Below are 115343 nucleotides of genomic sequence, written 5' to 3' on the forward strand. Positions count from 1 at the left end.
AAAACATCTTCTCTTTTATATAAAAATTAAAACCCTTTATACTTAAGCATATTCGACATAGTAAAATTATATTCCTTCAATATATTTGAAATCTATTGAAAAATATATTAAATTTTAATTTCTCTTATCTAATTCTATCATCTCATCTATAAAAATACCATATCCTTTTTTGGCATTATCTTCAAAAACATGTGTTAATGCCCCAACTAGCTTATTATTTTGTATAATAGGGGCACCACTCATGCCTTGTACTATACCGCCTGTATAATTTACTAATTTCTCATCAATAATTTCTATAACTATATTTTTATCTCCTTTATTTTCATATATATTTTCTATATTTATGTCATATGGATATACATATCCTTCCTCATTTTCAAGTAAAATACTTGCTTTACCCCTTTTTATTTCATTCTTGTTTCCCACTTTTATAAGAGGTAATTTGTGTTTTATGTTGTTTATTATATTTCCCTCTATACCTTCATTATCATTATTACTAAATGTTCCTATTAAGTTGTATTCATCCAAATTACAATCAAAATTACCAATAACACTCTCTGTTGATTTTTCTAGATTTACTTCTGTTGGATAATATACACTACCTTCTTTTATTTTTAATATTTTACTTGTATCAAAATCTTTTATAGGATGTCCTATTGCTTTAAATTCTTCATTGTCTGGATCATAAAACGTCATAGTTCCAACTCCCGAAACTTTATCTCTAACCCATAAGCCTAACCTTTTTTCTTCGTCTTCTACTTTTAATTTTATCTTTATAACTAGTTCTTTACTATCTCTCTCAACTGTTAAATATACAAAATCTTCTTTAATATCTTTTATATATTCGTATATATCATAAGCATTTTCGATTTTTTTTTCATTTATTTTTATTATGTTATCCCCTTTTTTTATCCCTCCTATATACTCTAATGATTCATCTTCATAACCTATTACTAATGCTCCATCTGTTTTAGCTTTTATTCCAATTAGATTACCGCATGGATAAACATACTTATTACTCTTATTTACAGCCTCTATATAGTAATTTTTTATACCATCATAAGTTATAGATATTAAAAGTATAGCTACCATAATTGTTAATGTTAAAAATACTGAATTTCTTTTAATTTTCATAAGTATATCTCCTCTTTTATATATATACTTATAGTTCCTATTTTGGATTTTTTTATACAAAAAAGAAGCCCTAAAGGCTTCTTTTTGCTAGTTCTATTATTTCACTTGCGTGTTCAATAGTTTTTTCTGTTATATTACTTCCAGCTATAAGTCTAGCTATTTCATCTCTTTTTTGGTCTTTGTCTAACTTTCTAATAGTAGTAAATGTTCTTTCATTATCTGTACTCTTCTCTATACAATAATGAGTATCTGCATTAGCAGCAATCTGTGGTAAATGAGTTATACAAATAATTTGCTTTTTCTTTCCTATATTACTAAGTTTCTCTCCTACTATTTGTGCTGCTATTCCACTTATACCTGTATCTATTTCATCAAATACTAATGTATCAATTTGGTCTATATCCGCAAGTATGGTCTTAAATGCTAGCATAAATCTAGACATTTCTCCACCTGAAGCTACTTTATATATAGGTTTAATATCTTCACCTAAGTTAAATGATATCATAAACTCTATATCATCCATTCCTCTAGGTGTGAATATTCCTTGTTCAAAATTTACTTTAAATGCAACATTTTTCATATTCAAGCTTTTTAACTCTTCTAATAGGACTTTCTCTAACTGTTTAGCTACTATCTTTCTTTGGGAAGTTAAGGCCTCAGCTCTTTCTTTAAGTTTACTTTCAAGCTTATTTAATTTAAGTTTAAGCTCTTCTACTCTTTCATCTCTATTTAATATTTCATCTAATCTATTCTTTATATTTTGATGATAATCAAATATTTCTTCTATAGTTTCTCCATATTTTCTCCTTAGGTTATTTATTTCATCAACTCTAAGTTCTATTTGTTCTAACTCATATGGTTCAAAATTTATATTTTCTTTATAATTTCTTATCTCTCTTGATATATCTTGAAGCTCATACATTATTCTTTCTATCTCATTATTATAATCACTTAAACTTTTGTCATATTCACATATTGATGATAGTTCTTTTACTGCATTACCTATTAAATCTACTGCATTAACCTGACCTTCATATAAATTTTGATAACTTATATTTAAATTTTTAAAGATTTTTTCACCATTTCTATAGACGTCCCTTTGTTTTAGTAAGTCTTCATATTCGTCCTTGCTAAGATTGGCAGATTCTATTTCATTTATTTGAAACTTTAATAAATCTATCTCTCTTTGAATTTGCATATCATCTTTATTTTCAGTTAATATATTTAAAGCTTTTTTTACATCACTATACTCATCGTATATTTCTTTATATGAAATTTTAAATTCTTCTAATTCATGTTCTCCAAATAAATCTAAAAATTCTAGATGAGTATCTTTATTGAATAATGCTTGTGTTTGATGTTGACCGTGAACATCTATAAGCTTAGATGCTATTTGCTTTAAAACATTCATCTTAACAGTTCTTCCATTAACCCTAGCAACACTTTTTCCATCACTATATATTATTCTAGTTATAACTAGTAAATCATTATCATCTAGTTCAAGATCATTATCATTAAGTACTTTTATTAAATCTTTATTTTTAGAGTGAAATATAGCTTCTACTACACCTTTTTCAGTTCCTTTCCTTAAAAAAGATCTATCATATTTCTCTCCTAAACAAAGTCCTAATGCATCTATTATTATAGATTTTCCTGAACCTGTTTCTCCTGTAAGTATGTTCAAATTTTTATCAATATTTAAACGAAGCTCCTCAACAAGAGCACAATTTTTCATATATAACTCAAGGATCAATTCTAAATCCCCCTCTTTTAATAAATCATATAAATGTTTTACTTATTTAGATTATGAGAATTTTCAACAACTTCTATTATCTTATTAGTATGTTGTTCTTTATTAAACTCATATCCTTCATTACCATTTCTTAAGTGTATTAAATACTCTATATTTCCTTCAGGACCTTTTATCGGTGAGTAATCTAATCCTAATATTTCAAATCCATTTTCAACAGCAAAATTAGATATCATTTCTATAACTTCAATATGTGTTGATTTTTCTCTAACCACACCTTTTTTACCAACTTTTTCCCTACCAGCTTCAAATTGTGGCTTTATTAAAGCTACGATTTGACCATCTGGACGTATTAATTCCTTGCATTTTGGTAGTACTAGCTTTAAAGATATAAAAGATACGTCTATAGATGCAAAATCTGCAAACTCTTTAGTTTGTTCTATAGTAACATGTCTTATATTAGTTCTCTCCATGCAAACTACTCTCTCATCTTGTCTTAATTTCCATGCAAGTTGTCCATAGCCAACATCTATAGAAAATACTTTTGATGCTCCATTTTGAAGCATACAATCAGTAAATCCTCCTGTTGATGAACCTATGTCCATACACACTTTTCCTTCTAATGTTAAATCAAAGTTATTCATGGCTTTTTCAAGCTTTAATCCACCTCTACTTACATATGGTATTGGATCTCCTTTTACTTCTATCTTAGCTTCTTCATCAACATCAGAACCTGCTTTATCACATCTTTGATTATTTACAAATACAAGACCTGCCATTATTGCCTTTTTAGCTCTTTCTCTACTTTCAAAGTATCCTTTTTCTACTAATAATAAATCTATTCTTTTTTTCATAAAATTACCTTTCTAGTTTACAGTCTTTTACTCTCATTGCTATCTTCTCTGGAGATAGACCTATTGTATCATATATTTCATCTGCATTCCCATGAGGTACAAATGCTTCTGGAAGACCTAAATTCATAATATTAACATCAATTTTATTGTCTGTTATATATTTATTTATTCTACTTCCAAATCCACCTATTATTGTATTATCTTCAATAGTTATAACCTTTTTATGAGTTTTTAATAAATCTGCTAAAAGATTTTTATCAATAGGCTTTAAGAATCTTGCATTAACTATTGTTGGATTTATACCTTCTTTTTCTAATAATTCTTTAGCTTTAAGAGCATGTTTTACCATATTTCCTATTGCTAGTATCAGTATGTCTTCTCCTTTTGACAATACTTCATAACTTCCTACTTTTATAGGTTCATACTTACCACTTTCTAAGTAATAACTACCCCCTCTTGGATATCTAATAGCTACAGGCTCTTTTAATTCTAGAGATAAATCCATCATTAACTCTAGCTCTTTGCAATCCTTAGGAGCCATAACCGTTATATTTGGTATTGCATTTAAATAGCTTAAATCAAACATACCATGATGAGTTTCGCCATCATTACCTACTATACCAGCTCGATCTATAAGGAATGTTACAGGTTTTTTAGTTATACATACATCATGTATTACTTGATCATATGCCCTTTGTAAAAATGATGAGTATACAGCAAAATACGGTTTTAATCCATTTTTTGCAAGTCCTGCAGCAAATGTAGTTGCATGTTGTTCTGCTATACCAACATCATAGTATCTATTTGGGTATACTTTTTCAAATAGATTTAATCCTGTACCCGATGGCATAGCTGCAGTTATTGCACATACTCTATCATCTTTTTCTCCCATAGATACTAATTTCTCTCCAACTAATGAAGATATAGATTTTGTACCTGATGATTTTATACCTTCTCTTATATCAAATTTTGACACTCCATGATATTTATGTGGTTCATTTTCTGCAAATCTATATCCTTTACCTTTTTTAGTTATAACATGAAGAAGCTTTGGCCCTTTTTTTTGTTTGCATTTTTCTAAAATTTCTATTAATTCTTTAATATTGTGCCCATCTATAGGACCATAATATTTTATTCCTAAAGACTCAAATAACTCGCATTCTTGAGGAATAAATGTACTTATTATACTATCTTTAAATTTATTGGCTGTTTTAGATATTAACTCTCCTCCAGGAGCTATATTTAATATCTTTTCAACTTCATTTTTTACTTTATTAGCTGCTGAGTTTCTAACTATACTAGATAAATACCTAGACATTCCACCAACATTTTTATCTATAGACATTTCGTTATCATTTAATATAACTATCATATCTGTTTTTGTATGTCCTAGATGATTTAATGCTTCTAGTGCCATACCACCTGTTATTGATCCATCTCCAATTACAGCTATGACATTACTATCTTCACCTTTTATATCTCTTGCACATGCAATACCATGTGCCACTGAAATTGATGTGCTACTATGACCTGTATCAAATATATCATGTGGACTTTCACATTCTTTAGGAAATCCACTTAAACCATTTAATTGTCTTAGTGTATTAAATTCTCCTTTTCTTCCAGTTATCATCTTATGTACATAAGATTGATGCCCAACATCCCATACAATTTTATCTTTCGGACTTTCAAATACCTTATGCAATGCTAGTGTAAGCTCTACAACCCCTAGATTGGAAGCTAAATGCCCTCCTGTTTGAGAAACAGATTTAACTAAAAATTTTCTTATATCCTTTGATAGTTCATCCATTTGTTCAACGTTCATCAACTTTATATCACTTGGAGAGTTTACTTTATCTAAATATTTATACATATAATCCTCACCTTTATTTATCAGCTATTAATACAATTAATAGTCTATAGTTTACTTTATACAAATTTTATTTATAAAATTCTAACATCTAAAAAATGAATATACCTTAGTATTGACTAAGTTATATTCATTTTATAACCGTATTAAAATATTTACTATTTCAAGTATCTTAATCTATATAAAATTTAACTATCTATAATTTTACTTATAGACATATAATTTTAATACTTTTGTCAAATACGAATTATATCATACATTGTATATTTTTTCAATTTACACGAAGTATAATGCTACTAATATACCTAGTATAGCCCCAAACAATACTTCTTTAGGAGTATGACCTACTAGCTCTTTTAATCTTTCATGCTTTATTGGTTTTCTATGTTGTACATCATCTATAATTTGATTTAGTATTGCCGCTTGTTTTCCTACAGAACGTCTTACTCCAGTTGCATCATACATTATTATTAAAGAGAATACACATACTATAGCAAAATCAGTTGATTGAAATCCCCTTTCTATGCCAACTAGTGTTGATAAGCTAGTTACAAATGAGCTATGAGAACTTGGCATACCTCCTGATGTAAATAATCTAGAAATTTCTATTCTCTTATCTTTTCCTGTAAATATTTTTATAAATTGTGCTAAGAAACAAGCAAATATACTTATCCCTAAAACTTTGTTGCTAAAAATTTGTGAAAAAAAATCCATCGTTCCTCCTTAATACTCTCTGTCCACTATATAATCAGCTAAACTGCTTAAAAATTCTGTATCATTTGATATTTGTGTTAATGCTTCTTTAGCTTCTTTTATTAATCTATTCGCTTCTTCTTTTGACTCTTCTAGTCCTATTAAGGATGGGTAAGTAGATTTATTATTGTCTATATCACTTCCTACTTTTTTTCCTAACTTAGACTCATCTCCAACTATATCTAATATATCGTCAACTATTTGAAAGGCTAGTCCTATATTTTTTGAATATTTAGTTATATTTTCTAATTCATTATCATTTGCATTTCCTATTATAGCTCCCGCTCTCATACATCCTATCATTATAGCTGCAGTCTTATTGTTATGTATATAATCTAATTTTTCTTTAGATATTTTCTTATTTTCACTTTGAACATCTACTACTTGTCCACCTATCATACCATTTATTCCTGCAGCTGATGCTATCTCATACATAGCATTTAAATATTTGTTTGGATTTTCTTTGTTCATAGAACCTAAAAGCATAACTTCAAAAGCATAATTTAAAAGGGCATCTCCTGCAAGTATAGCCATATCTTCACCAAATACTATATGATTTGTTTTTCTACCTCTTCTTAAATCATCATTATCAAGTGCTGGTAAATCATCATGTATTAAAGAATATGTATGTATCATTTCTATTGCCATAGCAAATGGTATCGCATCCTTATAATCTCCACCTACTGATTTACATGCTTCTAATGTAAGTATCGGTCTTAACCTTTTTCCACCTGCACTTAAACTATAATTCATAGCCTCCATTATAGTTTTTTGATATCCTTCTTCTTTTGGCATATACTCCTTTAATAATTTTTCTATATAGCTTGCTTTTTCTTTTAGCACTGCTTTAAATTCCACGTTTATTCCTCCCTAATATCAAATTCTTCTTCTACACCTAATTTATTAAATTTACTTATTTTAAATGTCGCATCATCTAAAAGCTTATTACAATATTTGTAAAGACTTATACCTTGTTCATACAAACTTAATGACTCATCTAAACTAGCATTTTTAGATTCTAATTTTTCTAGAATTTCCTCTAATTTTTTATAGGCTTGTTCATACGTTAGATTCATGTCTATACCTCTTTTGATTTTATTTTTTCAACAGTACACTCAATACTTCCATCTTTTAAAACTATATCTAAGTTATCTTTAAAATCTATCTCTTTTATACTGTTTACTGTAACTCCATGTTTTGATAATATACTATACCCTCTATCTAATGTTGATAAAGGGCTCATATTATGAAGTATTGCTCCAGTTTTTGAAAGTCGATCTTTTTCTGTGTTTAATTTCTTTTCTGCTTCAAGTGTTATTTTATCATATATCCTATCTAATTGTATAATTTTATCTCTTATTATATAGGACTTAATATAACTATTTATCTTATCCATAGTATGATTTAGTCTATGCTCGCTTATATTTATATTACTAGTTAATGATTTATTCATTCTATTTAATATGTTATCTAGTTTAAAATTTAATTCTTCTAATGATGGTGTTGCTATTTCTGCTGCTGCCGATGGTGTAGGTGCTCTCATATCACTTACAAAATCACATATAGTAAAATCTGTTTCATGCCCTACCGCAGATATTATAGGTATATTAGACTCAAAGACTGCCCTAGCTACCATTTCTTCATTAAATGACCATAGTTCTTCTATAGAACCTCCACCTCTACCAACTATAATTGTATCTACGTTATCCATCATATTAAAAAATTTTATCCCATCACATATATCATACTTTGAACTTTCACCTTGGACATTAACAGAATATAACTTTATATTAACTTTTGGGTATCTTCTTTTTACTACGTTTACTATATCTCTTATAACTGCACCTGTTTGTGATGTTACTACACCTATAGAATTTGGTATTTTTGGAATAGGCTTTTTATATTTATTGTCAAATAATCCTTCTTTTTCTAACTTTTCTTTTAATTTATTAAACTCTATATATAAATTTCCTATACCTTCTGTTTCTATAGAATTTATATACAACTGATAAGAACCATCTCTTTCATACACAGATATATATCCATTAGCTATAATCTTAGTCCCATTAGTTAGTGCTAAGTCTTTATTATAATTATTTTTAAATATAACACAATTTATTTTTGAATTTTCATCTTTTAAAGATAAGTATACGTTTCCACTACTATGTATTTTAAAATTTGATATTTCTCCTTTTACTTTTAAATTGTATAAGATAGGGTCATTGCTTAATATTCTTTTTATATATGAATTAGCTTCACTTATAGTTAAGGCTCTTATTTTCAAATTTTTTCACTCCTATTAAAGCACAACCAACAGCATTGTCTGTTGCGTACTCCGGTTTAGTAAAATATGCATTTATCTTATATTTTCTTAATCTATTTGTTAACTCTTTTGATATATACTTACTAGCAGATACCCCTCCAGCAAATACTATATCTTTTATATTGTATTCTTTACTTATATGCTCTATTGATTTTATCATATTTCTAACTACTGCATCTAAAACTAATTTACTTATGTACTCTTTGCCACAATTATCTATTATATTATCTATTTGATTTTCAAGACCTGATAGATTCATATATCCTTCTTTTACAGAAGTTTTTAAACCTTGTTTTATTGCAGACTCACAATTTAGTGCATTTTCATCTATATATTTACCACAAGGGAAATCATATCCCATCTTAACTCCAACTCTATCTATAAGTTGTCCAAAACTTATATCCTTGCTTCCACCTACTATTTCTATGTCATAGCTTTCTTTATTTTTAGTGCAAAGCAGTATTTCTGTTGTCCCTCCTGACATATGAACAGATAAGAACTTTTCTTTATTTAATTTATTATCTAAAAGACTTGCTTCTATATGATTTTCTTGATGAGTAGTTTCATATAAATCACAACCTATCATTGTTGAACACAGCTTAGAAAAATTATATCCTACAGTAAATACTGGCATATAAGAGTTTTTAATTGGTCTTGGTTTTGTAGATGCGCATATTCCAACTATATTATATTTATTTATAATCGATTTTATTTTACTGTCTATTTCTCCTAAATTATTTATATGCTGAAAAACAGCTTCACTTTGCCTTAATCCCTTGCTATCTTTTTTTACTTTAAGTAATATTTTTTCATTAAATATTACTTTTTTATCTAAAGATATAGCTGCTATAGAAGTTGTATAGCAGCTAGTATCTATTCCGATTATTATATTATTTTGATTCTGTTTCACTAACGACACTTCCTAATATTCCATTTATGAATTTAGGAGTTTTGTCATCACAGTATAATTTAGCCATTTCTATAGCTTCATTTATTGAAACTTTATTTGGTATCTCTTCTACAAATAATATTTCACATATAGCTAGTCTTAATATTGCTAAGTCTACCTTTGCCATTCTATTAACTGACCAATTTTTAGCATATTTGTTTATCATTGCATCTATTTCGTCCGATTTTTCACTTAATAATTTACACATTTGAGCCATATATTCTCTATCTATAACATCATCAGCTTTTAAATTTTCTAATTTTAACTCTGGGTTATTTGAATATTGTAATCTAAGCTCTTCATATCTATTTGTTATGTATTCTAATTGATCATTTAAAAATTTATCTAATACATCACCCATATCTTCTTTAGTTATTTGAGTTTGATATATTAATTTCATCATATACTCTCTTGTAGTTACTTTTCTCGCCTTATCATTCTTCATTAGTCTTAATCCTCCTCTAATTGATATTATGTACATATTACACAATAAAAAACCCTCTGATTTTCAGAGGGTTTGATTAACTTTTCTTAGCTTGCTTAGCTTCTTCTCTTTCAGCTTTTTCTTTCTTAAAGCTGATTCCTTGAACATGTATATTAACTTGAGAAACATTTAATCCTGTCATTGTCTCAACAGTGTTTTTAACATTTTCCTGAATTTTAAAAGCTATGTCTGGTATAGATACACCATACTCTATCATAACCATAACATCTAAGCTAACTTCCTCTTCTTCTACTTGTATTTTTACACCATTATTTTTAAATAATTTATCTGTTAATGTTGTATTCGTTTCAACGCCTTCTATCTCTAATGCTGCAAGACCTGCTATAGTAGATATTACATCATTAGATATTTTAACTTGTCCAAAATCATTATTTTCCATGATAAACTTACCCCCTTATATAAGGAACTATTTTATAACTATAATAATACCAAATACCATTAAACTTTGCAAGGAAATAACCTTAGTTAAATTCTAAGGTTATTGTTTTCCTTATATTAATATGTATATTTTTTGTTTTATATTAATTTTCATTGTTCATAATTTTTATATTTTCATAATCTACTTTTGCTTCTTCTGCTACTAAATCAAATACTTTTGCTGCATCTTTCTTTTCAAATTTTTTCTCATTTACTACAACATTTACACTTTCATCACTTATATATACTAGTGCATTTTCAAAACCTTTAGTACTTAATAAGTTTTCTATTTTAAGTTCAGTTTCCTGGTCTTTAACTAATTTAAGCTTCATATTTGATGCTTCTTCTCTAGCTTTATCCGAAGTAGATGGATTATTTATCATTTCGTTTAATTGTCCACTTAATTCATTTCTTTGCTTTTCTCTAGTCATTTTCATATCTAGTATATATGTAGACTTTTTCATATTTTTTTCTGATGTTAATTGACTTTTTATCTCCTTACTTGTTTCAGTTACCTTTTCATTAACTTCGCTTTTTTTACTATCTACGACTTCTACATCGTCTTCTTTATCTTTTTTATTTTCAGATTTCTTTTCTGAGTTTTTCTCTATTTGAGCTTCTTCATATGCTTTTAGCTCTTGACCTGTTTCTATAGCTGATTTTTCACTTAACTTATAATTCACAGCTCCTACTACTACTAACATCGCTGCTAAACTTACTACAACAAAACCTCTACCCTTATAATCAAACTTCATTTTTATCCCCCCAGTTTAATATTTATTACTTTGTGTATACTTCTACTTGATGCCCTGCTACCTGAAGAGCAGTTTGTACAGCATCATAAAGTGTTTCTTTAACAGTCGGGTCACTAGCCCCACTTGATACTACTATTACACCTTTTATACTTGCTTCATTAGTTTTTAATACTATTGGTTCATTTGAACCTGATGTTATTATAGTTTTATTATCACTTGATGTTGTTATAGTTCTTTCTCCTCCCTTAGTATCTTTTTCTTCTGTTTTTTCTGTAGTTGAGTTTGAATTATATGCAGGTTGAATTTCTTCACTAGACTCAAATGTTATCATTATATCTACTTCCCCAGCTCCTTCTATTTTTGATAGTATTTCCTTTAGTTTACTTTCTAAATTTTTTTCTTGATTTGAAGAGCTAGTAGTTTCTGGTTCATTTTTTTTAACTACTTCTTTTTCTTTATTATCTTTTGGTGATAAACTTGGCATTGCGATAAGAGCTATTGCACAAACTACTACTAAAGATAATAATGTGTATATCTTTTTTTTATCTTTTTCATTTAGGTTTTTAAACATTCCCACAACTCCTATTAATCAATTTCTATAGTTTCTATAGATACATCTAGTATCTCTATTAAGTCCTCTTTTAGTTTATCTTCATCTATTCCTTTTTGACTTTCATCGCTTTCATTAAAAGCTTGTTTTATTTTTTCTTTTTCTTTAGATTGTATGTCCTCTTTTCCACTTTTATTACTACTTTTTTCTTTAACTTTTATATTTTCTATATCAGATCCATTTATATCTACGTCTTCTAATTCATATCCATACTCATCTAGCTTTAGCTTTAAGACTTCTTTAAGTCCATCTTCATATCCTTTACTTAAGCTATCCTTACCTGTTTCATTTGCCAAACTATTCATACTATCTACATATTCTTTATTATATTTAGCCATAGACTTTAAAATAGTGTCCTCCAATCTAATATTAGATGAAAATATATTTATAATTGGAGTTAAAACTATAAACACAAATATGAAATTTAATACTAAATTTATATATGGTTTTATTTTAGACGATGGTAAAATCATATTAACTACATTTACTATAAAAGCACCTATTAGTATAGTTATAATCCACTGTTTTATACCTTCTAACATAACCCACCTCTTATCCTTGAGCTACTACACTTATTGAAGTTATTATTGCTACTGTAACAAAAAACATTATTGCAATTGCGATTATGCAAGCCAACATTACTACCATTAAGTTGGCTATTTCATTTAAAAAACTTGATATTTTCTCTTCTCCTATAGGCTCTACTACTATAGCAGATATTTTATAAACCAATACTACAGATAATATTTTTATAACTGGAACCAAACAAATTCCAACTATTAATACAAGGCCAATTCCTCCAAATACACCTTTTATAAGCTGCGATGATGAGAGCAGTATATCAACTGAATCAGATACAAAATTACCTACCACTGGAATAAAGTTTCCTAAGGCAAATTTAGCTGTTTTAACTGTAAAATTATCTATATTTTTTACATATAAGCCTTGCATAGATACAAGTCCTAAATATATGGTAAACATTGCTCCTATAGAAACTAAATTTATTTGTCTTATAAAAGATGATAGTTTTTTTAGTTTTATACTTTGAGATAAATTATTTACGACTAGAATTGCAAATGCTACAGAAATTGATACGAATAAAAATTGTTTAAAAATTATATTTATGAATGCAACTCCACCTATAAATATTGGGTTTAAAACTGTTGATGTAATAGGAAATCCTATAAGCACCAATAATGTTATAAGTATAGGCATTATTACTTTCATTAAATTTACGGTGGAATCTATAGTATCATTACATATTGATAGTATATCTTTAAATCCGACTAGCGTAAGAGATACTATTGTTATAAATATTATATAAGTAATTATCTGACTTATTGCTCCCGATGAAAAAGAGTTTTGTAAACTTTTAAGTAAAGATGATAATAGTGCTAGTACTAATATTAGTGATGCTACTTTTAGACTTGCTTTAAATTCATCAAATAACATATATTTTATAGATTCTTTATTAAACAAATCTGTTATTTTCTTTTCTCCACTTATAAGCTCTTTTATAAATACTTTTAAATCAACCTCTTCTACTACTACCGAATCCTGTATAAAATTTTCTATTTCTCCTATGTTTATTTTTTCTAATTGACTATCTATATAATTATCTATACTTTTCTTTGTTTCATTATAGTTTTCATCTTTATCATTTTCATTTGAAAAACTTATAGAAAAAGATGCCATAATCATAAATATCGTAAGTATAGATGCTAAAAAGCTTTTTTTCATATGTAATCATTCTCCTACGGGATAATATTTATTATCATCTCTACAATAGATAAGAGTATTGGAAAAGACATAGTCATAACTATTACTTTTCCTCCAAATTCTAATTTAGAGGCTATACTTTTTTCTCCACAATCATTACAAAGTTGTATTGCAAATTCCATAAGATAGGCTATCCCTATTAATTTTATTATTAAAGTTATATATACAGATGGTATATTAGCTTTTTGAGCTAAGTTCTGTATGCTTTCAATTATAAAGTTTAGCTTAAATATTACAGATAAAAGTATCGTTACCCCTGCAATTATTGCTATGAAATTTGCCATCTCTGGTCTTTTAGGCCTTATAATTAAACAAATAGTCATTGCCAGTATAGCGACTCCAATAAGTTTTATAATTTCCAAAGTGTCACCCCCTACTTAGTAAAGCATGAACATCGTCTTTATTGTATCAAATAAAACACTTACCTCTTTTAATACAATTGTAAATGCCATAACTACTCCTACTACAGTGACATATATTTGCCAGTCTTTTCTGCCTGAAGCATCTAATATAGTATTAATTATTGTTATTAAAAGTGCTCCTATACCTAACTTAAATATTAGTGAAATATCCATACTAATCCTCCTATATCAAAATTATTCCTATAGCCAATCCTATAATTGTAGATAATTTTTTATAAACTGCACCTTTTTTATTTATATCTTCTTTAGTTTCATTAGTTATGCCTTTTAAATTTTCTATACATAAATCAATCATTCTAGTTTGAGATTCTATATCACTTTTACCTAAAGCTAATATAAGTTTTTTAACTTCATCAACCTCCTTATCTTGTAAATAGGTTTCTTTTTTTAAAATACTTATATTGTCGTTTAAAATATCTTCTAATATTTTTTCAGTATTATTTGTAAGTCCATATTTTAACTGCATAAAAAACTTATGTGTAAAATATTCTTTCTTTAATGAAAGTCTTTCAAATATTTCTTCTAAGGTATACATACCAAAGTGCAAGTCCATTCTCATTATCTCTAATATTTTTATGAGATCATTTACTTGTTTATGCCTATTTGTATAAGCTTTGCTTATATATTCACCTATTAAGTAGCTACAAGCTACTAAAATACCTATTATTACAATTTTAATTTGCAAAATACCATCTCTTTTCTTCTAAATCATATATTTTATCAATTGTTCCTGGACCTTTTTTAGCAGAAAGTATAATTACTTTTTTAAATAATTCTTTATCTAATAATCTGTTTAACTCTTTTCTATTTTTTATATCTTCTATAGAATCACCATGTACCGTGGTTATTAAGCTAACACCACTATTTAAAGCCGTATATAAGGCATCTATTTCATCTTTACTACCTATTTCGTCTGTTACTATTAAATTAGGTGACATAGATCTAAGTAACATTATTATTCCTATGTCTTTAGGACAAGTTTCTATTATGTCAGTTCTTATACCTACATCCATTTGAGGTATTCCAAGATATGATCCTCCTATTTCATTACGTTCATCTATTAAAGCAACCTTTATACCTTTAAATCCATAATCTTTATTTCCATTACTTAAATTTCTTACTATATCTCTTACTAGAGTTGTTTTCCCACACTGAGGTGGAGATATTATTAGAGTGTTATTTACTGAATTGCTTCCTTTTATGATATGGTTTAAAATTTTATCAGAACATCCTATAACTTCCTTTGATACTCTTATATTTAAAGATGATACATGCTTTATATTTTTAACTTGTCCATCTTCAACTATTGCCTTTCCAACAATACCTACTCTATGACCTCCCCTTAATGTTATAAATCCTTTTTTTATATCATCAATAAAAGAATGTATTGAATATTTGCATATCATTTGAAAACTTTGCTCTATATCATCCTTAGTTACTATGTATGAATCATTATAGCTAGTTTCAAGCTTGTTCAAGTTTATGTTATAAAAATAGTCCTTATTATTTGAGTTTATGATAAGTGGTTTATTACAGCGTAGCCTTATCTCCTCTATACTTATGCCATCTTTTATTATATTTTTAATTTTGTCCCTTACGTTAATGGCTAGTGAATTTATAACTTCATTGCTAAGTTCATACATAACTATCCTCCTCCTTTGTATATATAAATTCTATTAAATAAACATAAAATTTATGACAACAAAAAAAGAAGTCATAAGACTCCTTATCTATTTCCATCTTTTCCATTGTACTATAAATAAAATACCTGCTAAAAATAATGCACTTCCTATACCTATATATACTGGCGACCAGTATATTGGTTTTACAAATGAACTTTCTCTAATAGTTATACCTAATGTCATCATAACAGCCATTATTATATAGCTTTTAGTGTCAAAGAATGAAAATATACATAGTTTTTCTTTATCTTTATCAGCTATCCTATCTCTATGTTTATTAACTAATTTTTTAAATATAAAATTAAAGAATATATAAAATATCACTATAGATACTATTATTGATATTATAACTTTGCTTCTTAAACTTAAAAATACATCAAGTCCAAGTTTTAAAACCATACCTCCTGCTAAAATCCATACTATTCCTGCTATTAATAGTAGATTTTTCTTATAACATCTTGGTGTTAAATTTTCCATATTAAGTCTCATCTCCATCAATTATTCTAGCTTTTTAATTATACCCTTATATTTTTATATAAAACTTTAGATACAAAATATTTTCTATACTAATTTAATTTATGATACATTAAGATTTTGAGTACTTACTTTTATATCTTACAAAAAAAACAAGTAAAGTAAATAATCCTTATAATTAAAAATAGACTTTCTACGTTTGTAGAAAGTCTATTTTACTAATATTTCTTTAATACTATAGATGCATTATGCCCACCAAACCCTAGTGAATTTGATAATGCATATCTGACTTCTTTATTTCTTCCTTTATCTAATACATAATCTAGGTCAAGTTCTTCATCTACATTTTGAACATTTACTGTAGGTGGTATAAAGTTATCTTTTATACTCATAGCACAAACTATAGCTTCTATCCCACCTGCTGCTCCTAATAAATGTCCTGTCATAGATTTTGTTGATGACACGCATAAGTCATATGCATTTTCTCTAAATACTGTTTTTATAGCTTGCGTTTCAAGCTTGTCATTGTAGTAAGTAGATGTTCCATGTGCATTTATATAGTCAACTTCTTCTATAGGAACATCTCCGTCCTTTAGAGCCATTTCCATAGAACGAGCTGCTCCTTCACCGTTTTCAGCCGGTGTCGTCATATGGTACGCATCTGCTGTTAATCCATATCCTACAATTTCAGCATATATATTAGCATTTCTTTTTAAAGCATGTTCTAATTCTTCTAGTATTAAAACTCCTGAACCTTCTCCCATTATAAATCCATCTCTATCTTTATCAAATGGTCTTGATGCAGCTTTTGGATCATCATTTCTAGTCGACATAGCCTTCATATTACAAAATCCTGCAAATGCAAGCGGAGTTATAGGAGCTTCACTTCCTCCTGCCACCATAATATCTGCATCGCCTCTTTGTACTATCTTAAAAGCATCTCCTATTGAATGTGTTCCTGATGCACAAGCTGTACATACATTTGTATTTGGTCCCTTAGCACCTAAAAATATAGATACTTGACCTGATGCCATATTTCCTATCATCATAGGAACTAAAAATGGACTTACTCTTTTATTTCCTTTTTCTAAAAGAGTTTTATGTTGTTGTTCTATAGTTTCAACTCCACCTATTCCTGTTCCTATTATTACACCCATACGATCTTTATTTATAGAATCTAAGTTTAGTTTTGCATCTTCTACTGCCATTTTTGATGCAGCTATAGCATATTGAGTAAATTTATCTAATCTTTTTATTTCTTTTTTATTTATATATTCCTCTGGATTAAAATCTTTTACTTCTCCTGCTATTTGAGTTTGGAAAGTACTAGCATCAAATCTAGTTACAGTATCAATTCCGCAAACACCAGCTTTTATATTTTTCCAAAAGTCTTCTTTATTATTTCCAATAGGTGTAACACATCCTAAACCAGTTATTACAACTCTCTTTTTCATAGAGAAATACCTCCACTATTTATTAGCTTCTATAAATTTAACTATGTCTCCTATAGATTTGAAGTTTTCTGCTTCTGTATCTGGTATTTCCACTCCAAATTCATCTTCTAAAGCCATTATTATTTCTACTGCATCTAATGAGTCAGCTTCTAAGTCCTTCATTAATGAAGTCTCCATTGTTATTTCCTTATCTTCTACGCTTAATTGCTCTCTTATTATTTCTACAACTTTTTCAAACATTTTTATTTCCTCCTAATTTTTACTTTTCAAAATTTTCAATCTTTTTATTTTGCAACTATACATACATAAAGTTTACTTTGCTAATATCACTAACCATATAACTTCTTATCTACTAATTTAAATCTATTTTCAAATGATTTATAACAAAGTTTTTAATTTATTAACAAAATTTATAAGTTTTTATTATTGCATTACCATTCCACCGTCTACGTTTATAACCTGACCAGTTATATAACTAGACATATCACTTGCCAAAAATACTACTGCATTAGCTACATCTTCTGGTTTCCCAAATTCTTTTTTAGGTATAGTGCTTAACATGCTATTTTTTATATCATCACTTAATACTTTTGTCATATCAGTATCTATAAATCCTGGTGCTACTGCATTTATATTTATATTTCTTGATGCAAGTTCTCTTGCTGTTGATTTTGTAAATCCTATAACTCCTGCCTTAGATGCACAGTAATTCGCTTGACCTACATTTCCTATTACACCTACTACAGATGATATATTTATTATTTTTCCATATTTATTTTTCATCATAGGTCTAGTAACTGCCTTAGTACAATTAAATACACCTTTTAAATTTATATCTATTACCTTGTCAAAATCTTCTTCCTTCATTTTCATAAGTAAGTTATCTTTAGTTATGCCTGCATTGTTTACTAGTATATCAACTCTACCAAATTCTTTTATAGTTTTATTTATCATTTCATTAACTTCTTCAGACTTTGATACATCACATTTTATAACTATACATTTTACACCTAAATTTTCTATCTCTTCTTTTGTTTTTAATGCTTCTTCTTCTTTTGATGTATAGTTTATAACTATATTAGCTCCATTATATGCAAGCTTTTTAGCAATCTCTTTTCCTATACCTCTAGACCCACCTGTTATTACTGCTATTTTATTTTTCAGATTTAACATACTATCTCTCCATTCTTATAGATCTCTACAAATTCTTCTAAAGAATCCATATTCTCTATATTATAAATATTTACATTTTTATCTATATTTGAAGATATCTTCTTTATAAATCCTTTTAAGGTTTTTCCTGGGCCTATTTCTATAAATGTGTCATAACCTTCATTTATTAATTTTTCTATTGAATCTTCCCAAAGTACAGAAGAACTAACTTGTGATATAAGTAAATCCTTTCCTTCATCTTCATAGTATTTTGCATTAACATTTGATACTACACTTACCTTAGGTTTTCTTATGTTTACTTTATTTAGCTCTTTAGATAATTTTATTCCTGCTTCTTTTAGCATTGATGAATGAAATGGACCACTAACATTTAACTTAACAGCTCTTTTGGCTCCATTTTCTTTTAGTAATCTTATAGCTTCATCTATCTTATTATTTTCTCCTGATATAACTATTTGACCTGGAGAATTATAGTTTGCTACTTCAACAACTCCATCATCTATATTATCTATTATGCTTTTTAGCTTATTTCTATCTAACCCTAGTATTGCAGCCATAGCTCCTTTGCCTACTGGGACAGCTTCTTGCATAAATGATCCTCTTTTTTTAACTAAAGAAACAGCATCATCAAAATCAATAGCATCTGTAGCTACTAATGCACTATACTCTCCTAATGATAATCCTAAACATGCATCATATTTTAAGTCTATTTTTTCATTTAATGACTTTAAAAGAGCTATACTATGAGTAACTATTGCTGGCTGAGTATTTTCTGTTTTAGCTAATGTTTCACCATCACCTTCAAACATTATACGTTTTAAATCCATGTCTAAAGCTTCACAAGCTTTATCTATAACTTCTTTAGCTATATTATCATTTTCATATATATCTTTTGCCATACCTACATACTGACTTCCTTGTCCTGGAAATACTAATGCTATTTTACCCATAAGCCACCTCCTGCTTTATAACTCTATGTTTGGCATTATCTCTTTAACTTGGTTGACTATATCACCTATAATTTTTTTACAAGGCTTAATATCTTTTACTATAGATGCTATTTGACCAGCCATAAACGATCCATTTTCAATGTCCCCATCTATAGTAGCCATTCTTAAAGAGCCTACACATTTTTTATCTATTTCTTCTGGATTTATTCCCTCTTTTTCCATACTAAGGACTTCTTTTGATAATTTATTTTTAAGAGTCCTAACAGGATGACCTGTACTTCTTCCTGTTACTATAGCATCTCTATCCTTAGATTTTATAATCATATTCTTATAATTTTCATGAACACTACACTCTTCACTACATATAAATCTAGTTCCTATTTGAACTCCTTTAGCACCTAAAGCAAGTGCTGCAACAACGCCTCTTCCGTCTGCTATACCACCTGCTGCTATAACAGGTATATTAACTGCATCTGCAACTTGCGGCGTTAATACCATAGTAGTTAATTCTCCTATGTGCCCTCCAGCTTCTGTTCCTTCAACTATAACTGCATCTGCCCCTAGTTTTTCCATTCTTTGAGCTAATGCTATCGTTGGAACTACTGGTATAACTTTTACATTTGCTTTTTTGAGCTTTTCCATATACTTTGCTGGGTTACCTGCTCCTGTTGTTATCACAGGTATATTTTCTTCTATTACCAAATCTATTATTTCATCTGCAAATGGAGATAATAGCATTACATTTACACCAAATGGCTTATCTGTAAACTCCTTGCATTTTCTTATTTCTTCTTTTATTATTTTCTTTGGTGCATTACCACCTGCAATAATTCCTAATCCACCTGCATTTGAAACAGCACTTGCTAAATTAGCATTAGCAACCCATGCCATTCCGCCTTGTATTATAGGATATTGTATATTTAATAATTCACAAATTTTATTCATCATTTCCTCCTTATATACTCCACTTAATAACTGAAGCTCCCCAAGTAAGTCCTCCTCCAAAACCAACTAAGACTATATTATCACCCTTTTTGATTTTAGAGCTTCTGTATGCTTCATCCATAGCAACGGGGATTGATGCTGCAGACATATTTCCGCATTTGTGTAAATTTACATAAACTTTATCCATACTTAACTTAAGTCTTTTTGCCGATGCCTCTATTATTCTTATATTTGCTTGATGTGGTATAAGATAGTCTATATCATTAGTGTCCAAACCTGCCATTTCTATAGCCTTTATGGATGCATCTCCCATTATTCTAACTGCAAATTTGTATACGTCATTTCCTGCCATTTTTATAGTGTGAAGATTATCCTCTACAGTGCTTTTACTAGCTGGAAGCCTAGATCCTCCAGCTGGTATATTTAGGAAGTCTTTACCTCTTCCATCTGCACCAAGGTAAGTAGATAGTATTCCACCATCATTTACTTTACCTATAATAACTGCTCCTGCTCCATCTCCAAATAGGATAGAAGTACCTCTATCAGTATAATCTAAAACCCTTGAAAGTACTTCTGATCCTATTACCAAGATGTTTCTATAGCAGTTAGTTTCTATAAATTGTTTAGCGATAGTTAATCCATATACAAAACCTGAACATGCAGCTGATATATCAAAAGCACAAGCATTAACTGCACCTATTTTTTCTTGTACTAAGCATGCAGTTGATGGAAATGCCATATCTGGTGTAGCAGTTGCTACTATTATAAGATCAATTTCACTTGCTTGTAAATTTGCACATTCCATAGCTTTAAGCGCTGCCTTTACAGATAAATCTGATGTTGATTCATTTTCATCAGCTATTTTTCTTTCACTTATTCCTGTTCTAGTTTTTATCCATTCATCACTTGTATCTAATATTTTTTCAAAGTAAGAATTATTTAGTACCTTTTTGGGTAGATAACTTCCTACGCCCAATATACCAGCTTTTTTGTTCATATATAAATTAACCCTCCATACGAGTTTATTTTATTCTTCGCTTTCTTTATTAACTACTACAAAATCTTTTATATCTTGTAGCACGTTTCCTTTAGCAAATTTTATTCCTTGATTTATGGCATTTTTTATAGCTCTTGAATCTGAACTACCGTGTGCTTTTATAACCCCTCCATTAACTCCTAATAAAGGTGCTCCTCCATATTCAGCATAATCCATAAATGATTTTAATTTTCTTAGGTCATCTTTTAAAAGCATTGCTCCTAATTTACCCTTTGTACTTGATAAGAATGTTTCTTTTAAAAGTCCCATTACAGATATTGCAACACCTTCTGCTGATTTTAGAAGTATGTTACCTGTAAATCCATCACAAACAATTATATCTGTATAATCATTTATTACATCTCTTGCTTCTACATTTCCTATAAAGTTTAAGTCTATATTTTTTAATTCTTCATAAGCTTTTTTTACTAAGTCATTTCCTTTTCCTTCTTCTATTCCTACATTAGCTAAGGCTACCCTAGGATTAGAAAGACCTAAAACTTTTTTAGCATATATATTACTCATAGCTGCAAACTCTACTAAGTTTCTTGGTTTGCAATCTGCATTAGCTCCACCATCAGCTATAAGAGTCATTCCTTTTTTAGCATTTGGTATAGCTGGACATAAACAAGGTCTATCTATACCTTTAATTCTACCTACTACAAATAATCCCCCAGCAAGTAATGCTCCCGTATTTCCCGCTGATATAACTGCATCTGCATATCCTTCTTTTACAAGTCTAAGCGCAACAACCATTGATGAATCTTTTTTAGATCTTATCGCTTTTACTGGCTTATCTTCATTTTCTATAATTTCTGTTGTATGAATTATTTCAAGTTTTTCTTTATCAAAATCATATTTTGAAAATTCTTTTTCTAATATCTCTTTATCTCCAGTTATTACTATATTTATTCCATATTCTTTTATTGCATTAACTGCACCTTCTACATTAGATTGTGGTGCATTATCTCCACCCATACCATCAATTACTATTCTCATACATTCTCCTCCTAATCTAATTCTTCAAATATAAATTTTCCTCTAAATATTTGTTCTTGTGCTTTATTATTAATGACAACTTTGACATAATGCTTTGTACCTACATTTTTGTAGATTTCAGCCTTTGCTATAAGTCTATCCTTTTGTTCTATTAATTTCAAACATTTAACATTTGCAAACCTCATTATTACTTTTGGTGCATCTACTATAGCCATTGCTAATGAGTCTGCCATAGAAAATATATATGTATCCTTTAAAGTATTAGTTTTAGAATAGAGCATATCTTCTGTAATTTCTAGCATAGATATTCCTAATTTCCCTACTGATAAATCAATTATTTCTCCTGTAATTTCCTTAATTCCAAGAGTTTTTACCTTTGAACTTTCTGCTTCTGCAATATTTTTTACTCTCTCCCTAAGTTCAGGTATATTCAGACTCATTCTATCTAGCCTTATAGTTTGAATACTAACTTCAAATAGGCTAGCTAACTCTTCGTCTGTATAAAAAGGGTCAGCCTGTAACATTTCTATTAATTCCTTTTGTCTTTGGGCTTTACTTTTCTTTTTCATATTACCTCCAAGTTTTTATAGCTGTAATTAGTACCAGCTACTAATAGTAGTATATAGTATCACAATAAAATTATCAATACTTTTTTATTATTTTTTGTTTAAACAAAAAAAACATGTAGAGTAATCTACATGTTTTTAGAAGTTATTATTCAGATACAACTTCTTTACCTTTATAATATCCACAGTCTGGACATACTCTATGTGGTAATTTTGGCTCATGACATTGTGGGCAACTTACAAATCCAGTTGCTACCATTTTAGAGTTAGCTGCTCTTCTCATTTTAGTTTTTGATTTAGATGTTTTACGCTTTGGTACTGCCATTTACGCCACCTCCTTAGTCGTTTTTAAATATATCTTTTAATTTAGCAAAACGGGGATCAATATTCTCCTCGTCGTTCGCAGTTTCAGTGCAAGAACAATTTTCTTTATTAAGATTTGCTCCGCATCCTTGACAAAGTCCCATACAATCTTCATCACAAAGAACTCTTGGTGGTATTTTAAAGTCTAATGTTTGTTGTATAAGTTCTATAATATCTACAACTTGTCCATCATAGATGAATGCATCATCATCTTCAAAACTATCTTCATCATAGTCTTCTTTTACTAAAAAACCATTTATAGAGTATTCTATTGGTACTTCGACATTTTCTAAGCATCTTGAACATTGGTCAAGAATTGTAAAATCTACATCTACATCTAGGTATAATCCATTTTTAGTAGATGATATTTTACCATTTAAATTTATTGGTGAAACTAACTTATAGTTGTTATCACAATAACTAATAGTATCAACTTTTTGAGAAAAATTCAAGTCTAATTTGTCAGTTTCTCTTCTTATTAATTTATCTAGACTGATTTGCATTGTATTCACCTCAATCCACTACCAATTTATTATACAAATTTAGTAGATGTTTGTCAAGTATTTTTACTTGATAGATATTTTGAAAATGTTGTAAGACATAGTTTAAGGTAGGCTTTAACCTACCTTAAATATATTATAACCTATTACAATTATTTTACTAATGCAACAGTATCTCTTGCTATCATTAACTCTTCGTTAGTTGGTATTAATAATATCTTAACTCTAGAGTCTTCTGTAGATATTACTCTTTCTTTTCCTCTAACTTTGTTAGCTTCTTTATCTAAGTTCATTCCTAAGAATTCCATGTTAGAAGCTATTGATTCTCTTATTTCTATACCATTTTCACCAACACCAGCAGTAAATACAACAGCGTCAACTCCGTTCATTTCTGCAGCATAAGCTCCTATGTATTTTTGAACTCTTTGAACGTATGCATCTAAAGCAACTTGAGCTTTTTCATCACCGTTTGAAGCAGCTCCTTCTATATCTCTAAAGTCACTAGATATACCAGTCATTCCGTATACACCTGACTTTTTGTTCATTAAATCAGATAATCCTTTAGCATCTAATCCTTCTTTTTCCATTAAGAATGGTAATATAGCAGCATCTATATCTCCACATCTAGTTCCCATTATTAATCCTTCAAGTGGAGTGAATCCCATAGATGTATCAACACACTTACCACCATCAACAGCAGCTATAGAAGCTCCATTTCCTAAGTGACAAGTTATTATCTTAACGTCTTCTATGTTCTTTCCAAGCATTGCAGCAGCTCTTTGAGATACATACTTGTGAGAAGTTCCGTGGAATCCGTATCTTCTTACACCGTACTTAGTGTATAATTCATGAGGTAATCCGTATAAGTAAGATTTTTTAGGCATAGTTTGGTGGAAAGCAGTATCAAATACTCCTACCATTGGTACACCTGGAAGTATTTCTTCACAAGCTTTTATACCCATTATGTTAGCTGGGTTGTGAAGTGGTGCTAATTCTACACACTCTTCTAATGCAACCATAACTTCGTCAGTTATCTTAACTGAACCAGCGAACTTTTCTCCACCGTGAACTACTCTGTGTCCTACAGCTTCAACTTCGCTTATTTCTTTAACTCCACCGAATTTAGCATCAACAACACCGTCTAATACTAACTTTATAGCATCTTGATGGTTTTTCATTGGTTGTTCTATTATTAATTTACCTTCAACACCATCTTTTTCTTGCTTAAGTATAGAACCTTCTATACCTATTCTTTCAACTAATCCTATACATAAAACTTCTTCATTTGACATATCTATTAATTGATATTTTAATGAAGAACTACCACAGTTTAATACTAATACTTTCATTAGTATACCTCCTTAAAATTTTATGAATAATATGTAAAAAGCCTTTTAGGCTAACATTTACAATTTACTTTTTGTATACAGTAAACATTCTTTAACACTAATTAATATATCACTTTTTATTATAAAAGTACAGTACATTATCTATTTATTTGAAAATTTATTAAATTTGGTTCATAAATTAAAAGCATAAGTTTTATTATATATAAATAGTATATTGACTTTATTTAATATATTTTATATTTATATATTTACTTCATTTTAATATTTTTACTTAACATAGATTATTTTTCTCTATTTGTTATAATATTATAATATATTATTTAAATTATTTTTTACAATATAGTTAGATTTCTACATATATTGTAATTACTCTATTATAATATTAACACAAGGAGAATCATTATGAATATACTTGGAGTAATAGTTGAGTACAATCCATTTCACAATGGACATTTACACCATTTAAATAAATCTAGACAGCTAACAAAAGCTACTCACACAGTCGCTATTATGAGCGGAAATTTTTTACAAAGAGGTGAACCAGCCTTATTTGATAAATATACTAGAGCTTCTATCGCAGTTGAAAATGGTGTAGATTTAGTTCTTGAACTTCCTACTTTATATGCTTGTCAGTCTGCTGAAATATTTGCCCACGGTGCAATAACAACTTTAAATTCATTAAATTGTATAGATTCAATTTGTTTTGGTAGCGAAGAAGGAAGTATTGATGTTTTGTATACTATAGCTAAAATACTAGTTGATGAGCCAAATGAATTTAAAGTAAATCTAAAAAAATACTTAGATGAAGGTATGCTTTATCCTAGTGCACGTAGCATGTCTTTATTTGACTATATATCTAAACATAATTTGATAGATATATCAAAAGATAAACTTTTAAATGTATTAAATTCCTCTAATAACATTTTAGGTCTAGAATACATAAAATGTCTACTAAAATTAAATAGTAATATAAAACCTTTTACGATTTCTAGAGTACAAGCTTCATACAACTCTGAAAATATAACTAGTAGTATTTGTTCTGCTACTGCCATAAGAAAATCTTTAAAAGATTACAATGATTTATCACTTATAAGTAATGTAGTTCCTAGCCAAACTTATAATATACTTAATGAAAAAATTAATAATAATTTTTTACCTATGTTTGATGAAGCTTACTTTGATATTATAAAATCTATTGTAGCTAGAGATATTAGTATATTAGATAAATATTTTGAAGTTAACGAAGGAATAGAAAATAAAATATACCAAAATATATTTAGGTCTAATTCTCTTGATGAACTTCACTTATCTATAAAAAGCAAAAGATATACATTAACTAAAATAAAAAGAACTCTTAATAATATACTACTTGGAATAACTAAAGAAGATATAAGTTACGTTAAAGATATAAATGCCGTTCCTTATATAAGAGTTCTAGCTTTTAACGATAGAGGTCGGGAAATATTAAAAGCTATTAAGAAAACTTCTGAAGTAAATATAGTAAATAAATTATCTAAAGCGTCATTTTCTATGAATGATAAATTATTTAAGACTTTGCTTGATTATGATATAAGATCGAGTAACATATATAATTTAATTTACTATAAAAACAATCCTGATTTATTAAAGGGTCCTATGGATTATTATATATCTCCTATTTACATTAAAAATAATAAAAATTAAAATCTATTTACAAATAAAAAAGCACAGTTTATTCTGCGCTTTTTTATTTAGTTTAAATTAGTATATTTTACTTGGATTTAATATATTTTTATGATCAAAAGCAGTTTTTATACTTTTTATAAGATCCATATAAGACTCACTTTGAGATTCATGTAAATATTCTTTTTTAGCATAGCCTATTCCATGTTCTCCTGAGACTTGCCCTCTAAGTTCTCTTGATTTTTCATACATACAATCAAAGCTTTCTTTTAATTTTAACTTCCAAGTTTCATCATCCATACCATCTCTTAATGTATAAACATGAAGATTACCGTCTCCTGCATGCCCAAAACTCTTTATTCTTACATTTAATTCTTTTTGTAAATCATGAGTATATCTTATAAAATCAGCAACTTTATCTCTAGGTACTACAACATCACATTCGTCCATTTCTGTTGTAGATGCTTTTATAGCTTCTAAAAATGCTCCTCTTGCTGACCATATAGATTCATTTCTTTCCTGTGTATCAGATATAAATACATCATATGCCCCATTTTTTAAGCATAAGTGGGCAACTTTTTCATATTCTTTTTCTATATCTTCTTTACTATTTCCATCAAATTTTAATAGTAGATACGCATCTGAAGTATTATCAGGGAAAGACTTTCCTAAAAATTCTTCTGCTGCAAGTATTACATCTCTTTCCATAAATTCTATCGCTGTTGGTATTGACTTTGATTTTATTATTTTAGGTACAGTTTCTATTGCTGTTGGTAAATCCTTAAAAGGAATTAATAAACTTATATCTTTTTTAGGAAGAGGTAAAAGTTTAAGTATTGCCTTTGTTACTATTCCTAATGTACCTTCTGAACCTACAATCAAATCTTTTATACTATATCCAGAACTATTTTTTACTACTTTTCCTCCTATATTAACAATATCACCATTAGGAAGTACAACTTCAAGTCCTCTTACATAGTCTCTTGTAACTCCATATTTAACAGCTCTCATTCCCCCTGCATTAGTGTTTATATTTCCACCTATTGTGGCACTTTTTTCACCTGGATCTGGCGGATAAAATAAATCTCTTTCTTGAACATATTGTCCTATAGTCATCAAAAGCACTCCTGGCTCTACTGTTAATGTTAAATTTTCTTCATCTAATTCTAATATTTTATTCATTTTGCTTAAATTAATCATTATACCACCATGAATTGCTACAGAAGCACCAACAAGCCCTGTTCCTTGTCCTCTTGGTGTTACAGGTATATTATTTTTATAGGCATATTTCATTATTTTAGATACTTGTTCTGTATTATATACATTAACAAGTACTTCTGGATATTTTTCCACTCCTCCTAATTCATCATGTGAAAAATCTTCACTTATATCTTCGCCTGCAAAGACTTCTTCTTCTCCACAAATATCTATTAAAAATCTAATATCATCATTATCTATTTTTTTATACATAGCTATTCCCCCTATTCTTCTACGGATAATGCCACTTCTAATTGCTTTTGTTCTATTTTTTCTATTAATTTAGGAACAATCTCATATATATCACCTACTAATGCTAAATGAGCAACATCAAATATCGGTGCTTTTTCATCTTTATTTATTGCTACTATGTAATCAGAACCTTGCATACCTGCTACAAACTGAACAGCCCCAGATACCCCACACGTAATTATAAGTTTAGGTTTTACAGTTCTTCCACTAAGACCTATTTGTCTTCTTGGGTCTATCCATCCAGCTTCTATTAATGGTCTTGTTCCTGCAACTTGTGCTCCTAGTCTATCTGCTAATTTATATATCATATCCATATCATCTTGCTTTTTAATAGCCCTACTTGCAACTACTATAACTTCTGCTTCTTCAAGACCTACCTCTTTCGTTTTAGGTTTACTATCTAATACATTTATATTTGATACTAATTTTTCCTTACTAATACTACATAATGTTATCTTTCCATTTGGACTTTCAACTTCTTCTGGTTCTGAGAATATTTTATATCTTACTGTAGCAAACTGTGGTCTATTATTTGGAGTATGAATATGAGCCATTATATTTCCTCCAAATGCTGGTCTTATTTGATCTAAATCTGTATTTTCTTGAATATCAAGTATTGTACAATCTGCCGTAAGCCCTGTTTTAAATCTAGCCGCAAGTCTTGGTGCTAAAGATCTTCCAAGTGTAGTTCCCCCTACTAACATTATCGTAGGTTTTATATTATTTATAAAATCTTCAACTGCTCTAGAGTATGGCTCTATTCTAAAATGTTCAAATTCTGGATTATCATAAACAAATACTTCATCTACTCCATAAGATATTAATTTATCACATTTATCTTTTATATCTTTACCTACAAATACACAATATACTGGATGATTTACTTTCTTAGCCATTTCACGAGCCTTACCTATAAGTTCATAAGTTACAGGATGTATATCTCCTTCATGGTGGTCTACATATACAGCTATTCCTTTCCATTCATCCTTGTTTATCTCTTTTTTTAGATTTTCTACAAATTCAAAAGCTCCTTTTGGTCCCTTTTTAACACAAATCTTACACATTTTACAAGCTGAATTTATTTCTATTTTTTGGTCAATTAATTCTATGGCATTAAATGGACACAATTTTAAAACTTCATCTATATTATCTATTTTCTCTTGATTTATTACTACTTTAGCCATATAAATCCCCCCTTATATTAACTTTAACTCCTTAAGTTTATTTGCTAACTTTTCACTTATTTCTTCACTACTTCCTCTTAAAACTTCTTTTTCATTATTAGAAGTTGGAGGGAATATTCTTAATACTTGGGTTGGCGAACCATTAAGTCCATAATTGTTTTCATCTTGATCTTCAAAGTCACTTAAACTATACATAGGTATTTCTCTATTTTTAGTATCTAGCTTTAATTTAAAAGAAGGTAATCTCGGTTCATATATGCCCTTTTCAACAGTTATTAAACATGGATAATTTATTTCACATTCTTCTAATGTATTTGGCATATCACACTCAACTACTATACTTTTATCTTTAATTTCTATTATTTTAGTTACATTTGTAATATGTGGTATATTTAAAAATTCAGCTATTTCTGGTCCAACTTGAGCTGTATCTCCATCAGTAGTTTGCTTTCCACATATTATTAAATCTGGATTTCCTACTTTTTTTATACCTTGAGATAGTGTATAAGAAGTTGCAAGTACATCAGCACCTGCGAATTTTCTATCACTAAGTATAGCTCCCTCATCTACTCCCATCATAAAACTTTCTTCTACAATTTGTTTTGCTTGTGGTGGTCCCATTGTCAATACTTTTAAAGTCGCACCTTTTTTTTCTTTTATTTTAAGTGCTGTCTCTAATGCGTATAAATCATATGGATTCATTTTAGAATCTACACCATCTCTTTTAAGCACACCTGTTTTTTCATCTACTTCAACTTCAGAAGTTCCTGGAACTTGCTTAATACATGTTAAAATTTCCATACTTTATCCCCCTTAACTATTTAACTATTACAGATACTCCATCAGGAATAACTACAACCTTTGAATCCCTTCCCTTTATATGAAATGCCATATTTAAAGCATCTTCAAAGTTTGATGCATGCTTCATATGCATATTCTCTATCATATCTTTATCACACTTATCTGTAACCATTATTACAGTGTAATTTTCAAGTATTCTAGCTAATATTTGAAACTCCCATTGGTCAGGTACAGTATCTCCCCTACTTACCTTTCTTACTTTTTCTAAAACTTCTTTTGGTGATTTAGCATTTGCTATATTATCGTAAAAAGATTGACCTCCATGACCATCATTGCAGGCAGATATCATAATTATTACTCCACCTTCATTGCAAGTAGCTTCTGCTGCAGTCATTCCTTTTACAGACTGATATATATTTTGATCAAGAGGATACCCTCCATTAGTACTAACAACTATATCAGCTTTATGAGATTTAACTTTAGATAACTCTGTTACAAATTCACATCCTTTTTTATGTGCTTTTTCTACATCTCCAGCAAAAGATGCTATAACTTTTTTATCTTGGTCTATTACAACATTTAGTATAAAAGCGAGATTTGATACTTTAGCTGCATATACCATATCCTCGTGAATAGGATTATTTTGTAGTGTTCCAGTTCTGGCATTTTCACTATCTATAAAGTCACTACAGTGGTTATACATTATAGTTTTTGCTGATGCTATACCTGGTAATATACTTTTTCTACCTCCAGAAAAACCTGCAAAAAAATGAGGTTCTATAAAACCTTCTGCTATTAATAAATCTGCTTCTTTAACTAGTTTATTTAGATATAAATCTCCACCAGATGGCAATACTCCCATTTTTTCCATTTGAGAATCATCTGTTGATATATGCATTATTATTTCTTCATTTTCTACTATTTCCTCACCCATTTTATAAATCAATTCTTCTTTTGTACTTTCTCTGTGAAACCCTGTAGCAATTAATATTTTTATACTTGCATCTTTATTTACTTTTCTTATTCTTTTTAAGATTATTGTCATGGTAATTTTGCTTGGTACAGGTCTTGTGTGATCACTAGTTATTATGACGATACTTTTTTTATCTTTTGCTAATTCTTCTAATTTCTTAGAGCCTATTGGATTGTCTAATGAATTTTCTACTATTTCTTCTTGAGTTCTATTGACTTTATATGTATGTGCTTTAGATTGAAGTGTCATTAAGAAATTTTCATCTGGAATATTTAAAATCATTCCCTCTTTAGAATATGGAACTTTTAAAGTAGGCATATTTTCCCCCTTATATTTTTATATCTGTATATAACTTCCAAAATAAACTAATACTCCTAATATTACTACATATCCTAAACAAAATTTAAGAGTTGAGTTTAAAATTTTACCTTCTTTTCCTATTAACCCAGTAGCAGATGTTGCTATAGCTATACTTTGAGGTGATATCATTTTTCCTGCTGTTGCCCCTGCAGTATTTGCTGCTGCTATCCAATATGGGTCTATGCCTAGAGATGTAGCTGATTGAGATTGTAAACCTCCAAACAATATATTTGCTGATGTGTCACTACCTGTTACAAATGTACCTATTGAGCCTAAAAGTGGTGATATTACAGGATAAAATGATCCAGTTATTGCGCTTAGTCCAAAAGATATTGATGCTGTCATTGTGCTGTAAGACATAAGTTTTGATATAGCAACTATAGATGTTATAGTTATAAAAGATTTAGATAATTGTTTTACAGTTCTTATAAATACATTTATCATAGTAGATACTTTTACTCTTTGTATTAATCCACCTATAAATGTAGCAACTATTATTACAATACCTGGTGTATTTATCCATATGAATTCAGTTGTTGCGGCTCCTTCTCCTGTGTATATTTTAAATTGACTTGCAAATCTAGCTAAAAATTCATTTATAGATGTGAACAATGGACTTGCTGCTAAAATTAAAACACATAGTAATATGTATGGAAGCCAAGCTAATATACCCTCTTTTGTACTTACACTGACTTTTAATGCTACACTTCCTTTTATTCTATTTTCTTCTTCTGACATATCTTTTCTTTTATTCATTGCTTTTGCCATAAGAATTGTAATTAGCATACTACATAAACTTCCTATAAGAGCAGGTAATTCAGCTCCTAGATACTTTGCTACAAATATTTGAGGTAATGCAAATGCTACCCCTGATGCTAAAGTTATTAAAAATACTCCTTTTAATGCTTTAAGGCTTTTCTTTGTTAAAATTACTAATACAAAAGGTATTACTATTATGAATGGTGCTAATTGAATTGCTGTTAAATAACTTAATCTCATTACGTCTAGTCCCGTCACTGATGCTAATGTACTTACAGGTATGCCTATTGCTCCAAAAGCTGTTGGTACTGTATTAGCTATAAGACATATTATAGCTGCAAATATGGGATTAAATCCTAAAGATGCTAATATACTTGCTGGTATTGCAACTGCTGTGCCGTATCCTGCAACAGCTTCTAAAAAACCTCCAAATCCCCAAGCTAGTATAAGCACTTGTATTCTGTCATCTGTTGTAATACTAGATAACATTTTTTTCATAGTATCCATAGTTTTAGTTTCAACTGCTAAATTATAAGTAAATAGCGCTGCAACTATAACTAAAAGAATTGGCCATAATGCAACTAATACTCCTTCTATAGATGCCGTAATAGCATCTACAAATGGCATTTTCCAAAATACCATAGCTATAATAAATGTTAATATAACTGTTGCAAAGCAGGTTTTATGTGCTGGTAGTTTCATTATCCCTAAGGATACAATTAACCATATTATCGGTATTATAGCTATTAAAAATAATACATACTCGTTCATCAAGTACCTCCTATATATTTTATTTTATGTCGGTAACTTGAATGATGGTCAGTGGTATTACCACTTATATTTTATATAATATAAGAGATATTTATAAACCGCAATAATTGATTGAAAATTAACAATTTTCAACCAATAGTTTTTATATAGCTTTCTCTTATATTTTCCATATGTCTTTTCATCTCTTCATAAGCTAATATCGGATCATTTTTGCTTATTCCTTCATATATCCTTCTATGATTTTCAAATAATAGTTCTTCATCTCTATAATTTTCTATAATTTTTTCTCTTGCATCTTCTATAAACCTTTCAAATAGTTTAGATGATGTTATAAATACACTTTCTATAAGATAATTTTTACTTATAGATGCTATTTTATTGTGAAATCTTTGATCAAGTTGGATTATTTTCTTACTATTGTATTTTTTCATACTATTTTCTTTTCCCATTGCACCTATTATAGTTTTTAATTCTTTACAGTCTTCTTTTGTTGCTTTTATTGCTGCTATTTTTACGGTTTGTAATTCTAATACTTCTCTTAGTTCCAATACATTTTGCCATGTACCTTCATTTAATTTAAATACCATAGATAGAGGTTCTATTAGTGACTTTTCTATATTAGTACATATAAAGTTTCCATCGCCTTGTTTGCTTTCAACCACCCCCATAGTCTCTAATACCCTTATTGCTTCCCTAATAGATGTTCTACTTACACTCATCTGCTCTGATAATTCTCTTTCCGATGGGAGCTTATCTCCTTTTTTTAATTCCCCATTTAAGATTTTATCTTGTATTTGTTCTATTACAAGTTCATAAACTTTCTTATTTGAAATATTAACAAACATGATATCCCCCTTAAATTTATATTATTTATATATTTTTTCTCATATATATCTTCTTCCTTAAATATACTTGTCTTATACTATATATTTTATTAGGTGATGCTTATGAAGAAAAGAAAAATTATATGTTTTTTTGTTCCTATATGTATCGTTTTATTAATTATACTTGGAATAATTATTTTTCCTAATGATTCCTTAGAGGCTGCTAAGGAAGGCATAGAAATTTGGACCACAATACTAATACCTTCTTTACTTCCATTTATTATAGGTGCAAACTTGATTGTTGATTTAAAAATCGTTGATATAATTGGGTTTATAATTAACCCTTTTACTAAGTTTATCTTTAATGTTTCTGGGAAAAGTGCCTTAGTCTTTCTTATATCAACAGTTTCTGGCTATCCTGTAGGTGCAAAACTTGCCTCAGAACTTAGGCTTAATTCTCAAATTTCTAAGGATGAAGGGCAAAGGCTAATTTCTTTTTGCTCTACATCTGGGCCACTATTTATAATAGGTGCTGTAGCAACTGGTATGTTTAAACATCCCAATCTTGGTTATTTAATGATTATTTGCCATTACTTAGGGTCTATATCTATAGGATTGTTTTTTAGAGGTTACGGTAAAGATATTATTTCTAGTTCATCTATATCCCTAAAAGCTAATATTAAAAATACAATAAATACTCGTTTCTCTAATGGTCAAGGCTTTTTTGTTCTATTTGGAAATGCTGTAAATAGTGGTGTTAATACATTACTTATGATTGGCGGTTTTGTAATAGTATTTTCAGTGATTTTTAAGGTACTTACATTATTTAAAATAGTTGATGTCATTGCTTTTATCTTATATATTCCTCTATCTCTTTTAGGATTTACAAAAGAACTTTGTTACGGTCTTATAAGTGGCTTATTTGAAATAACTATAGGTTGTAATAAAATATCATCTGTATCTAATGTTTCAGAGGCTTTAAAAGCCTCTCTAGCTAGTTTCTTAATAGGGTTTAGTGGTATTTCTATACTTGCCCAATGTTGTACCTTTATATCAAAAACAGATATTAGCGTACCTATATACATATTAAGTAAATTTTTTCATGGGATTATATCAGGGATTCTTACATTTTTACTATATCCTTTAATAGAATCAATTTCACTTGTTTCCAATTTCTCTAACACTTATAATTATATCTACCATGGTGGTGTATCTAATTTTTATTTGTCTAATTACAATACAGTACTTTTAGTAATATTTATAGTTTATATTTTAAATCTTCTTTCAAGGCTAGAAAAGATCGCTATAAAAAAAGAAAGCTAACACTTTCTTTTTTTATAGCCTTTATATTATTGTTCTGGATTTAACTCTAATCTATCTCTTGATATTTCTTCTAGTAAATCCTTTATATTATGTTCTAAACTTAAAAGTACATTATCAGCATACTCTATAGATCCAAGTCTTATTTCACCTGCTATTCTTTCTGCTCTTGCTATCATTTCTTTAGCTTGTAATTCTGCTTTTTGAATAGGTTCACTTGATTCTAAGTAAGCATTTAAAATTTCATCAGAATTTTTCTTTAACTCTTCTACTTTTTCATTGTACTCATCTTGTATTCTTTGTGCTTCCTTTTTAGCTTGTTCCACTAATTCTTGTGCTTCTATTTTTGCATCATTTATTATTTTGTGTCTTTCTTTATTAATCCATGTTGCTTGCTTTACTTCTTCTGGAACTAATGATTTTATTTCACCTATAACACCTAATACTTCATTTTTATCTATACCAGACTTTTGAGAAAAAGGTATTGAAGATGCATTATTTATCATACTTTCTAATTCATCTAACAATTCAATTATTTCTAAATCTACATACATAGTTACTTCCCCCTATTAGTTTTTCTTTTAAGTTCTTCTAATACAACTTCTGGAACTAAGTTTTTTATATCTGCATCAAAGTTTAATACTTCCTTTATTAACGAGGAACTTATAAATGAATACTTTGGATTAGTTGCTAATATTACAGTTTCAATATTAGGATTTAATTCTTTATTCATGTGAGCCATTTGCAGTTCATACTCAACATCAGTACCATTTCTAATTCCTCTTACTAAAGTATCTATACCATGTTCTTCACAATAATTTACTAAAAGTCCATTAAAACTTACTATTTTTATATTATCAAGATGATTAGTACATTTTTCTATAAGTTCTACTCTTTCTTCAAAAGTGAACATTCCCTTTTTATTAGGATTATGAAGCACCCCTATTTGCAACTCATCAAATATTTTAGAAGCTCTACATATTATATCTAAGTGTCCATTAGTTATTGGATCAAAGCTTCCTGCAAATATAGCTTTTCTTATTTTTTTATTCATCTTTTTGCTTAGCCCTCCATTTTAACATTGATATTAGGATTTTATATATTCTATTTTAACTTATAAAATGTTAAAGTTGTATTCCCATACTTTTTGTCTCTACTTTTTTCTAAACTGCCTATTTCTTCTGGGAATTTATCTTTAGTATCATGTTCGACTACAATTATACCATCTTCTTTAAGTATATTTGCATTGTCTATTTTTTCAAGAGCATCAATAAACATGTCTTTATAATATGGAGGATCCATAAATATAACATCAAATTTATTATTTTTTATTTTAAGCTTACTTATAGCATCTTTGAAATCTAAGTTTAAGACTTCACTTTCATTTTCAAATCTAGCTTTCTTTATATTGGATTTTACCAAAGCTATACTCTCTCTACTTACATCCACAAAGGTACATTTTGAAGCACCTCTAGATAAACACTCTATTCCTAAAGAACCAGTTCCAGCAAATAAGTCTAATATGTTACTTTCCATCATATATGGATTTATCATATTAAATAATGATTCTTTAACTCTATCTGTTGTTGGTCTTACATCTTCATTTTTAGGAGTATTTAACTTTAATCCTCTTACTTTTCCTGATATTACTCTCAACGTACCTTCACCTCATTGTATATTTTAGCATAATTTTATATTAATTTAACGAAATTTCTTTAACTATATTCTCAAATTTATTCATAATTTCACGTTTTAAGCCTTTATTTTCATAATTATCTAACTTAGAGTCTTTAGAAAATATAATTCTAGCTTCTTGTTGAGCAAGTTTAAGTATTTTCATGTGTTTAAATATATTTGCAACCTTTAATTCTGGTAAACCATGTTGTCTTGTTCCAAAAAATTCACCAGGCCCTCTTATTTCTAAATCTTTTTCTGATATTTTAAATCCATCATTTGTTTCTTCCATTATAGACATTCGTTGTCTACAAACTTCTGATTTAGATGCGTATATTAATATACAATAAGACTTATGACTTCCTCTACCTACACGACCTCTTAACTGATGAAGCTGTGCTAACCCAAATCTTTCTGCATTTTCTATTATCATAAGTGTTGCATTGGGAACATTAACTCCAACCTCTATAACTGTTGTTGAAACTAATATATCTATTTCTTTATTTTTAAAACTCTTCATTATAGAATCTTTTTCGCTGCCTTTCATCTTTCCATGTAAAAGACCTACTCTAAGATCGCTAAAATATTCAGACTTTAGCTCATCAACTAGTTCTGTAGCTGCTTTAGCTTCTATAGCTTCACTTTCTTCTACTAGAGGGCACACTATATAAACTTGTCTTCCTTTTTCTACTTCTTTTCTAACTAATGAGTTGTAAGCTCTATCTCTTTTTCCTTTATCAACTGCTATAGTTTCAATTGGCTGCCTTCCTGGAGGAAGCTCATCTATTATAGATATATCCAAATCTCCATAAAGTATAAGAGCTAATGTTCTTGGTATTGGAGTTGCCGTCATTACTAATATATCTGGATTCTCTCCTTTTTCCGATAATTTGCTTCGTTGCCTAACTCCAAATCTATGTTGTTCATCTGTTATTACTAACCCTAGATTATTAAATTCTACTTTATCTTCAATTAGTGCATGAGTTCCTATTAATATATCTATTTCTTTATTTTTTACTCTTTCTAAAACTTTTTCTTTATTCTTCTTTGTTAAACTACCAACTAGTAATTCTACATTCACTCCAAAAGGCTTTAAAGTTTCTGTAAGAGAAATATAATGTTGTTCAGCTAATATTTCAGTAGGAGCCATTAATGCACCTTGATATCCATTTAAAATACAATGTGATAATGCTAAAAGAGCTACGACTGTTTTACCTGATCCAACATCACCTTGTACTAGCCTATTCATAGCACTATTTGAATTCATATCATCTATTATTTCATTTAATGCTCTCTCCTGAGCTTTCGTTAATTTAAATGGTAATGAACTTCTTATTTCTTCTAGTTTCTTATTTTCTAAAAACTTTATACCATCGACTTCACTTACTCCATTTTTAAACATAAATAATCCTAACTGTAGCATTAAAAATTCTTCAAATACGATTCTATATAAAGCAATTTTTAAGGCTTCTTTACTGCTTGGATTATGAATATTTCTAACAGCGTAATCTATGCTACATAACTTATATTTTTCTAATATATTAATTGGAAGATACTCTTTTATGTTTATTTCCTTATCATTAAGCACTCCTTTTATTATGCTACTTACTTCTTTATTAGTAACTCCATAAGTTAAAGGATATACAGGTATTATTTTACATGTAGATTTTGGTGAATTGCTAAGGTGCTCCACTTCACAAGAAGTTAATTCTACATTTTTAAATTCTTTTTTAACTTTACCAAATACTAATATAGTATCTCCAACTTTAAATGCATTTTTTATATATTCTTGATTAAAAAATACTAATTTTGCATACCCTGTTTCATCTCTTACGTCTAGCTTAGTTATATTAAGACCTTTTCTAGGAGATGACGTATGGCTTCCTACTATAATAGCTTTTATAGTAGCTCTATCTTCATTTTCTAGTTGAGCAATCTTTTTTATATTATTTCTATCTTCAAATTGTCTAGGAAAATAATATAATAGATCTTTTAGCGTAAATATATTTAATTTATTGAGTTTTTGAGCTCTTTTAGGTCCTATCCCTTTTACATACTGTATATCTTTATTTAAATCCATATTATCACCTATTAGATAAAAATCCTGTACAATCCTTACTAAGTAGGATTTTACAGGATTTTTTAAATATTATTCAACTGAAATTAAGTAGTAATAAAGAGGTTGACCTCCGTAATATAATTCTACATCTATGTCTTCAAACTTTTCTTCTAACTCGTCACGAAGTTTGTTTGCATCTTCTTCTTTTACATCTTCACCATAGAATAAAGTTATTATAGCACTATCTTCATCTACTATATTTTCTATAAGCTTAGTTGTTATTTCATCAACACCATCTCCAGCAGATTGTAATTTTCCTTCTGCTATACCTATTATATTACCTTCTTTAACTTCTATATCATTCATAACAGTATCTCTAACTGCAAATGTAACTTGACCTGATTTAACTAGTCCTAAAGACTCCATCATAGCTTCTTCATTTTCTTCTACAGATAAGTCTGCATTGAAGTTTACTAATGCTGTAAATCCTTGAGGAGTATTTTTAGTAGGAATTACTATTATATTTTTTTCACTTAATTCTTTTGCTTGATTAGCAGCCATTATTATATTGCTATTATTTGGGAATATAAATATATTTTTAGCATGAATTTCTTCTATAGCTTTCATAAAGTCTTCTGTGCTAGGGTTCATTGTTTGTCCACCCTCTATTATGTAATCAACACCAAAATCTTTAAAAATTTGAGCTAGTCCTTCACCCATAGAAGTTGCTATGAATCCATATTCTTTTTCTTCTACTGCTGATGCTGTTTCATCTTTTGTATCAAGCAATATGTTTTCATGTTGTACTTTCATGTTTTCTATTTTTATAGTTATTAATTGTCCATATTTTAAAGCATCTTGTAATACTAGTCCTGGATCATTAGTATGAACGTGCACTTTTATTACACCGTCATCTCCAACTACTGCTAAACTATCTCCATACTTCATCATCATATCTCTTATTTGTAAGTCGCTTACTTTATCACTTTCTAATATAAACTCAGTGCAATAAGCAAACTTTATATCATCCGTATTTATTTGCGCTTGAGCTGATGATTGTGTCGTAGTAGTAGATGATTTTTCTAAAGCCTCTATAGAATTTCCTTTTAGAGCTTCTAACATTCCTTCATATATTAGTACTAGACCTTTACCTCCAGAGTCTACAACTCCAGCTTCTTTTAGTGCTTTTAATAATTCTGGTGTTCTATTTAATGAATTATTAGCTTCCTTTATAACCATTTCTAAGAATGCTACTAAATCTTTTTCTTTCTTACAAGCTGAAAGTGCATATTCTCCACTCTCTCTTACTACTGTAAGTATAGTCCCTTCTATAGGCTTTATAACAGCCTTATAAGCTGTATCTGAACCATTCTTAAATGCATCTGCTAAATCTGATGTAGATATCTTTTCTTTTCCTTCTATTGATTTTGCAAATCCTCTTATTATTTGAGATAGTATAACACCTGAATTTCCTCTAGCTCCCATTAAAGAGCCTTTAGATAGAGCTTTACCTATTTCAGTTATATTATCCCCCTCTACCTTAGACAATTCTTTCATTGCATAAGATATAGTAAGAGACATGTTTGTTCCTGTATCTCCATCTGGAACTGGAAAAACATTTAGTTTATCAACTAAATCTTTATTATTTTGAAGATTATTTGCACCTGACACAAACATATCTCTTAATAATTTACCATCTATATATTGAATCATTTTCTTCCTCCTAATTACTTAACTCTAATTCCTTGAACATTGATATCTATTTTACTTACTTTTATAGCCGTTGTGTTCTCAACTGTATATTTTACTCTATCTATTATGTTATTTGCAACAGTAGATATATTAGTTCCGTATTGTAGTATAACATATAATTCTATAGCTATAGTGTTATCTTCTAATTCTTGTACTAAAACACCTTTTAATACGTTCTCACCTTTTAATAGTTCTACTATACCCTTAGTTTTATATGCTAAACCTACTAATCCATAACTTTCCATAGCAGCTCTGTATGCAATTTGTGCTATAACATGTTTATCTATTTCTATATTTCCATATTGATTACTTACTTTTACGCTCATGATTTACCCCCTTAGGTTCATATTTTTATTTGGAATAAATATTTTATTTATATTATTATAAAAATTTATATATCCTATAATACTATAAATATGATATAATTTAAACCTACGTAATTATTTTGTAATAGTAAATATTTTATTTTAAATATTTACTTTATACAAAATTATATATATAATTTTATATGATAACAAGACATTGTTCAATATTTGTTAAGCAAATATATATTTCTATTGCACGTTTTTAATATTTATGTTAATATAAATATGTTTTTAGTCTTTAAATAGTTATCATTTTAAGGAGGTGTACGTAAATGGCAAAGGTATGTAGCGTATGTGGTAAAGGAAAGGTTTCTGGAAACCAAGTATCACACTCAAATAGACATAACAGAAGAACATGGTCAGCTAACTTAAGAAGCGTTAGAGCTATAATAGATGGAACTCCTAAGAGAGTTAAAGTTTGTACTAGATGTTTACGTTCTGGAAAAATAGAAAGAGCTTAATTGTTCTTTAAAGCCTACTAATTAGTAGGCTTTTTTATTTCATATGTATTTTTATAATTTCATCTAATGATTATAGTAATTACATTAATTACTTTTTCTTGCTTCCCTTCATAAACTTTAATATAATTCCAGCTATCCATTTAGGCATTTTTATTGTTACCATTTTCATTTAACATTCCCCCAATAATATTATTTATTTGGCTTACTTATAAAGCATATTCAAGTATCAATAAAAAAATAGTAAAACTCCACATCCAATTAAAATAACTGCTGTAAGCAATGTCCAAATCCACCCCGGAAGCATCATAGATAAAAGTACTGCTCCTCCTGTTGACAAACATAACATTCCCAATAACACCTTAGAGCTATTTTTCATTAAAACACCTCCTTGAGTTATTTTACTATTTAAACTTATGTATATATTAAATTTATGCAAAATAGTCCATATTTAGACCTGTCCCACTTTTTATTAATAAATTTTTTCAAAATAAAAAGACGTATTTCAAAATACATCTTTTACAAAAGTTCTATCAATTTATCTATACTTTTTTTATCACACATATCTATTTGTTTATTAAAACTATCTAAAATCAACTTATCATCTTCTGTAAGATCTCTAAAATCTTTTTTATCTATATATACCTTTAATCCCTTCATAAGGATTTTGTCTTTTATACTTAATTCATTATAGAATATTGAACCTCTAAAATTAACTAAAGTTATATTACTTGCTATTTCATCACTAAAATTTTTATCTATTAGATTTTTTCTTAATTCTTCAGAAATTGACTCCATACCTACAGTAAATATTATTACTCTTTTATCTTTTATATTATGAAAGTTTTTCTCTATAAAACTTATTCCATTTATTTTGCTTGCATATATTCCTCCACCATATATTATAGTGTTATATTCTTTTAAATCCTTATTTCTAATATCACTAACTTCATATAAATCGGCATTTAGCCTCATTGCTATCCATCCAGAATATTTTTTAGTACTTCCATATTTAGATTTATATATAACCGCTACCTTATTATCCATAAAACCCCTCCAAAATTATAATTATTACTATATTTGACTTATGTGTTTTATAATCCTTTTATACAATTTAAATATTTTAAGTTTATATAGATTTATATTTTTTAGCTCATAAATAATATTAGTTTAGTATTATTACACAAAAAAGATGACTTTCGTCATCTTTTATATATTTCTAATAGCAATTAAACTACCTTCATTTACTTTTACTCTACATTTATTTTCTAACATTACATTAGATATTCCTAATGGCAAATAAAACTTCATATCATATTCCTCTAAGGGATATTCAAAATTAGTAAGGGTAACTCCTTTTGCATCACCACTTAAAGGTATTACTGATACAGTATCTCCTATATTTCCTTTAATTTCTATTTCTTCATTTATAGCTATCTGTATTATCTCTTTTTCACTTATTATAGTAGGTATCATTCCTATACTTTTTACAAAGTACAATAAGTTTATATTTGCAATAGTATGATCTATTCTTCCTCCCAAAGCAAAATAAAAATCAATTTCCTTTACTTTAAGATTTTTAGCTAGATAAATACACAACTCCGTATCTGTTTCATTTTTTTTCGAAGGAAACCTTTCAAACTTTACATTTAGGTTCTTATAATAATTGACTATACTACTATCTACAGAATCTAAATCCCCTATTATATAATCTGGAACTATATCCATGTTGTAGATATGATTTGCTCCTCCATCTGCACATATTATATAGTCGTACTTATTTTTGGCTAATATTTCTTTAATATTATTGTAGTTCTCTGATTTTCCATTTAGTATAATGCAAGCTTTTTTCAATTTTTATACCTATAAACTAGCATTTTCTCTAAATAAATTTACTGTTTTTACTATATCATCACTATTAAATATTGCAGAACCCGCAACTATTATATTAGCCCCAGCCTTAACAACTTTATCTACATTGGTAGGCTTTATTCCTCCATCAACTTGTATGTCTATATTTAAATTTCTATCATCTATTAGTTTTTTTAATTCTTCTATTTTAGGTATCATACCCTCTATAAATGATTGCCCACCAAATCCTGGATTGACAGTCATTATAAGTACCATATCTACATCTTCTATTACATGTTTTATAGTTTCTATTGGTGTTGCTGGGTTTAGTGCAACTCCAGCTTTTACATTGTACGATTTTATATTTTGTATAGTTCTGTGTAAGTGTTTACATGCTTCTTGATGAACAACTATTAAATCACAACCTGCATCTACAAAATCCTTTATATAATTATCTGGATTTTCTATCATTAGATGTGCATCAAATACCATATTTACATCTTTTCTAAGGGACTTAACAAGACCTGGCCCTAAAGTTATATTTGGAACAAAATGTCCATCCATAACATCGATATGAAGGTATTCACATCCTGCACTTTCTACTTTTTTTACATCTTCTAATAGTCTTGCAAAATCTGCTGATAATATTGACGGTGCTAATTTAATCATTTTAATATCTCCTCTTCCCTTGTCTTATTTCATTTAATAATTGTATATAGCTATCATATCTTTTTTTAGATATTTTTCCTTCACTAACAGCTTCTTTAACTGCACAACTTGGTTCATTTTCATGTATACATCTAAAACCAAATCTACAGTCATCAAACTCATCAAATTCTATAAAATATTCTTTAAGTTCACTTTCTTCTATATCATCAAGAGTTAGAGAACTAAATCCAGGTGTATCTGCTACCATTCCTCCACACTCTAGTTTTAAAAGTTCTGCATGTCTTGTTGTATGCTTACCTCTTTTTATTTTATCACTTACTTCACCAGTTTGTAACTCAAAGTTTTTATCTATTTCATTTAATAGACTTGACTTACCTACCCCAGATGGACCTGCGAATACTACTACATTTCCATTTAATTCTTCTTTTATCTTATCTATATTTAATTTAGTTTTATTGCTAACTGGTATTACTTTATATCCACTTATTTCATATATATTTTTTAGCTCTTCTACTAAATCTCCATCTTCATCTAAATCTACTTTAGTTAAAACTATGACTATATCTAGGTTTTCCTTTTCAGCCAATACTATAAATCTATCTAATAACGATAAATTAGGCTTAGGATTTTTTATAGCAAATACTATAAGTGCTTTGTCTACGTTTGCTATAGGTGGTCTTATAAGTTCTGTATCTCTTTTGTCTATTTCCTCTATTACACCCTTTTTATCCTCTTCATCTACTATATTTATTTTTACTCTATCCCCAACTAAAGGTGTTATCTTTTGCTTTCTAAATATTCCTCTAGCTTTACATTCATATATCCCATTTTCAGTGTCTATGTAATAAAATCCCCCTATTCCTTTTACAATTTTTCCATCTAACATCTATTTCCTCCTCTAATTTTTCTAGCATAATTATTCTTTCCTATTTTTATATAATATCATAATAAGTTAACAATTAACCTATATTTATTTTTTATTACTTAAAATATCATTAATATTTATTAAAATAAAAGCCCAACTTATTAAGTTGGACTTTTTTGTTTAACTAATTTATTCTTGTGATTGTGTAGTATTTCCACTTCCTTCAGTACCAGTGTTATTTCCTCCACCTTGAGAAGGATTACTTCCTCCATTGTTTGAATTTTCTCCACTAGATGAATTTCCACCTGTGTTTCCTCCAGTATTACCACCAGCATTATCCCCTGGTTTTTCTGGAGTAGTATTACCTGATTCCCCTGAGTTACCTTGACTATTTCCAGAATTATTTGAACCATTACCTGTCTCTGGTTTAGTGTTTTGATTTTCGTCTGGTGTAACTACTGGAGGAGTTTGTGTATTATCACTTTCCTCTTTTTTATTTTCTTCAGGTGGTGCTACTGGCTTAGGTCCCTTACTTACCACTACATCAACCGCTTCTCCATTCCCTGAAATAGATGTCCCTGATTGAGGTGTCTGTCTAATTATATTTCCTTCTTTAAAGCTTTCGCTAAACTCTTGCTTAACATTGCCTAAAACTAAATTATTTTCTTTTAGTACACTCTCTGCTTCTATTAAGCTAAGTCCAACTACATTTGGAACTTGTGCTTGTTTTTTACCTTTGCTTAAAACGATAGTTACAGAATCTCCTTCTTTTACTTCTTTTCCAGCTTCCGGCATTTGAGATATTACATGGTTAGCTTCTACATTTGTATCATATTCTTCTTTTATTGTTACATTTAATCCTAAATCATCTAGCTTTCTTTGAGCTTCATCTAAGCTCATATTTTTAACATCAGGAGTAATCACTGTCTCTACTCCTGTTTGATTACTACTAGATCCTAATAAATATTTTCCTGCTAGATAAACTTGAGCACCTAATATTATTATCAATATTACCGCTGCAACTACAAGTACTTTTTTCATTAAAGGGCTGTCTTCTTTTACTTCTTTTTTTCTTCTATTTGAAGCCTTAGATTTCTTTTTATCATTTCTATTTTGCTTAGGGTCTTCATACTCGTCTTCGTCTTCATAATCATCATATTCATCATCATATGCTTCTTCTTGATTATCACCAACATTAACCATAGAGTTTCTTAATTCCCTATCTTCTATCTTTTGAGTAGCATAGTTATCATATTCTTTTATAAAATCTAAATCTATATTCTTTTCTATATACTCAATATCTTCTATCAATTCTTCTGCACTTTGATATCTATCAGCACTAGATTTTTCTGTTAGCTTTTTTATAATAGTTCTTACACTTTGAGGAATTCTAACTTTCTCCTCTTGAGTGAAATCTAAATTATCATTTATATGTTGAAGTGCTATTGATATAGGACTATCTCCTCTAAATGGTACCTTACCTATTAACATTTCATATAATACTATTCCTAAAGAGTAAAGATCTGCATTACTAGTTACAAACTTACCTTTAGCTTGTTCTGGTGAAAAATAATGTACAGAACCTATTATACTTCCAATGTTTGTCATAGTAGAATTAGATACAGCCTTAGCTATACCAAAGTCTGCTACTTTAACTATTCTACCTTCATTTGATATAAGTATATTGTGAGGTTTTATATCTCTATGAATAATACCTTTTCTATGTGCTGCACTAAGTGCCATAGCTATTTGTTTTGTTATATCAAGTGCAGTATATTCGTCTAACACACCTTCATTTTTTATTATTTCTTTTAAGTTTTGTCCATCTATAAATTCCATTACTATGTAATGAACTTTTCCATCTTCTCCTACGTCATATACATTTACTATATTAGGGTGCGATAAACTAGCTACAGCTTCTGCTTCTCTTTTAAATTTGCCTAAGAATTCCTCATCATCAACAAATTCAGGTCTTAAAACTTTTACAGCCACAGTTCTGTTTAAAAGTCTATCTTTAGCTTCATATACAAAAGCCATTCCTCCATCGCCAATTTTCCTAATAATTTCATATCTATTACCTAAAACAGTCTCTCCCACTTTATCACCATCCTATTTATCCTCTATTACTATAACAGATATATTGTCCCTTCCAGACATGCTGTTTGCTTTATTTATTAACTCATCACTTATCTCTTTGACTTCAATGTCTTTCATCATAATCTCTTCAATACTTTCATTATCAACAAATCCTGTTAAACCATCACTACATAAAAGAATCTTATCTCCTCTATCTATTTCATGCTTAAATATATCGACAATAACTATTTCTTCACTTCCCATAGCTCTTGTTATATGATTTCTTCTAGGATGATTTTTTGCTTCTTCCTCTGTTATGATGTTTGCCTTTATTAGCTCTTCAACTACAGAATGATCCATTGTAACTTTTTTAAATTCATTTTTACTTAATAAATAACATCTACTATCTCCAACATTAGCTACATATAACTTATTTTTATATAGTATAGCCGTTGTTAAAGTAGTCCCCATGCCTGAATATTCTTCACCACTTATAGACTTTTTATATATTATGGAGTTCACTTCATTATAAGCTTGTTTTATTATATCATCTATATAGTCTATTTTGATGTTATTATTTTGTAATAAGTTTTCCTTTAAGAAAAACATTATATTATCTACTGCTAGCTTACTTGCAACTTCTCCTTTTTTATGTCCACCCATTCCATCTGCTAGGGCAAATATGCCTATATCAGCAGAATCCGTTTTTATAATTTCACCCATACAATAATCTTCGTTATTTTTCCTAACTAGGCCTATGTCTGAGTCACAACTATAAATCATTAGACTTCCCCCCTAAAGCTACTTATGCTTTCTTCTTAATTGTCCACAAGCTCCACCAATATCAGAGCCCATAGATATTCTAACTGTAGCTGGTATATTATTTTTTTCTAATATATCTTTAAACTTGTATATATGAGACTTATCTGGACGTTTAAAGTCTCTTTCTTCTACATTGTTTATAGGTATTAAGTTAACATGACATAACATGCCCTTTAGTAACTTTATTAGTTCATTTGCTTCATTTGGCGAATCATTTACACCTTTTATAAGAGAGTACTCTAGGGTAACCCTTCTATTAGTCTTTTTTATATAATACTTGCAAGCATCTAGTATCTCCTTTATAGGATATGCATTTGCTATTGGCATAATTTCTTTTCTTTTTTCATCATATGGAGAGTGAAGTGATAAAGCAAGGTTTATAGGTATCTCTAAATCTGCAAGTTCTCTCATTTTTGGTGCTATACCACAAGTTGATAAAGTTATATGTCTATAACCTATATTTAAACCATTTTTATCATTTACTATTTCTAAAAACTTCTTAGTATTTTCAAAGTTATCTAGTGGTTCACCACTTCCCATTAAAACAAGATTTGATACTCTTTTACCTGTATCTTCTTGTATTTTTAGTATTTGATCTAAGATTTCCCAAGGCTCTAAATTTCTTAAAAGCCCATCTATAGTAGATGCACAAAACTTACATCCCATTCTACATCCTACTTGATTTGATATACAAACTGTAACTCTATCATCATAATCCATCATTACAGTTTCTATTATATTACCATCGTTTAATAAAAATAAATACTTTTTAGTTTTATCAATCTTTGATTCTAATTTCAATTCGATTTCTATATTTCCTATATAGGATACTTCAGCTAATTTTTCTCTTAAGCTTTTTGGAATATTATTCATATCATCAAAAGTCTTAGCACCCTTGTATATCCAAGAGTAAACTTGACTTCCTCTAAAAGCTTTTTCTCCTATAGTTTTCATAAACTCTTTTAGCTCTTCTTCTGTAAAGTTTTTTAATGCAACTTTATCTTGATTCATATTTTATCACTACCTTACTTTTCTTAATTTTGCTATAAAGAAACCATCCATTCCATGTATGTTAGGATATATTTTTAAATATCCTTTATCTTGGTTATCTAAGTCTACATTCACTTCATCTATAGGTACTAATTCAAAATCATTGTTAGTCTTTATAAACTCATTTATTATATTTATATTCTCAGTATCTTCTATAGTACAAGTACTATATACAAGTATTCCATCTTTCTTAACATACTTAGATGCATTTTCTAATATAGTTTTTTGTATTAAAGGTAAATCTTTTAGTTCTGCCTTTGTTTTATATTTTATTTCTGGTTTTCTTTTTATTATTCCAAGTCCTGAACATGGTACATCTGCTAATACATAGTCAAATTTATTTATACTTTTTTCATCTACTTTAGATGAGTCAAATTTTTCTACAACTACATTTTTAAGATCTAATCTATTTACTGTTGATGTTATAAGTTTTAATTTATGTTCAAATATATCTCTGGCCAAAACTTCTCCAGTATTATTCATAAGAGTCGCTAAATGAGTAGTTTTTCCACCTGGTGCACTACACATATCAAGTACTAATGAATTTTTTTTAGGATTAACTACTTTTCCAACTAACATTGAACTTATATCTTGAACTGTAAATAATCCTTCTTTAAACAATTCATTATTTTCTATATTTTTAAAGTTTTCCACTCTTATAGCTTCTTCTATAAGGTTTACTTTATAAGCTTTTACACCTATATTATTTAGCTTTTCTATAAGTTCATCTCTGTTAATTTTTAAAGTGTTAACTCTTAAGTATAAATTTGGCTTTTCATTATTAGAATCTAATAAATCTTTTGTGAATTCTTCTCCAAAGTTTTTAATCCAGTTTTTTATCATCCATGGACTATAAGAGTATTTAGTAGATAAATACATTATGTTATCATCTATATCTACTTTTAAAATCTCTTCCTTTTTTCTTATTATATTTCTAAGTATTGCATTTACAAATCCTGATGATCTTTTATCATATTTTTTGACTAAATTTACGGTCTCATTAACAGCTGCATAATCAGATATACTATCTAAAAATGCTATCTGATATACACCTAATCTTAGCAATATTTTAACACAAGTTGACATCTTTTGTGTCTTTATCTTAGAAAGTTTATTTATTATATAATCTAAATAATATTGATTTTCTATTACACCATATATTAATTCTGTAGCAAGACCTCTATCTTGATTAGTCATTTCGATTTTCTTAAAATGTTTATTTATTGATGTATTAGAATAATTATTATTCTCCTCAATATCTAAAAGTACCTTATATGCTATTTCTCTTGCCTTCATGCTATTTCTCCTTAATTTAAACAGAAAAAGTCCTAGAAACCCTAGGACAATCTCCTTTAATCATTATCTCTGTTTGCTATTGCTAATAATCTAAGTAGTTGTAAAACTGAAGTTAATGCTGCAGCTACATAAGTTAATGCTGCTGCTGTAAGAACCTTTCTACTTTGATTAGATTCTCTTTTGTCTACTATTCCTAGATTATTAAGCTGAACTATAGCTCTACTTGATGCATTAAATTCAACTGGTAATGTTACTATTTGGAATAAGACTGATGCTGCAAATAGTATTATTCCTATTTCTAAAAATGGTCCCCTCATTATAAATCCTAAAGCAATTAATAACCAAGATATATTAGATGAAAAATTAACTATAGGAACTAAAGCACTTCTAAAATTAAGTGGTACATATCCTTTAGCATGCTGTATTGCATGGCCACATTCATGTGCTGCAACTGATATAGATGTTATAGATGTTCCGTAATATATATCTTGTGATAATCTAACAGTATTACTTCTTGGATCATAATGGTCAGTTAAATGCCCTGTAACCATTTCTATAGATACGTTATTTAATCCATTAGAATTTAATATTGTTCTTGCTACTTGTTCTCCAGTATAACCTTTACTTGAATTCACTCTCAGATACTTACTAGTAGTACTACTTACTTTAAATTGAGCATAAATAGTAAAAAGTATCGCTGGAATTAATATCATAATTGTAGGGTCAAAAAAACCATACCCATATCCATATGGATAAAACATATAAAACACTCCTATCTTAATTTAATATAGATTCTTATAAAGATACGCTATATATTTTCTCTGTAAAAAATTTTATAGCTTCTTCAACTTCATTTATATCTATATTAGTATCTACACAAGGTCCATTAGGTCTTTTATTAAATACACCTAAAACGGGTACATGTCTCATATCTTGTACTCCAGCTGTTAAGTCCCTTTCACAAGCTACTGCTATAACAGCTTTGGGTCTGTTATCCATTATTATTTTTCTGGCTAGTGTTCCCCCTGTAGCTACAAATATATTTACATTTGTTTTTTCTTTTAATTTTACTAAATCTCCTATATTACACAAACCACAAGTTGCACAGTTTTCTATTTTGTTAGTAACTTTTAACTTACAGCTATTTCTTTGAACACAATGAGGTATTAATATTAATATTTCTTCTGGCTTTAAGTTATAACTATTACTATATATATATTTATTATTTAACTTTATATATACCTTTCTTATTTCATTTTTTGGTATATTAACAAATTCTGCAATAATAGTTATTATAGGAAATAAAAATGATACAATTTTAAAGTTAACCTTCATTAAAGATGAGTCTACATCTTTATCCCTTATAATATTATTTGTAACTACTATAGAAAATATTATTACTATCGATGCTAATAATATTAGTATATCTGTTATTATAGCAAATACACCTGCTAAAGTAGATATAAAAAAGTTAACAAGTAAACCTATAGTCAAAAGAATTGCTAATAATATACCTATGGCCGTCATATACTTTTTTGATTCTACCATTTTATTTACCTAGCCTAATATTTTTGAAGTATCTATACTGTTTCCCTTTATATATTCAGAAACTAAAACTCTTTTCTTTCCTGGCATTTGTATTTCTTCAAGTAATATTACTTTATCTAAAGTGCTTACTTTTATACCATCTTTATCAACGCTTAATATAGTTCCAGGTGATTTTTGACTTTCCTCATTTAGTACTTTCGTCTTCCATACTTTCATAGTCTTTCCATCATAAGTTGTATATGCACTTGGCCATGGATTAACCCCTCTTACAAGGTTATGTATATCTTTTGCACTTTTATTAAAATCTATATTTCCTAAAGACTTATCCATCATAGGTGCATAACTAAACTCATCATGATTTTGCTTAGTTCTTGGTGCACACCCTTTTTCAATTAAGTCTAAAGTTTCTTTTAAAGTTTCTGCTCCAACAACCATCATCTTATCATGAAGCTCTCCTGCTGTTATTTCATTATCTAATGCAAACTCTTTTTGTAGTATCATATCTCCAGTATCTAGACCTTCGTCCATATACATAGTAGTAACTCCTGTTTTTTCTTCACCATTTATTATTACCCAGTTTATAGGTGCCGCTCCTCTATATTTTGGAAGTAAAGAAACATGGACATTTATACAACCAAACTTAGGAATATCTAATATAGATTTAGGAAGTATTTGTCCATAAGCTACAACTACTATTACATCTGGATTTAATTCCTTTAATACATTTACAAACTCTTCATCTCTTGCCTTTAATGGTTGATATACTGGTATATCATATTTAAGTGCAAGCTCTTTAACAGGAGGCATTCCAAGCTTTTTACCTCTATTTTGAGGTTTATCTGGTTGAGTTACCACACCTATTACTTCATGTTTTTCATCTATTATTTTTTGTAAACACCCAAGAGCAATCTCAGGTGTACCCATAAATACTATCCTCATTTAATCATCTCCTACTACTTTTGTACTTTGTCTACAAATAATACACCATCTAAATGGTCTATTTCATGGCAAAATGCTCTTGCTAAAAATTCTTCAGCCTTTATTTCAACATATTGACCTTGTCTATTAAATGCTCTTACTGTTACATAATATGGTCTATTTACAGCTCCACATTCACCTATAACACTTAAGCATCCTTCATCTCCTAATTGCTCTCCAGAAGTTTCTATTATTTCTGGATTTATAAGTTCTATTATACCATCACCGATATCTATAACAGCGACTCTCTTTAATACTCCTACTTGAGGTGCAGCAAGACCTACACCATCTGCATGATACATTGTTTCTGCCATATCATCTAATAATTGTATTAATCTATCATCTATTTTTTCTACCTTTTTTGCTTTTTTTCTTAAAATAGGGTCTCCTATTTGAACTATTTCTCTTAACGCCATTTTTGTTTCCTCCTATATTTTATAATATGTTGTTTGGATTAATATCTATGGATACATTAACCTCTTTATTAAACACTACGTCTCGTTTTGTTATACATATATATTTTATTATACCTTTTAATAGATTTATTTCAATATCCTCATCCTTAAATAATATCTGCCATCTATAATTTTGATTTATTTTTGATATTGAACATGGATTTGGACCTAATATGAAATCAAAATTATTTATACCCCTAGATTTGAGAAGATAAATAATTGAATCATACATATTCTTAGCATTTTGCTTTACTATATGTTCATTTTCACCGCTTATTACAACACTTACCATATTGTTAAAAGGAGCATATCCAAATGCTTTTCTGATTTTTATTTCATCTTCATAAAATCCTTCATAATCATAGTTTATGGCTCTTCTTATAGCATAGTGATCTGTATCATAAGTTTGAAGAATAACCTTACCTTCCTTATCAGATCTTCCTGCCCGTCCTGAAACTTGAGTTACTAACTGAAATGTAGTTTCAAAACTTTTAAAATCCGGAAAATTCAATATCATATCTGCTGATAATATTCCTACTAAGGTTACATTGTCAAAGTCTAATCCCTTACTCAACATCTGTGTTCCTATTAATATGTCTGCTTCTTTATTTTTAAATTTATTAAGTATTTCTTCTAATGAACCTTTTTTAGAGGTAGTATCTTTATCCATTCTAAGAATTTTTGCATCTTTGAATATATTTTTTAACTCTTCCTCTATCTTTTGAGTTCCTATACCAAAAGGTTTTACATAGTTGCTTCCACACTCTGGACATTCATGAGGTATTTCTTTTTCATATCCACAATAATGGCATCTTCCTATATTGTTTCTTTTATGATAAGTTAATGATATATCACAATTTTCACATTGAAATACGTAACTACAATTTCTACATGATACAAAACTTGCATAACCTCTTCTATTTAAAAATAATATTACCTGATTATTATTTTTAATAGCAGTTTCTATTTCTTGTTGTAGTCTCATGCTAAATATACTCTTATTTCCATTATTTAGTTCTGATTTCATATCTACAACTTCAATTTTTGGAAGCGGTCTTTTATTCGCTCTAGATTTTATTTCTATTAATTCATACTCTTTATTGCAAGCTTTATAGTATTCTTCAACAGATGGAGTTGCAGAACCTAATATCAACGATACATTTTCCTTGTGCGACATATACCTAGCAACTTCTATAGTGCTAAATTTAGGGTTTTTCTCTGACTTATATGAAGACTCATGAAATTCATCTATTATTATTACACCTAAGTTTTTAAATGGAGCAAATAATGCAGATCTTGCACCTATTAATATTCTTATTTTGCCTGCTTTTATAGCTTTATACACATCATGTTTTTGACCTTCTGATAATTGACTATGAAATACTCCTACTATATCTCCAAACCTATTTTTTAATCTATCTATAGTTTGTGGAGTTAGAGATATCTCTGGTACTAAAAATATACTATCTAAACCTTGATTTAGTGCATAATCTATAACTTCCATATATACTTCTGTCTTACCACTACCTGTTACACCATGAATCATGTAAGGTTTTTTATTTTCTTCAAACATCTCTGATGTTATTTTATTAACAGCATATAATTGCTCTTTATTTAATTTTATATCTTTATAGTCCGTGCTATATATATCTTTAGGCCTTCTATAATAATCTCTTATTTCTAAATTAATTAAATTCTTATCATATAATGATGTTATGCTTTTTTTAGATGCATTTAACAATTCCATTATATCATTTATTTCACTATTATCATTGTACTTTAAAAAGTTTATAACTTCTTTTTGCTTACTTCCTAGGGCTATCTTATTGTTTTTTATATATTCATCTATATAATCACTATCAATAGCTAATGATACATAGCATATTTTCTTTTCATTTTTATGATCTTTATATTCCCATAAAATATCTATTATATTTTTTTTATTAAGTCTGTAAAGTATATTATTTATATTATTTATAGACTTTAATTTATCTATTTTTATCTTTCCTTTGTTATCTAGTATAGAATTTACTACTATCTGCTCATCTTCATTTAATGAACTAATTACACCTTTTATTTCTAATTGGTCTAAATTTCTTATATCGCTATTTAAAACTGCAACTTTATAATTATTTAACTTATATCCTTTTGGATATATTAAGTTTATACAATCTATATATGTGCACAGATATCTATTTTTCATCCATTTTACCAATTCTAAATCTTCTTTTGAAAATATAGGCTCTTTATCTAATACATCTATAATTTCTTTTAACCTTATGTTATCTTCTACTTTATTATTTATCTCAAAGACAAAGGCTTCTGTAGGTTTATTTCCTCTACCAAAAGGAACTAAAACTCTATGACCTACTTTTAAATCATCTATTAAAAGATTTGAAAATTTGTATGTAAATAAATTGTCTGTATGTATAGTATTGCTTCTTACTACTAATTTCGCATACTTTTCCATTATAAAACATCTATCTCCTACTCGTATTAACTAGATTATGTCCTTTTTAATAGCTATTTACTCAATTATACCTCTTGCTAAAAATAAAAGCATCTAAATTAATAGATGCTTATCTTTGTAGTAACTTATTGACATTATCTAATATAACATCTGCCACTTCTTCTTTTTTCATTTTTGGATATTCTGTAATATTTCCATCTTTATCTATAATCTTAACTATATTAGTATCTACACCAAATCCAGCGCCTTTTTTAGTTAAATCATTAGCTACAATAAAATCTAGATTCTTTTTCTTTATTTTACCTTTAGCATTTTCTATAAGGTCATTAGTTTCTGCTGCAAATCCAACTAGTATTTTATCTTTTTTTATCTTGCCTATTTCATAAGCTATATCTTTATTTCTTTCTAATTCTATAGATAAATCATCATCAGATTTTTTTATTTTCTTATTAGAATAGTTTTTAGGCTTATAATCTGCTACTGCTGCACTTTTTATTACAACTTGATTATCATCTAAGTTTTCTAAAACTGCATTATACATATCCTCAGCACTTTCTATTTTTATAAGCTTTTTTATATTTTTAGGAACTTCTAGATTAGTTTGTCCTGATATTAAAGTTACATTAGCACCTCTATTTGCTGCTTGAGTTGCAATTGCATATCCCATCTTACCTGTAGATCTATTGCTTATAAATCTCATTGGATCTATGCTTTCTACTGTAGGTCCAGCAGTAACTATTATATTTTTACCAATTAAATCTTGCTTTTGTGTAAGTAAATTAACTACTTCATTTACTATTACCTCTGGTGATGCTAACTTACCTTTTCCAGTATCTCCACAAGCAAGTCTTCCACTTTCTGGATCTACAAAATTACAACCTAGTTCCTTTAATATTTTTATATTTCTTTGAAGTACAGGATTTTCATACATATTAGTATTCATAGCAGGTGCTATTAATACTTTTGCCTTAGTAGCCATAACTGTTGTTGTAAGCATGTCATCAGCTATGCCATTAGCCATTTTACCTATGAAGTTAGCAGTTGCAGGTGCTATTAAAAATACATCTGCTTTTTTAGCTAGTGATACATGCTCTACATCCCAAGTTTTTGGTTCTTCAAACATATCACAAACTACATAGTTTTGGCTTAATGATTGAAATGATAATGGAGTTACAAATTCAGTAGCAGCTTTAGTCATTATAACATGAACATTTACACCTAATTTTCTAAGTCTACTTACTACATCTAATGATTTGTATACAGCTATTCCTCCACTTACTCCTAGTACAACAGTTTTACCTTTTAACATAAGAATTACTCCTCTTCTGTAATTTTTTGTTCTAAGTGCTTTTCAGCTTCATTTAAATCTATTTCTTCTTGAGTTAATAATCTATAGCTTATTTTACCATCAGCAACTTCTTGAGTCGCTATAGTTACAGGTTTGTTATCTCTAGTTTTTGTAGTTGTTATAGGCTCAGCACCGTCTATTATTTCTCTAGCTCTTTTTGCTACTGTTCCAACTAAATAATATCTGTTGTCTATTTTGTTTAATACTTCATTTATTGATGGTTTTAACATTTTATAATTCCTCCTTGAATTTTGCTATTATATTATTTTTATATCTATTAACTTTATTTTTTTCCGCTAATATTATACTTTCTAATTCTTTTACTGATGTATTTACATCTTTATTCACTACAAAATAGTCGTAATCAGATATTTTGTTTATTTCTTCAAATGCACAACTAAATCTTTTGTGTATTTCTTCTTCTGTTTCTGTTCCTCTTCCAACTATTCTATTTTTTAATTCTTCAAGAGATGGCGGTAATACAAATATAAATACACCCTCTGGATATACATCTTTTATTTGCTTAGCTCCTTGCATTTCTATCTCTAATATGACATCTTGTCCATTTTCTAAAGATTCTATTATAGCAGCCTTTGGTGTACCATAAAAATTGTCATAAATTTGAGCATACTCTAAAAATTCACCATTATTTATCATCGTTTGGAATTTTTCTTTTTCTAAAAAGAAGTAATTAACTCCATCAACTTCGCCATTTCTTGGCTTTCTAGTTGTTGCTGATACCGATAATTTTATATCGTGATTTTTGTTTAGTAGCTCTTTGCATATTGTACCTTTACCAGCTCCTGATGGACCAGATACAACTAATAATAGCCCTTTTTTCTTAAGCATTACTATCTTCCTTTCTGATATACAAGTTTCATTATTATATATTTTATTATTATTTATTCTATATTTTGTATTTGCTCTCTTATTTTCTCTAATTCAGATTTAACTTCTACTACTAAATTAGTTATATTTAAGTCTGATGATTTTGATCCTATTGTATTTGTTTCTCTGTTCATTTCTTGTATTAGGAAGTCTATCTTTCTTCCTATTGATTCGTCTTTTACTATAGTCTTTTTTAATTGCTCTATATGACTTTTAAATCTTACTATTTCCTCTGTTATACTGCTTTTATCTGCATATATTGCAACTTCTTGTGCCAATCTATTTTCATCTATTATGCTAGGATTTTCTAGTATCTCAGATATTCTAGTATTTAATTTTTCTTTATAATCAATAACAACATTATATGAATACTTTTCAATTTCTTCAATATAATTTTTAAGAAGGTCACATCTCATTATAACATCTTCTGCTAATTTTTTACCTTCTTCTATTCTCATTTCTTTTAAATTACTTAAAGCTTCTTCTAAAGATTTTTTAAGCATTTCCCATAAAAATTCTTCATCTTCTTCTTTTTCTTCAGCTTTTATTATGTCAGGAAACTTAGCTATATTCATAACGCTTATATCATCTATTAAATCAAACTTATTTTTTATTTGATTTAATATTCCTACATATTGACTAGCTAATACTTCATCGAATTTTAAGTTTACATCTTCACTACCTAATACGTCAAGCTTTATGTATAAATCAACTCTACCTCTTTTTACATAATTTTTTATTAAGTTTCTTGCCTTTTCTTCTAAAAATGATATCTTTCTTGGTAATCTTATATTTATATCTGCATATTTATGATTTATAGTCTTACACTCTATTAAAAAATAATAGTTATCATCTTTATATTCTCCTCTACCAAAGCCAGTCATACTTATTGCCATATTATACCTCCAAAATACCTTCACATATTTTAACTGCAGGCCCTGTCATATATATACAGTCCTCATTTATATCTATTTTTACACATCCACCTTGTGATGTTACATATACATTTTTATCTAATTTTCTTAAAAAATTTCCTATAACTGCTGATGCTGTCATTCCTGTACCACATCCTAAAGTATAACCACATCCTCTTTCCCAAGTAGCTACTTTTATATTATTATTATCTTCAATTTTTACAAAGTTTACATTAGTGCCTTTTAAAAACATTTTATTTTTTTCTATTTCACTTCCATATTTATGTACATCATTTAAGTTTATATCATCTACAAAAACAACAGTATGAGGAACTCCCATTAACATAGAGCTTACTATAAATTCTTTATCTTTTACTTTTATCTTTTGCTCTAAGAAAGTTTCCATAGTATGAATCATAGATATGTTTTTACACAAGAAGCTTCCACTTCCCATATTAACTTTTACTAAACTTGTTATATTATCCTCTTTGTTTATATTTACTTCTTTTATTCCATCAAGAGTTTCTATTTTAAAATTTTCTTTTAATACTATCTCATTGTCATAAACATATTTAGCAAAACATCTAAGTCCATTTCCACACATAGATGCTATCGACCCATCAGAATTATAATATAACATTTTAACATCTGCTATGTTAGATTTCTTAACAATTAAAAGCCCATCAGCACCTACTGAAAATTTTCTATTACATACTTTTTTTGCTATTTTTTCGTATTCATCATATTGATTAAACCTTTGGTCTATAACTATAAAATCATTCCCTATCCCATGTAATTTCCAAAATTCCATACTATCCCCCTCTAATTTAATCCCTAACTTAATATTATACAATATATTAATAAGAAAGGGAAATTATATAGATATAAAATTTGTTTTTATCCCCTTATAATTAATTATATACTTTCTTTAATTAATTTTGATAAATATTCACAATATACTTATATTATGTAATAATTATTATATATTGTTCATCTAAGAAAGGAGCGATTATTATGGCTTTAGATGGTTTAGTTATACATTCTATAGTAAACGAGCTACAATCAAAGATTTTAGGAGGTAAGATAGATAAAGTATACCAACCTGAAAACGATGAAGTTGTTTTACATATAAGAAACAATAAAGAGAACTTTAAATTAGTATTAAGTGCTAGTGCCTCAAATCCAAGGGTATATTTAGCTAAGGATTATAAAAAAGAAAATCCTATAAATGCCCCTATGTTTTGTATGCTTTTTAGAAAACATATACAAGGAGGTAATATAGTAAATATATCTCAGGTAGGTTTTGAAAGAATAGTAAAAATAAGTGTAGAGTCTCTTGATGAGTTGAAGGAAAAAACTACAAAGGATATATATATAGAAATAATGGGTAGACACAGTAATATAATACTTACTCATTCAAATGATAATAAAATAATAGACTCAGCAAAGAGAATACCTCCTAGCATAAGTAGGGTTAGACAGATACTCCCAGGTATGACTTACAATCTACCTCCTGCTCAAGATAAATTAAATCCTTTAGATGATATATCTGAAGATGAATTTATAAAAGAATTAGAATCTTTTGATGGTAACTTATACAAGTCTATTTACTCTAGGTTTTTAGGCATAAGCCCTGTTATTTCCAAGGAAATTTGTCATAGAGCAAACATAAATGAAAATTTAAGTACATCTGAGTATTCTTTTGATGATTTAAGATCTTTATATAAAGAGTTTAAAGGTTTATTTAAAGATATGAAAAATAATATCTATTCTCCATGTGTTGTAGTAGATGAAAGTGTTGATAAAATCATAGATTTTAGTTGCGTAGATTTAACAATGTTTAAAGATTTATCTTTTGTTAAAAATGATAGTATGTCTTATATAATTGAATATTACTATAAAACTAAGGATATAAAAGACAGAATTCATCAAAGATCTTCTGATTTAAGAAAAAGTATTTCTATAAAGTTAGATAGACTTTACAATAAACTAAAAAAACAAAATGAAGAACTTATAGCATCTGAGAATGCTGATATATACAAGATTTATGGAGAACTTATAACTTCATATATCTACATGATAGAAAAAGGTATGGAAAGTGTTGAGGTTCAAAACTTCTACGACCCAGAATATAAAACTATAAAAATAAAACTTAATAAAAATCTAACTCCTTCTGAGAATGCTCAGAAGTACTTTAAAAAATATACTAAGATGAAAACTGCTAAAATAGAAATAACTCATCAAATAGATATAACCAAAGATGAAATAGAATATTTAGAGAATATAATGCTTAGTATAGAAAATTGTGAAAACCTAGCAGAGCTACTTGATATAAGAGAAGAGCTAGGTAGAGTTGGTTATTTAAAATCATCTAGTAAAAATAAAAAAGAAACTAAGCTTACAACTAAACCTCATGAATTTTTAAGTAGTGATGGATTTAAAATATTGGTAGGTAAAAATAATAAACAAAATGATCATCTTACTTTAAAGATTGCAAGTAATGATGATATATGGATGCATACTAAAAATATACCAGGTTCTCATGTTATTATAAAATCTGATTCTAAAGATATACCTGAAACAACTTTATATGAAGGTGCTATGCTTGCTGCATACTTTAGTAAATCAAAAATGTCTGCACAAGTTCCTGTTGATTATACAAAAAAGAAAAATGTCAAAAAGCCTAATGGAGCAAAACCTGGTATGGTAATATATGAAACTAACAACACAATGTATGTAACTCCTACAGATGAACTTGTTGCAAAGCTTAGAATAAAAGAAAATTAAAACAAACTTTAAACATTTAAATCTAAACTTTTTATTAATAATATTAAAAGCCTTATGGATTTCCATAAGGCTTTTTTATCTATTTCATCATATCATTATATTCTTTTTCTGTTCTTGGAACGTTTATTTCTCCATCTATAACTTTTTTAGCTTGTTTATTTACATAATCTATTATTTCTTGAGGTACAAGCTTGTTAGTATTTTCTGGTATACTTACTGCACCTTCTTTTAATCCATAAACTTGAGCTTCTCCACCTTTGTAGTTCCCTTCAACTAATGATTTAGCTAAATCATAAGATGCTACGTTTAATTTCTTTAATGCAGATGTTATTACATTATCTGGAGCTAAATAACTTTGATCTCTATCAACACCTATAGCATATTTATTATTTTCTCTAGCTGCTTCTATAGCACCTGTTCCTGTATCCCCTGCTGCTGATAATATTGTATCTACATTTGAAGCATACATTTGCTTAGCTATTGATTTACCTTTTGCTTGATCACTAAATGAGTTTGCATATTGCTGTGCTACTTTTACATCTTTGTTAGTAGTCTCTACTCCATACTTGTATCCATATTGATATTTACTTATAGCTGGAGTTGGCATTCCTCCTATAAATCCTACATTATTAGTCTTAGTCATCTTAGCAGCTATTATTCCTGTTAAGTATGCTGCTTCTTCTTCTTTAAATATTACAGGCACAACATTTTCTGGAATTTTGTCATATGTTTCATCCATTAATGCAAATTTTTGGTCTGGATAACTTTCTGCTGATTCTTTTATAGCATCTTTTAATTGGTATCCAACACCTATTATTAAATCAGTTTCTTGGTCTACTAATGTCTCTATATTTTGTATATAATCAGATTCTTGTGGTGATTCTAAGTATTTTATATCTATATTAAAATCTTCTTTAGCTTTTTGTAATCCTTCCCACGTAGCTTGGTTAAATGATTGATCAGTTATACTTCCTTCCCCTAACACTATCCCTACTGAAAGATTTGAATTTGCCTTTTCATTTTTTGATGAACATCCAGTTAGCAATGTTGCTGACAATACTACTGATGCTGCTATTGATATTAGCTTTTTAAACTTCATAAACTCCTCCTAAATGCTATTGAACTTTAATCTTAAATTTTTATTTTTCGTTCGACAATAGGTTTTTATTTTACAATACATATTATAATTTGTCTATACTTTTGCTTTTATTTTCTATTTTTTATAATTTTTTTCGTATATATACGATCATTATTTGTATATCATTCATTTTTTAGTATTTATTATTAAGTATAAAAAATTTTAAATTTATTATAAAAAATAAAAGCTATAAAGTTTGAGATTATTCAAACTTTATAGCTTTTTATTTATATATTATACTATTGTAGCTTGTGGAGATACATTTTTAGTATCTTCTTTTGCTTTAAATTCACTATTATTTAATATCCTATTTAATATAACTCCAACTATAGCCGATAAACTAAGCCCTGTTATAGATACAGCTTCAGTAATAGGTATACCTATTACTATACCCTTATTTCCTAAATAAGTTGTTCCAAGTCCTATTATCATTATCGTAGCTATTATTATTATATTATTTTTATTTTGAGTACATTCTCCATCTTTTATAGTTTTAAACCCTACAAAAGTTATCATAGAGAATAATAATATACTTATTCCACCCATTACTGCTTGAGGTATACTTTGTAAGAATCCCCCAAACTTACCTATGCAAGAAAGTATTATAGCAAATACTGCTGTTCTTCTTAATAAAGAAGGATCATAGTTTTTAGTTATAGCTAAAACTGCTGTATTTTCTCCATACGTAGTATTTGCAGGACCTCCTAAGAATCCAGCTACCATAGTTGCTAATCCATCTCCTAGCAAGGTTTTATTTAATCCCGGATTTTCTATGAAATTCTTACCAACCACTGCTCCATTTGTAGTCATATCTCCTATATGTTCCATAAATACTGCTAGAACTACTGGAGCTATTATTACTATAGCTTCTAAGCTAAACTTTGGTAATGTAAACTTTGGTATCTCAACTAAACTTGCTTGTGTTATTGTAGATACATCTACTAATCCCATCGCTAAACATATCACATATCCTGAAATAACTGCTATTAATATTCCTAATTGCTTTATAAATCCTTTTGCAAACTTATTTATACAAAATGCTATTCCTAAAGTTATTATTGCTATTAAAAAGTTTGATGAGGCCATATTAAATGCTGTTGGTAATAAGTTAAGACCTATTACACCTATCATAGCTCCTGTTACTTGTGGTGGAAAATATTTTTTTATCTTATCTATTCCTACCGCTTTAACTGCAAAAGACATTATTACATATATAAGTCCCGCTACCATTATACCACCTTGAGCATAAGCTAAGTCTCCGCCATAAACTTCTTTAGCTGCTAATATTACTGGTATAAACGCAAAGCTTGAACCTAAAAATACTGGTACTTTTCCACCTGTACAAGCATGGAATATTAAAGTTCCTACACCTGCACAAAATATTGCTACTGCAGGATTAAATCCTGTCAATATAGGAACTAACACTGTTGCTCCAAACATTGCTAATAGATGTTGTAATGACATTACTGTTTTTTTCATAAAAAAACCTCCCATAAATTTTTTAGGGAGAAATACTTCTCCCTTTTTCAGTCTCTCTGTACTGATTTAAAAGGCACTATTGTATATTGATTATAGTGTATTTAATTATTCGTTTATTGTTACACAATCTTCTTTGTCTGTTTCTGCTAACTTAACGCATATTATTTCTTTATTTGATGTTGGCACATTTTTACCTACATAATCTGCTCTTACAGGTAACTCTCTATGTCCTCTATCAACTAATACTGCTAGTTGTATAGATTTTGGTCTTCCAATATCCATTAGTGCATCTAGCGCACCTCTTACAGTTCTTCCAGTATATAATACATCGTCAACTAGTATAACTTTCTTATCATTTATATCAAAATCTATGTTAGAACCATTGATTACAGGATCTACATCTACTTCTTTTAAATCATCTCTATATAAAGTTATATCGATTTCTCCTGTGTTAACTTTTTTTCCTTCTATCTGTTCAATTTTTTTAGATATTCTATGAGCTATAGGTACTCCTCTAGTTTTTATACCTACTAAAACTACATCTTCAATACCTTTGTTTCTTTCTATTATTTCATGGCTTATTCTTGTTATAGCTCTACCAATTGCTTTTTCATCCATTAATTGGGCCTTTTCTATCATGGTGACCTCCTATTATATAAGATTTTTTGTTTAAAAAAGCTTCTTATCACAAGACAAGAAGCTTATATATTCTAATTAAATATAAGTACGGTTAATAAATTAAACCAACTAATATAATTTGATATATTATATGTTTATATAGCTTTTGCCTTATGATATCTCTGTATCACTTAAAGGTATTTCTTTTATTTTTTATATTATATATCTATATCATATATTTTTCAAGACCTATTTAAGTTTATTAATTATATTCTTAAAATATTTAGGTAATTCTGAGTCAAATTCGATATACTCTTTAGTAGTTGGGTGTATAAATCCAATCTTTTTTGCATGTAATGTTTGACCTTCTACTTTGAATTTATTATTTTTAGGACCATACACAGTGTCTCCTAAAAGTGGATGATTTATAGATAAAGCATGAACTCTTATTTGATGAGTTCTTCCTGTTTCAAGTCTCGCTCTCATATGTGTGAAGTTTTCATATCTAGCAACAACTTCAAAATGAGTAACAGCTCTTTTTCCATCTTTAACCACTGCCATTTTAAGTCTATCTTTAGGATTTCTTCCTATTGGTTTATCTACAGTTATTTTATCTTCTTTTACTACTCCATGACATATAAATTCATATTCTCTAGTTATAGAATGGTCTTTTAATTGTTCTGCTAAAAAATTATGAGCATTATTATTTTTAGCTATCATTAACAGCCCTGATGTATCTTTATCTATTCTATGAACTATACCAGGTCTTATTACTCCATTTATAGATGATAAATTGTCTTTACAGTGATATAGTATTGCATTAACTAAAGTTCCTTCATAATTTCCTGGAGCTGGGTGAACTACCATATTTTGAGGTTTGTTAACTATCATTACATCGCTATCTTCATAAACTATATCAATAGGTATATCTTGTGGTAATACCTCTAATAACTTTGGTGCTGGTATTTCTATAACTATTTTATCCTCTTCTTTAACTAAGTATTTAGCTTTTTCAATCTTACCATTTACGCTAACTTTTTTGTCTTTTATTATTTTTTGGATGTAACTTCTTGACATATCTCCTAATTGAGAAGATAGGTATACATCTAATCTATCTCCCTCTTCTTCATCAAGAACTAAAAATTCTTTTATTTCGTCCATTACTTCACCTGCTTTTCTTCCTCAAAAAATAAAATATATATGCATAGCATTATAGTTCCTACTACTACAAACACATCTGCAATATTAAATACGTATTCCCATATAAATCTAAAATCAAAATAATCTACTACAAATCCAAGTCTTATTCTATCTATTAAATTGCCTATAGCTCCAGATATAATAAGTATTATACTTGCTTTCCCTAATAAATTTAATTTCTTATTAGTATTTAAATAGTATAATCCAAATATAGATGCTGCTAATGCAACTATTATAAATATGATTTGATTATTTTGCAACATTCCAAATGCTGCCCCTCTATTTTCTACATAAGTTAGATGAAACACATTTTCTATTATTGGTATACTACCTATTCCTTTTAGGTGTCCTAATACCCATAATTTAGAAAGTTGATCTATTCCTATCAATACAGCTATCATTAATATATACGTCAATATTTTTTCCTCCCAAAATTATATATATATTATATTATACAAAAAAAGACTCCCTTATTGGAAGCCTATTGTTGTTTTTGCGTTGCACGATCTTTATCTAGACTATCTTTGAGCTCATGTATAGTAACAAACTCAAATCCTTTTTCTTTTAATTTAGGAATAAACATATCTAATGCCTGTATAGTTTGTGAGGTTTTATTTCTCACTTTATTATAATCATGTAAAAGTATTATATTTCCATTTTCAACCTTTGATGTAATTGTGTTAACTATATAATCTACTCCTGGGTTAGACCAATCTCTAGGATCTATATTTGACCATAGTATTATATCCATATCATTGTTTTTTATTATATCACACATATTTTTAGATACGGCCCTGTATGGAGGTCTAAATGATGTTGGATACTCACCTATAGCTTCTTTTATTATATTTTGAGTATCTATAATCTCTTTATTTATTTCATCATAAGATTTTTTAGATACGTTTATATGAGTAAATGTATGGTTAGCAATTTCATGCCCTTCTTTAAATGCTCTTTTCACTATATCACCATTATACCCTACCTTTTCTCCTATTACGAAGAAAGTTCCTTTTACATTGTGTTTTTTAAGTATATCTAGTATTTGAGGAGTGAAATCTTCATCTGGCCCATCATCAAAGGTTAAAGCTACTACTTTTTTATCATCTCTTCCTTTTTTTATTATTATATCTTCATATTCTTTAAAATTATCACTAACTAAATTATTAGCTTCTATTGTATTTATATTTTCTAGCTTAAACATACCAAATATAAAAATTGCAGATATACAAATAACATATAGTATTTTTTTCATCATATATTAGTCTTTATCAGACTCTTCCTTTGGCATTTTGTTCATTTCATATAATTTTAATAATACTTCATCATAAAATGTAGGACCTTCATTTATTAAATTTTGACCTTCTTCTCTACTAGTTAGATGCATATCTGGTTGATGTTTTGCACAGTTGCTACATAAATTTGTTTCTGGTAGTATATCTAATCTATCAGCCTCAATATTATTTTTGCATATATCACATATTCCATAAGTTCCATTCTCTATTTTATTTAAAGCATTTTCTACATTAAATAATCTACCTTTTTCATGAATCGTTAAACTATTTTGCATATCTTGCATATATACTTCTGTCCCTATATCCGCTAAATGATTATCATAACTAGATAATTCTCCTGATGTATACTTTTCACTAGTGTGTTCACTTGTATCTCCAAATACTGTATTATCTTGCATTTCATTTATTAGGCTCGATAACTTCTCCTTTTCTTTTAGTAGTTCTTCTTTGTACTTTTGGGTATTCATATACTACCTCCTTCTATATTCATCTACTATATCCATTAATCTTGCTATATACTCCCCTATTACAGGTAAATCCACTGATTTACTTAATAGGTAAAAAACAAATGCAGCAAGTATTGATAGACCTATTGCTTGACCAAATCCTTTTCCTAAACCTGCTATAAAATTTATTGTGAACAATCTTCTTTTACTATCTGTTAGCATCATATATTCTCTTATTCTACTTCTTTCTATTATAAGAGTTAATCTTTCTAGGTATCTCCTTATAGTCCCTAGATTTTCTGTAGTTTTTTCACATATATTAAGTTCATTCATAGCTTTATCAAGGTCTTTCATATTTATAGGATTTTGTTTATCAAGGTCATTATCTTCTTTGTACTTAATGTGCATCACATCCTTTATGAATGACTTTTATATAAACTTATTATGTGATTTTTTTGATTAAAAATACGAAAAGGATTATGCATAAATTTATATATTTAAATTCACACATAATCCTTTAATTTAAATTATTATCTAGGTAAGAATTTTCTTTCTATTAATCCTACTTTTTTGTATACTTTTCTTAATGTTTTTCTAGCATGTCTTTCAGCTTTATCAGCACCCATTGCATAAACATTTTCTAAATAATCTTTGTTCTTTAATAAATCAAGATATCTTTCTCTTATAGGTCTTAAAGATTCAACTATAACTTCAGCTACATCACCTTTAAAATCACCATAACCTTTACCTTCATACATACTTACTAGTTCTTCTATTGATTTATTGTCTAATTTTGAATATATTTCAAGTAAATTTTTTATTCCTGGTTGTTCATCAGTATATTTTATAATCCCTACTGAATCTGTAACACTTCTTTTTATCTTTCTTCTTATTGTATCTGCATCATCAGCTAATAGTATAAATGCATTTTCATTTTCATCAGACTTACTCATTTTTTTAGTTGGTTCTTGTAAGCTCATTACTCTACCAACTTCTTTTGGTATATATGGATCAGGTACTTTAAATGTTGGTGAATATCTATTGTTAAATCTAGTTGCTAAATCTCTAGCTAGTTCTAAGTGTTGCTTTTGATCTTCTCCAACTGGAACTAAATCTGTTTGATATAAAAGTATATCTGCTGCCATTAATACTGGATAAGTAAATAATCCTGCATTTAAGTTAGCTTCACTTTTTTGTGACTTATCTTTAAATTGAGTCATTCTACTTAACTCTCCCATATAAGTCATCGTATTTAATATCCACATAAGTTCAGTATGTGCACTTACATGAGATTGTATGAATATCGTATTTTTCTCTGGATCTAATCCACAAGCTAAGTACTGTGCAAGTAATTCCATAGTATTAGCTCTTAAATTTTTAGCCTCTTGTGGAACTGTTATAGCATGTAAATCAACTACACTATAAAAACAATCATACTCATCTTGAAGTTTTGTCCAGTTTTGTATAGCTCCTAGATAATTTCCTAAAGTCATTTTCCCAGATGGCTGAGCACCACTAAATATTATTTTCTTTTCGCTCATTAATAACACCCCTCATTATATTGATCTTAACATATTAAGTACTATATCTTTAGAGTTATGAGCTGCATCCTTAACAAATTCGTCATATACAACATCTGCTCTTCCGTCAGCTCTATCAGACATTGCTCTTATTATTACAAATGGAACTTTATTTAGCTCACAAACATGAGCTATAGCTGCCCCTTCCATTTCTCCACAGAATGCTTCAAACTCTTTTACTAATTCTTCTTTTAATTCTCTAGCGCTTATGAATCTATCTCCTGTTACTACTCTTCCTTTAACTACTTTATGAGTTTTAGTTTCTTCTTTTGATGATTCAAACGCCGCATTTACAAGTCTCTCATCTGCAACAAATGTTGAATTTTCCATTCTTGGTATTACACCTTTTTTGTCTCCAAATACTGTTGTATCAAAATCATATTGTATAGCATCAGTTGATATAACTATATCATATACATCTAAATCTGCATTTAATGCTCCTGCAACACCTGTATTTACTATTGCATCTACACCAAATTCACTTATTAATATTTGTGCACATAAAGCAGCATTTACTTTACCTATTCCACATCTTACTACTACTACATCTTTATTTTCTAAGTTTCCTTTGTAGAATACTAAGCTGGCTTTTTCAACTTTTTCTTTTACATCCATTAATTCTACTAATATATCTACTTCTTCATCCATTGCACCTATTATACCTATTCTGTTCATTACATTTCCTCCTAAGTTGTTTTTCTATAAATTTGCAATAAAAAATCCGTCCTAAATAAATAGGACGGATATATCTTCCGCGGTACCACCTAAATTATATACACCTAGTGCATATCACTTATACCTGCTATAACGTGCAGTCACGATATCGGCTAGTTTACTACTGTATTTCACCTTACTCCTCAAAGGTCCATTCATCAAATACTTTATGCTAAGCTCTCAGCATCCTTAACTCTCTGTTATAAAGATATTTTGATTACTAATCCTTATCAATGGATTTAAATATTTATATATAAACTATGATATTCATTAAAACTTATTTTGTCAACTGTATAATATATTAATATTATTATCTAGTATATATATTTATTCTATTCAATTTATTATAATAAGTTTGAATTATCTCTATACTGTCAAGTCATTTTCATCTTTAATTTTTATAGTTTTTTAATACATCTGCCATAACAAAGCACCTAAGCAATTCTATTACACAAATTATAATCTGAGGAATTAATTCACCCTTACCAGCAAAGTACATCACCTGAATACTGTGATTATTTTAACCTGATAAATATACGCTCACCTTGTCATAAAAAAATCTACCTAAATAAGGTAGATTTCTCTATAAATATAAATCATACTTAACTATGTTTATAACATTATAAGCTCCACTCACCATCTTTTATAAAAATTTTAACTGTATTAAAATTTTTGTCCATTACAATCAAACTTCCATCTTTTATATCTTCAGTTATGAGTATAAGCCCCTCTTGTCTGCAATAATTTCTGGCAAGTTCTAATGCATCAGATTCCATATCTAATTCTAATAATCTTCCCATGTTCATTACTCCTATTTATATAATTTATAATTATACCCATTTTTACCTTTTTCTAAACTACCTAATATAGTTTTAATTAATAAGTTATGAACAGATTTTAAATTAATATAATACATTCTTAAACAAAAAGTTAGCTTTACCTAAGCGACTTGTCGGCAAAACACTTCATGTATCTTTCCTTGAATGTAAAAAAAGAAGGTTTTTACCTTCTTCTTAAACTAACTCCATTTTATTTGTTAAATGATTATGGTAATGAGAATGCTTACCTGTAAATCCATCTTCGTGAACATGGTCATGGCCTACTCCGTTTACATGTTCATGACTATGCATAAATGATACTTGTAGTTTATTATTTATAGGATTTATACCTACATATGCATTGACACCAAATACTTCTTTTAACATTTGTGATGTTATAACTTCTTCCACTTTCCCATATTTTGTTATCTGTCCATCTTTCATGACGATTAAATAATCACAATACATAGATGCCATATTCATATCATGTATTGCAGATAATGTAGTTATATTAAGGCTTTTCACCAAGTCCATAAGCTGTATTTGATACCCTATGTCCAAGTGGTTTGTAGGCTCATCTAATATTAAAAAATCAGTATTTTGAACTAATGCTCTCGCAATTAAAGTCCTTTGTTTTTCTCCACCTGATAAATTAGAAAAACTTCGTTCACTATAGTTATCTAATCCAACTTTTTTTAACATATCTTCAACCATTTTTAAATCTTCTTTCGAATAATCTTCAAATATAGATTTGTATGGATAGCGACCCATTTTCACTATTTGCTCAACTGTAAAATCAAACTGTGAACTACTTTCTTGAGCAAGAACTGCAATCTCTTTTGCACACTCTTTATCTTTCATAGTATATAAATCTTTGTTATCTAATAATATCTCTCCACTAGATGGCTTATAAAGCCTATATATATTTTTAAGTAATGTAGATTTTCCAGAACCATTTGGGCCTATTACCCCTACAAAGGAACCTTTAGGAACATTAAAAGATACATCTTTTAATATTTCTTTTTTATCTATACTAAACCTTAAATTTTTAACCTGTATCTTCATGATTATTCTTTTCCTCCAAATGAATAGTTTTTCTTAGATATTAAATACAAGAAGAACGGTCCTCCGACTAACGAAGTTATTATACCTATTGGTATTTCTATTGGTGGGAAAAGCCCCCTCGCGGCAATATCTGATGCTATTAAAAATATTGAACCTACTAATGCAGAAAGTACTATTAACTTTTTATGATCACTGCCAGCTATTGTTCTACATACATGAGGAACAACAAGTCCTATAAACCCAATAGCTCCTGTTATCGCAACTAAGGTAGATGTTAAAAACGTTGCTAATATAAGTATTATTGATTTTACAAGTTTTACATTTATACCAAGTATTATAGCGCTATCATCTCCAAGTAATAATATATCCAAAGACTTAGACATTAAAAAAGCTACTATCATTACTATTACTAGTGCTACAAATGGAATTAATAAAACATCCCATTTAGCTCCTCCTAAACTTCCAACAGTCCAGAAAAGTGCATTTTTAGCTTGGTTTGAGTTATCTGCTGAATATATAAGTAAATTAGTAAGCGCTGAAAATATTGTAGATATTGCCATACCAGTAAGTACTAATCTTGTTGTTGATGTTGTTTTTCCCATCTGCGTGCCTATTGCAAACACTAACACTCCTGAAATAATAGAACCTACAAATGCACCAGATGTTATACTATTTATTCCAATAGATGACACCCCTCCTAAAACAATAACAGCAACAGCTCCACATGATGCACCAGATGATATTCCTAATATATACGGTTCTGCTATAGGGTTTTTAGTTACACATTGCATTAATACTCCACATATTGCAAGACCAGCTCCACATATTGCTCCTAATAAAACTCGTGGAAATCTAATTTCCCATATTATATTATGGGTCATGACTTCTCCAACTCCACTAAATAACATTCCATTTGATAATTTGTTTAATAAAATTTTATATACCTCTCCAGGTTCTATATATGTACTTCCTATAGCTATTGCTCCGACTATTGTACCTGCTAATAATATTATTAAAGCTATAGTCCAAAATAAGAAACCTCTCTTTTTTGAAAGGTTTCTTGAGTTTTCTATACTAACTTGCATTATTTGTTTCCTTCAAAGAAATATCCATACATTTCTTCTATAAGCTTAGGATTTCTAACACCTGGAGATAAATCAGCTAATCCTACTACATATATTCTATCATTCTTTATTGCAGGTACATCTTTAAGTGCTGGATGATTCTTTAAGAAATCTATTTTTTCCTTAACTGGTTGACCAGCTAAGAAATCAGTTACTAATATAACTTCTGGGTTTTTAGCCACTATACTTTCCCAAGAAACATTTATGTATGGTTTATCTGCATCTTTTCCAAATATGTTATTTCCACCAGCTAATTCTATTAAGTTATTTGCAAGACCACTTCCTACTACCATAGCATCCTTTTCACCAGAATCATATACCATCATTTTTACTTTATCTTCTTCTTTTATATCTCCAACTTTATCAGTTACAGCTTTTATATCACTTTTCATTTTATTTACTACTTCATTTGCTTTATTTTCTACTCCAAATATTTTTCCTAATAATTCAAAGTCTTCATATACAGTTTCTACTGTTGCATCTGGATTATATGATTTTGCCATAAATGGAGTTATATCTTTTTTTATTAACTCATCTGGTGATCCTGTTGTTTGTTCATTTATAGATGAATCCCATCCACTAACAAAGTCTGCACCTGTTGCTATAAACCCTTCTTTAGATATAGAGTGTCCTTCTCCAACTTTAAGTTCTGGTATTTTATTATAAGCTTCTTCAAACTCTGGAAGTATTGGATTATCTAAAAGTGCTGTTCCTACCATTTTATCTCCTAAGTCTAATGCAAGTAACATCTCTGTCATAAATTGAGATAATGTAACTGCCTTTTGCCTTGGTTTTTCTACTTTGACATTATAATCTTTCGCTCCATCTGAGTATGTAAATTCTACTGGTGTGAAATTGCTTTCTGCTACTTGTGTTTCTGGCGTTTGACTAGTTTCTTTTTTATCTGACGAACATCCTACTACACTTAAACTTATTCCTGCTACCATTAATACTGCTAAAAATCTTTTTAAACTTTTGCTTTTTATCATTTTTATTTTCCCCCTAAGTATATTTTTTATATAAACACTATTGTTTAATTTAACATAAATTTACTAATTACATTACAAAAAGCCATGAGTTTTTACAAAGATATATCAAATAAATCTTTGTAATTTAAACCTTCATGGCTTTATTTTTATCAGTTATTTAATTTTTTATATCTAATGTTTTGTATCCTTATAATAGAATAGGTACTTCTGTACCTCTTTTAACTTATCTTACAGTTTAATTATATATTCTATTTTTTTTAACGTAAACACAATATTATTTTTCAGAAAATTTAGTTTTATACATCTTTTTATTATTATTTAGTTTTTTTTATATATTTTTACATTGTTTTTATCTTTTATATTCGATTAAAATATTTATTTTAATTCAATTTTTAATTTATATATTTAGTATTTTATAATTTTTTATAATTAATCAACCTAAAAACTTTAAGTAAATATAAGAAAGAGGTAAATTTAAGTATAACCTAATTTTACCCCTTTCTATAAAATATTATAATTTTAAACCCTTTATATAAATATTGCTGTTCCTGGTCCTATAGGTGCTCCTGCTAAAGCCCATATTATAGCAAATATAGTCCATCCTATTAAGAATGCTATAGCTATTGGCATCATTGTACTTATTAGGTTACCTACACCAAATTCTTTCTTATATTTTTGACCAAATACTACTATAACCCCTAAATAGCTCATTAATGGAGATATTACATTTGTTGAAGAGTCACCTATACGGTATATTAACTGAACACCTGCTGGAGTGAATCCCGCAACCATTAACATTGGAACAAATATTGGAGCAAGAAGTCCCCACTTAGATGAAGCTCCTCCCATGAATAAGTTAACAAATGCAGTTAAGAATATAAATGCAACCATTAACACAATATTCATAAACATACTACCTTCTGGTATTTTAGAAACTAAATTAGCTCCTAATGATGCAACATACACTCCTAAGTGAGAGTCGTTAAAGTAATTAATAAATTGAGCAACGAAGAATAATATAACTATTATTGGAGCCATATCTGCCATCGCTCTAACCATTGCTGGCACTATATCCGCTGCTTTTTTAAACTTACCTGATTTAAATCCGTATACTAATCCACTTACAGCGAATATAACGAACATTATCATTATAACCATATCACCTTTAAAGAATATAGAGTTTAAGAATCCATCTGCTGCAACTAAAGCTGCATTCCCTTCTGCATCTTTTCCCCATAACTCTACTGTAGTTGATAAGTCACCTACTAAAGGTATAGTGTTATTTTTATCTATTGGTAAAGCTGTTAATATTATTAAAGCAAATAATAATAACATTATTTTATTTGTAAATTTATAAGCACTTTTTTCTGCTTGAGTTATTTCATGTTCTGGCTCAACTTCAGCCTCTGCTTTATTATATTTTCCTAATCTTGGCTCAATATACTTATCTACAACTATAGTTCCTATTAATATTATTAAGAATGTAGATGCCATCATGAAGAACCAGTTACTTGTAACTGATAAAGTTCCTGCTAATTGAGTACCTGCCATAGCATCACCAGTCTCAGCTGCTGCTTGAGTAAATGGTAATAATAATGCATCTGTTGAACTAACAAATAAGTTTGCACTAAATCCTCCAGAAACCCCTGCAAATCCTGCTGCAAGACCTGCTATAGGATTTCTTCCTAATGTATAATACATTAATGCAGCAAGTGGTATTAATACAACATACCCTGCATCTGATGCCATATTAGACATAACCCCTAAGAATATTACAACTGGAGTAACTAATTTCATAGGCGTAGCTTGAACTATACTTTTCATTGCCATTGTTAAGTATCCACTTTGTTCCATAAGTCCTATTGCTAACATTATTATAAGTATAGTGCCTATTGCATACATGTTCATAAAATTAGCTATTGCAGTTCCTATAACATAAGAAAGACCATTTGAATATCTTTCTGCTACTTCTGTTCCTGTTGCCCCTACTTTTAACACCTCTATTGGTTTTTGCCCTAATAAATTGTTTATTGGGAAATCACCTAAAGGAGTTTTAGCTACTACCCCTAAACTTCCTAGTATTGCTGATAAAACTAAAACAAATGCTGCTATGTATATAAACATTAGCACTGGGTGTGGTAATTTGTTACCAAGCTTCTCTATTTTGTCCATGAAGCCTTGTTTTTGTTTCTTTTGCGATTTTACACTTACATCCATACTTTCCCTCCCTATTTTATATTCCATGATTACTTAACTTATTCTAACACATCACGACAACGATTTCATAATTTTTCTGAAACTTCTAATTTATTAATCTATTCTCTTATTTTCATTTTATTTTAAAATTTTTTTAATGATTTATACTTTAACTTTTAAAGCAGCTTTTAGTGTTTTTTTCTAACTTAATTTCATTTTTAATGTTTTTTTGTATATTTTTTAAATTTTTCTTAACTAATACTTATCTTTATATTTATATTATTAAATATTTTCAATTTCTTTTATATTATTAGAATTTTCAATATAATTTTATATTCTAAATTTAATAATATTTTTAATCTAATTAATTTCTAAAAAGCTTTTAATTAACTTTTATATAAAAAATTTGCTTCACTTATGCTGCCAACGACTTTGTCCGTTGCTAAGATTATTATTTTTTATATTTTTAAACCTATTGATATATCTTATTTTCATGAATTATCAATAGGTTTATGCTTAATATAATAATTTTCTTGTATGTAAAAAAGTACCTCTTAATGAAATACTTCATCAAGAGGTACTTTTTAAATTATTTCTTTATAACTTTTATTCCAGTCATATGGTCATTTAAATTATGACTTTCTAAAGTTTCATCTTCTACTCTATTTATTTCTACAGCTAATGTTTCTGATTTTATATATTCATCATAATTTTCTACAGCTTTAGCTATTTCATCATCTGAATTAAATTCTATAACTATGTTATCTAAAACATCAAAGTTATTAGATTTTCTTATTTGTTGTATCTTAGATATAAATTCTCTTGCATATCCTTCTTCTATTAACTGTGTTGTTAATGTTGTATCTAATATAACAAATAAGTTGTTTTCCATAGTTACATTAAATCCTTCTTTAGCTGATATGTTTATTAAAACATGGTCTTTGTTAAATTCAAAGTTTTCTCCGTTTATATCAACAGCAAAACTTTCACCATTTTCTAATTTAGGAACAACTTCATTTGGATTTAATTTATTTAATGCACCAGCAAAGAACTTCATGTTAGCACCAAGTATTGGTCCTAAAACTTTAAAGTTTGGTTTTAAGCTAAAGTTCATATATTCAGATAAATCTTTTGCAAATACAACTTCTTTAACGTTAAGTTCTTCTTTTATTAAGTCTACAACATCACTTATAGTAGCTTCAAACTTACCATCTACTAATACTTTTTGTATTGGTTGACGTACCTTTATTCTTGTAGCTTCTCTTGATGCTCTACCTAATGTAACTAGGTTTTTAACTAAGTCCATCTTCTCTTCTAATTCATTGTTTATTAAATCTAAATTAGCTTTTGGATACGTACTTAAATGTACTGAAACTTCATTAGTTAAGTTTCTGTATATTTCTTCTGATATATATGGAGTAAATGGAGCTATAAGCTTACAAAGCTCTGTTAATATTTCATAAGTTGTATTGTAAACTGATTTTTTATCTTCAGTTAATTCAGTCGCCCAGAATCTTCTTCTTGAACGTCTTATATACCAGTTAGATAAATCTTCGTTTATAAATTCTTGAATAGTTCTAACTGTTTTGTTTAATTCAAATATCTCTAAGTTTTCTTCTACTTCTTTCTTTAAGTTGTTAAACTTAGATAATATCCATCTATCTAATTCTGGTCTGTCTTTGTATTCTACAAAGAAGTCAGTTGGATTTATATTATCAGTATTTGCATATAAAGCAAAGAAGTTATATACATTTTTCATAGTTCCTAAGAACTTGCTTTGAACTTCTTTTAATCCATCAACATCAAATCTTGTTGGAGTCCATGGTGGAGATACGTATAATAAGTACCATCTTAAGGCATCTGCTCCATATTGGTCAAATAATTCAAATGGATTTACTGTATTTCCTCTAGACTTACTCATCTTCTTACCTTCTTTATCTAAAACAAGGTCATTAACTAAAACTCTCTTGTATGGAGCTTTCCCCATAACAAATGTTGATATAGCAAGTAATGAATAGAACCATCCTCTAGTTTGGTCTATACCTTCACAGATGAAATCTGCTGGGAATAATTCTTCAAAGTTTTCCTTGTTTTCAAATGGGTAATGATGTTGAGCAAATGGCATCGAACCACTGTCAAACCAACAGTCTATAACATCTGTTACTCTTGTCATAGGCTTACCACAGCACTCACATTTTAGATGTATATTATCAACATATGGTCTGTGAAGTTCTACTGTTTTAGGATCTACTTCTTCTATAGCTTTTTGAGCTAATTCTTCTCTTGAACCTACAGAATCTCTATGTCCGCATTCACACTTCCATACATTAAGTGGAGTACCCCAATATCTACTTCTTGATATAGCCCAGTCATTTAAGTTTTCTAACCAGTTTCCAAATCTACCTTCACCAACGAAGTTTGGATACCATTCAACTGTCTTATTGTTAGCTATTAATTGGTCTTTTAATTTTGTCATTTCTATATACCAGCTTGGCTTAGCATAGTATAAAAGTGGAGTTTGACACCTCCAGCAGTGAGGATAATTATGAGCTACTTTTTCTTTGCTAAATAATTTATTTTCACCGTGTAACCATTTTATTATTTCAACATCTACTCCATCTTCCATAACGAATTTTCCTTCCCATGGAGTAGTTGTAAATTTACCTGCTTCAGATACTGGTTGAAGTACTGGTAAATCATACTTTCTACCTAAGTTGTAGTCATCTTCACCAAATGCTGGTGCAGTATGTACTATACCTGTACCATCTTCAGTTGTAACGTAGTCTCCGCAAGTTAAGAAGAATGCTTTTTTATCAGCTTCAACAAAAGGCATTAATTGTTCATACTCTATGTATTCTAAATCTTTACCTTTCATTTCTTCTAATACTTCGTAGTCTTCACCTAAAACCTTGTTAGCTAAAGCCTTAGCTACATAATAAACTTCATCATTTTGCTTAACTTTTATGTAGTCTATTTCAGGACCTACTGTTAATGCAACGTTTGATGGTAATGTCCAAGGTGTAGTTGTCCATGCTAAGAAATACTCATCAGCATCTTTTCTTTTAAACTTAGCTATTACTGTATTATTTTTTATTTCTTTATATCCTTGTGCAACCTCATGAGATGCAAGACCAGTTCCACATCTTGGACAATATGGAAGTATCTTATGACCTTCGTATACATATCCTTCTTTGTTGAACTTGTTTAATATCCACCATACAGATTCTATATAGTTGTTATCTAAAGTTATATATGGATTATCTAAGTCTATTTCGTATGCCATTCTCTCAGTCATATCTCTCCACTGTTTTTCATAAGTGAAAACAGACTCTCTACACTTTTGATTAAATTTATCTATTCCGTAAGCTTCTATTTCTTGCTTATCAGATAAACCTAATTCCTTTTCTACTTGTATTTCAACAGGTAGACCATGTGTATCCCAACCAGCTTTTCTTTTTACTTGCTTTCCATTCATAGTTTGGTATCTACAAACAGAGTCTTTTAATGTTCTAGCTATAACATGGTGTATTCCTGGGTTTCCATTTGCTGTTGGAGGACCTTCATAGAATACGAAACTTGGATCATTTTTCCCTTTTTCTAAAGTTTTCTCAAGTATGTTTATATCATTCCAATACTTAGAAACTTCTGCTTCTGCTTGCTTTACAGAAGAGTCAACTAATGACTTAAACTTTGACATAGTATCACCCTTTCATATTAATTGTTATCTAAATTTTGTTAGAATATTTAAACCTAACTAATTTACATTTTAATTTTTTGTATTAAAAAACTCGTCCCCCTAAAACAAGGGACGAGTATTAATCGCGTTACCACCCTAATTCTATACATATATAAAATATACTTTACTTATGTATAGCACTTAAATAGTATAACGGCACTTTACCGGCACAGCTTAATCAAATACTTTTTCAGCCTGCAGCTTCGGAGTGATTTTCCACTTTATAAATTTATTGGTTCTCAGCAACCCAACTCTCTGTAAAATTATCTAAAGCTTACTGTCTCCATCATAGCTTTTATTTATATTTTTGTTTATAATATGAGATTTTATAACAAATCGTCAAAATAGTCAATTACTTTTTATTTTATATTAATCTAATGTAGCTGCTGCCTCTTTTTCTATTGGCATATCAAATAATGTTGTCTCAAAAGCTCTCATATCATTTTCATCAACATTATAGAATATTTCATCTATACTTCTTATTTCATCTTCTAGTAAAGATTTAAATTTATTTCTAAATACTTTAAATTCTTTTACCATTTCATTATATTCTTTTCTTATTTCTATTACTTGATTATTAGCTTGTTCAATTATTTGTCTTGCTTTTAAATCAGCTTCTTCTACTATTATCTTAGCTTTTTTATTTGCAGCAGTACAAGTATCTTCTGCAACACTTTCAGCTCTTATAAGTGTAGCTTTTAATGTTTCTTCTATATTTTCATATTTGTTTATTTGATCTTGATATAATCTTACTTTTTCTTTAAGGTCTGAATTTTCTCTACATAGATGTTCATAATCTTCCTTAACTGCATCTAAAAATTCATCAACCTCTTCTTCTCTGTATCCTCTTATTCCTTTTTTAAATTCCTTATTTTCTATTTCTATTGGAGTAAGCATGCTTTTCTCCCTCCTATATTATTAACTTAGCACAAACTTTTATTCTGCCTTTTTTAGTAATATCTCCTATTTTAGATATTACTGCCCTACCTTTACCTCTAACTGATATTAGTGAATTATTTTCTATTTCTTTAGATGCAGATGTTATCTTTTCATAATTAACAAAAACTCTTTCTGCATTTATGTATTTTAAACTTTCTTGTCTTGATATATTATATAATCCACTTATAATACAATCTAGCCTACTTGATGATACTGTAAATGATATATCTTTATAATTTAATGAGCTTTCTATTATATCTTCTCTTGATATTTCATACACTGAAACACTATTTGTCGAAACTTTTTGTAAGTTCATAATTATAAAATCACATATATCACAACTTACAATTATTTGGCAAAAGCTATCGTGTATAATAATATCTCCTATCATCTCTCTTTTTATACCAAGACCCATAAGAGACCCTAAATAGTCCTTATGTGATATGCTTTTAAACTTAAAATTACCTTCTACTTGTATAAATTTAAGGTTATCATCTATATCTTCATATTCCATATAAAATGGATATATAAATATTTTACTTCTTTCAGCCTCTTTATGTCCACCATCAACAGAGTATTTTAAATCACTATAAGAATTCAAAATAGCAATAGCATTTTTGATTTCATAAGGATTTAAAAATTCCGTTTGTCTTACATCATAATTTTTCATTGTGGCATTAGCTTTATCTATAACCTTAAACATTTTATTTTTTAATTCTATATCCTTAATATGATTAGTTAGTTTTAGCCTGTCCACTATTATCTCCTCTTAATAGAACACGATTAGTGCCACCCTCTTTAGTAACATTAATACTAATATTGCTATCATTGGTGAAAAATCTACCGGTCCACTATTGTACTTATACATTATAGACCTTATAGGACCTTCTATTGGTTCTGTTATATTATTTAATATATAGTATAACTTACTTCCCATCCCATTAGGAAACCAAGACATTAAACTCTTTATAATTATTATCCAAGATAATATATCAAATAGATAATATAAAGCCAATCCTATAGTACTCATTATTTAACCCCTTTACTTTTATATTTTATTTATTATTTTGCCAAGGGAAAAGTGTCTTACTATTTTCTAATTCCTTTTTCAGATTTGCATCTATATCTACATTATTTGGTGCAAGTATAAATATAGCTTTAGATACTTTTTGTATACTTCCCTCTAAAACATATACAGCTCCATTCATAAAGTCAAATATAGACTTCTTAGCAACTGGATCTTTTAAATTTTCTAAGTTAACTATTACAGTTCTCTTACTCTTTAAATGATCCGCTATAGTTGTAACTTCATCGTATTTTTTAGGTTCTACTATTACAACCTTCATTTGAGTGTTAGTATGTAACTTTACTATGTTAGTATTTTTTATAGCTGTTCCAATTTCTGGTTCCATATCTAGTTCATCTTCAATTATTTCTTCTTCTTCGATATAATCTTCATCTTCCTCTATAAACCAATTTTTAAACTTAGTTATCATATTATCTCCCATTATTGACTTCCTCCTTATTTATTAATCAAATTTTAAATTCATATAATCTACTTATCGTAATTTCTGGCTCCAAATATAGAGGTTCCAACTCTAACTATATTAGACCCTTCCTCTATTGCTATTTCATAATCATTGCTCATTCCCATAGATAAATATTCCATAGAAACATTGTTTATATTTAACTTATCAATTTCTACAGCTAATTCCTTTAATCCTCTAAATACTTTTCTAACTTCATCTTTATTTTCTGTAAAAGGCGCCATAGTCATAAGACCTTTAATTTTTATATTATTATAATTATTTGCTACTTCTTTTATAAAATCTATAGCACCTTCTTTATATATACCATGCTTGCTTTCTTCTTTTGATATATTTATTTGTACTAAACAATTTATAGTCTTATCTATTTTTTCTGCCCTTTTTTGTATTTCTTCACATAAAGCTATTCTATCTAAAGAGTGTATCATATAAACCTTATCTATTATATACTTTACCTTATTAGTTTGTAAACTTCCTATTAAATGCCAATTTACTTTATCGCCTATAACTTCATACTTTCTAGCTAGTTCTTGTGGCTTATTTTCTCCAACATCTTTAACTCCATTTTCTATAGCTTCTAAAACCTTATCTACATCTACAGTCTTAGTTACTGCTAATAAAGTTACTTCATCAATTTTTCTATTAGAAACATTACAACTATTTTTAATTTTTTCTCTTACCATATCTAAATTTTCTTTTACGCTTGACACTTTATCACCTACTTTATTTTTATTTTCTTATTTATAATATTTGGGTTTAATACAACCTCATCATGCAATGCAATCACTTTTTCTTTATCGCTACTATCATTTTTTACGAATATATAATCATCAGCTTCATAGGCAACATCACTTAATTCAACAAATTCCATATTGTTAGTTTGCTGATTTAATATATATACCCCTTTTTTCTTGTCTACTGATTTTATAGATTTCTTTGGTATCTTAAAACCTTCTATATGCTTATATATTATATCAAATTCTTCTACTCTTGTATCATAAATTCCTATATTTTGGCTAGTTATTTTTAGTATTACTATGATATCATCATTATCTTTTTTAACCTTATTGACCTTACCATCTAATATTTCTTCATTAAAAGATATTTCAATCTTATTACCTACTTCAAAATATTTCCTATATTTTTCTTCTATACATACTGCTATATATACATCATTTGGATTAACTATTTTAAATACTGGATCATTTTCTTTAATTTTTTTATCATTTGAATTTATATCTGTATAGTTATTATTAGTATTCTCTATATCATCTTTGGTTAAATAATCTATACTATCTGTATTATACTTTCCTTCATTTTCATCTATTTTATAAGATATTACTCCTGATATATCAGCTTTTACATAAGATGTAGAACTTTTTGCCTTTTTTTCTAGAATTGCTTTTTTATTTTTACTATTTTCTAACTGATTAGCTGTGATATGTTTTAATGTACTATTATCTTGACTATCTATTTGTTCCTTTAACTTATTTATTTCTTTGTCTAAGTTTTCTATATCTGAATTTATTTTTTCTATATCTATATCCTTATATATATATCCTATATTTTCTGATTTTTGTACTTTTTCACCTTCTTCATGTAGATTTTTAAACGTTCCATCTGCATTTGATACAATTACACTCTCATCTTTTATTACAAGCCCTTTTGTATTAATTTTTAGCTCCATATCTTCTAATTCAACGGCCATAGTCCTGGTATTTTCACCTATTAAAAATATACTAATTTGAAATACAAAATATATAGCTATTCCTAGTATTAGTATTTTAGATATTTTCTTATTTTTCATACTTTTCCCCCTTTAAATCTAGGTACTTTATTAATTCTTCAAATAATATTATATTTCCTTTTATTGTGGTGATTCTAAATCTTAAATATTTGCTTGTATATTTAATTTTGCTTACAATCTAATAAATAAAAAAAAGTGTAGGCTATTAATTTATATAGCCTACACTTTTTTTATTTATTAGATTCCTTTTTAACTTTTTCTTCCCAGAAATCAGCATTCTTTATCCCAAGTTTTATTGGATCAAATGTTCTTTCTTCTCTTGGTATTCCTGCTTTCATTTGTTCTTCATAATCTTTGAAACACTTCATGGCTACATTTGATAATAAAAGTATAGCTATTATATTTAACCAAGCCATACTTCCAACACCTATATCCCCCATAGTCCATGCAAGAGATGCTGTCTTTACACAACCAAATGCAACTGCTCCTAATAATATAACTCTAAGTATATTTATAAATAACTTAGTTGTTTTTCCTTTAAATATTCTCTTACTTATATATATAATATTAACTTCTGCTATATAGTAGTATGCCATTATAGTCGTAAAGGCAAAGAAGAATAATGCTATAGATACAAAGGCTGACCCAAATCCTGGTATCAACGAGTCTACTGCTGTTTGAGTATATATAGGTCCTATCTCAACTCCTGGTAAATTCTCAACAATCATAGCTCCATTTACTCCATGAACGTTATAGCTTCCTGTCATAAGTATCATAAATCCTGTTGCTGAACATACAAATAAAGTATCTACATATACTGAAAATGCTTGAACTAAACCTTGCTTAGCTGGATGACTTACTTCAGCTGCTGCTGCTGCTTGTGGCCCAGTTCCTTGACCTGCTTCATTTGAATAAACTCCACGTTTTACTCCCCAAGCTATTGTTGAACCTATTATTCCTGCAAATGCTTGCTCTGCTCCAAATGCAGACTTAAATACTAACTCTATAATACTTGGTAATTGTTCTATATTAACAGCTATTATTACAAGAGACATTAATATATAAATCCCTCCCATAAATGGAACTATTAATTCTGCTGCAGAACTTATTCTTTTTATTCCACCAAATATTATAAGTGCTAGTAATATAACTAGGACTACAGTTATTATCATTGGGTCTATCTTAAAAGCATTATTTACTGCTACTGTTATAGAGTTAGATTGAACACCAGGTAGTAATAATCCTGTTGCTAATACTGTTGCTAATGCAAATAATATGCCGTACCATTTAGAAAACTTAGTATTTCCAAGTCCCTTTTCAATATAGTATGCTGGTCCTCCACGATATAATCCATCATGTTCTTCTTTATAAACTTGGGCTAATGTAGATTCTGCAAATGCTGATCCTGCACCTAAAAATGCTATTGCCCACATCCAAAATAGTGCTCCTGGTCCTCCCATTGCTATAGCCGTCGCTACCCCTGCTATATTACCGGTACCTATACGCCCTGCTAGCGCTGTACATAGAGCTTGAAATGATGAAATACCCTGAGCTGATTTTTCTCCTTTAAATAATAAGGCTACCATTTCTTTAAGGTGTCTTATTTGAGAGAATTTGGTTCTAAAAGAAAAATAAATACCTGAACCTAAACATAAAAATACTAACCAGTTACTCCAAATAATATCATTTATTGCATAAACAATACGCTCCATAACATACCCCCTTTTTTAATATATATTCTATAAATTTTTTGATTTAATAGATTATATTATTAATTTTGGATATATGTTCTTTAAATTTCAAGTATTTTCTGACAATTTAAAAAATTATCATATAATCATTTTAACTTTATTATAAGCTTATATAAGAATAGGAAAGGTTTTTAACCTTTCCTACGTTTAAATATTATCTTAATTAGCCATCTAATTTTTATCAGTGTATTTTATAATAATATAGTTATTATATTACTACTTCCTTCATTTATTATCTTTTGTAAAGTTTTTTGTATCTTAACTCTTATTTCTTCAGGCATTGTATATAGCTTACTTTGTAATTGTTCCTTAACTAAATCATGTAAAGATTTTCCAAACATATTTGATGACCATATTTCATTAGGATTTTGTTCAAATTCCTCTTGCATATATTTTATCATCTCTTCGCCTTGATTTTGGCTTCCAACTATAGGTGCTATCTCTGTAGATATATCAGCTTTTATTATATGAAGTGACGGTGCATTTGCTCTTAATTTTACTCCATATTGTTTTCCTTGTTTTATTATTTCTGGTTCCTCTAAGCTTAATTCTTCTAAAGATGGCGCTACAACTCCATAGCCTTTTGTTTTTGCATCTATTAAAGCAGATTCTATCTTGTCATATTCATTTTTAACTCTAGATAACTTAGTTACTAAGCTAAGCAGTTGATGGTCTCCATCTATTTTAAATCCACTCTTTTCTTCTAATACATTGTAGAATAAATCTTGCTTAGCAGATAAATCTATACTTATAACACCTTCTCCAAGTTCAACATTATCAACTGATGTATCTTCTAAGAATTCTAACTCTGAAAATCCTGCTACAATACTATCTATATCTCTTATCTTTCCAATTTCTTCTATACTTTGCTTTAATGTGAATATTATATTATTTTTTATCCAATGATTTCTCTCTAATCCTTCTATCCATTGAGGTAAATTTATTCTTATTTCATTTAATGGAAAATCATAAAGTACTGTTTCCATAACGCTCTCTATATCTTCTTCATCCATAGCTAATACATTTAATGGTACTATAGGAGCTTCATACTTTTCTTCTAATTCAGATCTTAATAATTCTATATCTTCACTGTATGGATCAAGTGTATTTAATACAATAGCAAAAGGCTTATTTAAAGACTTTAACTCATTTATAACTCTTTCTTCTGCTTGTAAATAACTCTTTCTATCTATACCTGTTACTGAACCATCTGTTATAACTACTATACCTAATGTTGAATGATCTCTTATAACTTTTTTAGTTCCTATCTCTGCTGCTTGCTCAAATGTCATAGCTTCTTGTGACCATGGCGTTGATACTAATCTTTGTTTACCATCTTCTTCATGTCCTAAAGCTCCATCTACTATGTACCCAACACAATCAACCATTCTAACTTTTAAATTTACAGTATCTCTAACCTTTATCTCCACTCCATCTGCTGGAACAAATTTTGGTTCTACTGTCATTATTGTCTTACCTGAACCACTTTGAGGTATTTCATCCTTTGTTCTTTCCTTTTTAAATTCATTTTCTATATTCGGTATTACTAACTTTTCCATAAACTTTCTTATAAATGTAGATTTACCCGTTCTAACAGGACCTACTACACCTATATATATATCTCCTTGAGTCCTCTTAGCTATGTCTTCATATATGTTATTCATTAATTTTCCCCTCCTGCATATAGTTTCTTAATAAAGTATATTTTTATTTGTCCCCTATTATTACTAATAATTTCTAAATTTATATATAAATCATGCTTGTCATTTTTAATTTTTAAAATAAAAAAGCTAGGATTAAAATCCTAGCTTATCTTCCACTACTTCTTCTATTTCATGTGTTTTGTTTCTCATCATTAAATCTGCTACTACTTCATTTGGATTTGCACCTTCGTGAAGTACAGAATATATTGCACTTGTAATTGGCATATCTATACCTAGCTTTTTAGAAACATCATAAGCAACTTCTGTAGCAGTTATACCTTCTACTACCATTTTAACTTCAGCAAGAGTTTCTTCTAAACTTTTTCCTTGCCCTATAAGAATTCCTGCTCTTCTATTTCTACTATGCATACTTGTACAAGTAACTATTAAATCACCTATACCTGATAGTCCTGAGAAAGTAGATAAATTAGCACCCATTTTAACTCCTAATCTTCCTATTTCTCTTATACCTCTAGTCATAAGTGCAGCTTTTGCATTATCTCCATATCCTAAACCATCACATATACCTGCACCAAATGCAATTATATTTTTAAGAGCTCCACCAAGTTCAACTCCTACTATGTCAGGGTTAGTATACACTCTAAATTTAGGTGTCATAAACATATCTTGAACTATTTGAGCCACTTCTAAATTTTCTGATGCAACTACTACTGTAGTAGGTATATCTCTTGCAACTTCTTCTGCATGAGATGGACCTGATAAAGTTACATAAGGATTATTTGGAAGCTCCTCAGCTACAACCTCTGATAGTCTAAGCCCAGTTCCTCTTTCTAATCCTTTTGCAACATCTACTACTATTTGTTCATCTTTTACAAATGGCTTTAGGCTACTTGAAACACTTCTTATAGCTTGAGAAGGTACTGCTAATACTATAATTTTACTGTCTAGTACTGCTTCTTCTAAAGATGTTGTAAGTGTTATGTTATTTGGGAATAAAACCCCTGGTAAATAATCTATATTTTCTTTTGTCTTATTTATTTTATCAGCTTGTTCTTGACTTAAAGTCCATATGCTTACTTCATAGCCTTTTTTAGCTAGTACTAAACCTAATGCACTTCCCCAACTTCCAGCTCCTAAAATACATACTTTTTCCATTAAAAACACCACCTAGATACTATTTTATTTTTTTTCTCCAATTTTTCTTTCTGTTTTATTTATAAGTCTTTTTATATTTTCTCTATGAGTATATATAACTGATAGAGTTAAAAATAATGTAACTAGTACACCTTTTGTATTTTGACTAAATATCATTATTACTGGAGAAAGTGATATACTAAGTACTGATCCTAGTGATACGTATTTAGTTATATAAACTATTATTAAAAATACTAAAAAGCAGCTTAAGGCCATTATAGGATTAACTGCTATCATAGAACCTAAAGATGTAGCAACTCCTTTTCCACCTTTAAATCCTAAAAATGCTGGCCAGTTATGACCACTAACAACTCCTACAACAGCTATATACTTAGCTGTAAGTGGGTCTAGTCCAATATATTTAGCAATTATACCTGCTAATAATACGGCTATTATTCCTTTTAATAAGTCTCCTACAAATGTCATAAGACCTGCCTTTTTTCCAAGAGTTCTAAGTACATTAGTAGAACCTGCATTTCCCGATCCCTGAGTTCTTATGTCCACTCCTGCTAATCTTCTAGCAATAATATATGATGTTGATATATTTCCTAAAAGATAAGCAATTATAAAAATTATTAAATAGTTAAGCATACTAATCCCCCTTAAGTAATTTTATTACCTTCTTTTTTCTCTGTATTCAAAGTGTATAGGAGTTCCTTCAAATCCAAAGTTCTCTCTTATCTTATTTTCAAGATATCTTTGATATGAGAAGTGAGTTAACTGCTTGTCATTTATAAATAACGTAAACTTAGGTGGCTTAACTCCTGTTTGAGAACCATAGTATATTTTTAATCTCTTTCCTTTGTCTGATGGTGGTTGATTTAACATTACAGCTTCACCTATTACATCGTTTAATGCTGATGTTGATACTCTCTTAGCATTTTCGTTTGCTACAAATTCTGCAGTTTCTAATATTTTATTCATTCTTTGATTAGTTTTAGCAGAAACAAATAGCACTGGTGCATACATCATAAATGGGAACTTTTCTCTTATTTCTTTTGTGTAATTTCCTAAAGTCTTGTTGTCTTTTTCTATTAAGTCCCACTTATTAACAACGAATATACATCCTTTACCTTCATCATGTGCTATACCTGCAACTTTTGTATCTTGTTCAGTTATACCTTCTGCTGCATCTATTACTATCATTACAACATCTGCTCTATCTACTGCTGCCATAGATCTTATAACACTATATTTTTCTACTGTTTCATATATCTTACTTTTCTTTCTTATACCTGCCGTATCTATAAGCATGAACTGTTGTCCATCTCTTTCTAGATAAGTATCTACAGCATCTCTAGTAGTTCCAGCTATTGGACTTACTATAACTCTTTCTTCTCCTAACATCTTGTTAACTATAGAACTCTTTCCTGCATTAGGCTTTCCTGTTATAGCTATCTTTATTATATCTTCGTCATACTCTGTATTTAATCCTTTAGGGAAAAATGCTATTACTTCATCTAGTAAGTCTCCAAGTCCCATTCCATTAGCACTAGATATTGCAAATGGAGTTCCTAATCCTAATTCATAAAAGTCATATATGTTATCAAATTGATTTATATTATCTATTTTGTTAACTACTAATATAACTGGTTTACTAGTCTTTCTAAGTATTTGTGCAACTTCTTTATCTGCTGCTGTAAGTCCTGCCTTTCCATCAACTACAAACATTATAATGTGAGCCATGTCCATAGCAAGCATTGCTTGATTTCTCATTTTAGATAGTATTATATCTCCATTATCTGGCTCTATACCACCTGTATCTATTAATGTGAAGTATCTGTCTAACCACTCAACTTCAGTGAATATTCTATCTCTAGTTACTCCTGGAGTATCTTCTACTATAGATATTCTTTTTCCTGCTAGTTTATTAAATAATGTTGATTTACCAACATTAGGTCTTCCTACTACTGCAACTATCGGTCTATTATTGCTATTGCTCATAATAATCTCCCTTCTCTACTTTAATATTTTATCAACAAAGTCTTTACCTTCATTTAAGCAAGGTATTACTTCAATTCCCATTTTATTGTTTAATTCTTCTAAAGTTATATTATCTAAGAATATATCTTCATCTGCTTTTAGCATACTTCTTGGTATATAAAGAGTCTCTCCTAAATCTATACCTTTTAATTGATCCATTATATCTGTTGCTGTTATAAGTCCAGAAACAGTTATTGTCTCTCCAAAGAAATTATTTATTATCTTATAAACGTTAATCTCCATATTAGGACACTTATCCATTATTTCTTTTGCCATTTTACATATAAATTCATATGCAGAATGCCCTGTTGCTATAGAAACTTTCTTTTTTATATTTATCTTTTCTTCAGATAAAGTAGTTAGTTGATCTTGTATTTCTCTTTCAAGCTTACTAATCATTCCTACTCCATTTTCAAATTGTATAAATCCTTCATATTCATCATAGTCTAATAATTTTTTATTAGCCATTACATAAAATTCATCTGATAAGAATATAAATCTTGTTCCTAATTCCTTTAGATATTTTTCATGTAATTTTTCAACTTGTTCTATAGTCTCTCTTGCAGTTTTCTCGTTAAATATCTCTAAGTTAGGTAAATGATCCCTATGCTTAGTTATACCTACTGGAACTGCTGCTGCACTATTTACATATGGATATAATTTAGATAAATCAGATACTGTTCTTTCTAATTCTTCTTTATCATTATATCCAGGACATAAAACTATTTGACAGTTCATTTGTATCTGTGCATCTGCTAATCTTTTCATTATATCATATAATTTACCTGCAAACTTATTTTTTATCATCTTCTGTCTAAGTTCTGGGTTTGTAGTATGAACTGATATATTTATTGGACTTATTCTGTATCTTATTATTTTATCTATATCTTCTTCACTCATATTTGTAAGAGTTACAAAGTTACCTTGTAAAAATGATAATCTTGAGTCATCATCTTTAAAATAAAGAGTTTCTCTCATTCCTTTTGGAAGTTGATCTATAAAGCAAAATACACATTTATTTCTACAACTTTTAGCTTTGTCTATTATAGGGTTAGAAAATTCTATACCTAAATCATCATCATATTCTTTTTCTATCTCATATACATATATTTCACCATTTATTTTTTGTATCTCAACTTCTAAGTATTCATCACTTAATAAAAATCTATATTCTATTATATCTTGTATTGGTTGGCCATTTATAGAAATAAGTATGTCTCCTACCTCTATTCCTAGTTCCTCTGCAATACTATTATTATAAACTTTGCTAACTACGTTATTCATTTTCTTTACGTTTACTTCCATGAACTTTCACCACTTTTCTCCATATGATTACATCGTTTTATAATACCACGGTTTGCTGAAATTAGTCAATATTTGCAATAAGTTAAAAGGTACCCTAAAAGGTACCTTTAATGTTTAACTACGATTAATGTTCCATTTGTCATATCATGAACCATTCCTCCAACGCTCTTTGCCATAAGCATTGCTTTATGTTGAAGATCTTTATCATCCTCTGCATAAAATATAGGACATCCTCCACCAAATTTCATATTTTTATCTGTAGTTATTACTGCTAATGTATATTCTGTTAAACCCATATTTTCTCCCATATTATACACTTCCTTTCTCGCCTATTTTATAATTAATAGATAGATTTCTACCTTTTGAACTAGATAATATCGGACAAGACCTAACAGCCTCTAATACTTTTTCTACATCTCTCTCTATTGGTACATAAGCTATCATTATACTTTGTTTCTTAGGATGTCTTCTTGGAAGAGGTACAAATGCCGGTTCATTATCATCTCTAAAAAGTCCTACTCTTGAATATATATTATATACTATAGCTTGCCTTTGTCCTGCATCGTATAATACACTTGCATTTATATAATTGTTGTCTTTTGGTATAATTTCTATACCTATTCCATTTTCTAAATATCTTTGTCTATCACTTTCAAGACCTACATTTGTTATTCCCTTTAAATCTCCTACTTGAAGAATTGATTCATCAACAAATTTTATTTCTACTTGTCGAACATCTGCTATGTCTTCAATAGACTTTCTTTTTAATAATTTTTTAAGTATTATAGCTAATATAAGTCCAAATACCCCACTTATAAGTAAGCTACTATTTTGAGATATATTAAATTCTTTTATCATAAAATGATACAAAGATATAGTTGAAAAAGATGTTACTATACACATATAATTTCTTACTTCATATGTTCTTGCTATTTCTTCTATAAACGCACTTCCTCTTTTAACTAATTGAATATCTTCTAAGTTTTGAAGTGTATTTCTTCTACTTTCTCTTACTTTTCTAAACTGTTCTGCTGCCAATGATAAAAATGTAATTGATGTATATGACTTCTCTAGTAAAGCAGGAACAACTAATGCTCCTAATGCTGAAGCTACAAATGCTAACACAAGTTGTGTTAAAAGCACGTTTGGTTGTGTAGGGTATTGTTTTTTATCTACATTTAACATTATTAACCTAGATAGCACACCTATTGATAAGGCCACTACAAATGCTGTATCCATAATACCACCTCTTTATTTTTATATAGTTTTTTTGTAATCACTATTTTTGCCTTTTGCTGTTTCTATAATAGGAGTACTTCTTGCTATTTCAATCATAGTTTCTATATCCTTCATTATTGGAATAAAAGGTATTACTACTGAACGTTTATCAAAATCTGTTTCTGATATAGTTAATATGTCTTTTTCATCTACATCTTTATCTACACCCATATGAATAAATATATTATGTATTATAGCTTGTCTTTGTCCTATATCACTTACTATACCAAAATCACCTAAGCTTTTAGGAATTATTTCTATTGCCAATCCTTCATTTAAATATCTATTTCTAGTATCTTCTAAACCTATGTTCCCTATATAAACTCCATTTACTTTAAGAACTGATTTATCAAAATGAATCTTAGCTTCTCTAACTTCTGCTACATCTGCTATACTATCTCTTCTTAAATATCTTCTTATTATAAGCCCTATAATTCCAGCACCTATAGCTGCTGCTATCGTTGATACTAAAAATCCATATAATAAATAGTTATTAAATAGTATAAATAAGCCTGATGCCATTAATGATGATAGTAAACTTATATAACATCTAGATTCATAAGTCGAAGCTATCTCTTCTACATAAGCTGATCCTTTTGGCACTATCTCTGCTTCGTCAATATTTTTTAAGGTTATTCTTTCTTGCTCTGCCAGGCCTTGAAATTGTTGTATTGCTATTGCAAAAAATGTTAGTGCAGAGAATTCATTTTCTAAAAGAGCCGGAAGGGCTATTGCTCCTAAAAATGCAGCTAGTGCTGATGTTATTATTTGTTCTAGATAATCCTGAGGCCTTCTTGGATATTGTTTATCTACAACCCTAAGAACTAATGCTCTGCATAATATACCTAGAATAGATGCTACCATAAACGAATGTCTAAAAACACCTTCCCTTAATACACTCTCTTCCATCATATCAACTCCTTTGTTTTTACAACTATTGTTCCTAATTTAAAATATCATGATAATAGTTTGTGCAAAAACAAAAAAAAATTTCCTTTATTTAAAGGAAATTTTCTCAGGTATATTAACTACGAATTCACTACCATGTCTTAATTCACTTTTTACTTCTATTGTTCCACCTAAAGACTTAACTATATGCTTTATTATAGCAAGACCTAAACCTGTACCGCCTACTTCTTTACTTCTTGCTTTATCAACTCTATAAAATCTCTCAAATATACGATTTATATCTTCTTTAGGTATACCTATACCTTCATCTTTTACTTTTATTATGATTTTATCTTGTTTTGTACCTACACTTACCTTTACTGTCTTACCTTGATTTTCTGGAGTATACTTTATTGCATTATCTATTAGATTTAAAAATACTTGTTTTATATAATCTCTATTTGCAAATACTACAATCGATTTATCATCAAACTCATAAGTTAAGTTTATATTTTTAGATTTTGCTATATAATTAGTCATTTCATATACTTCTAAAAAGACATTATATAAGGATACACCTTCGTAAACTATCTTTTCATTATTTTCGATAAATGAAAGTAATAATATATCATCAATCAATCTTTTTAATCTATCTGATTCAGTTTCGATTATACTTAAAAATCGATTTCTAGTTTGTACATCAATATTTTCATTTAGTCTTAAGGTCTCTACAAAACCACTTATTGATGTTAAAGGTGTTTTTAATTCATGGCTAACATTTGCTACAAAATCACTTCTCATATGTTCTAATTTAACTTTTTCAGTTATATCTTGTATATTTATTATAGAACCTATTATTATGTGCTTTATACTTTCAAGATATATTGGGTCTATGCTAACCTTATATACTAAATCATCATTAATTTTTAGTTCATCGGTTTTATTTTGCTTCCAACCTTTAAACGTATTTATTTCTTCTAATAACTTTTCTTCTTTTATTACATTTTTTATATTTTTTCCTTCTACCAATATACCATTATCACATTTTAACATTCTTTTAGCTTCTTCATTTATAAGCATTATATTTCCATCTATATCTATAGCCAAAATTCCATGAGATATACTTTTTAGTATAGAAGTTTTTTGTAAATTGCTATAGTCCAAATCACTTATGGTTTTGTCCATTATTTCTATCATTTCATTAAAGTTTCTGCTTAGTTCACCTAAATCACCTTTAGCTGTACTACTTATTCTTGAATGAAATTCTTTATTACTTATTTTTTTAGAAACATATATGAATTCTTCTAAATACTTTCTTAATCTTAAAGTATATCGTATTGATAATATAGAGATTATTATAGATATTAATAAAATAGAATACCCTAGTGTACTTAACTGTTCCATGTTGTTATCTCCTAAGTTATATTTTAATCAATTTTATATCCAACACCTCTAATTGTCTGAATATACTTGTCCGATTCATTTTCACTTTCAATTTTTTTTCTAAGATATCTTATATGAACATCTACTGTTCTTGTCTCACCATAATACTCATATCCCCATATTTTATCTAATAAATAATTTCTAGAAAGAACCTTTCCTTTATTTTCTAGTAAAAGTTTTAATAATTCAAATTCCTTAAGAGTAAGTTCTATTTTTTCGCTTCCTTTATATACCTCATGTTTACTTAAATCAACTTTTAAGTCTCCAGTAGATAATGTAGATTCTTTAGCCTTTACTTTTATATTACACCTCCTAAGTACAGTACCTATTCTAGCAAGTAGTTCTTTTATACTAAATGGCTTTGTCATATAATCATCAGCACCAAATTCAAGCCCTTCTACTTTATCATTTTCCATATTTTTAGCAGTAAGCATTATAACTGGCGTATTAGCTAATTCTTTGTCACTTCTTATCTTTCTAAGTACATCAATACCACTTATATTAGGTAACATCCAGTCTAATAATATTAAATCAGGCTTTAATTCTCTTGCCTTTATATATCCATCTATTCCGTCGTATGCATAGTCAACTTCATAATTTGACATTTCTAAATTGAACTTTAAAAGCTCTACTATATGCATTTCATCATCTATAACAAGTACTTTTACTTTCATGGTATTAATTCACCTCTTTATTTTATCTCTAGTATCATACCTATTCTTTCATTTGTTTTATCATGTTTTCTGTAAGAATGGAATCTATCACTTTCACAACTTGTGCAAATATTTAAGTTTATTATGTTTTCTTTTTTAACATTACATTCTTTTAATATTTGTTCATTAACATTCCATAAATCTAAATGATACTTCCCTTCTTTTATTATATAAAATTTTTCATCTTTGTTTGTAAGAATTGTGTTAAATTTTTCTATAAGCTCTTCTGAAACTTCATAACAACATCTACCTATAGATGGTCCTATAACACTTACTATATCTTTTGGATTAGTGTTATATTTTTCTATCATTTTATCTATAGTATTTTTAACTATTTTTGAATAAGTCCCTCTCCATCCAGCATGGATAAGCCCAATAGCTTTATTTTTCTTGTCTATTAAAGCTATTGGAACACAATCTGCTGTAAATATTAATAGTGGAGTATTTATTAAGTTTGTTATAAGTGCATCTCCATCCTTTTTTAATCCTATATCAAACTTTTCAACTACATTAACTATATCTGAATGTATTTGTACATTACTTGTTAAGTTTTTAAAATTAAAGTTCCCTTCTTTACAAACAGTTAACATATCATCTTTTGACTTTGCATCTACATTTTTAAGAGTTACAGCTAAATTTACAAAGTCTAAATTTTTATCTATTTCATTTACTCTTATGAATTTTTCCATGCTAGTTACCTTTCTCTGTTAATATATTTTTTAGCTCTGCTACAAAAGTATTTATATCCTTGAATTGTCTATATACAGATGCAAATCTAACATAAGCTACTTCGTCAACCTCTTTTAGCCTATCCATTACCATTTCTCCGATTTCCCCAGTTTCTATTTCAGATATATAAAGCTTATTTATTTCGTTTTCTATATAGTATACTATGTCATCTATTTGCTCTACTGATACAGGTCTTTTTTCACAAGACTTTAGTATTCCATTTTTTAACTTTTCTCTATCAAAATATTCTCTATTATTATCTTTTTTAACTACCATTACAGGTGTCATCTCTATTTTCTCATAAGTAGTAAACCTTTTTTTACAAGATTCACACTCTCTTCTTCTTCTTATAGACTTTCTGTCTGTATGTCTTGAATCTACTACTTTAGATTCTTTATAGTTGCAGTAAGGGCATTGCATATCTATATCCTCCTTTGTTGGCTATATATTAAAATCGTCTATATTTAGTTCTGAACCTATATTTACTATTATAGTATCACAACCTATCTTTAGTATATCATTAAAAAATATAACTTGTCCTTCATCACCTCTTGAAAATAGACTTCTTCCTCCATCTCCACTAACTGTAAAAGACATTATTTTTCCCTCATTTATATCTAAATTTATATCAGTTATAAATCCCATTCTTTTTCCATTTTTAATGTTTATGATTTCCTTTTCCATTATATCAGATACTCTTAACATTATAATCCCCTCCCTTACAAAAATAAATATGTACTTGTACAAAAAAAAATAACCTTTATAGGCTATTTTTTAAAAATTATCTTTATATTTTTCTAACATCTCTATAAACTTCTCAACTAAATATGGATCAAATTGAGTACCAGCATTAGCTCTCAATTCTTGTATTCCTTCTTCATGGCTCTTCCTTGTGTTATATGGTCTATTAGATGTCATTGCGTCAAAACTATCTGCAATAGTAATCATTCTTGCCAAATATGGAATCTCCTCTTTTTGAAGTTTATCTGGATAACCTTTCCCATCATACCTTTCATGATGGTGTCTTATTATAGATCTAAAATCCTTTAGTGGCGCTATATGGTGTATAAGGTCAACTCCTGCTTGAGGATGATTTCTAAGCATATTAAATTCTTCGTCTGTAAGTCTACCTTTTTTATTTAAAACTTCTTCAGGAATTTCTAGCTTACCAATATCATGTAAATATGCTGCTATCTGTATTTGTGCTTGATCGTGTTCACTTAATCCAATAGACTGCGCAAACCACTTACAATAAATAACTACTCTCTCCGTATGGCCATATGTATATCTATCTTTTATATTTATCATATTTATAAATGTTTTTAATGATTTTATTGTTTCTTCTGGTATATTTATTTCTCTGCATAAGTCATATAATATACTGTGGTATGACTCTACTCTATTTTTATTAAAAGATTTTGCTCTATATAAGGCATCATCTGCTGTGTTTATAAGCTGATGTTTATTAATAGCACTATTTGGATAAGATGATACACCTATTGATATAGTAATATTTTTGTTTGGTTGATTTTCTTGACCTTCAAACTCAGTCTGTTGTATTGCATTTCTTATATTTTCACCAATTTTTATAGCATCCTCTTCTGTTGTGTCAGGAAGTACTGCTGCAAATTCTTCTCCACCATACCTTGCAACTATATCATTTTCTCTCATATTTTCATTTAATATTTTCCCAATCTTTTCAAGTAATAAATCCCCAGCTTGATGCCCATTTACATCATTATAATTTTTAAAGTAATCTATATCCATAAATAATAAAGAAACTTCTTTATCATTTTTATCTGCTTCTATTAGTGTATTATTAAGATATTCTTGAAAATACCTATGATTGTATAATCCAGTTAATTCATCTTTATTTGCTAATTCTCTTAATTCCTTACTATGTTCTCTTTCTGTATCAACATACATACCTAGTATAATAGCTATAACAAATAAGGCTGCACTAAGAACTAAATCTCTTTCAAAATATAACCTTAACATTTCTTCATTTCCACTTGTAAACATTATACTAATAGCTAGTATTGCTACTATTTGAATAATAGAAGATGCTACACCATAATTTTTCCCAAACTGTATTGAGGATATTATAACTATAAATATACTAAGTAATTTATATCCACTTTCTGCTTTTCCTGTGAAAAATACTACTATTATAAACATTCCTATCAGTATAGATGTTTCTAAGTAATCTAAAAATTTAGGAGACTTATCTATTCTATTTTTAGTATAAATAGATATCCATAAAAAGTAACCCATTAATATTGTTAATATTATACTTATTGATATTGTAATAGTTATTGCATCCTTTGCTTGTTCTTCAAAAGTTACAAAACTTGCTATAGCTAATAAACTTGATATAACGTATATAACCTTTAGTATAACTATTATCTCAAAAACTTTTTTATTTCTTTTTTTATCAAAATTTTGCATAGATTTCACCTAGAACTGTCTTTATTAAATTAAAATCATGAGGAGTAAATCCTCATGATTTTTTATTATTCTTCTCTTAATGACTTTGGTACTTCTGGTTCAAAGAATATAAGCATACAATATGTTGATGCTCCTTCTGCAACTTTAGTTAATAAATCAGATACTGAACCTAATAAGAAATCCATCTTATTTCCCCCTTACATTTTATTTTGCCCTAAATATATTTAAGACATATTTTTAGATAAAAACTTATTTATATTAAAAAAATTATCTAACAAGTTGATAAGTCTGCCCCCTAGGCTAGTTAATACAAACACTTGAAGTCCTATTCCTAGTACCATTGATAAGGCTATACTTTTTGCAATTGTAACATTGTTTATTGAATATATACTAAGTAATATTATAATTAAAACTACATATATATTAATTAGATTAAAGGCTTTTTTTCTTAATTTTTTTCTAGTACTTTCTTTTTTCAAAGGTTTATTCTTTGATGGTACTGGACATTTTTTATATAAAATATAATAAGAAAATCCTATTATAGATATTATCATTAATATAGTAATACTCATATCAATATCCATTATACTTATTGATATATAAGATAGTATATATGCTAATATAACTCCTATTAAAGTGCATCTCTCTGGGCTAGTTGCATGCACACCTCCAGAATACCTTTTTAAAATAGCGGATGTTATAGATATTGTCATAATTTCAATTAATGTTTTAGTTAATAAACCTACTATTATCGTTACAACTATTGCTAAACTAGTATGTAATATTGTAAATAGCCCATAGTTTATAACTGCTATTTCTTCATCATTTTTATCAAGCTTCTTCCCTAACTTATTCGACGCTTTTAACGATAACTCCTCTATTATCCCCATAATTATCCCCTCTTAATATATTGGTTCACATTTTCCATAACTATTTTTTTTAGTAAAAATACAATTCCTATAGCTATTAAAAGTGACGGTAACGTTCTTATAGCTGAAATTGGTCCGTCTTGATTGGTTAAAATTTCTATTGGTATATTTAATAAACTTGTTGCTATAAAAATATATATCCCTTCACTCATGGCAAGTGCTATAAAAAATAAGCATGTTGATATTACTGTTCTTAATAAATCACCATTTGACATTTTGTATAACATTATTCCTAAAGCTATCATAGATAATATTGTATGTACTCCAAAATTTATAGGTAAAGATCTTATCGCTATTACTATCACACCTAATAAAAATCCTTTTTTTAATATTTCTTTATTATCTAATTTTATTCCCATAAGCAACATCCCACAAAATATAGTTACTAGACTTTCTGGAAATGTACGCAAGATCATATATCCTATTGATGATGTTAACATGGTCTAACTCCTATTCTTATCACATATTAAGAAAAATTTTTCAATTTTTAAAAATGTTTTCTCAGTTCTAAGAAAAATCGTTGGCATTATATACCAACGATTTTTCTTATACTATATATTATATATATTTTCTCATATTTTTCAATGCGTTTTTTTCTATTCTCGATACTTGCGCTTGCGATATACCTATCTCATCAGCTACTTCTATTTGAGTTCTTCCTTTATAAAACCTAAGATCTAAAACTAACCTTTCTCTGCTATTTAATTTTTTTATGGCCTCTTTTAAGGCAATTTCTTGTAACCAATTTTCATCTGTATCTTTTTTATCTTGAACTTGATCCACAACAAATATTGCATCTCCATTATCCTGATAAACTGGATCAAATAATGATATAGGATCCTGTATTGCATCTAATGCCATTACAACATCTTCAATAGGTAATTCTAATTCCTTAGATATCTCAGATACTGTAGGTTCCTTTGAATTTGATCTAACAAGTCTTTCTCTTACTTGTAAGGCCTTATATGCAATATCTTTTAATGACCTACTTACTCTTATTGGATTGTTATCTCTTAAATATCTTCTTATCTCACCTATAATCATAGGGACTGCATAAGTTGAGAATCTTACATTTTGACTTAAGTCGAAGTTATCAATAGCCTTTATAAGTCCTATACATCCAATTTGAAATAAATCGTCTATATTTTCCCCTCTATTGTTGAATTTTTGTATTACACTTAAAACTAGTCTTAAATTACCTCTTACAAATTGCTGTCTTGCTTCTTCATCCCCATCTTTTATCTTGTGAAGAAGTTCGGTCATCTGATTATTTTTAAGTACTGGAAGTTCAGATGTATTTACACCACAGATTTCAACTTTATTAATTTGCATAAATTTCAGTCCTCTCTTAAAAGTTTTATCTATATGAAATTATTTACACATCATATTTTTTTATACTTTTAAGAGATAATTATATAAATTTTTTCATTTCTTTTTTTAATCTTGATATTATTTTTTTTTCTAATCTAGATATATAAGATTGAGATATTCCAAGTATATTAGCTACTTCTTTTTGAGTTTTCTCCCTTCCCCTATTTATTAACCCAAACCTTAATTCCATAATTTGCTTTTCTCTATCTGATAATCTATCTAAAGCCATAACCAATAAATCTTTATCTATCTCTTCTTCTATTATTTTATAGATTTCATCATTTTCTGTTCCTAATACATCTGAAAGTAGTAGTTCATTTCCATCTAAATCTATATTTAAAGGTTCATCAAAGGATACTTCTACCTTCTTTTTATTATTTTTTCTAAGATACATTAGGATTTCATTTTCGATACATCTTGATGCGTAAGTAGCTAATTTTATATTTTTATTTAACTTAAATGTATTTACAGCTTTAATAAGTCCTATCGTGCCAATTGATATTAAATCCTCAATATCAATTCCAGTGTTTTCAAATTTTCTAGATATATATACTACTAATCTTAAATTTCTCTCTATTAAAATTGTTTTTACTTCTTCATCTTTTTCTAACCTTTGTAATAGCTCACTTTCTTCATCTGAATTTAATGGTGGTGGTAATACATTTACGCCCCCCATGTAATACACACCTTTTGGTTTTAAGATTTTAAATTTAATTAGTATTTTCTTAATTCTGATAGATAACTTTGCAATTAATGACTTCATAATAATCTCCCCCTTTTGTTTGTTTTATTTACGATAATATACTAGGATTTAGTATAGCATTGTATTTATCATCATCAAAATCTGATATTCCAACCACTATATTACCTATTTTTGTTTTATCAATTTCTATATAATCAGCTTTTATACCAAGCATTATATTATTTTTGCTACTTCCACCATGCTTATAAGGTATAACTCTTACCCTAGATGCAATATCACTTTCTAAATTATCTATTATACTTTCAATCTCAACTATATCTATATCATCGTATTCATAATCGTATAGATAGCTTGGAATTATATTTCTCAAAGCTTTGGATTTTACTATTACTATGTCATTATTACTTAAAGGATCTTTTAATAAATTTCCAGTATCTAATAATGCCTTGCAACTACATGTCTTATTAAGCAATGTTATTTCAATTTCTTTTGTACTCTCCTTTATTTGCCTCATTAAACTTATATCATTATAGATATATTTTAAAAGTTCACAACTTGTATATGCACAAATGATTAAAAATGATATCTTTAAATGACTTATACCTGTGAAATAAATTATAAAAAATGTAGTTCCAGAAATAAATATATTAACTAATAAAAATACCAACAATACTCTAAAGTATTCTTTTTTATTTTTATAATCAAATAAAAATAATGTTATTAGTCCTATGATAATAATCTTTAGTGGTAGCGTAAATAATATATCTAGTTGTGGAAAAATGTACGCAATTGAATACAATGTACCTACAGATGCACATATCCATTTTTTTTTATTGTTATTATATTTTTTTGTTAGTATAGATGTACAACTTATAATAATATAATTTATTAATAGGTTTTCTATAATGTAGTACTCTATATACATTAAGCTAACCTCCTTTAACCTTTGTGTATATTATAAGTTAGATAGTTTATAATTTTATGTCATTTTTAATGGTCGAAACCCATTTATTTTAGTGTAAAAATTCACAAAAAAAGAAAGCATTCTGCTTTCTTTTCTATTTAATATTTATATAGTATTGTTATATTGTTTTTATTTAATTAACTTTGTTATTCTCTATACTAATATTTATTCAAAGTTATCTATCTTTATTCTTAAAATTATAATAACTAATTTTTTATATAAAAATTTTACTTTATTCATATCTCTACTTAATTTGCTAATTTCTCAAGTATTTTTTAGATTTATATATGCTATCTATATATTTTTTAATATTTTAAGCTTAATAAAAATTTTTTATATACAAAAAAAGAAGTCATTTAGACTTCTTTATCTTCTTCTTCTTAAGAAAGTTGGTATCTCCATTTCATCCTCTTCCATAAAGCTAGATCTTTTAGGTTCTTCTTTTGGAGCTATGATCTCTTCTTTCTCTTCTATTATTGATGTTTTTTGCATTTGTGGTGCTGGTTGTGTTGGTTGTGTATTTAAAGTAGGTCTTGAAGTAGCCTTTGGTTTTTCAGCTATCTTGTAACCTAAGTCATGATTATTTTCATCAAAACCAGTCGCTATAACAGTAATCATTATTTCTTCACCTAAGTCTTCTCTTATAGATGCACCGAATATTATGTTTGCTTCTGGGTCACATGACTCATTAACTAGAGTTGATGCTTCATTTATTTCAAGTAATCCTAGGTTAGGTCCTCCTGTTATGTTAAGTAAGACTCCTCTAGCACCTCTTATTGATGTTTCAAGAAGTGGTGATTGTATAGCTAGTCTAGCTGCTTCTATAGCTCTATTTTCACCTGAAGCACTTCCTAGACCCATATGAGCTAGTCCTTGTTCTTTCATTACAGAAGTAACGTCAGCAAAGTCTAAGTTTATAAGTCCTGGTACAGCTATTAAATCAGATATAGATTGTATACCTTGCTTTAATACGTCATCTGCTATAGAGAATGCGTCTAGCATAGATGTATTCTTTTGTACTATTTGTAAAAGTCTATCATTAGGTATAGTTATTAATGTATCAACTTTTGACTTTAATTCAGCTATCCCATTTTCTGCATTTTTCATTCTTACTTTACCTTCAAATAAGAACGGCTTTGTAACTACTCCTACTGTAAGTATTCCCATTTCTTTAGCAAGTTGAGCTATAACTGGAGCAGCACCTGTTCCTGTTCCTCCACCCATACCAGCTGTAACGAATACCATATCAGCACCTTGAAGTACCTTTACTATTTCATCCTTACTTTCTTCAGCGGCTCTTTTTCCTACTTCAGGATTTGCTCCCGCTCCAAGCCCTCTTGTTAATTTTTCACCTATTTGAATTTTATATTCTGCTTTTGATGTAAGTAAAGCTTGTTTATCAGTATTAACAGCTATAAACTCAACACCTTGAAGCTGTGCTTCAACCATTCTATTAACAGCATTGTTTCCACCGCCACCTGCACCTATTACTTTGATTTGTGCAAGTCCATCTGTTTCAACGTCAAAGTTTAGCATCGCGTAACCTCCCTATTTTATGATTATAAGTAAATGTATGTATTAATTATATCATTTAATTCTTGTTTTTGTTAATAATTAACTAAGTTATTCCACAAAAATATTCAATTTCCTCTTTTTTTATTTCTTAAATTTGTAACAATATGTCTTCTAATAACTGATAAGTTGTCATATAATCTCGACCTAAACACTAGTTTAGTGACATATTTACCTTAAAACCAAGACTTTATTGCACCAAATATAAAATCCTTACTTATAAGTATTTCTACAGATATATAAAAAATAATCTATAGGATAAGTAAACGTTATATAATATCAATCTACTATACATAAGGCTAATCTTATTAATATCCATATCATAAATGCTTACCCTCTTTATTTTACTTTGAAACACTTATATTTTTCAAGTTTTTTAATACTTTTTATTTATATTTTTTGTAGGAATTTTTTGTTATATTATTTTCCTCATTCATAACTTTTAATTGCATATTAAAAATCACTATGCCTTTTTATATTATTTTTGGTAAAATCACTCATACCTATGGCATGTAAATTGGATTTTTACCCTGTCTAAAATCAACTGTTCCTTTACTTATTTTACTACTTTGTAAATCTATTAATATTGCTTCTGTTTTTTTTATATTTTTTTCTATCTCTTTATTGTTTAAAAATATAATTTCTAAACCTTTTGGAGTGTACATTCTTATAGAATCTTCTTCTATTTTAACCTTATTTATTTTTTTGTATAAAGTGCAACTTTTTATATTTTTTAATACTTCCAATAAATTATTTTTATATCTTTCTTTTTTAAACTTTATATTATTATTCTTATCTAGCTTATATCCAATATCTATCATAAGATAATTATCTATTTCTTCATCTTTCTTAACTTTATCTATAAACTTACCTTTATTATCAATATAACATTTTAAACCATCATCTTGAATTATTCCTGATATTTCTTTTTCTATAATTATTATATGTAGCTTATTTGGAAATTCCCTTTTTACCCTTACATCTTCTATGTACTTATTTTCCTCAAGTTCTTTTTCCATATCTTTTAAGTTGTACATAAATATATTTTTATCTTCTCTTAGATCTAGAATTCTAACTATATAGTCCTTTGAAATTTTCTCATTTCCTTCAATTCTTATTTGATTACTATTGAAAATCTTGCTATTCAGTAGTGTGTATAAAATTACTATAATTATTAGTATTAATATTAGAATATTTATTAAAGCTCCCTTTTTTAATCTTTTCATAAAATATATCTCCTTAAAAATCGTATATAATATTAATACAACTAATAATATAATTTATCCTTTATACAATATAATCTTCATGAAAAAAAGGCTTAAAAGCCTTTTATTTTTCTATTTCCTCTATTTTTAATATATTTGCACCTAATCTTGTTAGGATATCTTCTATATTTTCATAACCTCTCTCAATATGATATATATTACTTATTTCTGTTTCCTGTGGAATAGTCAATGCCGCTAATACTAAAGCTGCCCCTCCTCTTAGGTCTGGAGATTTAACTTTTGCACTTCTTAACTTTTCTACACCCTTTATCATACATATATTTTCTGTTATATATTTAATATTAGCTCCTAACCTAGTTAATTCAGCACAATGCATAAACCTATTTTCAAAAATAGTCTCATGAAATACACTTATCCCATCCGAAAGGGTCATAAATGTCATAAGTTGAGCTTGCATATCTGTTGGAAATCCTGGATGAGGTGAAGTCCTAACTAAATCTATTGATTTTATTTTACTTGGTGGTTTAAGTAATAACCCACCATTTTTATACTCTATTTCACACCCTGCACTTCTTAGCTTATCACTTATAGGCTCCATATGTGATATTACTACATTATCTACTTCAAGTTTACCATTAGTTAATGCCGATGCTATCATATATGTTCCTATTGCTATCCTATCTGGTATGACATCATGTTCTACTCTGCGAAGTTTTTTTACACCTTCAATTTCTATATAATTAGTTCCGGCTCCCTTTACCTTGGCACCCATTTTATTTAAAAAATTTTGTAAATCTTCTATTTCAGGTTCTCTAGCTGCATTATATATTTTTGTTATTCCTGTTGCTTTAACTGCAGCTAGAATTGCATTTTCGGTAGCTCCAACACTTGGAAACTCAAAGTTTATTATATTTCCCTCTAAACTATCCTTATAACACTTTATAAAACCTTCGTCCTCTTCTATCCTTATACCTAATTTTTTTAAAGCCTTAAGGTGTAAATCTATTGGTCTTGAACCAATTGCACATCCTCCTGGGTAACTTATTTTAGTATAATCAAATCTACCAATCATTGCTCCCATTATAATTATGGAAGATCTCATTTTTCTAACGTAGCACTCCTCTATCTCCACTTGATCAGCAAATGAGCTATCTACAATAAGTGTACCATCGCTATAACTTACTTTACATCCAATGCTTTCTAATATTTTTATCATAAAATGTACATCTGATATATCAGGTACATTATGGATAATACTCACACTTTCATTAAGTATGGTGGCTGCCATTATTGGTAATATAGCATTTTTAGCTCCTCTTATACTAAGCTTTCCTTCTATTTTGTTGCCACCTTTAATTATATACTTAGACAAAATTATCCCCCCTAGTGCTGTATGTTAAATCATAAGGTCTATAATTTAAATATTATGTACTAGAGGGGATATATGTTACTTTTTCTTTATTCCAATTACTTTTGGTTGTTCTTGTTCTGTATCTTTATTACAAGCATTTTGTACTTCTTCTGCTTGATTATTTGTTTTTATCTTTTTATTTTCTTTTTTAGATGGTGATTTTTGCTTGTTATTAGCATTATAAATTTTTAGTATTTCATCATATATTATTTCAATAGCCTCAGGCTTTCCTATTTCTTTACTTGCATTTGCCATATCTATTAATTTTTCTTTATCTCCTAAAAGCCTAAACACTGTTTCATTTAATTTTTCAGGAGTTAAGTCTTTTTCAAGTATCGCTATTCCAGCACCTTGATTTTCTATACTTTTAGCATTATACTCTTGATGATTTTCAGCTGTATATGCTTTTGGTATAATTATTGATGGTTTTCCAAGTGCTGTTATTTCAGCTAAAGATATAGCCCCTGCGCTTCCTATAACTAAATCACTTGCTGCTAATGCATTAGCCATATCTTCTAAATATGGTACTACTTTTTGGTATGGCTTTAAATTTAAGTGACTTATAGTCTGAGAGAATTCTTCATAGTAATACTTTCCTGTAGCAAATATAAATGCTACGTCTTCTTTTACCATATTATCTATGACTAATCTCATTGCATTGTTTATATCTTCACTTCCTCCACTACCTCCGTAGCAAAGTACCATTTTCTTATCTTCAGTTATCCCTAAATTTCTTCTTGCTATATTTTTTCTAGCATTTAGTATTTCTTTTCTTACTGGATTTCCTGTAAGTGTTAATTTTTCTCTACTATCTTCAGGGAATCTTTGATGAGAATCTTCAAAGCTTGTTAATACTTTTGTAACCATCTTAGAAAGTATTTTATTAGTAACGCCTGGGAAAGAGTTTTGTTCATGTACTACTGTTGGAACTTTGTTTATAGCTGAGTTAAATAAAACTGGACCACTTACATATCCACCAGTACCTATTACAACATCTGGCTTAAATTTTTTAACAACTCTTCTTGATTGCTCTAATCCTTTAAATAACTTAAATACTCTTTTTACATTATCCAAATCTATTTTTCTTTTAAATCCTTGTACTGTTACTGTTTCTAATCTATATCCATATTTAGGTACTATTTCTGATTCTATACCCTTTTGAGTTCCTACAAAAAGTATTTCTGCTTCTGGATGCTCCTCTTTTATTTTATTTGCTATGGCTATGGCTGGATAAACGTGTCCCCCAGTTCCACCGCCTGATAATAAAACTCTCATTTTATCCTCTCCTGTTAATTAATTTTGACATGTTTTGAGATATTTAGGACTATTCCTATAGCACTCATAAATATTACAAGGGAAGTTCCCCCATAACTTATAAATGGTAATGCAACTCCTGTAACTGGCATTGATGATGTTGCTACAGCAATATTTAAAGCTGCCTGTATTCCTATTTGTGCACCAATTCCTATAACTACCATACAAGCAAATATATTGTCGCATTTTAATGCTATTCTTACGCATCTATACACTAGTATAACAAATAACATTATAACTACTGCACAACCTATAAGACCTAGCTCTTCTCCTATTATAGCAAATATAAAGTCATTTTGGGGCTCTGGTATGTAAAACCACTTTTGCTGGCTCTTTCCTAGTCCCATGCCAAATAGTCCTCCAGAGCCTAGTGCATAAAGCCCTTGAATGACTTGATACCCATTACCTAATGGGTCTTGAAAAGGGTCTAGAAATGATAATATACGCTTTAATCTATACTCTGAAGTTAATCCAAGTGCTAAGAATAATGCAATACCACTACCAAACATAAATCCAACTATTTTCATACTCATCCCTGCAACAAATATCATAACAAATGTTACTAATATTATAGTTCCTGCTGTTGACATGTTTGGTTGACCCATTATAAGTGTAAAAAATAAAAGTGGTACTAACATTAGTGGTATAAGCCCTTTTCTAAAAGACTTTATATTTTCATATTTTTTCTCTATTAATTTAGCTGTAATTATTATAGTTGCAAATTTAGCTATTTCAGCAGGTTGTATTGTAAATGCACCTACCCCTAACCATCTTCTAGCTCCGTTTGCTTTTATTCCAAGTGGAGTAAGTACTAATATAAGTAGTATTATAGATACTATACCTATAGGCTTTGTATTCTTTTTCCAGACCTTATAATCTACATTTGAAATAGTAATCATACAAATAAATCCTAGTATTGCATAAATTACATTTCTCTTTAGAAAATAATAAGCATCATGATGCTTAAAGGAGGATTGAACAAAGCTCGCACTAAACACCATGATGATTCCTATAAATACTAAAGTCATTGTAGTGTAAAATATCACACTATCAAACTCTGTTTTAACATTTTTTTCAATTTGTTTTTTTAAAGCTTCCTTAGTCATTAAAGACTTACCTCCATTCCCAAAACTAAGAGGTTACTTTAATTTGTTTACATTATCCTTGAAGTCATTACCCCTTACTTCATAACTCTTATACATATCCCAGCTTGCACAAGCAGGAGAAAGAAGTACTACATCATTTTCTTTTGCTATTTTATAAGATGTATTAACTGCTTCTTCCATATCTTTTACTAGATATATTTCTTTAAATCCTTTTTTAATTGCACATTCTTTTATTAAATTTGCTGTTTCCCCTAAAAGAACTAATGCTTTTACATTTTCTTTAGCTACTTCTAAAAATTCATCAAAAGTACTTTTCTTATCCATACCACCTGCTATTAATATTATAGGCTCCTTGTAAGACTGTACTGCCTTTATAGATGAATCTGGATTAGTAGCTTTAGAGTCATTTACAAATGTTACTCCATTTAGCGTTTTAACATATTCTTGTCTATGTTCTACCGCTTTAAATGTTTTTAGTACTTTTCTTATAACTTCTATGTCAACTTTTAGAACATATGCAATCATTGCTGCTGCCATACAGTTTTCTAAGTTATGATTTCCTGGTAAACTTAGCTCATCTTTGTTTAAAAGTACTATTTCTTTATCTAATCTTATAACTATATTGTTATTCTTATCTAAGAATATTCCTTCTTTTAATTCTGTAGTTCTTGAGAAGAATATTTTCTTAGCTTTAACTTTATCTTCTAATGCTCTTACATTTTCATCATCGTAATTTAGTATAGCAAAGTCTTCTTCACCTTGATTCATAAATATTCTAGATTTTGCTTGTATATAGTTTTTCATCGTATGGTGTCTATTTAAATGATCTTCTGTAAAGTTTAATATAGCACTAACACGTGGTTTAAAAGTGTCTATACTTTCTAATTGGAAGCTACTTAGCTCTGTTACTAATACAGAATCCTTAGTAGTAACCTCCACTGTATCTATAACAGGATTACCTATATTTCCAACGATATATGTATCATTGCTATTAGCTTTAAATATTTCTCCTACTAAACTTGTTGTAGTAGTTTTTCCATTTGTTCCTGTTATACCTATAAATACTGGATTATTAGTAGATAGTCTATAAGCTAATTCTACTTCTCCAATTAGTTCTATATTTTTCTCTTTTATCTTTAGTATAAATGGTAAATCTAGAGGAACTCCAGGAGATACCACTACTAATTCTATATCATCTATATTTTCTGGATGATATCCTAAGATATATTCTATATTGTCTAAGTCTTTTAATTCATTTAATATATCTTCTAGTTTTTCTTTTTCTTTTATATCATTTACTATTATATTAGCACCTAATTTATTTAAATGCTTTATTGTTGATATACCAGTTTTTGCAAGCCCTACTAATAGAACTTTTTTTCCATTAAGGTTCATTTTATTACCCCCACAATTAGAATATTGCTATTATTCCTATCCATGCTAAAACTACAGTAACTATCCAGAATGTAAATACCACTCTAGTTTCAGGCCATCCACATTGTTCAAAGTGGTGATGTATAGGTGCCATTTTGAATATTCTTTTTCCTCTTAGTTTGAAAGATCCTACTTGAAGTATTACTGATAATGCTTCTGCAAAGTATACTCCTCCAACTAATGGTATTAATAATATTGAATTAGTTAACACTGCAAATGCCGCAACTGCTCCACCTAATGCCATAGAACCAGTATCACCCATAAATATTCTAGCTGGGTATGAGTTAAATCCTAAAAATCCTAAACATGCTCCTACTGTAGCTGCTGCTAATACTGCAACATCAGGATTTGCAACTGTAGTGTATGATGCAAGTAACATAAAGAATATTGAAACTATTAAAGTTATTCCTGATGCTAACCCATCTAATCCATCAGTTAAGTTTACTGCATTTACTATACCTATTATTATAAATGTCATTATAGGTACGTATAATGGTCCTAAGTTTATATATGCATCTGTAAATGGTATTATAAGCTGCGCTGCACTTGGCGATGCACTATATTGATAATATGATATATATATAGCAAGTGCAAATTGAAGCACTATTTTTTGCCAAGGCTTTAAACCTAAAGATCTTCTTTTCTTTATTATTATAAAGTCATCTAAAAATCCTACCATACCAAATCCTATTATTGATATAAGACCTATTATTAAATCATTTCCAATTTGACTTCTAGTAAGCCCTGTTATTAGTATTGCTACCATCATTAATATTCCACCCATAGTAGGTGTTCCATTTTTTGCTAAATGCGTTTGTGGACCATCATCTCTAACCGTCTGCCCAAACTTAAATTTTGTTAACATTGGTATAAAAATTGGTCCTAATATTATTACTATTAGAAATGAAATCAATGATGTATACGTAAGTTCTGTTATTCCTAACATAATATATCTCCTCTCCCTTGCTGGCTATTTCTTTTGTTAATTACTTATTAAGATGTTCTACTATTTCTTCTAATTTCATACCTCTAGATGCTTTAACTAAAACTACATCTTCTTTATTTACTAAACTATCTATTTTACTTATAGCTTCTTCTTTAGTTTCAAAATGATATGCATTTTGGCTATTAAATCCTAATTTTACTGCCTCATCTTTTATAAACTTTGAATCATTACCTATAGTTATTAATAAGTCAGTATTTTTAACTGCTTCTTCTCCTACTAATCTATGTCCATACTCTGCATGTTCACCCATTTCAAACATGTCTCCAAGTATAGCTACTCTTCTTTTATTATATCTTCCTAATATTTTTAGAGCTGCTTTCATAGAATCTGGACTAGCATTATATGCATCATTTATGATTGTTAGGTTTTCATTTTTTATTATGTCTAGTCTCATTTTTGTAGCTTTGAAGTTTTTTAACCCTTCTTTTATCTTATCTAGTGAAATATTTAAACTCATTCCAACTAAAACTGCTGCCATTGCATTGTATATATTGTGTTCACCTACTGTAGGTATAAATATTTCTTCTTTAGAACCATTTATTATACATGTAAATGTTATACTATCTTCATTCATTTCATAGCTCTCACAATATATATCATTGTCTTTTGTAAATCCAAAAGTTTTTAGATTATAGTTAAGTTCTTTGTTTTTTAAGGTTGATAAAAACTTATCATCTCCATTAACTATTAATGTGCATGAAGAATCAAAATTTGTGGCTATTTCAAGTTTAGCTTTTAATATACCTTCTTGAGAGCCTAAATTTTCTATATGAGATAACCCTATATTAGATATTACTCCTATTTTGGGATTAACTATATTAGCTAGGTATTCTATTTCATTGAAACCTGACATCCCCATCTCTATAACTGCACATTCATGACTGTCATCTAATTTAAATAATGTTAATGGAACTCCTAATTGATTATTTAAATTACCTTCGTTTTTTAAAGTATTAAACTTTGATGATACTGCTGAGTATACCATATCCCTTGTAGTTGTTTTACCAACACTACCTGTTATTCCTATATATGGTATATCAAATTGCTCTTTATAATATTTCGCTATATCACCAAGTGCTACCTCAGTATCTTTGACTTCTATTAAATTTATGTCCGAACTATCTAATTTTATGCTACTACTTTCATTTTTTATAAAAGTTTTGCATCCATTTTCATATGCTGAGCTCATAAACTTATGTCCATCTAAGTTTTCACCTACTATAGCAACAAATACATTTTTATCATTTGCATTTCTACTGTCTATAACTATATCTTCAATACAGAAATTTTCATCACCTAGTGTTAACTTACCTTTCGTTGCAATAACTATATCAGCTACTGTTAGACTTTTCATCTTTCAACCTCCTTTAAGTTATTAAATTTAACTTAATTTTCTGAATAAAGGGCAATGTATGTGTTATACATTGCCCCCTTCTACTCTTAACTTTATTAATTATATAATATATTGTTGTTTTTTTGAAGGTATTTCTAACAGATGTTAATAATCTTTTACTTTTTAGTTACAAATTTTTACATTTTTCTCCAGAAGTATTATAGTTCTTTTATATATATTAATTATTTATTTAAAATAAAGTGCTATGCTAGATTCTTCATCCACCTTTATACCAGGTTTTGGAAACATATCAATAACCTTAGTTCCTTTAGGAATTTCTATGTCCGTGTCTAAGTTAGGTATTAAATTAACATCTTCTAATGCCTTTACAGCATCTTCTATGGCTAGGTCCCTTACGTCTGGAACTGTAACTTTATTTTTTTCAAATTCTTCTTTTTCTTCTTCACTATATTTTGGCTCTACTCCTAAATAAGGTAGTGCATCATTCATTATTTCTTTTACTATAGGTCCTGCTGTTGTACTACCAAAAGCACTTACTCCTGTTGGTTCATCAACTATTGCAAGTACTACTATTTGTGGGTCATCAGTTGGAGCTATCCCTATAAATGAACATATATATTTTCCTTGTGCATACCTTCCATCTATAACTTTTTGAGCAGTCCCTGTTTTCCCACCTATTCTATATCCTGGTATATATGCAGCTTTGCCTGATCCTTGACTTACAACAGACTCTACTATTTCCATCATCTTCTTTGACGTTTCTTCTGATATTACTTGTTTAACTTTCGTAGGTTTTATTTCCTCAATTACATTTCCTTGATTATCTGTA

At 28.5% G+C, this 115343-nt stretch carries 118 protein-coding genes and 2 other annotated features (1 of these 120 running past the window's edge); of the genes, 4 read left to right on the forward strand and 114 right to left on the reverse strand.

Translation table 11 applies throughout. The features are described from left to right. Positions 1-114: 114 nt before the first annotated feature. The 31 genes from I2H23_RS06645 to I2H23_RS06795 form a co-directional block, all read right to left on the reverse strand. On the reverse strand, positions 115-1134 hold the full coding sequence (locus I2H23_RS06645) for a SpoIVB peptidase S55 domain-containing protein (protein WP_092924458.1): 1020 nt from the start codon (positions 1132-1134) through the stop codon (positions 115-117). Positions 1135-1204: 70 nt separating this feature from the next. Next, a complete protein-coding gene (gene recN / locus I2H23_RS06650; RefSeq protein ID WP_092924456.1) occupies positions 1205-2887 on the reverse strand; it encodes a DNA repair protein RecN in 1683 nt (560 codons plus the stop codon). 38 nt (positions 2888-2925) lie between these two features. Then, the gene (locus I2H23_RS06655; protein ID WP_092924454.1) at positions 2926-3738 is read right to left on the reverse strand and encodes a TlyA family RNA methyltransferase; all 813 of its coding nucleotides are present in this window, start codon (positions 3736-3738) and stop codon (positions 2926-2928) included. 4 nt (positions 3739-3742) lie between these two features. Then, positions 3743-5611 carry a 1-deoxy-D-xylulose-5-phosphate synthase gene (gene dxs, locus I2H23_RS06660; RefSeq protein WP_092924452.1) on the reverse strand — a complete coding sequence of 623 codons (1869 nt, stop codon included), beginning with the start codon at positions 5609-5611 and terminating at the stop codon, positions 3743-3745. 273 nt (positions 5612-5884) lie between these two features. Beyond that, the gene (locus tag I2H23_RS06665; RefSeq protein ID WP_092924450.1) at positions 5885-6322 is read right to left on the reverse strand and encodes a divergent PAP2 family protein; all 438 of its coding nucleotides are present in this window, start codon (positions 6320-6322) and stop codon (positions 5885-5887) included. 9 nt (positions 6323-6331) lie between these two features. Beyond that, entirely contained in the window at positions 6332-7219 is an 888-nt protein-coding gene (locus tag I2H23_RS06670; protein ID WP_166505846.1) for a polyprenyl synthetase family protein, read from the reverse strand. Positions 7220-7221: 2 nt separating this feature from the next. Then, complete coding sequence (gene xseB, locus I2H23_RS06675) at positions 7222-7437, reverse strand: exodeoxyribonuclease VII small subunit (protein WP_166505847.1); 216 nt, start codon at positions 7435-7437, stop codon at positions 7222-7224. Positions 7438-7439: 2 nt separating this feature from the next. Continuing rightward, positions 7440-8645, reverse strand: coding sequence for an exodeoxyribonuclease VII large subunit (xseA, locus tag I2H23_RS06680; protein ID WP_166505848.1), 1206 nt, complete (start codon positions 8643-8645; stop codon positions 7440-7442). Then, positions 8617-9594 carry a Kae1-like domain-containing protein gene (locus I2H23_RS06685; protein ID WP_092924442.1) on the reverse strand — a complete coding sequence of 326 codons (978 nt, stop codon included), beginning with the start codon at positions 9592-9594 and terminating at the stop codon, positions 8617-8619. The genes xseA and I2H23_RS06685 overlap by 29 nt, the downstream gene beginning before the upstream one ends. After that, positions 9575-10078: a transcription antitermination factor NusB gene (gene nusB, locus I2H23_RS06690; protein WP_092924440.1), complete on the reverse strand. Its 504-nt coding sequence runs from the start codon at positions 10076-10078 to the stop codon at positions 9575-9577. Before nusB ends, I2H23_RS06685 begins: the two co-directional genes overlap by 20 nt. A 76-nt stretch (positions 10079-10154) precedes the next feature. Next, positions 10155-10517, reverse strand: coding sequence for an Asp23/Gls24 family envelope stress response protein (locus I2H23_RS06695; protein WP_092924438.1), 363 nt, complete (start codon positions 10515-10517; stop codon positions 10155-10157). 142 nt (positions 10518-10659) lie between these two features. Then, the gene (locus I2H23_RS06700) at positions 10660-11310 is read right to left on the reverse strand and encodes a SpoIIIAH-like family protein (RefSeq protein ID WP_092924436.1); all 651 of its coding nucleotides are present in this window, start codon (positions 11308-11310) and stop codon (positions 10660-10662) included. Positions 11311-11335: 25 nt separating this feature from the next. Next, the gene (locus tag I2H23_RS06705; RefSeq protein WP_195581356.1) at positions 11336-11881 is read right to left on the reverse strand and encodes a stage III sporulation protein AG; all 546 of its coding nucleotides are present in this window, start codon (positions 11879-11881) and stop codon (positions 11336-11338) included. Positions 11882-11895: 14 nt separating this feature from the next. Beyond that, on the reverse strand, positions 11896-12462 hold the full coding sequence (locus I2H23_RS06710) for a stage III sporulation protein AF (RefSeq protein WP_092924432.1): 567 nt from the start codon (positions 12460-12462) through the stop codon (positions 11896-11898). A gap of 10 nt (positions 12463-12472) precedes the next feature. Further along, on the reverse strand, positions 12473-13660 hold the full coding sequence (gene spoIIIAE, locus I2H23_RS06715; RefSeq protein WP_166505850.1) for a stage III sporulation protein AE: 1188 nt from the start codon (positions 13658-13660) through the stop codon (positions 12473-12475). Between the two features lie 14 nt (positions 13661-13674). Beyond that, the gene (gene spoIIIAD / locus I2H23_RS06720) at positions 13675-14061 is read right to left on the reverse strand and encodes a stage III sporulation protein AD (RefSeq protein ID WP_166505851.1); all 387 of its coding nucleotides are present in this window, start codon (positions 14059-14061) and stop codon (positions 13675-13677) included. Between the two features lie 15 nt (positions 14062-14076). Continuing rightward, positions 14077-14274, reverse strand: coding sequence for a SpoIIIAC/SpoIIIAD family protein (locus I2H23_RS06725; protein ID WP_092924426.1), 198 nt, complete (start codon positions 14272-14274; stop codon positions 14077-14079). A gap of 10 nt (positions 14275-14284) precedes the next feature. Further along, positions 14285-14806, reverse strand: a complete 522-nt coding sequence (locus I2H23_RS06730) for a stage III sporulation protein AB (protein ID WP_166505852.1) — start codon at positions 14804-14806, stop codon at positions 14285-14287. Further along, on the reverse strand, positions 14796-15764 hold the full coding sequence (gene spoIIIAA, locus I2H23_RS06735) for a stage III sporulation protein AA (protein WP_092924422.1): 969 nt from the start codon (positions 15762-15764) through the stop codon (positions 14796-14798). Before spoIIIAA ends, I2H23_RS06730 begins: the two co-directional genes overlap by 11 nt. Before the next feature lie 87 nt (positions 15765-15851). Continuing rightward, on the reverse strand, positions 15852-16280 hold the full coding sequence (locus tag I2H23_RS06740) for a hypothetical protein (RefSeq protein ID WP_092924420.1): 429 nt from the start codon (positions 16278-16280) through the stop codon (positions 15852-15854). 215 nt (positions 16281-16495) lie between these two features. Next, positions 16496-17731 (reverse strand): beta-ketoacyl-ACP synthase II, encoded by a 1236-nt coding sequence (gene fabF / locus I2H23_RS06745; RefSeq protein ID WP_166505854.1) that lies wholly within the window; start codon positions 17729-17731, stop codon positions 16496-16498. Positions 17732-17746: 15 nt separating this feature from the next. Beyond that, positions 17747-17971: an acyl carrier protein gene (gene acpP / locus I2H23_RS06750; RefSeq protein ID WP_092924416.1), complete on the reverse strand. Its 225-nt coding sequence runs from the start codon at positions 17969-17971 to the stop codon at positions 17747-17749. 183 nt (positions 17972-18154) lie between these two features. Then, complete coding sequence (gene fabG, locus I2H23_RS06755) at positions 18155-18904, reverse strand: 3-oxoacyl-[acyl-carrier-protein] reductase (RefSeq protein WP_166505855.1); 750 nt, start codon at positions 18902-18904, stop codon at positions 18155-18157. Continuing rightward, positions 18898-19854, reverse strand: a complete 957-nt coding sequence (gene fabD, locus I2H23_RS06760) for an ACP S-malonyltransferase (RefSeq protein ID WP_166505856.1) — start codon at positions 19852-19854, stop codon at positions 18898-18900. Before fabD ends, fabG begins: the two co-directional genes overlap by 7 nt. 15 nt (positions 19855-19869) lie before the next feature. Further along, positions 19870-20799, reverse strand: a complete 930-nt coding sequence (gene fabK / locus I2H23_RS06765) for an enoyl-[acyl-carrier-protein] reductase FabK (protein WP_195581357.1) — start codon at positions 20797-20799, stop codon at positions 19870-19872. Between the two features lie 10 nt (positions 20800-20809). After that, a complete protein-coding gene (locus I2H23_RS06770; protein ID WP_092924408.1) occupies positions 20810-21796 on the reverse strand; it encodes a beta-ketoacyl-ACP synthase III in 987 nt (328 codons plus the stop codon). 30 nt (positions 21797-21826) lie between these two features. Then, positions 21827-22834, reverse strand: a complete 1008-nt coding sequence (gene plsX, locus I2H23_RS06775) for a phosphate acyltransferase PlsX (RefSeq protein WP_166505859.1) — start codon at positions 22832-22834, stop codon at positions 21827-21829. Between the two features lie 11 nt (positions 22835-22845). Further along, positions 22846-23403 carry a transcription factor FapR gene (fapR, locus tag I2H23_RS06780; protein ID WP_092924404.1) on the reverse strand — a complete coding sequence of 186 codons (558 nt, stop codon included), beginning with the start codon at positions 23401-23403 and terminating at the stop codon, positions 22846-22848. Positions 23404-23548: 145 nt separating this feature from the next. Continuing rightward, positions 23549-23725 (reverse strand): 50S ribosomal protein L32, encoded by a 177-nt coding sequence (gene rpmF, locus I2H23_RS06785; RefSeq protein WP_071119670.1) that lies wholly within the window; start codon positions 23723-23725, stop codon positions 23549-23551. Positions 23726-23738: 13 nt separating this feature from the next. Further along, complete coding sequence (locus I2H23_RS06790) at positions 23739-24266, reverse strand: YceD family protein (protein WP_195581358.1); 528 nt, start codon at positions 24264-24266, stop codon at positions 23739-23741. Positions 24267-24415: 149 nt separating this feature from the next. After that, positions 24416-25612 carry an acetate/propionate family kinase gene (locus I2H23_RS06795; RefSeq protein WP_092924400.1) on the reverse strand — a complete coding sequence of 399 codons (1197 nt, stop codon included), beginning with the start codon at positions 25610-25612 and terminating at the stop codon, positions 24416-24418. 402 nt (positions 25613-26014) lie between these two features. Between I2H23_RS06795 and I2H23_RS06800 the strand changes: the two genes are divergently transcribed. Further along, complete coding sequence (locus I2H23_RS06800) at positions 26015-27295, forward strand: nucleotidyltransferase (protein WP_092924398.1); 1281 nt, start codon at positions 26015-26017, stop codon at positions 27293-27295. Positions 27296-27352: 57 nt separating this feature from the next. Here the strand turns inward: I2H23_RS06800 and I2H23_RS06805 are convergent, their stop codons facing one another. From I2H23_RS06805 to I2H23_RS06830, 6 genes are all read right to left on the reverse strand, one after another. Beyond that, positions 27353-28744: an FAD-binding oxidoreductase gene (locus tag I2H23_RS06805; RefSeq protein ID WP_092924396.1), complete on the reverse strand. Its 1392-nt coding sequence runs from the start codon at positions 28742-28744 to the stop codon at positions 27353-27355. Positions 28745-28755: 11 nt separating this feature from the next. Continuing rightward, the gene (locus I2H23_RS06810) at positions 28756-29967 is read right to left on the reverse strand and encodes an electron transfer flavoprotein subunit alpha/FixB family protein (protein WP_166505860.1); all 1212 of its coding nucleotides are present in this window, start codon (positions 29965-29967) and stop codon (positions 28756-28758) included. Between the two features lie 12 nt (positions 29968-29979). Beyond that, complete coding sequence (locus I2H23_RS06815; protein ID WP_092924391.1) at positions 29980-30768, reverse strand: electron transfer flavoprotein subunit beta/FixA family protein; 789 nt, start codon at positions 30766-30768, stop codon at positions 29980-29982. Positions 30769-30784: 16 nt separating this feature from the next. Then, positions 30785-32059 carry a nickel-dependent lactate racemase gene (larA, locus tag I2H23_RS06820; RefSeq protein WP_166505861.1) on the reverse strand — a complete coding sequence of 425 codons (1275 nt, stop codon included), beginning with the start codon at positions 32057-32059 and terminating at the stop codon, positions 30785-30787. Positions 32060-32077: 18 nt separating this feature from the next. Next, entirely contained in the window at positions 32078-33631 is a 1554-nt protein-coding gene (locus I2H23_RS06825; RefSeq protein WP_092924388.1) for an L-lactate permease, read from the reverse strand. Between the two features lie 128 nt (positions 33632-33759). After that, on the reverse strand, positions 33760-34476 hold the full coding sequence (locus I2H23_RS06830; protein ID WP_195581359.1) for a FadR/GntR family transcriptional regulator: 717 nt from the start codon (positions 34474-34476) through the stop codon (positions 33760-33762). Positions 34477-34578: 102 nt separating this feature from the next. Here I2H23_RS06830 and I2H23_RS06835 point away from each other — a divergent pair, with 102 nt between their 5' ends. Then, a complete protein-coding gene (locus I2H23_RS06835) occupies positions 34579-35778 on the forward strand; it encodes a sporulation integral membrane protein YlbJ (protein ID WP_166505863.1) in 1200 nt (399 codons plus the stop codon). Positions 35779-35804: 26 nt separating this feature from the next. Here I2H23_RS06835 and I2H23_RS06840 read toward each other — a convergent pair whose 3' ends face one another. From I2H23_RS06840 to I2H23_RS06865, 6 genes are all read right to left on the reverse strand, one after another. Beyond that, positions 35805-36329 (reverse strand): hypothetical protein, encoded by a 525-nt coding sequence (locus I2H23_RS06840; RefSeq protein ID WP_092924379.1) that lies wholly within the window; start codon positions 36327-36329, stop codon positions 35805-35807. Between the two features lie 2 nt (positions 36330-36331). Further along, a complete protein-coding gene (gene coaD / locus I2H23_RS06845) occupies positions 36332-36829 on the reverse strand; it encodes a pantetheine-phosphate adenylyltransferase (RefSeq protein ID WP_166505864.1) in 498 nt (165 codons plus the stop codon). A gap of 50 nt (positions 36830-36879) precedes the next feature. Next, entirely contained in the window at positions 36880-37431 is a 552-nt protein-coding gene (gene rsmD / locus I2H23_RS06850; RefSeq protein ID WP_092924373.1) for a 16S rRNA (guanine(966)-N(2))-methyltransferase RsmD, read from the reverse strand. Between the two features lie 40 nt (positions 37432-37471). Then, entirely contained in the window at positions 37472-39529 is a 2058-nt protein-coding gene (recG, locus tag I2H23_RS06855) for an ATP-dependent DNA helicase RecG (RefSeq protein ID WP_166505865.1), read from the reverse strand. A gap of 69 nt (positions 39530-39598) precedes the next feature. Continuing rightward, positions 39599-41221 carry a DAK2 domain-containing protein gene (locus I2H23_RS06860; protein WP_092924367.1) on the reverse strand — a complete coding sequence of 541 codons (1623 nt, stop codon included), beginning with the start codon at positions 41219-41221 and terminating at the stop codon, positions 39599-39601. Positions 41222-41235: 14 nt separating this feature from the next. Continuing rightward, a complete protein-coding gene (locus I2H23_RS06865; protein ID WP_092924364.1) occupies positions 41236-41586 on the reverse strand; it encodes an Asp23/Gls24 family envelope stress response protein in 351 nt (116 codons plus the stop codon). A gap of 311 nt (positions 41587-41897) precedes the next feature. Between I2H23_RS06865 and rpmB the strand changes: the two genes are divergently transcribed. Continuing rightward, positions 41898-42086 carry a 50S ribosomal protein L28 gene (gene rpmB / locus I2H23_RS06870; RefSeq protein ID WP_092924361.1) on the forward strand — a complete coding sequence of 63 codons (189 nt, stop codon included), beginning with the start codon at positions 41898-41900 and terminating at the stop codon, positions 42084-42086. A 226-nt stretch (positions 42087-42312) separates the two neighbouring features. Here rpmB and I2H23_RS06875 read toward each other — a convergent pair whose 3' ends face one another. The 19 genes from I2H23_RS06875 to dapF all read right to left on the reverse strand — a co-directional run bounded on the left by I2H23_RS06875 (position 42313) and on the right by dapF (position 60124). Then, positions 42313-42462 (reverse strand): 2-oxoglutarate translocator, encoded by a 150-nt coding sequence (locus tag I2H23_RS06875; protein WP_092924358.1) that lies wholly within the window; start codon positions 42460-42462, stop codon positions 42313-42315. Positions 42463-42602: 140 nt separating this feature from the next. Then, positions 42603-43130 (reverse strand): flavodoxin domain-containing protein, encoded by a 528-nt coding sequence (locus I2H23_RS06880; RefSeq protein WP_166505866.1) that lies wholly within the window; start codon positions 43128-43130, stop codon positions 42603-42605. A gap of 162 nt (positions 43131-43292) precedes the next feature. Continuing rightward, positions 43293-43937 (reverse strand): thiamine diphosphokinase, encoded by a 645-nt coding sequence (locus I2H23_RS06885; protein WP_166505867.1) that lies wholly within the window; start codon positions 43935-43937, stop codon positions 43293-43295. A 9-nt stretch (positions 43938-43946) separates the two neighbouring features. Next, positions 43947-44603 (reverse strand): ribulose-phosphate 3-epimerase, encoded by a 657-nt coding sequence (gene rpe, locus I2H23_RS06890; protein ID WP_166505868.1) that lies wholly within the window; start codon positions 44601-44603, stop codon positions 43947-43949. 1 nt (position 44604) lies between these two features. After that, positions 44605-45489 (reverse strand): ribosome small subunit-dependent GTPase A, encoded by an 885-nt coding sequence (gene rsgA, locus I2H23_RS06895; RefSeq protein ID WP_092924346.1) that lies wholly within the window; start codon positions 45487-45489, stop codon positions 44605-44607. 168 nt (positions 45490-45657) lie between these two features. Continuing rightward, entirely contained in the window at positions 45658-47565 is a 1908-nt protein-coding gene (gene pknB / locus I2H23_RS06900) for a Stk1 family PASTA domain-containing Ser/Thr kinase (protein WP_195581360.1), read from the reverse strand. Between the two features lie 12 nt (positions 47566-47577). Beyond that, positions 47578-48327 (reverse strand): Stp1/IreP family PP2C-type Ser/Thr phosphatase, encoded by a 750-nt coding sequence (locus tag I2H23_RS06905; protein WP_195237244.1) that lies wholly within the window; start codon positions 48325-48327, stop codon positions 47578-47580. A gap of 18 nt (positions 48328-48345) precedes the next feature. After that, entirely contained in the window at positions 48346-49377 is a 1032-nt protein-coding gene (rlmN, locus tag I2H23_RS06910) for a 23S rRNA (adenine(2503)-C(2))-methyltransferase RlmN (RefSeq protein WP_092924337.1), read from the reverse strand. Positions 49378-49386: 9 nt separating this feature from the next. After that, positions 49387-50712, reverse strand: a complete 1326-nt coding sequence (gene rsmB / locus I2H23_RS06915; RefSeq protein WP_195581361.1) for a 16S rRNA (cytosine(967)-C(5))-methyltransferase RsmB — start codon at positions 50710-50712, stop codon at positions 49387-49389. A gap of 56 nt (positions 50713-50768) precedes the next feature. Next, positions 50769-51473 (reverse strand): zinc metallopeptidase, encoded by a 705-nt coding sequence (locus I2H23_RS06920; protein ID WP_195581362.1) that lies wholly within the window; start codon positions 51471-51473, stop codon positions 50769-50771. 34 nt (positions 51474-51507) lie between these two features. Beyond that, the gene (locus I2H23_RS06925; protein WP_195581363.1) at positions 51508-52260 is read right to left on the reverse strand and encodes a DUF116 domain-containing protein; all 753 of its coding nucleotides are present in this window, start codon (positions 52258-52260) and stop codon (positions 51508-51510) included. A gap of 9 nt (positions 52261-52269) precedes the next feature. After that, a complete protein-coding gene (gene fmt / locus I2H23_RS06930; protein WP_195581364.1) occupies positions 52270-53199 on the reverse strand; it encodes a methionyl-tRNA formyltransferase in 930 nt (309 codons plus the stop codon). Positions 53200-53213: 14 nt separating this feature from the next. Further along, on the reverse strand, positions 53214-53654 hold the full coding sequence (gene def, locus I2H23_RS06935) for a peptide deformylase (protein WP_092924321.1): 441 nt from the start codon (positions 53652-53654) through the stop codon (positions 53214-53216). 19 nt (positions 53655-53673) lie between these two features. After that, entirely contained in the window at positions 53674-56163 is a 2490-nt protein-coding gene (priA, locus tag I2H23_RS06940) for a primosomal protein N' (RefSeq protein WP_195581365.1), read from the reverse strand. Between the two features lie 109 nt (positions 56164-56272). After that, positions 56273-57472 carry a bifunctional phosphopantothenoylcysteine decarboxylase/phosphopantothenate--cysteine ligase CoaBC gene (gene coaBC, locus I2H23_RS06945; protein ID WP_166505875.1) on the reverse strand — a complete coding sequence of 400 codons (1200 nt, stop codon included), beginning with the start codon at positions 57470-57472 and terminating at the stop codon, positions 56273-56275. A gap of 5 nt (positions 57473-57477) precedes the next feature. After that, positions 57478-57741, reverse strand: a complete 264-nt coding sequence (rpoZ, locus tag I2H23_RS06950; protein WP_166505876.1) for a DNA-directed RNA polymerase subunit omega — start codon at positions 57739-57741, stop codon at positions 57478-57480. A gap of 1 nt (position 57742) precedes the next feature. Further along, positions 57743-58360 (reverse strand): guanylate kinase, encoded by a 618-nt coding sequence (gmk, locus tag I2H23_RS06955; RefSeq protein ID WP_092924309.1) that lies wholly within the window; start codon positions 58358-58360, stop codon positions 57743-57745. Positions 58361-58413: 53 nt separating this feature from the next. Continuing rightward, on the reverse strand, positions 58414-59295 hold the full coding sequence (locus I2H23_RS06960) for a YicC/YloC family endoribonuclease (RefSeq protein WP_092924306.1): 882 nt from the start codon (positions 59293-59295) through the stop codon (positions 58414-58416). Position 59296: 1 nt separating this feature from the next. Beyond that, entirely contained in the window at positions 59297-60124 is an 828-nt protein-coding gene (dapF, locus tag I2H23_RS06965; RefSeq protein WP_166505877.1) for a diaminopimelate epimerase, read from the reverse strand. 203 nt (positions 60125-60327) lie between these two features. Between dapF and I2H23_RS06970 the strand changes: the two genes are divergently transcribed. Continuing rightward, positions 60328-62100 (forward strand): Rqc2 family fibronectin-binding protein, encoded by a 1773-nt coding sequence (locus I2H23_RS06970; RefSeq protein WP_092924300.1) that lies wholly within the window; start codon positions 60328-60330, stop codon positions 62098-62100. 79 nt (positions 62101-62179) lie between these two features. Here the strand turns inward: I2H23_RS06970 and I2H23_RS06975 are convergent, their stop codons facing one another. The 52 genes from I2H23_RS06975 to I2H23_RS07230 form a co-directional block, all read right to left on the reverse strand. Next, on the reverse strand, positions 62180-63199 hold the full coding sequence (locus I2H23_RS06975; protein WP_195581366.1) for a BMP family lipoprotein: 1020 nt from the start codon (positions 63197-63199) through the stop codon (positions 62180-62182). Between the two features lie 273 nt (positions 63200-63472). Then, the gene (locus tag I2H23_RS06980; protein ID WP_195581367.1) at positions 63473-64717 is read right to left on the reverse strand and encodes a uracil-xanthine permease family protein; all 1245 of its coding nucleotides are present in this window, start codon (positions 64715-64717) and stop codon (positions 63473-63475) included. Positions 64718-64822: 105 nt separating this feature from the next. Further along, the gene (pyrR, locus tag I2H23_RS06985; RefSeq protein WP_092924293.1) at positions 64823-65356 is read right to left on the reverse strand and encodes a bifunctional pyr operon transcriptional regulator/uracil phosphoribosyltransferase PyrR; all 534 of its coding nucleotides are present in this window, start codon (positions 65354-65356) and stop codon (positions 64823-64825) included. A gap of 228 nt (positions 65357-65584) precedes the next feature. Continuing rightward, on the reverse strand, positions 65585-66496 hold the full coding sequence (locus I2H23_RS06990) for an RluA family pseudouridine synthase (protein WP_195581368.1): 912 nt from the start codon (positions 66494-66496) through the stop codon (positions 65585-65587). Further along, a complete protein-coding gene (gene lspA / locus I2H23_RS06995; protein ID WP_195581369.1) occupies positions 66496-66951 on the reverse strand; it encodes a signal peptidase II in 456 nt (151 codons plus the stop codon). Before lspA ends, I2H23_RS06990 begins: the two co-directional genes overlap by 1 nt. Positions 66952-67016: 65 nt before the next feature. Beyond that, positions 67017-67787, reverse strand: coding sequence for a polysaccharide deacetylase family protein (locus I2H23_RS07000; RefSeq protein WP_195581370.1), 771 nt, complete (start codon positions 67785-67787; stop codon positions 67017-67019). Between the two features lie 6 nt (positions 67788-67793). Then, a complete protein-coding gene (locus tag I2H23_RS07005; protein WP_166505883.1) occupies positions 67794-68294 on the reverse strand; it encodes a TraR/DksA family transcriptional regulator in 501 nt (166 codons plus the stop codon). 3 nt (positions 68295-68297) lie between these two features. Further along, the gene (locus tag I2H23_RS07010; protein WP_166505884.1) at positions 68298-68681 is read right to left on the reverse strand and encodes a DUF5665 domain-containing protein; all 384 of its coding nucleotides are present in this window, start codon (positions 68679-68681) and stop codon (positions 68298-68300) included. Positions 68682-68803: 122 nt separating this feature from the next. Further along, positions 68804-69814 (reverse strand): tryptophan--tRNA ligase, encoded by a 1011-nt coding sequence (trpS, locus tag I2H23_RS07015; RefSeq protein WP_166505885.1) that lies wholly within the window; start codon positions 69812-69814, stop codon positions 68804-68806. A gap of 15 nt (positions 69815-69829) precedes the next feature. Further along, on the reverse strand, positions 69830-70528 hold the full coding sequence (locus I2H23_RS07020; protein ID WP_195581371.1) for a 5'-methylthioadenosine/adenosylhomocysteine nucleosidase: 699 nt from the start codon (positions 70526-70528) through the stop codon (positions 69830-69832). Positions 70529-70585: 57 nt separating this feature from the next. Then, positions 70586-70810 (reverse strand) — a binding site (T-box leader). Positions 70811-71187: 377 nt separating this feature from the next. Next, the gene (locus I2H23_RS07025) at positions 71188-71367 is read right to left on the reverse strand and encodes a hypothetical protein (RefSeq protein WP_092924268.1); all 180 of its coding nucleotides are present in this window, start codon (positions 71365-71367) and stop codon (positions 71188-71190) included. A gap of 213 nt (positions 71368-71580) precedes the next feature. Next, on the reverse strand, positions 71581-72450 hold the full coding sequence (locus I2H23_RS07030) for an ABC transporter ATP-binding protein (RefSeq protein ID WP_207741705.1): 870 nt from the start codon (positions 72448-72450) through the stop codon (positions 71581-71583). Positions 72451-72452: 2 nt separating this feature from the next. After that, positions 72453-73535 (reverse strand): FecCD family ABC transporter permease, encoded by a 1083-nt coding sequence (locus I2H23_RS07035; RefSeq protein ID WP_092924262.1) that lies wholly within the window; start codon positions 73533-73535, stop codon positions 72453-72455. Then, entirely contained in the window at positions 73535-74563 is a 1029-nt protein-coding gene (locus I2H23_RS07040; RefSeq protein WP_195581372.1) for an ABC transporter substrate-binding protein, read from the reverse strand. The genes I2H23_RS07035 and I2H23_RS07040 overlap by 1 nt, the downstream gene beginning before the upstream one ends. A gap of 528 nt (positions 74564-75091) precedes the next feature. Further along, positions 75092-76780, reverse strand: a complete 1689-nt coding sequence (locus tag I2H23_RS07045) for an AbgT family transporter (protein WP_195581373.1) — start codon at positions 76778-76780, stop codon at positions 75092-75094. Positions 76781-77348: 568 nt separating this feature from the next. Beyond that, on the reverse strand, positions 77349-80456 hold the full coding sequence (gene ileS / locus I2H23_RS07050) for an isoleucine--tRNA ligase (protein WP_195581374.1): 3108 nt from the start codon (positions 80454-80456) through the stop codon (positions 77349-77351). A gap of 104 nt (positions 80457-80560) precedes the next feature. After that, positions 80561-80794: a binding site (T-box leader), on the reverse strand. Positions 80795-80864: 70 nt separating this feature from the next. After that, positions 80865-81392 (reverse strand): DivIVA domain-containing protein, encoded by a 528-nt coding sequence (locus tag I2H23_RS07055; RefSeq protein ID WP_166505891.1) that lies wholly within the window; start codon positions 81390-81392, stop codon positions 80865-80867. A 13-nt stretch (positions 81393-81405) separates the two neighbouring features. Further along, positions 81406-82191, reverse strand: coding sequence for a YlmH family RNA-binding protein (locus I2H23_RS07060; RefSeq protein WP_166505892.1), 786 nt, complete (start codon positions 82189-82191; stop codon positions 81406-81408). A 12-nt stretch (positions 82192-82203) separates the two neighbouring features. Then, entirely contained in the window at positions 82204-82464 is a 261-nt protein-coding gene (locus I2H23_RS07065) for a YggT family protein (protein WP_166505893.1), read from the reverse strand. Between the two features lie 25 nt (positions 82465-82489). Continuing rightward, positions 82490-82942, reverse strand: coding sequence for a cell division protein SepF (locus tag I2H23_RS07070; RefSeq protein WP_092924241.1), 453 nt, complete (start codon positions 82940-82942; stop codon positions 82490-82492). Between the two features lie 47 nt (positions 82943-82989). Beyond that, the gene (locus I2H23_RS07075; RefSeq protein WP_166505894.1) at positions 82990-83691 is read right to left on the reverse strand and encodes a YggS family pyridoxal phosphate-dependent enzyme; all 702 of its coding nucleotides are present in this window, start codon (positions 83689-83691) and stop codon (positions 82990-82992) included. Between the two features lie 8 nt (positions 83692-83699). Further along, positions 83700-84788: an HlyD family efflux transporter periplasmic adaptor subunit gene (locus I2H23_RS07080; RefSeq protein ID WP_166505895.1), complete on the reverse strand. Its 1089-nt coding sequence runs from the start codon at positions 84786-84788 to the stop codon at positions 83700-83702. Between the two features lie 170 nt (positions 84789-84958). After that, a complete protein-coding gene (locus I2H23_RS07085) occupies positions 84959-86440 on the reverse strand; it encodes an alanine/glycine:cation symporter family protein (RefSeq protein WP_092924231.1) in 1482 nt (493 codons plus the stop codon). A gap of 230 nt (positions 86441-86670) precedes the next feature. Beyond that, complete coding sequence (gene spoIVA / locus I2H23_RS07090) at positions 86671-88143, reverse strand: stage IV sporulation protein A (RefSeq protein ID WP_092924228.1); 1473 nt, start codon at positions 88141-88143, stop codon at positions 86671-86673. A gap of 132 nt (positions 88144-88275) precedes the next feature. Continuing rightward, the gene (locus I2H23_RS07095; RefSeq protein WP_166505896.1) at positions 88276-89298 is read right to left on the reverse strand and encodes an NAD(P)H-dependent glycerol-3-phosphate dehydrogenase; all 1023 of its coding nucleotides are present in this window, start codon (positions 89296-89298) and stop codon (positions 88276-88278) included. 24 nt (positions 89299-89322) lie between these two features. Next, on the reverse strand, positions 89323-89928 hold the full coding sequence (plsY, locus tag I2H23_RS07100; RefSeq protein ID WP_166505897.1) for a glycerol-3-phosphate 1-O-acyltransferase PlsY: 606 nt from the start codon (positions 89926-89928) through the stop codon (positions 89323-89325). A 24-nt stretch (positions 89929-89952) separates the two neighbouring features. Beyond that, positions 89953-91281 (reverse strand): ribosome biogenesis GTPase Der, encoded by a 1329-nt coding sequence (gene der / locus I2H23_RS07105; protein WP_195581375.1) that lies wholly within the window; start codon positions 91279-91281, stop codon positions 89953-89955. A 15-nt stretch (positions 91282-91296) separates the two neighbouring features. Then, positions 91297-92625, reverse strand: coding sequence for a DUF512 domain-containing protein (locus I2H23_RS07110; RefSeq protein WP_092924216.1), 1329 nt, complete (start codon positions 92623-92625; stop codon positions 91297-91299). Between the two features lie 107 nt (positions 92626-92732). Then, on the reverse strand, positions 92733-92933 hold the full coding sequence (locus I2H23_RS07115; RefSeq protein ID WP_092924213.1) for a capping complex subunit for YIEGIA: 201 nt from the start codon (positions 92931-92933) through the stop codon (positions 92733-92735). Between the two features lies 1 nt (position 92934). Further along, a complete protein-coding gene (locus I2H23_RS07120; RefSeq protein WP_195581376.1) occupies positions 92935-93864 on the reverse strand; it encodes a YIEGIA family protein in 930 nt (309 codons plus the stop codon). Positions 93865-93882: 18 nt separating this feature from the next. After that, positions 93883-94812, reverse strand: coding sequence for a YIEGIA domain-containing protein (locus tag I2H23_RS07125; protein ID WP_092924207.1), 930 nt, complete (start codon positions 94810-94812; stop codon positions 93883-93885). 87 nt (positions 94813-94899) lie between these two features. After that, positions 94900-96195, reverse strand: a complete 1296-nt coding sequence (locus tag I2H23_RS07130; RefSeq protein ID WP_195581377.1) for a HAMP domain-containing sensor histidine kinase — start codon at positions 96193-96195, stop codon at positions 94900-94902. Between the two features lie 23 nt (positions 96196-96218). Beyond that, complete coding sequence (locus I2H23_RS07135) at positions 96219-96908, reverse strand: winged helix-turn-helix domain-containing protein (RefSeq protein WP_195581378.1); 690 nt, start codon at positions 96906-96908, stop codon at positions 96219-96221. 17 nt (positions 96909-96925) lie between these two features. Next, a complete protein-coding gene (pgeF, locus tag I2H23_RS07140; RefSeq protein ID WP_195581379.1) occupies positions 96926-97636 on the reverse strand; it encodes a peptidoglycan editing factor PgeF in 711 nt (236 codons plus the stop codon). A 1-nt stretch (position 97637) separates the two neighbouring features. Further along, positions 97638-98096: a transcriptional regulator NrdR gene (gene nrdR / locus I2H23_RS07145; protein WP_092924195.1), complete on the reverse strand. Its 459-nt coding sequence runs from the start codon at positions 98094-98096 to the stop codon at positions 97638-97640. A gap of 21 nt (positions 98097-98117) precedes the next feature. Then, positions 98118-98381 (reverse strand): YlmC/YmxH family sporulation protein, encoded by a 264-nt coding sequence (locus tag I2H23_RS07150; protein ID WP_092924192.1) that lies wholly within the window; start codon positions 98379-98381, stop codon positions 98118-98120. Between the two features lie 69 nt (positions 98382-98450). Next, a complete protein-coding gene (locus I2H23_RS07155; protein ID WP_195581380.1) occupies positions 98451-100124 on the reverse strand; it encodes a bifunctional diguanylate cyclase/phosphohydrolase in 1674 nt (557 codons plus the stop codon). 65 nt (positions 100125-100189) lie between these two features. After that, complete coding sequence (locus tag I2H23_RS07160; RefSeq protein ID WP_092924187.1) at positions 100190-100309, reverse strand: cyclic lactone autoinducer peptide; 120 nt, start codon at positions 100307-100309, stop codon at positions 100190-100192. A gap of 39 nt (positions 100310-100348) precedes the next feature. Further along, positions 100349-101014, reverse strand: coding sequence for an accessory gene regulator ArgB-like protein (locus I2H23_RS07165; protein WP_092924184.1), 666 nt, complete (start codon positions 101012-101014; stop codon positions 100349-100351). Positions 101015-101016: 2 nt separating this feature from the next. Next, complete coding sequence (locus tag I2H23_RS07170; RefSeq protein WP_092924181.1) at positions 101017-101493, reverse strand: hypothetical protein; 477 nt, start codon at positions 101491-101493, stop codon at positions 101017-101019. A gap of 118 nt (positions 101494-101611) precedes the next feature. After that, positions 101612-102385, reverse strand: coding sequence for an RNA polymerase sporulation sigma factor SigG (gene sigG / locus I2H23_RS07175; protein WP_092924178.1), 774 nt, complete (start codon positions 102383-102385; stop codon positions 101612-101614). A 79-nt stretch (positions 102386-102464) separates the two neighbouring features. Beyond that, a complete protein-coding gene (gene sigE / locus I2H23_RS07180; protein ID WP_092924175.1) occupies positions 102465-103187 on the reverse strand; it encodes an RNA polymerase sporulation sigma factor SigE in 723 nt (240 codons plus the stop codon). A 28-nt stretch (positions 103188-103215) separates the two neighbouring features. Further along, positions 103216-104052, reverse strand: a complete 837-nt coding sequence (locus I2H23_RS07185; protein ID WP_092924172.1) for a sigma-E processing peptidase SpoIIGA — start codon at positions 104050-104052, stop codon at positions 103216-103218. Between the two features lie 405 nt (positions 104053-104457). Beyond that, positions 104458-105627 (reverse strand): cell division protein FtsZ, encoded by a 1170-nt coding sequence (gene ftsZ, locus I2H23_RS07190; protein WP_092924169.1) that lies wholly within the window; start codon positions 105625-105627, stop codon positions 104458-104460. A 539-nt stretch (positions 105628-106166) separates the two neighbouring features. Beyond that, entirely contained in the window at positions 106167-106889 is a 723-nt protein-coding gene (locus I2H23_RS07195) for a cell division protein FtsQ/DivIB (protein ID WP_092924166.1), read from the reverse strand. Between the two features lie 103 nt (positions 106890-106992). After that, positions 106993-108261: a UDP-N-acetylglucosamine 1-carboxyvinyltransferase gene (murA, locus tag I2H23_RS07200; protein ID WP_166505899.1), complete on the reverse strand. Its 1269-nt coding sequence runs from the start codon at positions 108259-108261 to the stop codon at positions 106993-106995. Between the two features lie 75 nt (positions 108262-108336). Next, positions 108337-109575 carry an undecaprenyldiphospho-muramoylpentapeptide beta-N-acetylglucosaminyltransferase gene (murG, locus tag I2H23_RS07205; protein ID WP_092924160.1) on the reverse strand — a complete coding sequence of 413 codons (1239 nt, stop codon included), beginning with the start codon at positions 109573-109575 and terminating at the stop codon, positions 108337-108339. Between the two features lie 14 nt (positions 109576-109589). Next, complete coding sequence (spoVE, locus tag I2H23_RS07210; RefSeq protein WP_092924157.1) at positions 109590-110720, reverse strand: stage V sporulation protein E; 1131 nt, start codon at positions 110718-110720, stop codon at positions 109590-109592. 33 nt (positions 110721-110753) lie between these two features. Then, entirely contained in the window at positions 110754-112115 is a 1362-nt protein-coding gene (murD, locus tag I2H23_RS07215; RefSeq protein ID WP_195581381.1) for a UDP-N-acetylmuramoyl-L-alanine--D-glutamate ligase, read from the reverse strand. A gap of 16 nt (positions 112116-112131) precedes the next feature. After that, positions 112132-113103 carry a phospho-N-acetylmuramoyl-pentapeptide-transferase gene (gene mraY / locus I2H23_RS07220; protein ID WP_092924153.1) on the reverse strand — a complete coding sequence of 324 codons (972 nt, stop codon included), beginning with the start codon at positions 113101-113103 and terminating at the stop codon, positions 112132-112134. Between the two features lie 37 nt (positions 113104-113140). Continuing rightward, the gene (locus I2H23_RS07225; RefSeq protein ID WP_195581382.1) at positions 113141-114514 is read right to left on the reverse strand and encodes a UDP-N-acetylmuramoyl-tripeptide--D-alanyl-D-alanine ligase; all 1374 of its coding nucleotides are present in this window, start codon (positions 114512-114514) and stop codon (positions 113141-113143) included. Positions 114515-114739: 225 nt separating this feature from the next. Next, positions 114740-115343 carry the 3' end of a stage V sporulation protein D gene (locus tag I2H23_RS07230; protein WP_243248243.1) on the reverse strand. It continues 1376 nt past the right edge of the window, so 604 of the gene's 1980 nt are visible here — the last part of the coding sequence; its start codon lies beyond the right edge, outside the window; the stop codon is at positions 114740-114742.

The sequence above is a fragment of the Romboutsia sp. BSD2780061687b_171204_C1 genome, from assembly GCF_015560225.1.
Lineage (GTDB): Bacteria > Bacillota > Clostridia > Peptostreptococcales > Peptostreptococcaceae > Romboutsia_C > Romboutsia_C hominis.

What these genes read in the sequence shown, in the direction of transcription:
- I2H23_RS06645 (WP_092924458.1), bottom strand. Translation starts at nt 1,134, where the DNA reads ATGAAAATTAAAAGAAATTCAGTATTTTTAACATTAACAATTATGGTA.
- I2H23_RS07035 (WP_092924262.1), bottom strand. Translation starts at nt 73,535, where the DNA reads ATGCAAGTTAGTATAGAAAACTCAAGAAACCTTTCAAAAAAGAGAGGT.
- fabK (WP_195581357.1), bottom strand. Translation starts at nt 20,799, where the DNA reads ATGAATAAAATTTGTGAATTATTAAATATACAATATCCTATAATACAA.
- I2H23_RS07080 (WP_166505895.1), bottom strand. Translation starts at nt 84,788, where the DNA reads ATGAAAAATAAGAAAATATCTAAAATACTAATACTAGGAATAGCTATA.
- I2H23_RS06800 (WP_092924398.1), top strand. Translation starts at nt 26,015, where the DNA reads ATGAATATACTTGGAGTAATAGTTGAGTACAATCCATTTCACAATGGA.
- sigE (WP_092924175.1), bottom strand. Translation starts at nt 103,187, where the DNA reads ATGAAGTCATTAATTGCAAAGTTATCTATCAGAATTAAGAAAATACTA.
- I2H23_RS07010 (WP_166505884.1), bottom strand. Translation starts at nt 68,681, where the DNA reads ATGCACATTAAGTACAAAGAAGATAATGACCTTGATAAACAAAATCCT.
- I2H23_RS07055 (WP_166505891.1), bottom strand. Translation starts at nt 81,392, where the DNA reads ATGCTTACTCCAATAGAAATAGAAAATAAGGAATTTAAAAAAGGAATA.
- I2H23_RS06920 (WP_195581362.1), bottom strand. Translation starts at nt 51,473, where the DNA reads ATGTTTTATCCATATGGATATGGGTATGGTTTTTTTGACCCTACAATT.
- rsmB (WP_195581361.1), bottom strand. Translation starts at nt 50,712, where the DNA reads ATGAAGGCAAGAGAAATAGCATATAAGGTACTTTTAGATATTGAGGAG.
- I2H23_RS06740 (WP_092924420.1), bottom strand. Translation starts at nt 16,280, where the DNA reads ATGGAAAATTTAACACCAAGATGTTATAAGAAAAATCTACTATTAATA.
- I2H23_RS06835 (WP_166505863.1), top strand. Translation starts at nt 34,579, where the DNA reads ATGAAGAAAAGAAAAATTATATGTTTTTTTGTTCCTATATGTATCGTT.
- recG (WP_166505865.1), bottom strand. Translation starts at nt 39,529, where the DNA reads ATGGATTTAAATAAAGATATACAGTATGTAAAAGGGATAGGACCTAAA.
- I2H23_RS06980 (WP_195581367.1), bottom strand. Translation starts at nt 64,717, where the DNA reads ATGAAAAAAACAGTAATGTCATTACAACATCTATTAGCAATGTTTGGA.
- I2H23_RS07125 (WP_092924207.1), bottom strand. Translation starts at nt 94,812, where the DNA reads ATGGAAGAGAGTGTATTAAGGGAAGGTGTTTTTAGACATTCGTTTATG.
- nusB (WP_092924440.1), bottom strand. Translation starts at nt 10,078, where the DNA reads ATGAAGAATGATAAGGCGAGAAAAGTAACTACAAGAGAGTATATGATG.
- fabF (WP_166505854.1), bottom strand. Translation starts at nt 17,731, where the DNA reads ATGAAAAAGAGAGTTGTAATAACTGGTTTAGGATGTGTTACACCTATT.
- I2H23_RS06655 (WP_092924454.1), bottom strand. Translation starts at nt 3,738, where the DNA reads ATGAAAAAAAGAATAGATTTATTATTAGTAGAAAAAGGATACTTTGAA.
- rpmB (WP_092924361.1), top strand. Translation starts at nt 41,898, where the DNA reads ATGGCAAAGGTATGTAGCGTATGTGGTAAAGGAAAGGTTTCTGGAAAC.
- I2H23_RS06700 (WP_092924436.1), bottom strand. Translation starts at nt 11,310, where the DNA reads ATGAAGTTTGATTATAAGGGTAGAGGTTTTGTTGTAGTAAGTTTAGCA.
- I2H23_RS07165 (WP_092924184.1), bottom strand. Translation starts at nt 101,014, where the DNA reads ATGGGGATAATAGAGGAGTTATCGTTAAAAGCGTCGAATAAGTTAGGG.
- I2H23_RS06695 (WP_092924438.1), bottom strand. Translation starts at nt 10,517, where the DNA reads ATGGAAAATAATGATTTTGGACAAGTTAAAATATCTAATGATGTAATA.
- I2H23_RS06880 (WP_166505866.1), bottom strand. Translation starts at nt 43,130, where the DNA reads ATGGATAATAAGGTAGCGGTTATATATAAATCTAAATATGGAAGTACT.
- I2H23_RS06840 (WP_092924379.1), bottom strand. Translation starts at nt 36,329, where the DNA reads ATGTATGTAGATTTAGAAATAATTGAATTGTTAGATGAATTAGAAAGT.
- I2H23_RS06710 (WP_092924432.1), bottom strand. Translation starts at nt 12,462, where the DNA reads ATGTTAGAAGGTATAAAACAGTGGATTATAACTATACTAATAGGTGCT.
- I2H23_RS07120 (WP_195581376.1), bottom strand. Translation starts at nt 93,864, where the DNA reads ATGGATACAGCATTTGTAGTGGCCTTATCAATAGGTGTGCTATCTAGG.
- I2H23_RS06770 (WP_092924408.1), bottom strand. Translation starts at nt 21,796, where the DNA reads ATGAACAAAAAAGCTGGTATATTGGGCGTAGGAAGTTATCTACCCAAA.
- I2H23_RS07160 (WP_092924187.1), bottom strand. Translation starts at nt 100,309, where the DNA reads ATGGATTTCTTATTAGGTTCAGTATCTGATTTATTAACTAAAGTTGCA.
- spoIIIAA (WP_092924422.1), bottom strand. Translation starts at nt 15,764, where the DNA reads ATGTATGAACTTAGCAATGAAGTTATAAATTCACTAGCCATTAACGTA.
- I2H23_RS07130 (WP_195581377.1), bottom strand. Translation starts at nt 96,195, where the DNA reads ATGGAACAGTTAAGTACACTAGGGTATTCTATTTTATTAATATCTATA.
- I2H23_RS06860 (WP_092924367.1), bottom strand. Translation starts at nt 41,221, where the DNA reads ATGATTCAATATATAGATGGTAAATTATTAAGAGATATGTTTGTGTCA.
- I2H23_RS06875 (WP_092924358.1), bottom strand. Translation starts at nt 42,462, where the DNA reads ATGAAAAATAGCTCTAAGGTGTTATTGGGAATGTTATGTTTGTCAACA.
- I2H23_RS06905 (WP_195237244.1), bottom strand. Translation starts at nt 48,327, where the DNA reads ATGATTTATAGTTGTGACTCAGACATAGGCCTAGTTAGGAAAAATAAC.
- spoIVA (WP_092924228.1), bottom strand. Translation starts at nt 88,143, where the DNA reads ATGAATAACATATATGAAGACATAGCTAAGAGGACTCAAGGAGATATA.
- I2H23_RS06805 (WP_092924396.1), bottom strand. Translation starts at nt 28,744, where the DNA reads ATGTATAAAAAAATAGATAATGATGATATTAGATTTTTAATAGATATT.
- gmk (WP_092924309.1), bottom strand. Translation starts at nt 58,360, where the DNA reads ATGCTTAAGAAAAAAGGGCTATTATTAGTTGTATCTGGTCCATCAGGA.
- coaD (WP_166505864.1), bottom strand. Translation starts at nt 36,829, where the DNA reads ATGAATAAAAAAATAAGAAAAGCTATATTTGCAGGAAGCTTTGATCCA.
- coaBC (WP_166505875.1), bottom strand. Translation starts at nt 57,472, where the DNA reads ATGTTAAAAGGTAAAACTGTTGTACTAGGAGTAAGTGGAGGAATAGCT.
- rpe (WP_166505868.1), bottom strand. Translation starts at nt 44,603, where the DNA reads ATGATTAAATTAGCACCGTCAATATTATCAGCAGATTTTGCAAGACTA.
- pgeF (WP_195581379.1), bottom strand. Translation starts at nt 97,636, where the DNA reads ATGGAAAAATTCATAAGAGTAAATGAAATAGATAAAAATTTAGACTTT.
- plsX (WP_166505859.1), bottom strand. Translation starts at nt 22,834, where the DNA reads ATGAGAATAGTAATTGATGGTATGGGTGGAGATAATGCACCACAATCT.
- dapF (WP_166505877.1), bottom strand. Translation starts at nt 60,124, where the DNA reads ATGGAATTTTGGAAATTACATGGGATAGGGAATGATTTTATAGTTATA.
- priA (WP_195581365.1), bottom strand. Translation starts at nt 56,163, where the DNA reads ATGGAAAAGTATGCGAAATTAGTAGTAAGAAGCAATACTATACATACA.
- I2H23_RS06815 (WP_092924391.1), bottom strand. Translation starts at nt 30,768, where the DNA reads ATGGAAATTTTAACATGTATTAAGCAAGTTCCAGGAACTTCTGAAGTT.
- spoVE (WP_092924157.1), bottom strand. Translation starts at nt 110,720, where the DNA reads ATGACTAAGGAAGCTTTAAAAAAACAAATTGAAAAAAATGTTAAAACA.
- I2H23_RS06830 (WP_195581359.1), bottom strand. Translation starts at nt 34,476, where the DNA reads ATGTTTGTTAATATTTCAAATAAGAAAGTTTATGAACTTGTAATAGAA.
- rpoZ (WP_166505876.1), bottom strand. Translation starts at nt 57,741, where the DNA reads ATGTTAAAACCATCAATAAATGAAGTATTAAACAAAATAGACAACAGA.
- I2H23_RS07185 (WP_092924172.1), bottom strand. Translation starts at nt 104,052, where the DNA reads ATGTATATAGAGTACTACATTATAGAAAACCTATTAATAAATTATATT.
- I2H23_RS07040 (WP_195581372.1), bottom strand. Translation starts at nt 74,563, where the DNA reads ATGATAAAAAGCAAAAGTTTAAAAAGATTTTTAGCAGTATTAATGGTA.
- xseB (WP_166505847.1), bottom strand. Translation starts at nt 7,437, where the DNA reads ATGAATCTAACGTATGAACAAGCCTATAAAAAATTAGAGGAAATTCTA.
- fapR (WP_092924404.1), bottom strand. Translation starts at nt 23,403, where the DNA reads ATGAAAAAGAAAAGTAAAGCCCAAAGACAAAAGGAATTAATAGAAATG.
- I2H23_RS07135 (WP_195581378.1), bottom strand. Translation starts at nt 96,908, where the DNA reads ATGAAAGTAAAAGTACTTGTTATAGATGATGAAATGCATATAGTAGAG.
- I2H23_RS06990 (WP_195581368.1), bottom strand. Translation starts at nt 66,496, where the DNA reads ATGGACGAAATAAAAGAATTTTTAGTTCTTGATGAAGAAGAGGGAGAT.
- plsY (WP_166505897.1), bottom strand. Translation starts at nt 89,928, where the DNA reads ATGCTTAACTATTTAATAATTTTTATAATTGCTTATCTTTTAGGAAAT.
- sigG (WP_092924178.1), bottom strand. Translation starts at nt 102,385, where the DNA reads ATGCAAATTAATAAAGTTGAAATCTGTGGTGTAAATACATCTGAACTT.
- acpP (WP_092924416.1), bottom strand. Translation starts at nt 17,971, where the DNA reads ATGTTTGAAAAAGTTGTAGAAATAATAAGAGAGCAATTAAGCGTAGAA.
- I2H23_RS06865 (WP_092924364.1), bottom strand. Translation starts at nt 41,586, where the DNA reads ATGAGCGTAAAAGTAAGTAATCAATATGGAAATATAGAAATAGATAAA.
- larA (WP_166505861.1), bottom strand. Translation starts at nt 32,059, where the DNA reads ATGCCTACTTTAAAAGTTCCATATTCTAAAGAGGGAATGATTTTAAAT.
- fabG (WP_166505855.1), bottom strand. Translation starts at nt 18,904, where the DNA reads ATGTTAAATCTGAAAAATAAAATAGCAGTAATAACAGGTGGGTCTAGA.
- nrdR (WP_092924195.1), bottom strand. Translation starts at nt 98,096, where the DNA reads ATGCAATGCCCTTACTGCAACTATAAAGAATCTAAAGTAGTAGATTCA.
- I2H23_RS06705 (WP_195581356.1), bottom strand. Translation starts at nt 11,881, where the DNA reads ATGTTTAAAAACCTAAATGAAAAAGATAAAAAAAAGATATACACATTA.
- I2H23_RS07155 (WP_195581380.1), bottom strand. Translation starts at nt 100,124, where the DNA reads ATGCAAAATTTTGATAAAAAAAGAAATAAAAAAGTTTTTGAGATAATA.
- I2H23_RS07070 (WP_092924241.1), bottom strand. Translation starts at nt 82,942, where the DNA reads ATGGGAGATAATATGATAACTAAGTTTAAAAATTGGTTTATAGAGGAA.
- trpS (WP_166505885.1), bottom strand. Translation starts at nt 69,814, where the DNA reads ATGAGCGAAAAGAAAATAATATTTAGTGGTGCTCAGCCATCTGGGAAA.
- murG (WP_092924160.1), bottom strand. Translation starts at nt 109,575, where the DNA reads ATGAGAGTTTTATTATCAGGCGGTGGAACTGGGGGACACGTTTATCCA.
- I2H23_RS06970 (WP_092924300.1), top strand. Translation starts at nt 60,328, where the DNA reads ATGGCTTTAGATGGTTTAGTTATACATTCTATAGTAAACGAGCTACAA.
- I2H23_RS07065 (WP_166505893.1), bottom strand. Translation starts at nt 82,464, where the DNA reads ATGAGTACTATAGGATTGGCTTTATATTATCTATTTGATATATTATCT.
- rsgA (WP_092924346.1), bottom strand. Translation starts at nt 45,489, where the DNA reads ATGTTAGATGGAAAAATTGTAAAAGGAATAGGGGGATTTTATTACATA.
- I2H23_RS07195 (WP_092924166.1), bottom strand. Translation starts at nt 106,889, where the DNA reads ATGAAAAGATTAAAAAAGGGAGCTTTAATAAATATTCTAATATTAATA.
- I2H23_RS07170 (WP_092924181.1), bottom strand. Translation starts at nt 101,493, where the DNA reads ATGTTAACATCATCAATAGGATATATGATCTTGCGTACATTTCCAGAA.
- I2H23_RS06925 (WP_195581363.1), bottom strand. Translation starts at nt 52,260, where the DNA reads ATGGTAGAATCAAAAAAGTATATGACGGCCATAGGTATATTATTAGCA.
- fmt (WP_195581364.1), bottom strand. Translation starts at nt 53,199, where the DNA reads ATGAGGATAGTATTTATGGGTACACCTGAGATTGCTCTTGGGTGTTTA.
- I2H23_RS06825 (WP_092924388.1), bottom strand. Translation starts at nt 33,631, where the DNA reads ATGAACGAGTATGTATTATTTTTAATAGCTATAATACCGATAATATGG.
- I2H23_RS06795 (WP_092924400.1), bottom strand. Translation starts at nt 25,612, where the DNA reads ATGAAAGTATTAGTATTAAACTGTGGTAGTTCTTCATTAAAATATCAA.
- I2H23_RS07115 (WP_092924213.1), bottom strand. Translation starts at nt 92,933, where the DNA reads ATGGGAGAAAATATGGGTTTAACAGAATATACATTAGCAGTAATAACT.
- I2H23_RS06725 (WP_092924426.1), bottom strand. Translation starts at nt 14,274, where the DNA reads ATGGATATTTCACTAATATTTAAGTTAGGTATAGGAGCACTTTTAATA.
- ftsZ (WP_092924169.1), bottom strand. Translation starts at nt 105,627, where the DNA reads ATGCTAAACTTTGACGTTGAAACAGATGGACTTGCACAAATCAAAGTA.
- rpmF (WP_071119670.1), bottom strand. Translation starts at nt 23,725, where the DNA reads ATGGCAGTACCAAAGCGTAAAACATCTAAATCAAAAACTAAAATGAGA.
- I2H23_RS07000 (WP_195581370.1), bottom strand. Translation starts at nt 67,787, where the DNA reads ATGAAAAAAATACTATATGTTATTTGTATATCTGCAATTTTTATATTT.
- rlmN (WP_092924337.1), bottom strand. Translation starts at nt 49,377, where the DNA reads ATGAATCAAGATAAAGTTGCATTAAAAAACTTTACAGAAGAAGAGCTA.
- der (WP_195581375.1), bottom strand. Translation starts at nt 91,281, where the DNA reads ATGAGCAATAGCAATAATAGACCGATAGTTGCAGTAGTAGGAAGACCT.
- ileS (WP_195581374.1), bottom strand. Translation starts at nt 80,456, where the DNA reads ATGTCAAAGTTTAAGTCATTAGTTGACTCTTCTGTAAAGCAAGCAGAA.
- I2H23_RS07110 (WP_092924216.1), bottom strand. Translation starts at nt 92,625, where the DNA reads ATGGAAGTAAACGTAAAGAAAATGAATAACGTAGTTAGCAAAGTTTAT.
- I2H23_RS07225 (WP_195581382.1), bottom strand. Translation starts at nt 114,514, where the DNA reads ATGAAAAGTCTAACAGTAGCTGATATAGTTATTGCAACGAAAGGTAAG.
- I2H23_RS07045 (WP_195581373.1), bottom strand. Translation starts at nt 76,780, where the DNA reads ATGGATGTAAGTGTAAAATCGCAAAAGAAACAAAAACAAGGCTTCATG.
- dxs (WP_092924452.1), bottom strand. Translation starts at nt 5,611, where the DNA reads ATGTATAAATATTTAGATAAAGTAAACTCTCCAAGTGATATAAAGTTG.
- I2H23_RS06975 (WP_195581366.1), bottom strand. Translation starts at nt 63,199, where the DNA reads ATGAAGTTTAAAAAGCTAATATCAATAGCAGCATCAGTAGTATTGTCA.
- pyrR (WP_092924293.1), bottom strand. Translation starts at nt 65,356, where the DNA reads ATGATAGAAAAGGCCCAATTAATGGATGAAAAAGCAATTGGTAGAGCT.
- I2H23_RS07005 (WP_166505883.1), bottom strand. Translation starts at nt 68,294, where the DNA reads ATGAATACCCAAAAGTACAAAGAAGAACTACTAAAAGAAAAGGAGAAG.
- I2H23_RS06665 (WP_092924450.1), bottom strand. Translation starts at nt 6,322, where the DNA reads ATGGATTTTTTTTCACAAATTTTTAGCAACAAAGTTTTAGGGATAAGT.
- I2H23_RS07020 (WP_195581371.1), bottom strand. Translation starts at nt 70,528, where the DNA reads ATGAACAGAATAGGTATAATAGGTGCAATGGATGAAGAAGTAGATATA.
- spoIIIAE (WP_166505850.1), bottom strand. Translation starts at nt 13,660, where the DNA reads ATGAAAAAAAGCTTTTTAGCATCTATACTTACGATATTTATGATTATG.
- fabD (WP_166505856.1), bottom strand. Translation starts at nt 19,854, where the DNA reads ATGGGTAAAATAGCATTAGTATTTCCAGGACAAGGAAGTCAGTATGTA.
- def (WP_092924321.1), bottom strand. Translation starts at nt 53,654, where the DNA reads ATGGCGTTAAGAGAAATAGTTCAAATAGGAGACCCTATTTTAAGAAAA.
- I2H23_RS06790 (WP_195581358.1), bottom strand. Translation starts at nt 24,266, where the DNA reads ATGCAAATCAGTCTAGATAAATTAATAAGAAGAGAAACTGACAAATTA.
- I2H23_RS06810 (WP_166505860.1), bottom strand. Translation starts at nt 29,967, where the DNA reads ATGGCTAAAGTAGTAATAAATCAAGAGAAAATAGATAATATAGATGAA.
- I2H23_RS07150 (WP_092924192.1), bottom strand. Translation starts at nt 98,381, where the DNA reads ATGTTAAGAGTATCTGATATAATGGAAAAGGAAATCATAAACATTAAA.
- I2H23_RS07085 (WP_092924231.1), bottom strand. Translation starts at nt 86,440, where the DNA reads ATGGAGCGTATTGTTTATGCAATAAATGATATTATTTGGAGTAACTGG.
- I2H23_RS06960 (WP_092924306.1), bottom strand. Translation starts at nt 59,295, where the DNA reads ATGGCAATAAGTATGACTGGCTTTGGTAGAGGAGAATATAAAGATGAT.
- I2H23_RS07095 (WP_166505896.1), bottom strand. Translation starts at nt 89,298, where the DNA reads ATGGAAAAAGTATGTATTTTAGGAGCTGGAAGTTGGGGAAGTGCATTA.
- I2H23_RS07025 (WP_092924268.1), bottom strand. Translation starts at nt 71,367, where the DNA reads ATGGGAAGATTATTAGAATTAGATATGGAATCTGATGCATTAGAACTT.
- murD (WP_195581381.1), bottom strand. Translation starts at nt 112,115, where the DNA reads ATGAACCTTAATGGAAAAAAAGTTCTATTAGTAGGGCTTGCAAAAACT.
- I2H23_RS07030 (WP_207741705.1), bottom strand. Translation starts at nt 72,450, where the DNA reads ATGAAGATACAGGTTAAAAATTTAAGGTTTAGTATAGATAAAAAAGAA.